Source organism: Bacillus sp. FJAT-26390 (assembly GCF_001682865.1).
In the GTDB taxonomy this organism is placed as follows: domain Bacteria; phylum Bacillota; class Bacilli; order Paenibacillales; family Paenibacillaceae; genus Pristimantibacillus.
Window position 1 is genome coordinate 56,605 of record NZ_MAQX01000001.1, and the last position, 115,343, is coordinate 171,947.

The window sequence follows — 115,343 nt, forward strand, 5'->3', positions numbered from 1 at the left end:
GGAGCGGTGGGTTCATCCTTGGGTACTTGATGAAGAGCGCAGCCGTCCAATTATAAAAAAAGCATTGGACCTTGGCATTAATTTTTTTGATACGGCGAATGTATATGCAGACGGAACAAGCGAAGAAATGGTTGGCCAAGCTTTAAAGGATTATGCCAAACGTGATGAAATCGTCCTCGCGACAAAGGTTCATTTCCGTATGCATCAAGGTCCCAATGGTGCTGGACTTTCCCGAAAGGCAATCATGAGCGAAATAGATAAGAGCCTTAAGAGACTGGGTACGGATTATGTTGACCTCTATCAAATCCATCGCTGGGATTACAATACTCCCATTGAAGAAACGATGGAAGCCTTGCATGATGTTGTGAAGGCTGGGAAGGCAAGATACATAGGCGCTTCTGCCATGCACGCATGGCAGTTCCTAAAGGCATTGCACGTTGCCGAGAAAAATGGGTGGACCCGATTTGTATCGATGCAGAATCATTTAAACCTCATATACCGTGAAGAAGAAAGAGAGATGCTTCCTCTCTGTAAGGAAGAGAAAATCGGCGTGATTCCTTACAGCCCTCTCGCTTCAGGAAGGTTGACGCGTGATTGGTCGGAAACAACACACCGTTTCGAAACCGACCAAGTTCAAAAATCTAAATACGATGCAACTGCAAATACTGACCGATTAATCGTAGAGCGGGTTGCAGCAATCGCAGAAAAACGTGGCGTTCCCCGCGCTCAAATTGCGCTTGCCTGGTTGTTGCAGAAAGAACCGGTAACAGCTCCGATTATCGGTGCTACGAAAATGTCCCATCTCGAGGATGCGGTAGCAGCTCTAGCTATTACATTAACGCAAGAGGAAATTGCGTCGCTGGAAGAGCCGTATGTTCCTCATCCGGTAGTTGGCCCTGTTATGCAATGACGGTTTGATATAGGGAACGGCAAGAACGCCTTGCTTTTGTAGAAACAAATCGGGCGAGGACATCGAAAGATTTTTTTTTATGCAAAATAAATAAAAGCCATGGGCGCAGACCATAGTTGATCGGCGCTCATGGCTTTCTTCATGTCCTGCAGCCTGTTAGGGGCTGATGATCCCTTTGGCTCGTGCGTCTTTTAGCCACTGCGGGTATTCGTCAAATAAGCGGTCGTACAGATCCTCGTCACTTACCTTGTCCAAATCATCGAGCGCAAAAAAATCGGCGTTATCGAGCACGCGCCCCCGCAAATCATCGAGCTTGCGCAGCACTCCGAAATCGGCATTACCGAGGCCGACAAATTGCCAAAATATATTTTGGCCGGAGCTGTCAATAAGCAGCTTGGAAATTTTTTGAGTCTCATAGATGCCGCCGTCGCTGAAGAAAACAACATAGGTTGGCATGCTTGAAGGCTCTTCTTTCGTATATTTCTTGATAATATCCGCCATGACGACAGGCTCATTGTTTCCTGCGCCAAGGCCTCCGAATAAGCGAGGGACGGGATATGTATTTTTGACGTAATTCTCATATTCATTTTCATTGACGCTTTTCATCCTTTGGCTCTTGGAGGCAAAGAACCAGACATCCATCATGCCATCGTCATCCATACTGGCGGCTACCGCGAGCACCCGCTCGAATGCGCGCTGCACAACGCCGCTCTCGTAGAGTCCATACATGGAGCCGGAGGCATCAAATATAACAGCTACGCGCGCTTTTTCCTGCTCGATATTTTTTTTGCGGAGCGAAATAGACACCTTTTGCTTCAGCAAATCGATTTTGTTTAAGTTGATTTTGGTTGGCGCGGCGCTTGCTGAGGCACTCGCTGCCTCGGAGCGGGAAGCTTCGATGACTGAGGAAGCATTTGCGCGCGCCTGTTCAGCTTGAACCGACGGAGCTGCTGGGGAGGGGCTGCTGCTGGTGTCCTCTTCATCGGCAACGTTTACGCCGTGAGCTTCCGCAAGCGGCTTCAATCCGCCATGGAATCCCCGTCCCACCGCGCGAAGCTTGAACCCGCTTGAATGACGGTACAACTCGGCCAGCACTAGCGAGGTTTCAGCATTTCCTTCCGTTATTTCATAGACAACCTCATTCACCGGGGTTGCGGCAGTGATCCGGCACCCGCTTACATCTGCGAACGTTCCCGGTCCATCAAGGGTAATTGCAAATACGCATTTTTGAATCGGAGACGATTGCAGGGCTGAAAGATTGATCATAAATTCACTGTTCAGTTTATCTTGTGGGTTGAATTGCACGATGCGGCCGGGATCGGACGGCTGGTTATAAAATACGAAATAATCATCCGAGGATACTTTGCCGTCAGAGCCTACCATAAAGCAGCTGACGTCGAGCTCAGCTGGTGATTGCTTGCAGGAAACGGTAATTTTCACCGTGGACGCCTCACCTAGCGGAGCATTTGCGCCCGTTATTAATTGAATTGTAGAAGAACTCATACATTCACTCTCCTTGTCTCATTTTGAGATTTGAAGGGATAACCTGTATATTATGGAAACCCTACACTGTAATGGTTGAATTATATCATAGGATCGAATAGAGGACTATTTTGCTAGGGGGTATGAATTTAAAGATTCATATAGGGGATAAAACGATCGGCATTGCAATAGGTTCTTGGAATAAGAGGCAGGCTTTCGGGAAACAGCGCATCTTAATAATCTAGAAGGCGTCCATTATCATGCCATTGACCGTACATTTTATTTTCTTTCGTGTTCGTTAAAAATTTGTCTAATCTACTCTTAAATAATTCCGGCTGATTTTTTATGCTTTGTATCGTATCGATCCGAACTCTTTGATAGAGAGCTGGAAATGCCACGAAATTCTCATATCGTTGCCTATCCTCTTTTAGCCCTTGCTCGATAACGCGATCTATTTTAAAAGAATCGTGACCCATGTCAGGAAGCGCCTTTCTTCCTTCGTCTCTCATTAACCCCAGCTTTTCGAGGCGGCGGACACGTTCTTTATTCAATTCTGTCCATGAACTTTTTTTGCTTCTAGGAGACAGCCTCTGCGCCAGCTCCGTCTCAGATATTTTCTTTTTGACCCCATCGATCCATCCAACGCACAAAGATTCTTCGACCGCGTCCAAATAAAGCAACGTATCGGGGTTTGGGGTCATGCTGACGACTACCCAACAAGCTTTTTCAGTCCTACTATTTTCCTGTAGCCAAATCCTCAAATCTTCTCTCGAGTTTACTGCAAGTAGATTTTCAATTTCCATCGATAAAATACATTCTCCTCTCTAGGTATGGCGAGTAATTATATTCATTTGTTTATAATAACAAAAGAAGTATGACAACAGTCTGTCATACATATCCGCCTTATTCAACTAGCCAAGCCGATTCCAAACCTCGCTCATCCTCTCAATCCCCATTGTCAAATCATCGTCCGTGAGGTGAGAGAAGCCGAGGCTTATGCCTATCCTATCGCGGATTGACCGATCTCGCGCCCACTCGACGCCTGCTTCCCGGCAAGCCTTTTCGTATGCTTCATACTGCTCATGAGTCGCTGTCCACCATCCGAATAGATGCAGGCCCGCATCGCCCTCAATCCAGCGGATCGGAACAGGCAGTCGTTTCAAGGCGTCGCGCAAAAGAGTGAATTTGTGGCTGTAGCTTCGCTTCATTCGTCGCAGATGCCTTTCGTAAAGGCCGCTGCTCATGAACGCGGCTAATGCGCGCTGCTCTAGAATCGCGCTTGGATGCGGCTCATATAGCGCTTTCGCTCTAGCAAAGGGCTGGGCTAAAACAGCCGGCAGCACAACAAAGCCAAGCCTTATATCCGTCATCATCGTTTTGGAAAAAGTGCCTGTGTATAGCACAAGCTCACCCGATTTGTCCAAGCTTTTGAACGTCTCGATCGGCTTGCCCCGATGACGGAATTCACTGTCGTATTCATCCTCGACGATAAATGCGTTTTGTTCGGCAGCCCATAAGAGCAGCTGCTGCCTTCGCTCCATGCTCAGCACCGCTCCCGTCGGGTATTGGCGATTGGGGGTGACGAACAGCAGCTTGGCATCCCAAGGTTGCGGAACCAGTCCTTGGTCATCAACCGCGCCTTCAATCAGCTTTGCACCTGCTGCAAGCACCGCTGCCTGAATCCCGCGATAACCGGGGCTTTCCGCTACGACTGCATCCCCGTGGCCAGTTAAAAGCTGCGTCAACAGGGCAATTGCTTGCATCGATCCGTTTACGATCGCGATTTGTTCCGCATCCGTTACAATCCCCCGGCTGCGCTGCAAATGTTTGGCGATGGCTTCGCGAAGCGCCTGCACGCCAAGCGGCTTATGGGCATCGACGCTTGTTTTTTCCGTCATCGTTCTTGCTTCTTCATACAGGCATCGATTCCAAGCTTCCTTCGAGAACGGGCTCATGCCAGTTATCCCGAGTTGAAAAGATACCGTCCCGGAAGAGTTGGACGCCCCCTGAATACGGCTTTGTGCTTCCTGCCCCCATATGGCCGGATTTGCAAGCCGATCTCCCCAGTTAGACAATCGCACTTCTCTTTTGGCAGAAGGCAGAACTGACGTATGTGCAGGCTGAAAACTGACGTAAGTGCCGCTGCCGACTACAGGAGCAACATACCCTTCCGCCGTGAGCGCCTCAAGCACATTCGAGACCGTACCGCGTGAAAATCCATGCATCCGCGCCAGTTCCCGACTGGAGGGCAGCCTATCCCCATGAGCCAGCTTTCCTTCCATCATCATATCCCGCAGCGCATGATACAAAATCTCATACTTGGTCGTGTAACGCTTTATATACGGCTCCAAGGCTATATAAATAGGCATGAAAGCTCACCTGCCTTTACTAAAGTGGTCTAATGAAATTGATCCGAAATGGATCTATTACCGATCCGATATCCGTCTTATAATGACAACAATCTCACATATCCGGTAAAGAAGCAATACGGAATCAATCCCATGCCGGATTTAGGCTGATGTCCTAAAATATACAATCGGAGGTCAAGGTAATGACAACAGATACAATCGAATTGCAAGGAACTCGGGCCAAGCTGACCTTGCTAATGGAGCAGCATGCCGAGATGCTGCTTGAAGCGGCGAAGGATACCCCGATATGGGGCGTGTCATTGAAGGGAATTGTTACGTTGGCTGACGCGAAGCAGTACATTGGCCAAGCCAAAATAGAAGAGGCTGCGGGAACCTGCATCCCTTTTGTTATCTGGGATACGGCTCAGCAAAAAATCGTAGGAAGCACCCGCTTTTTCGATATATCAGCAGAGCATCGAGGCTTGGAAATCGGCTATACGTGGATGAATAGGGGCGTATGGCGGACAAGGGTGAATACCGAGTGCAAGTATTTGCTGCTGCGCGAAGCATTCGAGCAACGCAGCATGATCAGAGTGCAGCTAAAGGCGGATCTTCGCAATACAAGATCTCAAGCAGCCATCGAGCGCATTGGCGGGGTAAAAGAAGGGGTGCTGCGCAATCATCGCGTACTGAATGACGGCTATATTCGGGATACGGTGATGTACAGCATTACGAATCAGGAATGGCCAGCGGTCAAAGCAAAACTGGAGTCTTTTCTCTCCCAGTAGCGATGCGGCAAGCGCCTTTCTTTTGCAGAGCAGCCTCGAATCCGTCTACGAAATAGGAAAACCCGACCTGCATAGGTCGGGTTTTTTGAATGTTTTCGCTAGCCTAAGGCCATTTCAGTTATTCAGCTTCGCCAACAAGCGTAAATCTTTGGTTAACATGCTGCGGCTTTTCAATTTCATCCAAGACAGCGATCGCATAGTCAGCATAACTAACATAACTTTGACCCTTGCTATTTAAAATCACATGATCTAGTCCAAGCTTATAAGCACCCGTTCTTTTTCCTTCGGGGTCAAAAAATCCAGCAGGGCTAATATAAGTCCATGTAATCGAATCCGTATCTTGCAATTCCTCAAGTTGTTTCCCCGCATTAGAGGCAGTCGGATATACAAAGTCAGGGAACTCAGGCGTGTCCATTAGTTTTGTCGTTTTTTGCTCGTCGACAAACAGGCTTCCGGCTCCTCCCACAACGATTAATTTCGTATCCGGCGCATCTTTCAGCGCTTGGACCAGCGCTCTTCCGGATTCGATATAAAGATGCTCTTCTCCGTCCGGCGCTTTAAATGTGTTTACTACAATATCGAATGCTTTAAGATCCGACGATGTAAGGTCAAAAATATCTTTCTCAAGAACGTTAACGTCTTTTTCTGTCATTTTTGCGGCATTTCTTACGATGGCAGTTACTTCATGTCCTCTATTTAGAGCTTCTTTCATGATCAGGCTTCCAACTTTGCCGTTTGCGCCGATGATTCCTATTTTCATTTTTATTTCCTCCAATGGTTATTTGTAATTTGTATAATGAACCATGATCTTATATTATAATAGTAGCTGTATTTTTGTAAGTAGTCATGTTTTTATAACATAGTCATAAAAACAGAACCATTGGGAAGTAGGAGGGATTTATCATGGCTCGAACTTCGTTTCAGGGTGAAATTCCCGTAGAGCAAATTGAGGTTTGCCCGGTTACGGAAACTCAAAATGTAATTGCAGGCAAATGGAAAATTATTATTCTTTGGCACTTGAGACAAACAAGGAGATTTGGTGAGCTGCAAAGATTGGTTCCTGGAATATCCAAAGGAATACTGACCAATCAATTGAGGGAATTAGAAAAAGATCAAATGATTGCAAGGAAAGTGTTCCATGAGGTACCACCAAAAGTAGAATATTCGCTAACAAATGCAGGAAAAAGTTTTATACCCATATTAGAGAGTATGGGTGAGTGGGGCAAGAAATATGCAACAAGCAAAAAGAGCAATCGATAAGAAATATTTTGCTATCCGGTATGTTAAAATGATCTGAAACGGAGCAAGGAACCAAACGAGAAGAGGTGTAATAATGGGTGCTTTGGGGTCTATGAATGTCGATGTTATTACGTTGTTCGTTGAGGATCTGCAGGAATCAAAATCATTCTATCAACAGGTGTTCGGCCTTTCAGTCGTGTTTGAAGACGACAACTCTGCAGTATTCAATTTCGGCAATATGAGCATTAATTTGCTTAAAGTGGCTGAGGCGTGGGGGCTAATCGATCCCGGGGCGGTCGCAAAACGTGAGGACGGGGCGCGTTTCCAGTTCACTATCCGTGTGGATGATGTGGATGCCGTCTGCACCGAACTGAATACACGGGGAGTCGCCATTCTAAACGGTCCGATGAACCGGCCTTGGGGAGTTCGAACGGTAAGCTTTGCTGATCCGAGCGGACATATTTGGGAGATCGCGCAGGAATTAAATAAGTAGAAAATAGTATTGTACCTCGGAAGTCTTTCTATCCAGCATCTTATAAACAAAACGGCTTCGCCCCTACGGCGAAGCCGTCTTGCTTTGCGCCAAAAGAAGCTTGCAGCCCAATATTTCGCGTGCTTTATTTCAATTTTCCCTTTTCTGTGAGATATAAAAACGAGAGATTGCGCTTCTTGACTTGCTTCTGATTCGGCTTGATAATAAGCGATATGTTTATACTACTTCCTTGAGGATGGGTTTCAATGGCGTTTCTTAGAAGATTATCCATTCGATCGCAGCTGCTGATTTTAGCCGTCTCGACCGTGCTTGTCATCCTTGTTATCGTGTACCATACGTATTCGACGATGTCAGCAATGGTTACCCGCAACCATGAGGAATACGTGCAGCAGACGGTGTCTGAGATCAAGAGGAACGTTACCTCGAACAAAGACGTGCTCTTTCGTCTAATGCAAACGATTTCTTACAATGCGGACGTACAAACCTACCTTATCGAGCAGAACCCGATTACCCGTTTCGAAATGTTCAGAAAGCTGAATGTGATGATTTCCAACCAACGGGAGCTGAAGGACGGCATTTTGGACATCGTGATATCCGGCGACAACGGATTTTCGGTCGATATTAACGGGGGCAGCCCTTATGCCGCCGATCTGAAAAGCATGCTTCCCGGAAAGGTAAACGCTTACTATGCAGGCATGCAGCAATTTGGAACGCTGTACGGTTCAGCGACGGGACTTGTTTTTGCGACGACCATTTCTTACGTGCAGCAAGGCGAATCCTTTAACAAAAAGCTGGGAACGCTGTTTTTCATCGTGGACCCGAAGGCGCTGGTCGGAGAGAAGGATTACAACTCGAAGCAGACGAACACACAGATTTATTTGTTGGACCGCTCCAATAAGATTATAACGAGCAATACGTCGTCCGAGACCGGCGTCCAGGGTCCGGAGCTTAAGACGGAAGAAGCCGCTGGCGGCAACCAAAATGTGATATGGCAAGGGAAAAAGTATGTCTCCCAAACGGTTCGCATTCCCGATATGGACGCCAGCATCGTCAGCGTCGCGCCAAAAGACGAGCTGTTAAGGGACTTGCTTGTGCTGCGGAGGCAGGAGCTGATCATTTTGGCTGTCGGCTTATTGATCTTGGCGATCCCATTTACGGTCATCATCAACAATATTTTGCGGCCGCTCAAAAAAATGATTTTCTTCATGACCTCAGTTAGCCGCGAAGACAATCTGAAATTCAGCAAGCGCATCTCGCTGAAAGGTTATATGGAAATTAGCATGATGGCGGATGAATTCAACAGCATGCTGGATGAGATCGAAAGATTGTCCCATAAGCTGCTGGAGACGAATACGCGGCTTTACGGCACCGAGCTGGAGCGGCAGAAGTCGGAGCTTGCCTTTTTGCGAAGCCAGATCAATCCGCATTTCCTTTACAACACGCTTGAGGTCATTACCGGCATCGCCGCGGTTGAAGGACAAGATAAAATAAAAAAAATGACCCGCTCGCTGTCCAGCATTTTCCGCTATAGCGTCAAAGGCGCGGAGGCTATTGAACTCGGACAGGAAATTCAAATGATCAAATCTTACGTTCAAATTCAACAAATCCGGTTCACCGACAGGTTCACCGTCCATTATAGCTTTACGGATGAAGCATTGCGGCATATCGTTCCGAAAATGATTTTGCAGCCGTTAGTGGAAAACGCGGTATATCACGGCATCGAAACGACGCTGAGGCCATGCCGGCTGGAAATTGAAGGTTTCATAGACGAGGGCGGGGCGCTAATCGTGGACGTTAGGGATGACGGAGTCGGCATCGAAGCCGAGCGGCTGGAAGAAATCCGTCTTATGCTTAGCGAGCCGCGCTCCGGCTTCGACGATCCAGAGGGCTGGCAGAGCATCGGCCTTGTTAATGTCAACAACCGCATCCGCTTGATGTTTGGCGAGGAATACGGGATGCGCATAGACAGCACTGACGGCCAAGGAACGCATATCCGGTTAAGGATCGGACAACGGAGGGATTACACAAATGTACAAAGTATTGATCGTGGATGATGAGAGCTGGGTTATAGAGAGCCTAAAGGACTTGGTCAGCTGGGGGCAATACGGCTTCGAAGTCGTGGGCCAAGCCGCGAGCGGCGGCGAAGCGCTGGAATCGATTCGAGAGCTGAATCCCGATGTTGTGTTCACCGACATTCGAATGCCGGAGATGAATGGACTTGAGCTGATCAGGCGGGGTAAAACGATGGGGGGCGCCATTCGATTCGTCGTCGTGAGCGGCTACGCGGAGTTTGCTTACGCTCAGAAAGCGTTATCCTACGGGGCTGCCGCTTATTGCTTGAAGCCTTTCGACGAAATCGAGATCGGAGGCGTGCTCTTAAAGCTAAAGGAAACGCTGGACAACACTCGACCGATTCGAGAGGACATGATGCAGCTGCTTTTGGACGATTCGGGAGGGCGCAATCAGGAGAAGCTGCTTGGCATGCTGGAGGAGCAAGGCATTCTGAATTGGATCAAGCAGGGAATCGTTCCGGTCGTAGCGATCGGCCTGTCCGAACTTCCAATGCCCGCCGGCCGCGTCATTAAGCTTATTACCGGCACAGCCAAAACAGCCTATCTCATGAGTGAAGGGCAAGCGAAGGGATTGCTCGGCAAAGGAGCCGAGAACTGGCCGGAGGATCTGCTTGGAATAGGAATCGGAAATCCGCTAACGGACTGGAAGGATATTAGAAGCGCGATTGAAGAAGCGGACATTGCTGCCTATCAGTGCTTCATAGCGGGCAAGCCGGGCGTGTACACGCTTCCGCTCACGAGAGATGCGGAGTTAAAAGCCTTGATGGCAGAAATCCATACGGCGATCGGGAACAAAGACAGCAAGACTGTCCAGCTCAATCTGGACCGGATTGACGTTTTGTTCAGAGAAGGCGCCTTGACGATCCGGCATGCGTTCGAGGTCTATAACCTGACGATCTCGTTTCTGTTTGATCTTGGAAGGAAAGAGACTATTCTCTACAGCTACGAACAGCTAGTGCGCATGTTTGCGAACGTAAGCAAGATGATTGCGGAGCTGAAAACGCTAGCTGACCAATATGTGCTGCAAATGTCGGCTCATGCGCCTGAATCTAAAAATCAGACCTTTAACCCCATTTTGCAGTACGTCACGGAAAACTACAGGCGCGATTTATCCTTGCAGGATCTAGCCAATCAGTTTTTTATGAATCCAAGCTATATTAGCCAGCTGTTCAAAAAAGAGGTTGGCGAGACGTTCACCGCCTACGTAGCAAGGCTGCGCGTCGCGCAAGCCTGCGAGCTGCTGGAGCGGGGCAACAGCACGGTACAGGACATTGCGGAGAAAATCGGGTACCGCGATTATTTCTATTTTACGCGCTTATTCAAGAAACTGACGGGTCAGACGCCGACGCAATACCGCGAATCGCATCACCGCGATTGATACCATGCATTTATTTTAGATGTTTATGGATTTATTTTAGAAAACCTCCGTTCGGAGGTTTTCTTTTTTTTGTTAGCGATTTCATTTTCAATAGATTTCAATAAATCCAGTGTATACCTGAGCAGGCGAAAGGAGCGGATAATAAAGGCTATCAAAAGAAGTTAACGCTTACAGGAGGGAAGTTATGAGAACTGCGCTAAGGAAGGAAATTTACAAAAGCAAATATTTATACATTCTACTCCTTCCAACGTTGCTCTATTTCGTCATTTTTCAGTATTTGCCGATGTACGGTGTTCTGCTTGCCTTTAAGGATTACCACATTCGCGACGGCATACTGAACAGTCCATGGAACGGCTTGCAAAACTTTCAAGAGGTTATTGGGCAGAGCGATTTTTGGAGGGCCTTCTGGAATACGATCATCATCAGCGTAGGCCGCATCGCGCTGGAGTTTCCGGCGGCGATCATTCTGGCGCTATTGATCAATGAGGTATCGAGACAGAAGCTTAAAAAACTGTATCAAACGGTCTATACGTTTCCCCATTTTATTTCATGGGTAATTGTAAGCGGCATCATGTTCAATTTTCTAAGCAACGACGGGGTGCTTAACCAGATTCTTGCCTCTTTCGGAATGGAGAAAATGTCATTTCTAACGAATCCCGATTTTTTTAGGCCGATTGTGTTCCTTTCGAACATATGGAAGGAGATCGGCTGGAGCGCCATTATCTATCTGGCGGCGATTGCCGGAATCAATCCGGAGCTTTACGAAGCGGCTCACGTTGATGGAGCCAACCGGTTCCAGCAGCTTCGGGCGATTACATGGCCTTCCATTCGTGGTACGGCGGGGATTCTGCTTATACTGGCGGTCGGAAGCACGATGAACGGCGGCTTTGAGCAAATTTTCAACCTGTACAATGCGGCCGTATACAGTACGGGCGATATTATCGACACGTATGTGTACCGATCAACCTTTGCGGAAGGAAGCAGCTTTGGCGTATCGACGGCAGTTGGCCTGTTTAAAGCGATTCTAAACTTTGCTTTGCTGTACTCCGCGAACTTCTTCGTCAAAAAATTAGGGGAGGATGGTCTGGTTTAATGGATACGATCAAACAAACTAAGATGGAACCGCTGACGCCCTCCGTCAAAAAAAAGAAAAAATTCAGCATCGCAGATTTGATCATTCATTTGATTCTTATTTTTCTGACCGTATGCACAATCTTTCCGTTCTACAACGTGCTGCTTATGTCATTCAGCAATTCGGTCGCTATTTCCAAGCAGGTCGTGTACTTGATTCCGACCACCTTCGATATATCGGCTTACAGCTATATTTTCAACGAACCGCGGTTTTTGAAGGCGTTTCTCGTGACGCTGTTTGTCACGGTCGTCGGAACAAGCGTCAATCTGATCGTGACGTTAACCGGCTCCTATGCGCTTTCCAGAGGCAGCTTTCCGGGCCGCAAAATCGTCATGTCGGGCATCATTTTCACCATGTTCTTCAACGGCGGGCTCATTCCGTTTTACCTGACGATGAAAAACCTGCATTTGATTAACAACCTGTTTGTCATGGTTCTTCCCGTTGCGGTCAACACGTTTTATTTGATCATCTGTATCTCGTTTTTCCGGGGGCTGCCGGCCGGGCTCGAGGAGTCAGCCAAAATCGACGGCGCCAACGACATTCAAATTTTGTACAAAATCGTCCTGCCGATTTCCATGCCGATGGTCGCGACCATTACGTTGTTTTATGCGGTGGACCGGTGGAATGAATGGTGGCACGGGGTGCTGTTCATGACCGATATCAACCTGCTTCCGCTCCAAGCGCTGCTGCGGGAATTGTTGACCAATTACCAGCAGGTATTATCCAGTATTTCGACGAACATCATCGTTCAAAATACGGGACTCCATCCTGAAATGCTCAAAATGGCCGTGCTGGTCGTGAGCGTACTGCCGATCGTGTGCTTGTACCCTTTCATACAAAAATATTTTGCGAAAGGCGTTATGATCGGCTCCATAAAAGGATAATAGAAGCAAAGCCGCTTTTATTATAGAATACCAACATAAGGGGACATGAGAAATGAAAAGAATGAAGCTTTTTGCATCAATCGGTTTATCGGCAGTTCTCATTGCAACGATGCTTTCCGGTTGCGGAAGCAACAAGCCGGACGTTAATTCGTCCATTGCTCCTGCTGTAGATGGGAACTCGGACAACCCGTATGCAGAGCATATGGATATCTCGCTTTCCTGGTGGGGCATTGGCGTCGGCTTCCAGCCTCATGACGAAGTGATGCAGAAGATCGAGAAAGATTTTAACGTCACACTGAAAGCGGTCGATATTGGCTGGGACAATTACAAAGAGAAATCCCAGGTATGGGCGGCTGCGGGACAATTGCCGGACATCATAACGCACAGCATTACAAGCGATACGCCAGCCGTATACAATGAGTGGGTGAGCCAAGAGCTGATCCATGCGTTGCCGGAGGATATGAGCAGCTACCCGAATTTGAAAAAAGTGTTTGAAATCGACGGGGTAGACGGCATCAAAAGGGACGGCAAGCTGTACGCCATTCCTCGCATGACGTTCCCAACCGATGATATGTGGGCGGTATGGGCCGTTGACGGTGCGGTATTCGTCCGCAAAGACTGGATGGAGAAGCTCGGCATCTCCGACCCGGAAAACTTCGATCAGTTCAACGAAATGCTGAAAGCGTTTGTTTCGCAGGATCCGGACGGCAACAACAAGAACGATACGACCGGTATCGTGATGAATACGTTTGGCTACTTCAAAAACGTATTTGCGGCAACCTTCCCTGAATTCGGCAACAAAGGCTGGTTGAAGGAAGACGGCAAGTGGATTCCGTTCTACGCTTCATCGAAAATGGACGAGGTGCTGCGCCAAGCTCGCACGCTTTACAAAGAAAAAGGTTTGGATCCAGACTTTGCCGTAGCCAAAGCCGGCGAAAGCAATCAAAAATTTTATCAGAACAAAGCAGGTGCGCTTGCCTTTACGACGAACAGTGTATACGGTGCATCCGGCGTGAAAGCAGAGTGGGAGAAAAACAATCCGGGCGAGAAATTTTTTGACCATGTTAAAATTATGCACCCTTGGGCAGACGCAAACGGCGTGAAATACCGCAATGTCAACAGCGCATGGTGGTCGGAGAGCATGATCAACGCCGACGTCGACGACAAGAAGCTCGACCGCATTTTGCGGATTTACGATTGGCTTCTGTCCCCTGCAGGCAAGGAACTGTTTGACTACGGCATCGAAGGCAAAGACTTCACAAAAGACAGCGCAGGCAAAGTGACGATTACCCGTCCAAAAGACGGCGACCAATTCATCGACTTGAAAAAGTATTATCCTTCAATGGATATCATTTCCCAGCTTGCTGCATGGCGTAACGCTGCCATTCTTGAAGACAATGACGCCAACAGAGCCGCATTCGGCGACGAGTCGGTCCAATTTGTTCAAGACGAGCTGAAATGGATGAAGGACAATACAGAGCCGATTCCGACCGCGTTCGAAATCGCAACGATGAGCACGCCAGCCAAAGACAAGCTGTCGGCAATCAAATTCGATGATGACTTCACGCGCGTCATTCTAAGCAATGACGATCCGGTTAAGATGTGGAAAGAGGTTTTGAAAGGCTATGACGGCAAAGGGCTTCAGCAAGCAATTGAAGAAGTTACGGCCGAAATGGCAAAATTCAATAAGTAAGAATGAGTCTAAAAACCGTATAACGGATGCTCCGCCAGCAATTGGGCGGAGCTTTCCGTGTATCGTGGGAGAGGGGAAGCTATAGCTTATGTCAGCAGTGAAGCAAAATGAGGTTAAAACATTGTTATTCAGTGCGTTTGGCGGGATTCCGGGTACGGGAGAGGACGCCACACCAGCGATGCAGCGGGCGATGGAAGCCGTCTCTGAAGCGGGAGGTCCCGCAAAGCTGGTCGTGACTCCGGGGCGCTATGATTTTTATGCGGCTTCCGCAACAAAGGCGGCTTATGCCATTACGAATACGGCAAGCGAGACGGAAAACCCGAATCCCGTAAAGACGATCGCGATTTATTTGAAGAACTTGGCTGATTTCACGCTTGAAGGGGGAGACGCGCTTTTTGTCTTTCATGATAAGATGACCTTGCTTGTGATCGAAGCCAGCGAGCGGATCGAGATCCGCAATTTGCGCATGGATTATGCTTGGCCGACCGTTGCAGAAATGTCGATTGAGAAAATAGGAAGCGCCTACATCGATATCGTTGTCCACTCCGACTCGCGTTATGAAATCCACGGGGAGAAGCTCTTTTGGATCGGCGAAGGCTGGCGCTTTCACGAAGGCCCGATGCAAGCGTGCGACACCGATCGCAACACGACTTGGCGCATCGACAACGTGATTGAGCAGGCTTTGCGCGCCGAAGAGCTGCAGCCCGGAAAGCTCAGGCTTCATTACGCGCAGGTTCCCGATTTGGCCGAAGGATGGGTTCTTCAAGCAAGGGACGGCATTCGCGATCAGGTAGGCGCGTTTATTCATCAAAGCAGGGATATTCGATTGGAGCGCGTAGCCATGCACTTTATGCATGGGCTCGGAATAGTGGGGCAATTCAGCGAAAATATAACGTTAAGGGAATTGAATCTTTCCCCGCGCAAGGAAACGGGACGGACGGTTGCCGCCTTCGCGGATTTTGTCCATTTGTCGGGCTGCAAAGGGAAAATTTCGGTAACGAAAAGCCATTTCGCCGGAGCGCATGACGATGCGATCAACGTTCACGGCACCTATTTGCAGCTCGTCGGCATACCTTCCGCCCATGAAGCCATTGTCCGGTTCATGCACCCGCAAACCTTTGGTTTCTCGGCGTTCCATGCCGGGGATGACATTCATTTTGTCCGGTCACATTCACTTACTTCCTATGGCGGCAACCGGGTCAAAGAAGCAAAGCTGGTCAATCCCCGCGAGATGCTGCTGACGCTCGAAAAACCGGTACCGGCAAGCGCCAAGCTGGGCGACGTTGTCGAGAACATCACCTGGACGCCGGAGGTTGAAATTACGGACAATTATTTTGCCCGAATTCCGACAAGAGGCGTTCTGGTCACCACGCCCCGGCATGCCGTCATTAAGCGGAACGTGTTCGAGAGGATGCGGATGAGCGCCGTCCTCGTATCAGGTGACGCCGTGTCCTGGTATGAATCCGGCGCGGTGAAGGATTTGACCGTAGAGGGCAATCGTTTCGTGGAATGCGGCAACGCGGAGCTGCCTGTCATTTCCATCTTGCCGGAAAACGAGGAGATCGATTTGGAAGCTCCCGTTCATTTTGGCATTCGAATTGTCGATAACAGCTTTGAGATGGGTGAAGCCCGGGTGATGGAGGCCAAGAGCACGCGTGGGCTGGTGTTCCAAAACAATACGATTCAGTCCGCCATAGGAACGCTCCGTGCAGAGGATGCCATACGCCTTACGGCATGCAGCGAAGCAGAAACCTCGGATAATCGGTTCGTAACCCGCGGTTGAGCCCGGATTGACGCCTGCTTTTACAAATATGATAAAACAGAGGTGCTAGGGATGAAAATTCAATTTAACAAGCCGGCCGCCGTGTGGACGGAAGCGCTTCCGCTAGGCAACGGCCGTATTGGCGCGATGCAATTCGGCGGTGTCGAACGAGACCGTTTTGGGCTAAACGAAGATACGTTATGGTCGGGAATGCCTAGAGACACGAACAAAGCGAGCGCATTGGAAGCGCTGCCGCGGGTAAGGAGCCTCGTAAGAGAAGGGCGCTATGCGGAGGCTGACGCAGCAAGCAAGGAAATGATGGGTTCGTTTACGCAATCCTATTTGCCGTTTGGCGAGCTTCTTCTGAATTTCGGGCATGGCGATTTGGCGAAGGATTATTCTCGCTCGCTGGATTTGGAAACCGCAGTGTCGAGCGTGCAATACCGGATTGGGGACGTAAATTACGTCAGGGAATCTTTCGTTTCGCATCCGGATCAGACGCTGATCATCCGCCTTGAAGCTAGCGTTCCGGGTATGCTTGAGGTTCACGCTCGCCTGGACAGCACGCTGCGCCACCGGGTGTCGGCGGAAGGGAACCGTTTTGTGCTGCGTGGCATGGCGCCGGAGCATGTATCGCCGAACTATTACGAGGTTAACAAGCCGATCGTGTACGGCGACGAAAATTCGTCGGAGGCGATGCGCTTCGCGGGTTATATCCATGCCGAGACGGAAGGCGGAAGCGTCCGTACGGATGCATCGGGCATTCATATTACCGAGGCTGACCGGGTAACGTTATATTTTAGCGCCGCAACAAGCTTTAACGGACAAGACAAGCTGCCTTTCAGCCAAGGCAAGGATGCAGCTGCAACAGCGCTATCCTATCTGGAAAGCGCGCTTGCCAAAAGCTACGATGCAGCGCGTGCTTCCCACATAATCGATTACAAAACGTTGTTTGACCGAGTTAAGCTGCAGCTCGGCGAATCGAAAGCTCCAGCGAATACGCCGATCGACGAGAGACTAACCGCATACGGGTCTGGTGATCCGTCGCTGATCGCGTTATTATTCCAGTATGGCCGTTATTTGCTGATCGCGAGCTCGCGCCCAGGAACGCTTCCGGCGAACCTGCAAGGCATTTGGAATGCCGCAACCCGGGCGCCATGGAGCAGCAATTGGACGCTCAACATTAATGCGCAAATGAATTATTGGCCAGCGGAAACAGCCAATCTCGCCGAATGCCATGAACCGCTGCTTGATTTCATCGGCCAGCTCGCGGTAACCGGCAAACGGACAGCGGAAACGCATTACGGCGCACGCGGTTGGGTCGCGCATCACAATACGGATATTTGGGGACACACCGCGCCGGCAGGCGGATGGGGCGAAGGCGATGCGGTTTGGGTATTGTGGCCAATGGGCGGTATTTGGCTCGCTCAGCATCTATGGGAACATTTTTCTTTTGGCAGGGATCTTGTTTATTTGCGGAAACAAGCTTATCCTACGATGAAGGAAGCTGCTTTGTTCTGCATCGATTTTCTTGAGGATGACGGCCAAGGCCGACTCGTGACCAATCCATCCACCTCGCCGGAGCATAAGCTTCGTTATGGCGAGAAGCTCGCCGGAATCAGCATGGCTTCAACGATGGATATGTCCCTGATTTGGGATTTGTTTACGAATTGTATCGAAGCCGCCGAATGGCTTGGCGAGGACGCAGCATTCGCGGCGGAGCTGCAGCAAATGAAAGACAAGCTGTACCCGCTGCAAATCGGAAGCCACGGCCAGCTTCAAGAATGGTTTGAGGACTTCGAGGATGAGGATACTCATCACCGCCATGCTTCCCACTTGTTTGGCTTGTATCCGGGCAGACAAATTACTGAAAACAGCATGCCTGAGCATTTTGAAGCGGCAAGACGTTCACTGGAGAGACGGGGAGACGAAGGCACAGGCTGGAGCTTGGGGTGGAAAATCGGCTTTTGGGCGCGTTTCCGAAATGGCAACCGTTCGCTGCAGCTGCTGTCCAACTTAATGCGGATCGTGCGTGAGGAATCGGAAAACTACGAAAAGGGCGGACTGTATCCGAACCTATTTGATGCGCATCCGCCGTTTCAGATCGATGGCAATTTCGCGGTAACGGCTGGCATATCCGAGATGCTGCTGCAATCGCATCAGCCATTCATGGAGCTGCTTCCGGCGCTTCCGGACTCATGGCAAGAAGGCAAGGTAGAGGGATTGCGTGCCCGTGGAGGCTTCGAGGTCCACATTCGCTGGCGGGACGGCAAGCTGGAAGAAGCTGAAATTATTTCGCTTCTCGGAGAGGAATGCGCACTGGCATCCGCAGCTTCACTATCCGTTACACAGGACGGCTCTGAGGTTAAGGGAGAGTTGTCAGTTGACGGCGTATTACGGTTCACAACGAAGGCAGGACAAACGTATAGGATTCGTGTTTCCCAGTAGCCTGACATCAGGCGCTGGTAACCTCGCGCTTTTATTAAACCGGTTTAATACGGTTAATGGCGTTGCGCTGGGCAAAGACATCAAGATTGTTGGAGGTAGACAAAGTCATGGCAAAGATCAAAAAAGTGCATGTCATTTTTAAAACGCATCTGGATATCGGTTTCACGCATTTGGCTGAGCATGTTATTAAGCAGTATATGGAAGAATATATTCCGAAAGCGATCGAGCTGTCGGAAAAGCTGGAGGCGGAAGGCGGAAGCGAACGCTTTCTGTGGACGACGGGTTCATGGCTGATCCACCATTATCTCGAAGAGGCTTCCCCCGAAGGGAAGAAGCGGATGGAGAACGCGATTGCCAACGGACATATCGCTTGGCACGGATTGCCTTTTACGACGCATACCGAGCTTATGGACCCCGAGCTTCTGCAATTTGGCATATCGTTAAGCCAAGAGCTGGACGAACGTTTCGGCAAGAAGACGATTGCCGCAAAAATGACCGACGTGCCGGGGCACACGCTTGGTCTAGTTCATTATATGCAGCAAGCGGGCTTACGCTATCTGCATCTAGGCGTCAATCCGGCTTCGAAGCGCCCAGACGTGCCTAGGCTGTTCCGCTGGCAGGCGGATGACGGCTCGGAAATCATCGTCAACTACGCGGGTACTTATGGGGAAGCATTGGAGCTGGATGAATTGGGCGACGTGCTTGTGTTTGCGCATACGGGAGACAACTGCGGTCCGCCGAGCACGGAAGAGATTCGGGAGCAGTTCGACCAGTTCCGTAAGGCTTATCCCGGAGCGGAAGTCATTGCTTCGACAATGGACGCGTTTGCCGAACGTTTGCTTGCGGTTAGCGGCAGCTTGCCGGTCGTCCGCGAAGAGCTGGGCGATACTTGGATTCATGGAGCCGGCACGGACCCGCTCAAGCTTGCGCGTTACCGGGAGCTGCTTCGCCTGAGGAAGGAATGGCTGGCGCAGGGCCGGATGAAGGAAACCGATCCTGAATATAAAGAGATGAGCAAGGCGCTGATGCTCGTTGCCGAGCATACATGGGGGCTTGACGTGAAAAAATGGCTGCCCGATTTCCGGAACTACTCAAAAACGGACTTTAACGAGGCACGGATCAAAGACATCGTGGACCTTGAGGACATGCCTGCGAAATTCGGATATATCGGCGCGTTTGCCATGGATGAATTCGACCGCCATTCGAGCGATCTGTTCGCCGCCGAGCAAAGCGTACGCTCTTATTCGATGATCGAAAGCTCGTGGAAGGAGCAGCGGCAGTATGTCGATCAGGCTATCTCTTTCCTTGCGAAGGACAAACAGGAGGAAGCGCTAAGCGCGCTTGCGCAGTTGACTCCAGCGAAAACGGATGTATCAGGCTCGGAGACGAGGAACATTCGCCAAACCTATCGCAGCGGCGGCTATGAGCTGGCGTTCGGCGAAAACGGGGCGTTAATCCGTCTAATAGACGGCAACGGCAAGGAGTGGGTCGACGAGAGTCATCCGTTTGGCGCTTACGCGTACGAAAACTTCGGTACGGATGATTACGGACGCTATTTCCGCACTTACATGCAAAATTTACCGGTTACTCATCCGTGGGCAGATGCGGATTTCAGCAAGCCAGGCTTTGAATTCGTAAGGCCGCTACCAAGCAACCAGTTGTTCCATCCGCAAGTAACCGATTTGCGGTGGATCGGCGGCGAATTTGTTGAACGTTATGTTCTGCGGCTTCAGATGCCTGAAGCGGCTCATGAACAATACGGCGCACCGAAGGAACTTGAGCTTGAATATCGATTCCATAGGACTGGAGAAATCGACGTTTGTTTGCAGTGGTTCGGCAAAGACGCCAACCGTTTGCCTGAGGCGAGCTGGTTCGGCTGCGCGCTGAAGCTGGATAACCCGAATTTGTGGACGATGGACAAGCTCGGACAAGCGATTTCACCTTCGCGGGTCGTTAAGGACGGCAACCGGAATCTGCATGCCTTGAACAGCGGCGTAGCCTATGAAGGCACGGACGGCTCGGCCGTGATATCGCCGCTTGATTCCGCGCTGGTTGCTCCGGGTCAAAAAAGACTGCTGCAATTCGACAATTCCTTTGTATCCATGGATACAGGATGGCATTTTAATCTGCATAACAATATTTGGGGAACGAACTTTCCGATGTGGTATGGGGATGACGCGAAATTCCGCTTCCAGCTCCGCTTGGCATCGAATCGCAAATAAGAACCGAACAGGCGGCAGTTTTAATAGGGGAGCACCTCGGACATGAAAAAGCTGCAGCAAGCTGGCACCGTTTAACGGCGCCAGCTTTTTTGGCGTTCCATGGGTGTTGGAGTTTTTAAGCCATGCTTTTTTAACCGCCATAAAAACACACCCCTAAGAATGCGTTTGGAGTAACCTGGCGGTTTTTCCAATGCTTATTCTTAGGGGTGCTGTTTAAAGGGCTTGCTTTATTAAAGCTCGGCGAGCAAAGCTTTCATCCGAATCGGAATTTCCTTTGTCAGTTCCGTCCACGGAACGAAGGCGTCCGAAGCCCATTTATGGGGAACGAAATCGAAGGTAGGCTGGAAGCTGAATTCACGCAAATGTTTCTCGGCGCGTTCATCGATGTCTTCTCCCGCTTTGAACTGGCCGCTGAACATGTCAGGCTCCAGCACGCCGTCAACGCCGGCTTCGGCTTGGCAGCAGCTTTCGACGTTCGGCAGCAAATGGAAAAAGTCCTGATTCGGAAGCATGGCATGTTTGCCTGGCTGAACGAACAGCTTTACGCGGTTGTCGGCCGACAAATTGCTGCGGTCCGGCAGCAAGCCGATGAAATACCGGCCATGGAAGCTGGCTTCGCAGGAAGCGATTTCGCCTTCATGGTCGATGTACACCCATACATGCTCCAAATCGTAAATATGCTGGATATCGTAATCCCAATAGATCGCATATTCAATGACTGTGCGGATGCGGGAGGTATCGAATTCGATGCTGCGATCGAAGGAGGGAGACGGAGCGGGGGATTCGAATACGGTAACCCCGACGCGTATCGGCTTGAACGGCTCAAGGCGGTCCATGTACAAAATCGGTGATACGCGAAGCACGGTTTCCCAGTGCGGCTGAAGATCGGAAATAACCATGTAAAATAATTCCTCCCTAAATTATGATTGATTTGCGCAGCGCTTAATTGTAATATATAGATTAAGCGCTTTACCTATTATTATAATCTACTATATAGTTATTTTGAAAGGGTTAATATAATAAGCGCTTAACTCAGTAGTCGAGGAGGATACTATGAGCACAATCCGGTTAACAATGGCACAGGCCTTATTGAAATTTCTCGATCAACAGTACATTTCCATTGACGGTGCAGAAACGAAGTTCGTAGCCGGGGTAATGGGCATTTTTGGCCACGGCAACGTAACGGGCATCGGCGAAGCGTTGGAACGGAGCCCGGGCAACCTGGTTTTCGTGCAAGGCAAGAACGAACAAGGAATGGCGCACGCGGCGACCGCATATGCCAAGCAATTGAACCGCACAAGCATCTACGCTTGCACGACTTCGATCGGTCCCGGCGCCTTGAATATGGTAACCGCAGCCGGCACGGCGACGGTTAACCGCATCCCGCTGCTGCTCCTTCCGGGAGACAACTTTGCATCCAGGCAGCCCGATCCGGTGCTGCAGCAATTGGAAGCCGGGCATGACTATACGATTTCGGCGACGGACTGCTTCAAGCCGGTGAGCAAATATTGGGATCGCATCGTGCGGCCAGAGCAGCTGATGAGCGCGGCGCTTCAAGCGATGCGGGTGTTGACGGACCCGGCGGATACCGGAACGGTTACGCTGGCGTTGCCACAGGATGTGCAGGCGGAAGCTTACGACTATCCGGCATCGTTCTTTGAGAAACGGATACATGTCGTAGATCGCCAGCTGCCATCGACAGACGCGGTGAAACGGGCGGTCGAGCTTGTTAGCTCGAAACGCAAACCGCTTATCGTAGCGGGTGGGGGCGTGCAATATTCCTTCGCGACGGAGGCGCTTGCCGCATTCGCCGAAAAATTCGGCATTCCCGTTGCCGAGACGCAAGCGGGCAAAGGCTCGCTGCCTTGGAATCATCCGCTTAACGTCGGGGGCATTGGCGTAACCGGCGGATTGGCTGCAAACAGGCTGGCTAAAGAAGCAGACCTAATCATCGGCGTCGGGACTCGTTACTCTGACTTTACGACCGCCTCCAAGTCGGCCTTCCCGCATCAGGACGTCCAATTTCTGAACATCAACATTAACCGGATGGATGCGGCAAAGCTGGAAGGCACGGCACTTTCAGGGGATGCCAAGGAAGCGATCCGCCTGTTGGCGGAAGGGCTTGCGGAAGCAGGATATGCATCCGGCTATAAAGACGGCGAGATTGCTGAAGTCAATGCGGAGTGGAATGCCGAAATTGACCGGCTGTATACGCTGGAGCGGGAAGATGGCTTCGCGCAGACGCAGGCGCTTGGCGTCATCAATGAAACGATTGATGAAGATGCCGTTATCGTCTGCGCAGCAGGAAGCTTGCCCGGCGATCTTCAACGCTTATGGCGGGTTGGCTCGCCGGGCGGCTACCATATGGAGTACGGTTTCTCCTGCATGGGGTACGAGGTAAGCGGCGCATTTGGCGCGGCGCTGGCGGAGCCAGACCGGGAAGTTTACGCCCTTGTGGGAGACGGAAGCTACTTGATGCTTCACTCCGAGCTGGTGACAAGCTTGCAGGAAGGAAGAAAGCTCACGGTGCTGCTGTTCGACAACCACGGCTACCAATGCATTCATAACCTGCAGCGCGGGCACGGCAGCGACGGCTTCGGCAATGAATTCCGGTACCGCGAGCCTGAGACGGGCCGTTATTCCGGCGCGCCATTGCCAATCGACTTTGCGGGTCATGCCCGCAGCTTGGGACTTGCTTCATACAAAGCGTCAAATAGCGAGGAGCTTCGCCAAGCGCTTAAGCAAGCGAAGGCGGAGACGCGCACGACGCTAATTGAAATTCCCGTTCTGGCCGGAACGAATACGGACGGCTACGAGTCATGGTGGAACGTTGGCGTTCCAGCTGTATCGGAGAGTGCAAAGGTTGTTGCGGCGCATAACGAAATGAACAAAAAGCTGGCACAGGCAAAAGCCTACTAGGAGGAATTATAGATGGCATTGTTTCCTTTTCAATTAGGCGTTCATCCGATCAATTGGGTCGGCGAAGACGTAAAGGAGCATGGCGAGCACACGACTTACGAACAAATTATGGACGACATTCAAGCGCTCGGCTTGCGAGGTACGGAGATGGGGAGAAAGTTTCCGACCGATATCGAGCTGCTTAAGCAGGAGCTTTCAAAGCGGAATATCCAGCTTGTCTCCCAATGGAAATCGGTGCTGTTCTCCGATCCCGCCTACCGGGAATCGGAGCTGGAAGCTTACCGCAAGCATGCTGAGTTTTTGCAGCAGATGGGAAGCAAGGTCATCAGCACCTGCGAGGTTGGCGGGTCGCTGCATTTTGACCCCCGCCGCACGCCGAACGAGACCGAAGTGATTCCTCTGGACGAAGCAGGCTGGGCGAGCCTGGCTGAAGGCTTGAATGCCGCCGGTCAAATCGCGCTGGAATATGGACTAAAGCTGACGTATCACCATCATGGCGGAACGGCGGTTGAAAGCCCGGAGGAAATCGACAAGCTGATGGCATTGACCGATCCTAAAGCGGTGTTCCTGCTGTTTGATTCAGGCCATGCGTTGTATGGCGGGGCGGATCCCGCGGCGCTGCTTCGCAAGCATTATGACCGGGTTGCTTATGTTCATCTGAAGGATGTGCGCGTGAACCGGCTTGAGGAAGCGAAAGCGTCTGGCGTCGATTTTGTCACATGCATCCGCAATGGCGTTTTCACCGTTCCGGGAGACGGGAATATTGATTTCCGTCCGATTTTAAGTGAGCTAATGGATCGGAAGTATGATGGCTGGGCACTTCTTGAGGGCGAGCAGGATCCGGGCGAGCATCCGGCACGCGAGTATGCGGCAAAAGCTATCGAGTATCTTGGCTCCTTAATAAGTGAGAAGGAGAGTGTATAAATTGTCTACCATTTCTTTTCCTTCCGATAGGAAGTTTGATTTTACGGCAATTGGCCGTCTTTGCATCGATCTCAATGCGAACGAGATCAACCGCCCAATGGAGCAGACGATGACGTTTACGAAATATGTAGGCGGATCACCGGCAAATATCGCGATCGGAATGAGCCGGCTCGGCAACAAAACGGCGTTCATCGGCAAAATCGCGGACGACCAGATGGGCAGATTTATTCGCAGCTACCTCGACAATGAGGGGATCGATACAAGCCATGTCGTGACAGACAAGACGGGAGCTGTTACGGGCCTTGCTTTTACCGAGATTAAAAGCCCTTCGGAATGCAGTATCCTCATGTACCGGGATAACGTTGCCGATTTGCTGCTTAATCCGCTGGAAGTGAGCGAGTCGCTCATTGCAGACAGCAAAGCGCTTCTCGTCTCTGGAACGGCGCTTGCGGCAAGTCCTTCACGCGAGGCCGTGCTTCTGGCATTGGATTATGCCCGCAAGCATGACACTACCGTCATTTTTGATATCGATTTCCGTCCTTATACATGGGTATCTCCCGAAGAAACAGCCGTATATTACAACCTAGCGGCAGAAAAAAGCGACATTATCATTGGCACGCGCGAAGAGTTCGACAGCATGGAGCGGTTCGAGCAAAACGTGGAGCACAGCGACCGGTTCACCGCTTCCAAGTGGTTCAACCATTTCGCGAAAATCGTCATCATCAAGCATGGCAAAGAAGGCTCGATTGCCTATACGACGGATGGTTTGGAGCATCGGGCGAAGTCGTACCCTGCCAAAGTCGTCAAAACGTTCGGGGCAGGCGATTCCTACGCGGCTGGTTTCATTTACGGCATCATGTCGGGATTGACGCTGGAGAAGAGCATGGAGTTCGGAAGCGCAGCAGCATGCATCGTCATCTCCAGCCATAGCTGCTCGGATGCGATGCCAACGGTTGAGCAGGTCAAGGATTACATCGAACGCTGCAATCGCGGGGAAATTACCGCAAGTTAGGTTTCCGGGTTTATCGCCTTGCAAGCTTACAACTTGAAGAAACGAGGGAATAACATGACAACTACGATTAAAAACTGGATTGGCGGACAATGGGTCGAGGCCTCTGCCGAAAAGTATGACAATGTATATAATCCTGCAACCGAGGAAATTTTGGCGCAAGTTCCGCTCTCTTCCGAAGCGGATGTAGACGCAGCCGTTCAAACGGCCAAAAAAGCATTCGAAACCTGGAGCAAGACGCCGGTTCCAAAACGCGCCCGCGTATTGTTTAAATACCAGCAGCTTCTCGTTGACCACTGGGAAGAGCTTGCGCGCCTCATTACGACGGAGAATGGCAAAAGCTATGCCGAAGCGTACGGTGAAGTGCTTCGCGGCATCGAATGCGTCGAATTCGCTTCTGGCGCTCCAACGCTCATGATGGGCAAGCAGCTGCCTGATATTGCGTCGAATTTGGAATCAGGCATGTATCGCTATCCGATCGGCGTCGTTGGAGGCATCTCGCCGTTCAACTTCCCGATGATGGTTCCTTGCTGGATGTTCCCGCTTGCGATTGCATGCGGCAACACCTTCGTCCTGAAGCCATCGGAGCGTACGCCGCTGCTGGCTAACCGGCTTGCCGAGCTATTCCACGAAGCGGGATTGCCTGCGGGCGTGCTCAACGTCGTTCACGGCGCGCATGATGTCGTTAACGGCATTTTGAAACATCCGAACGTGCAGGCTATTTCCTTCGTCGGGTCGCAGCCGGTAGCCGAATATGTATACAAAACGGGCACTTCTTACGGCAAACGGGTTCAAGCGCTTGCCGGCGCCAAAAACCATTCCATCGTTATGCCGGACGCGGATCTTAACCTCACGGTTAAAGAAATCGTCAGCGCGGCATTTGGCTCGGCGGGCGAGCGCTGCATGGCATGCGCCGTCGTTATTGCAGTCGGCGAAGTCGGCGACGAGCTGGTTCGCAGATTGTCCGATGCGGCGGATAACATTACAATCGGCAACGGGCTTGATGAAGGAACGTTCCTCGGTCCCGTTATTCGCAAGCCGCATAAAGAAAGAACGATCGGCTATATCGAATCCGGCGAGTCCGAAGGCGGCTTGCTCGTTCGTGACGGCCGCAAAGACGCAGCTGTTCAATCCGCGGGCTATTTCGTAGGCCCGACGATTTTTGACCAAGTGAGCAGCGAGATGAAAATTTGGAAAGATGAAATCTTCGCTCCTGTCCTGTCCGTTATGAGAGCGGAAACGCTGGATGAGGCGATTGCAATCGCTAACCGTTCGGATTTCGCTAACGGCGCTTGCCTATTCACAAGCAACGGCAGCAGCGTAAGGCAGTTCCGCGAGACGATTGATGCGGGCATGCTTGGCGTTAACCTGGGCGTACCGGCTCCAATGGCATTTTTCCCGTTCTCGGGCTGGAAAAAATCGTTCTACGGCGACCTTCATGCCAACGGCACGGATGGCGTAGAGTTCTACACTCGCAAAAAAATGGTGACTGCTCGCTGGTAATCGCGGCATAAGCTTGGAGGCTGATCCGAAATGACTTTAGTATCGATGACTGACATGCTTCGCACGGCGAATGCGGGCGGCTATGCCGTCGGGCAATTCAATTTGAACAACCTTGAATTCACGCAGGCGATTCTGACCGCTGCCGAGGAGGAGTCTTCTCCGGTTATCCTCGGCGTGAGCGAGGCTTACATTCCCTACATGGGAGGTCTGCCATATATCTATGGCATGGTGAACAATTTGATCGACCATTACGGAATTACGGTTCCGGTCGCATTGCACTTGGACCATGGTTCCTCATACGAGGTATGTATCCGGGCGCTTAAAGCGGGCTTTACGTCCGTCATGATTGACGCTTCGCATCATTCGTTGGAGACGAACATCGAGACGACGCAAAGGGTAACGGATGCCGCCCATGTGCTGGGCGCTTCTGTCGAAGCGGAGCTCGGGCGAATCGGCGGACGCGAAGACGATCTGGAAGTGCTGGAAGCCGAGGCTTCCTATGCAGAATCGGCGGATTGCGTGCGGATGGTGAAGGAGACGGGCATCGATTGCCTGGCTCCTGCGCTTGGTTCCGTTCACGGCCCTTACCGCGGCCAGCCTAAGCTTGGGCTTGCGCGGATGAAGGAAATTCATTCGCTTACGGGAGTGCCACTCGTCCTTCACGGAGGAAGCGGCATCCCCGAAGCGGAAATCCGGGAGGCTATCGCCTCGGGAACGGCAAAGATCAACGTCAATACCGATAACCAAACCGTCTTTACGCAGACGATCCGGGATTATTTGCAAAATCATCCGGAAACCTATGATCCAAGACATTATTTGAATCCGGCGCGCGAAGCGATCAAGGCTGCCGTCCGCGACAAAATGCGGCTATTCGGCAGCTCGGGACAAGAGAAAGGCGGACGAGTATGAAAAAAATCAAAATCGGCATCATCGGAGCAGGCAGAATTGGCAAAATCCATGCCGACAATTTAAGAAGACATCCGCAAGCGGAAATCGTTGCGATCAGCGATCTGTTTGCCGGTCCAGAACTGACAGAGTGGGCTTTAAATAGAGGCATTTCCATCGTGACGAAGGACAGCGACGAGCTGCTAACGAATCCGGACATAGATGCGGTATTCATCTGCTCTTCCACGGATACGCATGTTCCGCTCATTAAACGTGCGGCGCAGCAGGGCAAGCATATTTTTTGCGAGAAGCCGGTTAGCATGGACATTCGGCAGACGGAGGAAGCGATCGAGGAGGTTCGCAAGGCTGGCGTTCAGCTTCAAGTGGGCTTCAACCGCCGCTTCGATCATAATTTCAAGCGGATCCGCGAGCATGTGCTGGCTGGATCGATCGGCGAGACACATCTGATCAAGATTACGTCCCGCGATCCTGCGCCACCGCCGGAAGACTACATTAAAGTATCGGGCGGCATCTTCATGGATATGATGATCCATGATTTTGACATGGCCCGTTTCCTCTCGGGCAGCGAGGTAGAAGAAGTATACGCGCAAGGCAGCGTGCTTATTGATCCGGTATTCGGCAAACACGGCGACGTCGATACGGCGGTCGTAACGATGCGCTTTGCAAACGGCGCTCTTGGCGTAATTGACTGCAGCCGCAAAGCGGTATACGGCTATGACCAACGCGCCGAAGTATTCGGTTCGAAAGGCTCCGCGGCGGCAACGAACGATCATCCTAACACAGCGGTGCTCAGCACGGAAGAGGGCGTTATCAGCGAGAAGCCGCTTCATTTCTTCTTGGAGCGCTACAATACGGCTTATATCGAAGAGACGGAGCAGTTTATCAATGTATTGCTTCAAGGCGGCGACGTTTCGGTCAGCGGAGCGGATGCCTGCCAGGCTGAGCGGATCGCGTTGGCCGCGAAGCTGTCGCTGCGCGACAACCGCAGCGTCAAGCTCTCGGAGCTTAAGGAATTAATAGAGGAGGCGTGATCGAATGAGCAAACTGATTGTGAGCCCGGAGCGTCAAGCTTCGGGGCATACTCCCGTGCTGTCGATTACTCCGGAATCGGCGGGCTGGAGCTATGTCGGTTTCGAAGTTTATCAATTGAATCCGGGGGAAAAGTTAAGCCGCGAAACCGGGGACAACGAAGTATGCCTGGTGCTGCTCGGTGGACTTGCCAACGTAACGACAGCGAAGTCATCTTGGACGAATATCGGCCAAAGAATGAGCGTTTTCGAGCAGACGCCGCCTTTTTCCGTCTACGTTCCGAACGACGACCGTTATGAGCTTGAGGCGCTTACGAAAGTGGAGCTGGCCGTATGCGAAGCACCCGGCAAAGGCAACCATCCTGCGCGCCTCATCGCGCCGAGTGACGTTGGCGTCGAAGTTCGGGGAACGGGTACGACGCAGCGGTTCATTCATAATATTTTGCCCGAGCAGGAGGCTGCCGACAGCTTGCTTGTCGTGGAAGTATTTACGCCGGAAGGACATTGGTCCAGCTATCCTCCCCACAAGCATGACCGCGACATGCTTCCCGAGGAGTCGCTGCTGGAGGAAACCTACTATTACCATGTGAAGCCTGAGCAAGGCTTCGCCATTCAACGCGTCTATACGGATGACCGCTCGCTGGACGAGACTTTGGCGGTCAAAGACGGCGAAGCAGTACTTGTCCCGCAAGGGTATCATCCCGTTTCGGCGCCTCCGGGCTACCAGGTCTACTATCTCAACGTTATGGCGGGTCCGAACCGCATTTGGAAGTTCCATAACGATCCGGACCATGCATGGATCGCAACGAGGCAGCAGCCGTAATCTCCGTTATGATTGCAAATGTTTGCAAATCGAGCGGATAAATCGGATAATATCCGGGTAAGGAGGCTTATTGCCTGTCCTTAACATCCGACGATAATGAGGTTGGGCATGAAAGCGACCACGATATATGATGTTGCCAAGGAGGCGGGCGTCTCCATCGCGACCGTCTCCAATGCGATAAACGGCAAAGGAAAAGTAAGCAGCAAAAAGCGCGATGAAATTTTCAAGGTAATGGAGCGGCTCCAGTACCAGCCGAGCGTGATCGCATCGGCTTTGATGGGCAAAAAAACGTACACAATCGGATTGCTAATTCCCGATGTATCCAACCCCTTTTTCTCCGAGATTGCCCGTTCTGTGGAGGATTTGGCGCATTCCGAAGGGTATAGCGTCATCGTCTGCAGTACGGACAACAAGGATGACAGGGTAGAGAAATATATTCGGCTGCTGGAGCAAAAAAGCGTAGACGGCATTTTGATCGGGACCGGCGTGGAAAATGCTGATATTTTGAAGCAGCTGGCGGAAAAATCGCTGCCGATCGTCATGATTGCAAGGGAAGCCGTCGCAATGCCGGTTCACAGCGTGCTGACGGACGACTTTAAGGGCGGATCGATTGCCGCCGAGCATTTGCTTGGCTGCGGCCACCGCAGCATGGCGGTGTTGTCTGAAAACTTCAAAGTAACCAGCAGCTTCGAGCGGGTACGAGGCTTTAGATTTGCGTTGTTCGAGGCGGGAATTGCCTTAGACGATGCCAGCATTATTTCATGCAATTCCAGCATAAAGGATGGCAAACGGGCGGCAGCGGCACTAATCCGCGGGGAAAACCGTCCGTCGGCGATATTTTGCTGCAACGATTTGCTTGCGATCGGTGCATTGCAAGCCGCCAAGGAAGCAGGAGTTCGGGTACCGGAGCAGCTGTCGATTATCGGCTTTGACGATACGATTCTGTCTACCGTGACGAATCCGGCGCTTACGACGATCGCCCAGCCGATGGACCAGATGGTCAAGCTGGCATTCGACTTGCTGATCCGCAGCGTGGAGAACACGGATGAAATCAAGCAAAGGATCGTCATGCAGCCGGAGCTGATCGTCAGGGAATCAACAGGCTCTCCGGCAAATTAATATGGGGGAAGGTTGTTTGACTAATGGAGAAAAGATTAATCGTATTTTTGGACAGCGGCGACACGATCATCGATGAATCAACGGAAGTAAGGGACGATGAGGGAATCGTCGTGCACGCAGAGCTCATTCCGGGCGCAGATGTCATGGTCAAAACATTGTTCGACAAAGGCTATACGCTTGCGCTGGTCGCTGACGGCGACGCGCAATCGTTCAAAAACGTATTCAAGCAGCACGGGCTTTACGATTATTTTACGACCATGACCTACTCCGAAACCGTGAAAGCAAGCAAACCGAATCCCCGTATGTTCAAAGCGGCCGTAGGCGCTTTGGACCTGTCCGAGGCTGATTTCCCGCGCATCGTTATGATCGGCAACAATTTGAGCCGCGATATGAAGGGCGCCAACGCGCTCGGCATCACGAGCATTTTTCAAAGCTGGACGCCGCGCTACCCGCACACGCCTGCAGACGAGTCGGAGCGTCCGACCTATACGGTGGGCGAACCGCTTGAGCTTGTGGAATTGATCGATCGGCTGAACGCCGAGCTTTCCTAATACGCGCAATAAAACAATCGGACTTATCCTTATAAAATGAAGAAAACCCTTCAGGCTGCCTGAGGGGCTTTTCTTATACTTACTTCCATGGGAACTTCATCTGATATGAAGTTCCTTTTTTTGGATGGCAAGCAGAACGGATTTTGAAAAAAGCAGCCAGAAAAGTATTGCAGATAGCATGTCGCTTTATGTTGAAACATGGGAGGCGATGATCGAATGAGGCTGCAGGAGGAAGAAGCAGAGAAAAAGCCTTTGCTTTACAGGCAAATGGTCGATAAGGTGCTGGAGCTGATCCGATACCGAAAGCTGCGGCCGCATGATCCGGTGCCGTCGGAAGGGGAGCTAGCGAAGCTGTTCGCGGTGAGCCGGATGACGGCCAAGCTTGCTCTTGATATTTTGGTCCAGCAGGGCGTCGTTTACAGGCTGGCACGAAGGGGGACGTTCTTAGCGGCCGGTTATGCGCATGGAACCGATGAGGAGGAGCGGCCGCGTATGCCAGCGCATGCCGAGAAACCGGCAAAAAGAAAAATTGCGATGGTATTTCCGAATATGGATGATTATACGGCCCGGATTATCGCTTCGGCGGAGCAGGAAGCCCGCAAGTTGAATTGCCAGCTGCTCATTCGGATTTCACTCGACAAGGACGATGAGAGCGTATGCTTGCAGGAGCTGTACGAGGATCGGGTGGACGGCGTTATTTTGTATCCTCGGGGCCGCAGCACCTGCAGTGAGAAGGTGCTGGAGCTGAATCAGCTCCGTTATCCTTTGGTTATCATTGACCGCATCTTCCGCGAGGTTCAAATCGATTGCGTCTATCACGATCATTATCAGGGCGCATACAATCTAGCGCAATACTTAATAGGCAGGGGGCATAAGGAAATTGGGTATATTTCGATGCCGTTTGACGGCGTGACGAGCCGGGAAGACCGGTATGAAGGTTATTTACGGGCTATGTCGGATCACAAGCTTGCGGCAAACGAAGGCTATGCCTTTTTGCATAGCTCGGAGGATTATATGGGCCGGCTAAATGCGGTAAACCCGCAGCTGGAAGCTTTTATAGGCAATAACCCCTTACTTACGGCAGTCGTATGCGCGGACGATTATTTGGCCACCTCATGCCTGTACACGGCGCTGCATATGCGAATACCGGTCCCTGGGCAGCTGTCGATTATCGGCTTCTCCGATATTCAATTATCGGGTTTGCTCCCCATTCCGCTCACAACCGCTAGGCAGACGACCGAGCAGATCGGACAAGCCGCAGTCAATCTCCTGTACAAGCGGATGGACAAATCGAGAGAAGGGGCCGTCACGGTTAAAGTGAAGACGTTGATCATTGAACGAAGCTCCGTCAAAACAATTGGTTGAATATGTCAATGACATAACCTAAGATTTGTTTTGTGCAGCCGGCAGCATTTTTTGGGCGAAAGGAGTGATTATTTTGAAAACGCTAACATGACGCAGGGCCAACGTTTTGCACGGATGCTGTTAAAAAGTGAACGCAAAAAACGAAATGAGGAGCTCGATTATGAAAATATTCAAGTTGATTGCATTAGTTTCACTACTGGCCTTAACTGCACCTGCATTTACTTTCATGAAGACGGAGCCTGTGAACGCGGCGGGACAGGCGCCTGTAACGGCTTATCGAGACGGCAATTTTACGGGCGTGACCCAAGATTTCGAAGCCGGCCTCTTCAACGTGGCTCAGCTAAGCACCGTCGGCAATGACAAAATTTCCTCGATAAAAATCGCGCCGGGCTACCGGGTAACGCTGTATAAGGACTCCAATTTCTCAGGCTCCTATAAAGTGCTTTATGCGGACACCGCATGGGTGGATGATCTCAACGATGAAACATCAAGTATGAAGGTCGAATGGATCGGGGCGGTCCGCATGCCGGTAACGGCGTACTCGAATTCGCCTTACGGCGGTTTAGAGCAAGCCTTCGGAGTGGGCGATCATGATTGGGCGGAGCTTCAAGGCGGAGTAGGCAACGATTCGATCTCCTCCATTCGGATTGCTCCGGGCTACAAGGTTACGCTGTATCAGAATGCGAATTTCTCCGGCGGCACCAAAGTATTGACGGCGGATGCGATCTACGTCGGCGACTTTAACGATGATGTATCGAGCCTGAAAGTGGAAGCGATCTCACCGCTGGATGCAACAAGCGTTGCCGTCCCCAACAACGCCTATAGCGATGCTTCTAAGCGCCAATTGCTCGAAACGTTCGCTCCGAGAATTTGGATGGCGCAGGGCGAAGCCTATTTCCCGTCATCCGTTGAATTTACATTCCCGCATGTAGACCGCTACTTGAATTCCAGCTCCGGCAAATATGAGATCAAGACGAAGACGACGCTGGATCCGTACACGCTCAAGCTTCCTTATTTCTCGGGAGATTTGGCTAACGCGCCGATCTACGCTTTCTGGGTAGAGAAGGATTACAACAACGTGGACATGGTGTTCTTCCAGTTCAGTCCTTATGATCTCGGAAAAACGGTATTCGGCAACGAGGTAGGCGACCATGTCGGCGACTGGGAACGGATTACGGTTCGTTTCGCCAAATTTGTCGACAACAACACGAACTACCTGAAGCCGGTTCAAGTATTTTATGGGGCACATTCTTTCGGAACGGCTTACAGCTGGGATGAGGTGACGAAAGTGAATCAGACCCATCCGGTCGGCTATACGGCGTTTGGCTCGCACGGCATGTGGAAAGACCCGGGCACTCATGTGTATCAGGAGCTGGTCGTCACTCAGTTGACGGACGTTACGAACCAAGGAACGGCATGGGATACATGGAACAATGTTCAAGCATTCCAATATTACCCGCATTTGTCGACAGGCAATGGGCTTGGAAATCCTTGGCCGACATGGCTGGACAAAGATTATACGAATCCAAATAGCAATGCGGTATACCGCTTCGGAAACCCTGCACAAGGCTCATATTTCGGTCAGCCGCTGCTGGCAGGAGGACCTACGGGTCCCCAAGAGAAAGGCGCTTTAACGAATGATGTTGTTCTTGATTAGCGTTTAGCAAAGCTTGCCCTTCATCATGCATACGAAGCTGCTGGATCCTCTGCTGCCTCGGTAGGGCAGCAGACAGTCAGCTGCGGAGAGCCGGCGAAATAAAAAAATTTACAAAATCTTAACATTACCTCTTGCTTACATAAATTATCCAATGTATTATACAAATAAAGCGTTTTCATTAAGCGCTTACATTTTTACGGCTATATTAAACCGGTTTAACCAACACGAAACGAAAAACCTTACATAACAAGGATTCAGCGAATCCCCTTTTTAAACCGGTTTAACTCATGCACTAGAGACAGAGGCTTTGCAAGATTCAAAAATGACTAATCAATTTATGGAGGGGTTAATTTGAAGCGAAGCAAGATGATGTTGGTATTACTCGTTATGATCGCCATTATTGCCGCAGGATGCACAAACAACAATTCAGGTCCGAAAGCAACGAACGAAACGAAGGAAAAGCCGACGGAAACGGTAGTTCCGGTAGACAATGCGCAGGCAGGAGCTAAAGAAGCCCCAGCACTCGCCGCACTCGTGAAAGACGGCAAATTGCCGAAATTGGAAGAACGTATGCCGGTAGCCGCTGACATTAAGATCGAAGAGGTCGTGGATGAAATCGGCCAATACGGCGGCGAATGGAAAATGCCTTGGAACGGCCCCTCCGACAAATGGGGCATAGGTCAACCGACGGAGGAAGCACTCTTCCGTTTCAACAAAGAGGGCAATAAAGTGGAGCCAAACGTAGCCAAAGGTTATGAAGTGAACGCAGACTCGACCGTATTCACAATTCACCTAAGGGAAGGCATGAAATGGTCGGACGGCGTGCCATTCACAACGGAGGACGTTATCTTCTATTGGGAGCACATGCTGAAGAAAGAAACGTTCGGCAAAAAAGTTTATGACGCTTATTACTCGGTCGATCCGGTAACTGGCGACAGAGCATTGGCCGAAGTAAAAAAGGTTGATGACTACACCTTCACCGTTACGCACAAATATCCAAGCGTACAGTTCCTAGAGCGTGTGGCCATCGATAATAAATGGTTTTTCGCGCCTAAGCATTTCCACGAAACGATTCTTCCCGAGCTCGTAGGCGATGCAAAAACGCTGGAAATTACGAAAGCTTGGGGCTACGAGGATCCGAAAGTATTCCTGGTCGAAACAGGCTACTATGATTGGCTGCACAAGGAAATACCGACGCTCAGAGCATGGATGCCAACAACCGATCCGAACAGCGATCAGTTCGTCATGGAGCGCAACCCTTACTTCTGGAAGACGGATGCCGATGGCAAGCAGCTTCCTTACATCGACCGCATCGTAGCGACGAAAATTCAAGATCCAAGCCAAAAAGTGCTCGGCACGTTGGCAGGCGACTATAATCTGGTTGTCTTTGGCGCCAATGACTTCACTGTTTTGAAGGAAAACGAGAAAAAAGGCGACTACCGCATTATTCCTTGGACGCAGCCAGCTTGGAGCAGCGCAGGCATTCAATTGAACCAAACGACGCCGGATCCGAACCTGCGGAAGCTGTTCCAGGATATCCGCTTCAGAGAAGCGTTGTCCATTGGCGTTAACCGCGTTGAAATCTCCGAGATCGTAACCAATGGATTGGGCGAGCCTATTCAAGCGTCCGTACCGGAAGGCGTAATGGGCTATCAAGAAGGCTGGAAAGATCAATGGACCGAATTTAATCAGGAGCGTGCGAATCAAATTTTGGATGAGCTTGGCCTGACGAAACGCGACAAGGACAACTTCCGCATGAATGCGGATGGCTCTGAACTAACGTTGACGATCATTGAATCAAGCACAGATACCGCTGCATTTTTGGAGCTATTGAAAAAGTACTTTGAAGACATGGGCTTGAAAACGAATTTGAAGGTCGTAGACGGCGGTACGCATTTCGATATGAAATACGCGAACCAAATTCCGATAACGACAGAAAATATTTCGGTGGCGAACGTGGCATTCCGTCCGGATGCGCTTGTACCTCTTCGTGTCATTACACCATGGTTCGGCCATTACGGACTGTATACTCAATCGGGCGGCAAAGAAGGCGTGAAGCCGGAAGGCGACGTAGCCTTGATTCTTGAGTATTGGGATAAAATCAAAGCGAGCAAAACACAAGAGGAAATCGAGAAATACAGCAATGAAATCATCAAGCTGCACATGAAAAACCAATGGGTTATCGGCTATGCCGGCCCTACGCCAATGCTGATTACCGCATCAAACAACATCCACAACATTCCTAGCGACATGATTTGGGCAGATGAGTATCGTTCTTTGGGTCAAGGTCATCCATCGCAATTTTTCATTAAACAATAAGTTGCAGCCATGACGGCGGCAATGGCGGAGAAGCTGCTTCTCTGCCCTTGCCGCACTAAGATTCAGCTTGTAGCGGAGAGGAACGGATATGAGATGCTTCAATATATAATAAGGCGAATTCTGTTGGTCATACCCGTTGTTATGTTTATTTCCTTTGTCGTATTTTACATCATTCAGCTTCCGCCCGGCGATTATGTTTCCAGTTATTCCGCAAAAATGTCGGCTGCCGGCGACGTGATGACGCAGGCGGAAATGGATGAAATGAGATCGAATTTAGGTTTGGACCGTCCGGTGTACGAACAGTATTTTGTATGGGTGAAAAAAATCGTACTGCACGGAGACTTCGGCTTCTCGTTTAACTACAATAAGCCGGTGCTGGCAGTCGTGAAGCAATACATGGGTCTAACGTTAGTCGTTTCAATGGTAACGATGGTTTTTCATTACGTGGTCGCGATTCCAATCGGGATTTATACGGCGGTCAAGCAATATACGGCAGGGGATTATTTTTTCTCCGGCATCAGCTTTATCGGAATGGCAACGCCTAACTTCCTGTTAGCCATCATTTTAATGTTTTTATCCTACACCTGGTTTGGAGACCCGCTGCTTGGCCTATTCTCCAATGAGTACGTGAACGCGCCGTGGTCGATGGACAAGGCGATTGATTTGATGAAGCATTTGGTCATTCCTGTCATCGTAATCGGCCTTGCGAGCACTGCCGACCTGATCCGGGTCATGAGGGGCCAAATGCTGGATGAACTGAACAAGCCGAACGTGGTGACAGCCAGAGCGAAAGGGATGTCCGAAACCCGGATTTTGCTCAAGTACCCGACGCGCGCCGCATTGAACCCGATTGTCAGTACGTTCGGCTGGTCGTTGTCCTCGATCTTTACAGGCTCAACCATTACGGCAATCGTGCTGAACCTGCCGATTCAAGGACCGGTCATGTACAACGCTTTGCTCGGTCAGGATATGTATCTTGCAGGCTCTTGGCTGCTGTTCATGGCGCTGCTTACCGTACTCGGAACGTTAATCTCGGATATTTTACTCGCTTGGCTGGATCCAAAAATTCGTACAGAATTCAGGGGAAATTAATACGATGAGAACAATACCTGCATTCAGAAGACAAAAGTCGGAAACCATTCGTCCCGTTAAAACCAAAGATACGAATTACAGCTCGCAGTGGCTGCTCATGTATCTCAGATTCAAAAAGCATAAATTGGCGCGAATCAGCTTATTTATATTAGCCTTTCTTTATACGATAGCGCTGTTTGCGCAGTTCATCGCCCCTTACGGGCTGCAAAGCTACGACAGCAAATATGTGAACGTGCCTCCAATGGGCTTTAGATTCGTTGATGCGGACGGCAAGTTTCATATTAAGCCATTCGTCTATGAGTTGAAATCGACGCGCGACCCGGAAACGATGCGGAAAGTATTCGTACCGGATACGGAAAAGCGGCATTCGCTGCAGTTTTTCGTCAAGGGTGAGGAATATAAGTTTCTTGGCTTGATCAAGACATCAACCCATTTGCTTGGCGTGAAGGAGCCGGGGCGCGTATTCCTGCTAGGGACGGACGGCATGGGAAGGGATTTATTTTCCCGCATTATATTAGGCAGCCAAATCTCGCTTAGCATCCCGCTCGTCGGCGTAGGCATCAGCTTGGTAATCGGCTTGATCATCGGAGGCATTTCCGGCTATTTCGGCGGTTGGCTTGATTCGCTTATCCAGCGGATTATCGAAATTATCCGCTCCTTTCCGACGCTTCCGCTATGGATGGCTTTATCTGCCGCCATACCGCCGCGAATACCCGTCGTAACGATGTATTTGTATATCGTCATCATCTTCGCCTTTATCGGCTGGACCGATCTGGCAAGGGTAGTCAGGGGCAAATTCATCTCGCTTAAAAATGAAGACTATGTTGTCGCGGCAAAAATTGCAGGCGTCGGCAGTACAAAAATTATCATTAAGCATTTGCTGCCCGGCTTTATCAGCTATCTCGTAGTGGCGACGACGCTTGCCATTCCCGGCATGATCCTTGCCGAGACGGCAATGAGCTTCCTTGGACTCGGTATCCGCTCTCCGGCAACGAGCTGGGGCGTACTGCTGCAGGAAGCCCAGAAGATCGAAAATGTCGCATTGTACCCATGGAAGCTGTTCCCGCTGGGAATCGTCATTTTAACGGTACTAACCTACAATTTCCTTGGCGACGGATTGCGCGATGCCGCCGATCCCTACAAGAAATAATCGATTAAATAAATGGCAAGCGAGGGGATAGCATGACGGCTCAAGCTGCTCAGACCGAGCAACCTTTATTGTCCGTACAAAACCTTAATATTCAGATTAAGATGGACAATGGGATCATGAACGCGGTAGACGGGGTCGACTTCGAGATTCATAAAGGAAAAACGTTAGGCTTGGTAGGAGAATCGGGCTGCGGCAAAAGCCTTACGAGCCGGGCGATTATAAGCATCAATCCGAAAGAATGCGAAACGACCGGGAACATCGTATATCACTCCGAGTCGGAAGCTTCGCTCAATCGGTTGAATCTGCTGTCGCTTAATCCAAACGGCAAGCAAATCCGTTCGATTCGCGGACGGAAAATCGCAATGATCTTCCAAGAGCCGATGACCGCGTTCTCGCCGATGTACACAATCGGGAACCAACTGATGGAAGCGATCCGAATCCATCGCACGAAAAACAAAAAAGAAGCGAAAAAAATTGCACTGGAAATGCTCGCGAAAGTCGGCATTTCCGATCAGGAGAAGCGCTTCGATCAATATCCGCATGAGTTTTCCGGCGGGATGCGGCAGCGGGCGATGATCTCGATGGCCTTATCCTGCAATCCTGAAATTCTGATTGCCGACGAGCCGACGACTGCGCTTGACGTAACCATCCAGGCGCAAGTGCTGGAGCTGATGAAGAAGCTGCAGTCCGAGTTTGGCATGGCGATTCTGCTCGTCACGCATGATTTGGGCATCATCGCTCAAATGTGCGACGAGGTTGCCGTCATGTATTTGGGCAAAATCGTTGAGCAGGCGCCTGTAAAGGAGATTTTCGCGAATCCGAAGCATCCGTATACAAAGGGGCTGCTGAAATCGATGCCGCGACTCGGCGGCGACAAGACGAAGCGGCTGGATTCCATCGAGGGCTCGGTTCCGATTCCGATCAACATGCCGCCGATGTGCGGATTTTATGACCGCTGCAAGGATCGAATTGAAGGCGTTTGCAATATGAATGCTGTACCGAAGACACGGATTTCGGACCAGCATTCCGTCAGGTGCTTCCTGTACTCGGACCAGCGTGAAGGAGAATCGCAATGACCAAGCCTAAGCCTATTCTGGATATCGTCGATATGAACAAGGATTTCCAAGTGAAATCCAAAACAACGTTATTTCGAAAGCCTGCGCCTGTGCGGGTGCTTAATCATATCTCCTTTGAGCTCGTAGAGGGAGAGACGCTCAGCATCGTCGGCGAATCCGGCTGTGGAAAGACGACGCTCGGCCGCTGCATCGTGAGGGGGATGGAAGCCTCCTCCGGCCAAGTCATCTATCATACCGAAGACGGGCAGCAAATCGATTTTTTGAAGTTGAAGGGAAAAGGCTCCAAAACATACAGAAGAGAAATTCAAATGATTTTCCAAGATCCGTATTCCTCGCTAAGCCCGCGAATGAGCGTCTTTGACATCATTTCCGAGCCGCTTATCGCCAACTTTAAGCTAAGCAAAGCGGAGGTTGAAGAGAAGGTTACGCAAATTGCAGAGAAAACGGGCTTGAACGTGAGCTACTTAAGACGTTATCCGCATGCGTTCTCCGGCGGGCAAAGGCAGCGGATTGCTATCGCCAGGGCGCTTATAACCCAGCCGAGACTTATCGTATGCGATGAGGCGGTATCCGCTCTCGACGTATCGATTCAGGCGCAAATCATTAATCTGCTCAAGGATTTGCAGGAGCAATTCCGCATTACGTACATTTTTATTTCGCATGATCTATCCATCGTGCAGAACATATCGGACCGGGTAGCGGTTATGCATTTAGGCAGAATCGTGGAGCTGGCTACGAGCGAGTCGCTGTTCGGCCAGCCGAAGCATCCTTATACGGAAGCGCTGATGTCCGCCGTGCCCCAGCCCGATCCGGAGATGAAGAAGGACCGGATTATATTGGAGGGCGAGGTTCCGAATCCGGCTAATCCGCCTAGCGGCTGCCATTTTCATCCAAGATGCGCATATCGCACTGAAAAATGCGTGAAAGAAGTTCCCGAGCTGCGCGAAGTAGGCTATAATCATTTCACAGCCTGTCATTACGCGGAGGAATTAAAGCTGAAAGGCGTTCACAACGAGCTCGCAAACGAAGCTTGATGCTATCGGCCTAAGGGGACCAGGTTTAGCATGCTGTGAGAGGATGTTTATGCAAAGATGGCAAAAATCGATGATGTCGCTCGTCTTGCGGGCGTCTCAAAAGGTACGGTTTCCAATGTATTCAGCCAGAAAAGGCCCACCAGCAAAACCGTAACTGAAAAGGTGCTGCGGGTATCCCGGGAATTGAATTACGTTCCGAACCATATTGCACGCAGCTTGGTCACCAAAAAAACGATGGCGATCGGGCTTACGATACCGCATGGGAACTTCTTTTTCAGCGCATTTCATAATCAATTTATTAATGGCGTTGTGCTGGAGGCTTCCATCTACGGCTATCGCGTGCTGCTGGACACGATTCCCGTCGAAGAGGTCAAAACCCCGTCGCTGGCTAGCTATCCAATCGATGGCGCCATCGTCCTCGGCCCGACGGAGGAGGATAAGCGGATCAATCTGCTGCATCAAAATCAGGTTCCGTTCGTCACCGTTGGCAAAATTATGAATGAAGGCTTGTCTGACGCGACAACGGTAAATAACGATAACATCCAGATTATCCTGGATATTTGCAGCTACCTGATCGGGTTTGGGCATCGCAATATCATGTTCCTAAACGCCGGGAGGCATATGACGGTATCCATCGAAAGAACGAAAGCTTTCGTGCAAGCGCTTCAGGAGCATCAGATCGAGCTTCAGCCGCATATGGTACATTATAAACCGGGCATTCACTCCGAGAAGTATATGACGTATGGCTACGACGAGACCATTCGCATTTTGGGAGAGCGCAAAGAGACGGTAACCGCCATCATAGCTGACGATGACCGAACGGCTTTCAGCGCGATGAATGCCATTAATGAGCTAGGCCTCAGTGTGCCGGAAAATATTTCATTATTCGTGATTTGCGGCGATTTGTCGATGATGCATCAAGTAACGCCATCCCTCACGGGCATGGACCTGCAGCCTTCGGAGCTAGGGGCGCAAGCAGTCAAGCAGCTTATGCATAAGCTCGGCGTGCTTGAAGGCGATTACCCGGACAACTGTATTGTAAGCAGTAAAATTATTGAACGAAGCTCTTGTTCGCCGGTCATCGGTTGAAACGAGAGTGTACCTAAGTAAATGAGGCGGTAGGATGACACATTTTATTTCATTTATCGGAGATTTTTTCACCCAGTTTGAAATGTATTTTCGAATTTTTATTAGCGCGTTCCTAGGGCTGTTGATCGGATTCGATCGAACGCACAAGAACAAACCCGCGGGCGTGAAGACGTACACGTTCGTGACGGTCGCATCCGCGCTTATCACAATCGTGTCGATTGAAAGCGTGGCGAGATACGGCCATATGAATGAACGGACGATGATGGACCCTATGCGCTTGACCGCTCAAATTGTATCCGGTCTCGGTTTTCTCGGGGCGGGACTCATTATGAAAACCGGTTTCGAGGTGAAGGGGCTGACGTCTGCAGCGATGATTTTATTCGCCGGGGGAGTCGGGATTGGCATCGGGGCAGGCTTCTATGGCATCGTCATATTCACGATCGTTACCGCCTTTTTCTTTATCCGGGTTGGCGGCTGGATCGAGAAGAAGGAGCATGACAGGCTTCATGCCAAGGATGCCAAAGACGATATCGACTTGTCAGCATGAGGAGGATCTCTGCCTCGTTTGACATCTACGGATGAACCTATTATGATAAGTACCAACTTCATAAAGTATAACCTCAATAATATGGTTTGAGGGTCTCTACCAGGAATCCGTAAAATCCTGATTACTTAAAAAGTGCATGCCGCGCTTTTTTTGTAATCGGGATTTTTTTGCGTTGGCATGGATGTTAAATGTAAAAGGAGGAAGGGCGAAAATGGAAATGGGAAATGATAACAAGTCGCTAATAAGAAGGATCAAGGCAGCGGCAAAGCAAATGCCGGCAGACCTAGTCGTGAAAAATGCGAGAATCGTCAATGTGTTTACAGGTGAGATTATGGATGGTGATGTGGCGATTGCCGATGGGATCATTGTCGGGATCGGCTCTTATGAAGGGAAGGAAACGATCGATGCGGGAGGCCGATATATGGCGCCTGGCCTTATCGACGGACATGTGCATATCGAGAGCAGCATGCTGGTTCCCCGCGAGTTTGCAAAAGTGCTGCTTCAGCACGGAGTTACTGCCGTCGTGACCGATCCGCATGAAATTGCAAACGTGGCGGGCACGGAAGGACTGGATTATATGCTCAGAAGCGCCGAGGAGCTCCCGCTCGATATTTTCGTCAATCTTCCATCCTGCGTACCGGTGACGTCCTTCGAGAATAGCGGGGCAAGACTGGAAGCAGAGCATCTGCTTCCCTATTATTCGCATCCTAACGTGCTGGGGCTTGCGGAAGTGATGGATTATCCCTCCGTATTCCATGCGGAAGCGCCCATGGTGAATAAGCTGGCTGACGCTCAAAACTTCCATATAGACGGACATGCGGCGGGGGTCGAACGGGAGGGTCTGAACGTCTACATGGCCGCCGGCATTCGTACGGATCACGAATGCGTGAATGAGCAGGAAGCCAAAGACCGTCTGGATTTGGGTATGTATTTGATGATTCGGGAAGGGACGGTCGCCAAAAACCTGGATGCGCTGCTGCCTGTCGTTACGCCAAAAAACGCAAAAAGATGCCTATTTGTGACCGATGACAAATTGTTGGACGATTTGATCGAGGAAGGAAGCGTCGACCATATCGTAAGGCGAGCCGTGGAGAAAGGACTTGACCCAATCACCGCGATCCAGATGGCAACGATCAATACGGCGGAATGCTTTGGTCTTAAGAACCGAGGAGCACTAGCTCCGGGTTACGCAGCCGACTTTGTATTGCTGGACGACTTGGAAAGCTTCGCGATTCACGAGGTTTACAAAAAAGGCGTATGCATCGTAAAGCAGGGCGTGCTGCAGGAGCGTTATTTTTCAAACGAAGGCGAAGCAGCCGATGGTCTGCCGACTTCCTTGACGAAGATAAATGTGAAGGACGCGGCTTTGACGTCGTTTGCGCTTCCGTTAAGTAACGATCAATGCCGCATGATTGAAATTATTCCGAATCAGCTTGTTACAAACGGCATCATCGAAGAGGTTACGGTGAAGGAAGGTGAGTTTTGCCCCTCGACGGATAAGGATCAATTGAAGCTGGCGGTTGTCGAACGGCATCACGCGACTGGGAATGTAGGGTTAGGCATTGTGAAGGGCTTAAAGCTGAAGAAAGGGGCAATCGCCACCACCGTCTCCCATGATTCGCATAATATTGTGATCGCGGGCACGTCCGATGAGGATATGCGGATTGCGCTGCAGCATCTGGTTCAGCATCAAGGAGGCATGGTCGTCGTTTCGGAACAAAAGGTGCTGGCCGCCTTGCCGCTGCCGATCGCGGGTTTAATGTCGGATCGGAGCTACGGCGAGGTTTATGACAATCTCAAAAGCTTGGACGCGGCTTTAGCTCAAATCGGAGCGCCGGACCATTTTGATCCGTTTTTAACTTTATCGTTTTTGACGCTGCCGGTCATTCCCCATCTCAAACTCACGGACGCCGGTCTGTTCGCGTTTGATTCGTTCTCGCATATTTCGGTGCAAGCTTGATTGACAGAATCCGGTTCCAGTGATAATGTCCAATTAAGCGCTTTCGCAGATTTAAGCCTAACGATGATTCGGGAAAGTTTGATCTTTAACAGAGAAAGCTAGTGTAAAAGCTCTTCGCAAGAAGGGTTTTTTCCATTTCAATGAAAAGAATGTGATGGTATTGAGGCAGTCTCGAATACGAACAAAAACGCAGTTTTACCTGGACAAATATTTTTCCGGGGAATCAATGGACTACCGGCAAATACTTGCCCTGTTCTTCCCGATCCTGATCGACCAGGCTTTCATTGTCGGGCTTAATCTGGTCAATACGGCGATGATCAGCTCCTCGGGTGTGGGGGCGGTCAGTGCGGTAAACATGGTTGATTCCTTAAATATTTTTCTGATCAACGTGTTTGTCGCCGTTGCTACGGGGGGAACAGTAGTCGTTGCGCAATACAAAGGAAACGGGAACAACCAGATGGTGTCCCGCGCTACGGCCGGCAGCATTACTTCCGTGTCGATGATTGCCCTCGGCATCGGACTGCTGATTATAGCGTTCCACAATCCGTTGCTTCAGCTGTTGTTCGGCTCCGCCACGCCGGAGGTGATGGCTAGCGCCAGAACTTATTTGATCGGCAGCAGCATCTCTTTCCTCGGCATTGCGATCGTCCAAGCGGTTTGCGGTGCGCTGAGGGGTATCGGAAAGAGCAGAGCATCGCTGTTTCTATCGCTAATCATGAATGTTTTGTACGTACTTCTGAATATCTTGTTCATCAACTACCTGCACATGGGTGTGCTGGGAATGACGATTGCGATTAATATCGCCCGGTTTGCGGGAGCAGCCTGCGCGCTGTACTACCTGTTCAAAATGGATGCGACGCTGCATATCCGCATCCGTGATCTGTTCCATATTCCTATTTCCATGCTAAAGAAAATTTTGTTCATCGGGCTGCCATTTGCGGCGGAGCAGATGTTTTTCAACGGGGGCAAGCTGTTAACGCAAGTGTTTATCGTCAGCATGGGCACGTACGCGATCGCAACCAACGCGATCGCATCTTCGCTCGCCGGTGTGTTTCAAATTCCTGCAGCTGCCTTATCCATAATGGTGGTTACGGTAGTCGGCCAATGCATCGGACGTGGAAATGTCGCGGATGCGCGGAAGTTCATGAAATCATTTCTTTGGCTCGGCGCCTTGTTTTTGACTGCTATCGGTTTAATTCTGATGCCGTTTTTCAGCTTGCTGGTTGGTTTATTCTCCCCGCCGGCCGAAATTATCGACGATATATTTTGGGTGCTCTTAATGACCGTTATTGTACAGATTCCGCTCTGGTCGATCAGTTTTATTTTGCCTTCTGCGCTTAGGGCTGCGGGGGATGCCCGCTTTACGTCGATTTCCTCGATGCTCAGCATGTGGCTGTTCCGGGTCATCCTCGGTTATGTCCTTGGCGTTACGCTGGGCATGGGCATATTCGGCGTATGGCTAGCTATGAACTGTGAATGGGGCGTGCGCGGCGCAGTATTCCTGTGGCGCTTCAGAGGGGACAAATGGTATAAGCATAAGCTGATTTAAGCGCTGCTGCAATTATCTCTTGATTTACTTGTGAGCCTGTTTATCTGGCTTCGTTGGAGCTGCCTTTTTTGGGTGGCTCTTTTTTTGTTATACATAAGAAGGAGCAAGACGATATCATAATAAGGCGAAAATAGAGAGGTGTTTCTCTTTGACTCCAATAAACGTACATGAAGTGCCACATGAACTGATTGATTTTTTAGGTACGATTAAAGAAATCAAATTCCCAAGGCAGGGTCATACGTCAGATGTAGCCATAATAGATAGCACACGAGGCTGCTATGTTGTCAAAAGAACAAAAGGCGAGCAATATTGTTCCTGGTTATCCAAAGAGGTGTATGTTTTGAATCGTTTGCAGAACACCATGTTACCTATTCCTAAGGTTTATCAGTTAGTGGAGCAACAAAAGGAGAATCAGTCTTGGGCGTTGCTGTCTTTTTTTGAAGGGGAAACGTTAAGGCAAGCCTTATTGAATGAGAAAAATAGCGATAAGAAACATGAGATGATCCATCATTTTGGTGCCGCCTTATCACAAATTCACTCCACTCCATGTCCCCAAGAATTAATAGGAGAATCCATTTGGTTGGATGAAATGTTGCGACATGCGGAATTTAACCTTAAACATTACTCGGTCGATGGAACGGGGGAATTGCTAGAATCATTGATGAGCAACAAACCTCAAGAAATAAAAAATACGTTAATTCATGGTGATTTCACAATCGATAATGTGTTAGTTTGTGATGGGAAAATAACAAGTATCATTGATTGGAGTGGCGGTGCATTTGGCGATCCGAGATACGATGTTTCTTTAGCCATTCGCCCGAAGCCCAGCGCCTTTGAAATCGAAGCGGAGGTGGATGCTTTTTTTGAAGGATACGGAAATCGGATGATAACGGAGAATGAATTTACATACTTTGAAAATGGGCTTTACTCGTTTTTTTAAACGTAACTTCGCTCTAACGACATGACACAGGCGGGAGCTAAGCTCCCGCCTGTGTTTGGCCACTCATTCGTTTATCGATTTCGTCAGAGTCTGTTTACTTTGCTCCATTCGCATTCGCATTGTCCGTGGTCTTCTTCTTAGGGACGCCATATAAACCAATTTCTTGATCATAGGCGTCAAAAATCTTGCGAGCGATTGGTGAGGCGCCATAACTGCCGAAGCCGCCATCGGGAACAACGACCGCTACTGCAAGCTTAGGTTTATCCGCAGGGGCATAAGCGATAAACACCGCATTCTCTGCGGTACGCTTAGCTACATCTTGCTCTGATGTCCCTGTCTTCCGTCGATAGCTGTAATCAACGCCTTCAAAGCCTTGCGAGCTTACTTTGGACATGCCCGTTTCGATTTCCTTCCAATATTCGTCCTTGAATTTCACCTCATTCAAAACAACTGGCGTATAGGCTTGAACGACATTTCCGTCTGAGTCTTTGATTTGATTAACAAATTGCGGCTTCATCCGTTTGCCGTGATTGGCAAGCATTGCCGTGTACTGGGCTAGCTGCAGTGTCGTATAACGTCCTTGTTGTCCAAATGAGGCAAATATAAGCGCAGATTGCGAACTAAACCGTTTAGCGGAATCGAAGTAATCGATAACGCCTTTTAATTCATTTGGAAGGCCGCTTCCGGTTAGAACGCCTAGTCCGAACTGCTTCATGTAATCGTCCCAAATTTCAACGCTGCTCTTGCCTTTCACGCTTCCGCGAGAAACAAGCCTATTGCCCACCATAGCAGCCATAAATGGGTTTGAAGAATGTTCAATCGCTTGTGCGCCGTCTATGTTTCCATATATTTTATTTTGCGAGTTTTTAATTTTGCGTTCGTAGCCTGCTTTACCGAATGTGAACACCCCTGTATCCGGGTACACTTCTGTAGTGGTAAACAGCTTCTCATTCAGTCCGATGAGTACGGAGAGGGGCTTCATCGTAGAGCCGAGCGGCACAATTGAAGAAGGGTGCTCGCTTCGTTCCTTCTCCGAGTACTTTCCGTAAACCGTTCGGATCGTTCCGTTAGACAAAATGTTTGAAAAGTTCTCATAATCCTCTTGGCTTATGCTTCCGCCTGACCAAATATTAGGATCATAATCCGGCATGCTTGCCATCGCCACGACTTTGCCCGTATCGACTTCCATCGCAACCGCAAATCCTGTTTGCGCATAGACGGCACGTTCATATTTGTTCGTAGATTTCGTTATTTTTTTCAACTGATCCATAATGGCAGTTTCTGTGGATAATTGCACGTTTTTATTAATGGTGAGATAAATGTCAGATCCCTTCTCGGGAGTCGTAATTTGCATGGGACCAATAATGCGCTCTGCATTGTTGACCGGGTAAGTTTTTAAGCCGTTTTTGCCGCGCAAAATGTCCTGGTACATGAACTCAAGACCGTCCATGCCCACATCTTCTTCCGCTAAATATTGAAGGGTAGCATCTTCTTCCTTCGTTTTTTCCTTGTAAAAATCAACCGTTTCGCGAACGCCTTTATATTTTTTTAAATATCCGACGAGCTGTACGGCAATCGAATTTGTATCATAGTTACGAACGCTCTCCTCCATAATATCGATCCCTTTGAAGGACGACCGATTTTCCATGAAGTAGGCGATCTCATTATTGGTCAGTCCGGATTTAATCCGCCTTGGGGTTGATATAATATTCCGACTGAAATCAAGATCCATTTGACGAATAATATCATCCACAGTCATTTTCTTAGCAGGGTCTCCGAAATCATTAAACACCTCTAACAATTTTGCAGCCATTTTCCTCGCGTTTTCCTTGGCAACCGCCAGCTTAGGCTCAGGCTGGATACTGAAATACAAGGATTGGGTTGAAGTAGAATATGCGATTGGGTAATTCGTAGAATCGTAAATATTGCCTCGTATCGGCGGAAGCTTAACGCTGCGAGTGCCTTTGTCCTGACCTACCGCGCTAAGCGTTGGCCCCTCGACGAACTGAAGGATAGCAAGTCGCACGATCAAAACGCTAAACAATGCAAAGGTAATAAAGAAAAATAAATTCAACCGAAACGAAAAATGACGCCTATTAATAATCTCCCGCTTTTGCGGATCGTCATGCATGCTTAAACACCTCTTAACCATTTCATATAGAATGTCCGTACGTTAAATCTATCTCGAAATGGCAAGCACCAGCCATTGTTTTTATAGGCATATAAATTCAGAACTGTCGATCCATTCCATTATACCTTGAATAAAATCCCATTTCAAAAATAAAATTGGCTGGGGCTCTGCTGCGACATTAAAAGGCATACGTATGGCGGAGGCAGGGATGGTTATAAGGGGGATAACGTGGATAATGGAGATATATCGACTAACAGTGAATGGTCATGGTATGATTTGAGAATAATAGATTCATAAGGAGGTTTTGTTATGGGAACAGGTAATCCGGTAACGATTACAGTAGAAACGATCGTTCATTCTCCCGTCGAAAACGTGTGGAAATTTTGGAACGATCCGAAGCATATCACGCAATGGAGCAAGGCTTCCGATGACTGGCACACGCCGTTTGCCGAGAATGATTTGACGGTCGGCGGTAAATTCCTGTCGAGAATGGAAGCCAAAGACGGCAGCTTCGGATTTGATTTCGGAGGCGTATACGACGAGGTGAGCATTAATGAGAGCATCTCCTATACGATGGCTGACGGCAGAAAAGTGAAGATTGCTTTTATCCGCCAAGACAACGACACGCAAATCATCGAATCGTTCGACGCGGAGGAGACCAATGCCATCGAGATGCAGCAAGCCGGATGGCAGGCCATCTTAAATAATTTCAAAAAATATGCCGAAACAGCTAAAGTAGAATAAAAGAACCTCCGCAGCCTTTGAAGCGCATGCCAGCATTGGCATGCGCTTTGCTATTCTAATAAAAACAAACTGCCCGAGTGCAGATTCATGTCTATATGAGAGCGGCTGCTGCCAGGAATAGGTCGAGTTTAGCTTAAGCTAACGGAAGGCTTTCGGTTAACAAAGAGGAGCAGCTGCAATTGCAGCTGCTCCTCGTGTGATTATTCAGCGAAAGTTGGATTATCCGATGAGCGAAGCACGGGAAACGGCTTGCTGATTTTAAAACTGCATGACGACCATTTGATGGCATGACCATTTAGGGATCGTGTAGCGGACGACTCCGTTCTCCTGCGTGAAAGGAAGCGGGCTTTTTTGCGGCGCTAAATAGACTTCCCGGACCGGCTCGGATACGGCTACCGCAACTTCCGTGTCAAGAAGCGGGAGCAAATCCTCGATCACCTCAACGTTTTGTCCTCTGCGGACCGGAGAAGCGTACAATAAATGATGGATCCAGCGATTGGATGCTGTCTGGGCCTGCAGTGTTGTCACGCCTTGCGCCGGAAGGTTTGTGCGCAGGCGTTTGCTTGCCAGCAGTCGATCAAGCGCGTAAACGATGATTTCTTTGACAGGCAGGCTGCCTTTGACCGCGTAATCCTCGAACATATTCCACGCCACATAAATGCCGTCTGGCCCTTCCGCCATGCCGGGACCTGCGCCTTGCTGGTCAGACGGAGTATGCTGGTGGGAACAGAAGGTGAATATATCCCGATTGAAATAAGCATTTTCCCTGCTTCCAAGCGACTCGCCGTCCTGGGTCAGAGCAACCTCCTGACCTTCGGCATAAACAACGTACGAAGCGTTTTGGAGCGACGGCAGCTCGAAGGATGGCTTGAAATAGGAAGGCTTCGTGGCAGCAATTCCTAACCACTGCACCCCTAAGTTCAATTCGAATTTCGTCCCGTCGGGCGACAATCCCGAGCGTCCGGTTGCCAGCACTTTGCCGCCATCCGCAAGGAAGGCCGCCAGTTTGCTTTTGATTTGCTCGGTCATCAAGATGTCGTCAGGCAAAATGACTACCTTATAGCCCGATAAATCAGCTTGGGTATCAATGACGTCGAACAAATAATGCCCTTCCAGCAAAATTCTTACCGCGCCGGTATCGGCATGTTTGTTTTGGTCGTTGATGGGGCTTCCTCCGACTTCAGCGGACGCGGCTTCGACGGATAACAGCGCGATGTCGGCAACGGCTGTCGCTCCCTTGCACCACTCCTCCTTGGCTTCCACCTCCCGGTACGCTTCGCCGATTAGCGCGTAGGTTGCAGGGTCCATAAACCCGGATGGATGGAGCTGGTCGCCAATCGAGCAGCGAGCGCCGTTCGCTAGACTTAAAGCTGCTTCATACCTTAGGGCGTTAGGATGCTTATAGCCGCCGAACTCGCCCCATGAGGTGTGGAATTTTCCGGTCATGCCAAGGTAGTCCACGCCTAGTGTTTGCGCATAACGCGCCGAGAGCGGGAAATGGTCGTAGCCCCAGCCGCCCGTCGGAAGCGATTCAAGCTCCAAATGCGTGTTTAAATGCACGAGATCGCGGCGTCCCCGAGCGACATGGCTGCTGTTGTGAAATACCGGAAGACCGGGCTTAACGGCGTGAACGGCCTCGTTCATTTTTGTCGCATAGTTGAAGTACGTTTCCTCCCACATTTGCATCATGGCTTCCTGATTCCGCGGGTCGAAGCCGCGTTCGCGGATCGAAGCGATGCAATACTGGCAATAGCACTCGCGAACGCCAACGATATCGAGGAAGATGCCATCCGCGTCATAGCGTTCCACTACCTCACGAACTTGATCGGCGAGTACGTCAACGTAAGGCGTATTCATGCAAAATTGATGATAGCCGGGTGTCAGGAAATCATCTGTCCAATCGGTCGCTTCTTGCTTGGTGCGAATCAGCCAATTGGGGTGGCGGCGGGCAATCTTCTCATCCAGCCCAGCCGATAAATAAACGGGCGTTTTGACGCCTATTTCGTGAGCGGCTTCTATTTGCGCTCCCAGCAAATCGAAGGAGAGATGGGGATGCATTTCATTGACATCGCTAGGGTGATATGCCCAGCCATGATGGCATTTGGAGAAAACGGTGATGGAGTCTACATGTCCGGTTTTGAGCATGTCTTGGAATTGACGTTTGGAAAAAGCGTTGCCAATGCCATCGATCGCTTCGGAAGTATGGAAATCGAGATGAACCTGACGGAAATTCATAATGTTGTCCTCCTATTATTTAGCTAATGTGATAAGATTATATCTACCACTCTAATGGATATGATGTATGGATACAGCTAACAATTACGACTTTCTATAGTACGATTTCTACATTTTATAATCGGAGGTCTTGCAGATGCTTGTGCTTGAATTTCAGGTTCCCCCATTTCCTTTGCTAGCGGCGGTCGGTTATGCTTTTTGGCAGCCGGGAGTGGTACACGCGCAGCGTCAATTCAAAGTGTTTGATCTTGTCGTTTGCGCCAGGGGAGCGTTATATATGGAGGAGGATGGTATAAGCTACGAGGTTTCGCAAGGGATGATGCTAGTGCTTGAGCCCGGGAAAAACCATCGCGGATACCGGCCTACGGATACGGAGACAGAAGTGTATTGGATCCATTTTGATTTCCCGCTGCCATCGCAGCCTATTCTGGTTGAGAAAAACAGCTGGCAGCAGCCCCTGCTTCAGCGAACGGACCAAGATATCGTCCCAAATCCGGCAACGATACATATCCCGAAATTCGCTGCCGTAGATTTGCGCACGGTCGTGCCTTTGCTGAAGCGTATGATTGAGCTGCATAACATGCTTACGCGAAAGCGATCCTTTGAGCTGCATGTGCTGCTTGGGGAACTATTCGTGCATTTGCAAAACGGGATCATTTCGAACAGTCTGCAGGCCCGTTCCTATTTTCTCGGCGAGAAAGTCGCATCCTATTTGGAGGGGCGGTTGGAGGAACCGTTCGATTCCGGGATGATGGAGCAGGAGCTGCATTATCATTTCGACTATTTGGCGCGGTGCTTGAAGCAATTTACGGGGATGAGCCCCATGCAATACCGCCATCATTTGCAGGTCGAGAAGGCCAAACGGCTGTTGGTTCATTCAGATTTGCCGTTAAAGGAAATTGGAGCGATGTGCGGTCTCTCGGACAATAACTACTTCATCCGCTTGTTCAAGCGGCTAACGATGCTGACGCCCGGTGAATACCGCAAACTGTACCAAGTCTTTCATTTGGACTAAATAACAATGGTTTTCTTATTTTGGCTTCCCATTACGGCTTTTGAGTAACGGGTAAAACAGAGTCTTCGAGTGAGCGCTTTTGTATATTTCGGGGATAGTTGAATCACACAGGGATGAGCAGGCGCTTTGGCGACCTGCTTATTTTAATACACTAGAACTTTTTTGGGGGAGATTGCCTATAGTCGTTTTATAACATCCGCAAAAGACAATATTAAGGTAAAATATTACATGAACTGGAAATAAAACCCCTTGGCAGCTCTTCCCCAATGGTTATCGATACATGCTAGCAAATGAATCATAGCTCAACGAATGGGACACGAATGTTGAAAAGTTCTACACAAGAACTACGCTTAAAAATTTCAGGTTAATAGAAGAGGTGCTTGATGAATATATCCGCCGATCTGGTTGTGCGATTAATTAAAGAACAATTTCCACAATGGTCTGATTTGGAGATTAAACCTGTAAAAGCAAGCGGTCATGATAATCGCACCTTTCATCTAGGTGAACATATGAGTGTGAGACTGCCAAGTGCGGCACATTACGTCCCTCAAGTGGAAAAAGAACAACTGTGGCTGCCCATTTTATCAAAAAAACTTTCTATTCCGATTTCTACTCCTTTAGCAAAAGGAAAGCCAAATGAAGAATATCCGTATCCTTGGTCTATTAACAAGTGGTTGGAGGGCGAGACACTAACGAAAGGGAATATTGATGGTTTAGATCAATTTGCGAAAGAATTAGGGACATTTTTAATTGCATTGCAATCCATTGACGCGAGCGCAGGTCCTTTGGCTGGGAAGCATAATTTTTATAGAGGCGGAGCTATAGCTGTATATGACGAAGAGTCTAGAATTGCGATTGCGAATCATGCGGATACATTTAATGAACAGCTACTGAAAGAAATATGGGAGCTGGCATTAGATTCAAAATGGGCATTAGAGCCAGTCTGGGTACACGGCGATATAGCGCCAGGAAATATTCTAATTAATGAAGGGAAGCTTTGCGCCGTCATTGATTTCGGAATACTGGGCGTAGGTGACCCATCTTGCGATGCCGCAATGGCATGGACTTTTTTTGATGACAATAGCAGAAGGATATTTAAAGATGTATTAAATATGGATGAAGAAACTTGGAACAGAGCAAGGGGATGGGCGTTATGGAAGGCCTTAATTACCTACGATGCTCATAAACATACGAATCATGCGATAGCAGAAGAAGCTTATAAAACGATTAATATCATTTCAGGTGACTATAAAGCGGCTAAATAAGAACGGCAGAGATGCCGTTTTTTTGTTTAGATTTTGCTGAACGTTTGCTCCAAACCGCTGGACAATAAATCCAAACGCACGGCATACTATGCTTATTACGAGTACTGGCATTCATGCAAAGGAGAGTATAACCGACATGGTCAAAATACTAATCGTGGATGACGATTCACTCGTTCGCGAGCTAATAAGCATATATTTGCAAAGTGAAGGATTTGTTACGGTGGAAGCGGAGGACGGCAAAAAGGCGCTGGCAATCGTAGGGGAATCGGATATCGATCTCGTTATCCTCGATATTATGATGCCGCATTTGGATGGCTGGGATTTGTGCAGGGAAATCCGTAACAGAAGTTCGGATATCCCCCTGTTGATGGTCACGGCGAAGGGGGAGCCGAGCCAGAGGGTGAAGGGCTTTCTGCTCGGAACGGACGATTATTTGACGAAGCCGTTTGAACCGATGGAGCTTGTCATGAGAGTAAAAGCGCTTTTGAAGCGTTACCGGATAGCCGCTGCGCAGCTCATACAAATGGGCGATATTTTGCTAAACCAACGCAGCCTGAAGGTTTATCGAAGAGACGAGGTTCTTAATCTTCCACGCAAAGAGTTCGAGCTGCTATTTATGCTGGCAAGCCACCCAGGGCAAATTTTAACCCGCGAACAGCTTATTGTGCAGATATGGGGAAAAGATTACGAAGGGGATGACCGAACCGTCGACGTTCATGTTAAACGGATTCGGGAACGGTTTGCCAGCGATGCGGAGCATTTCCGTATCGAAACCGTCCGCAGCCTTGGTTATCGGCTAGAGGTAAACGAATGATTAAGAGCTTATATATTCGCATCGTGCTTGTATTTCTGACGATTATTATCGTTGGTCTAGTCTCGTCCCTTCTTATCGGGTTAGTTCTGTTCCAAAAGGATTTAAACCAAACAGGGCAAAATGACATGGTTGCCGCGGGTAAGGAAATCGCCCGCCTTATTGCAAGGGACAAGCCAGTTGACCGCAAACTATTTATGGAGAGCATGACTAGGCTTACTTCTTATCCTTTTCAATTGGTGGATGAAACCGGAGTAATGGAACTATATGGCTTCGACAACCGCGAGGCAGCTGTCACGATAAGGCCGGAATCGATACGGATGGTGCTCGAAGGCAAGCATTATCGATCGTCCAAAAATGAGGATGACACGTTCATTGGCGTTCCGCTTGATAGCGGAGGAAAACGATATGCGTTATTCGTGCAATCATCCTCTAAAAATGAATCAACCATTTTTCGCTTGTTATTTACTATTCTGCTATTGGTTCTTGTTTTGGGATGTCTGGGGATTCTTATTTCTGCCCGCTATATTGTCAAGCCTCTTAAAACGATGACAACAGCTACGAAGAGGTTAGCAAAGGGGAATTTTGACGTGGAGCTCACGTTGAAACGCAAGGATGAACTCGGAATATTAGCCCAAAGCATCAACGAAATGGCTATAGAGCTCAAGCAGCTGGAGCAGATGCGGCAGGACTTCGTATCCAATGTATCGCATGAAATTCAATCGCCGTTAACCGCAATATCCGGGTTCGCGAAGGTGTTGATGAACGATAAGCTCATCCTCGGTCATGATCGGGTCAAATATTTGGGTTATATCGTCTCTGAGAGCAAGAGATTGTCCAGGCTTAGCGATAATTTGCTTCAGCTGGCGTCCCTGGAATCGGAGCATCATCCTTTTAAAGCAGCGAGGTTCAACCTTGATGAACAGATCCGGCAAGTCGTCGTCGCATGCGAGCCTTTGTGGTCAAGCAAGCGCATAGACATGGACTTGGCGCTGTCTGCCGCACTGCCTATTTCGGCGGATTATGACCAACTTCACCAAGTATGGGTAAACCTAATCGGAAACAGCATTAAATTCACGCCAGAAGGCGGAAAAGTCCGAATTGAGATGGCTGGGAACAATCATCTCGTTACGGTAACCGTACACGATTCAGGATGCGGGATTTCAGAGGAGCAGCAAGCACGTATATTCGAAAGGTTTTACAAAGCTGACCGGTCTAGAAATCGCAGCAACGAGGGGAATGGACTTGGACTTGCTATCGTGAAAAAAATCGTAGATCTCCACGGGGGAACGATTGAGGTCAGTAGCATAATCGGACAAGGCACGGCCGTGACGATAAACCTTCCTGCGGAATAAACGAAAATAGGACGGGTTCGTGATTCTGGAGCCTGTTTTTTTGCGACCGTTCACGCTCCGTTCATATTTCTCCCATACGCTTTTCTATGAAGATATATGAAGCGCATTGGAGGAATAATGGTATGGGTATCTATGGTTTGTTGGATTCGGTAAAATGGTTAACGCCGTTTGAAATGTTATTGTGCGTGTTGAATTTGGTCTTGTTAGTCAGGCATGGGCTGCCGCAGGCGCATCGCTCTCCAAGATGGCTCGACTATTTGCCCTCACTCGGTATGGTTATCGTCATTGCAAGTTTATGGTATGGAGATAGGACGCTGCTTGCGATGTTGTTTTACTCGATTACGGTTATCGTATTCCTATGCACGGTAAAGAGAATATTAAGGTTCAACCCTCTACTTAAAGGCAAGGAGAATAAGCTTATTCGGATCGTCAGGCCTGCTATTTGTGTGATTGGAATCATTTCTATTGCAGTCGCTACCTTGAATGCCGGCGTTCTCCGTTATAACCCGGCTAGCGATTTAAGCGAAATGAGCTATGAGGGCGCTTTTGTGAAAATGAACGAAAGATTGTCGAGGGAGTATCCTTTCGGGAGCTGGAAGGGGTTGAAGTGGGATGAACTGCAAGTCCAATATAGTCCCCTATTCGAACATGCGGAGAAGAATAAAGATAAGGAATTATATTACAAATTGTTAAGAGATTATCTTAGCTCCATCGGTGATGGGCATATTAAGCTGATGAACCACAACATCTATGAAGACGATAACGTGTTCAAAGAAGAGGTTGGCGGCGGTTTTGGAATCAGCACCGTTCAATTGGACAATGGCAAGGTACGGGTTAGCTTGGTCTTAGAAGGGAGCCCAGCATATAAGAACGGTATAAGGCTAGGTGCCGAGATTGTAAGCTGGAACGGAAAATCGGGCAAAGAAGCGTTCGAAGCGACCAGCTGGAGTGAGAGTTTCTACGCTACGGACGAGGTAAAGGCTTATTTTCAAGGAAGATTGATGGCTAGAGCGCCAATCGGTCAAGAAGTTAAAGTGGCCTATCGGAATTTGGAAGAAAAGGCGATCAATGAGGCGACGCTTAAGGCCTATGACGATCAGTATGAGACGCTCAAGGAAACGAAGGTCCAAATAACGCAAAAAGATTTAGATGCTTCTCCTGTCGAAGGGAGCATAATCGGCGATGGGTACGGCTATGTGAAAATCAAACATTTTCTCGCGCAATCCACGTTCCCCGCTCCAGACCAATCATTGGCGCAGCAGTTGAAGCAGTTTCAAAAGGATAAGGTTAAAGGTTTGGTTATCGACCTGAGGGATAATCCGGGGGGCGAAGATTCGCTTGCGGCTGCAATGGCAGGCTTTTTTGTAAGTGAGAAGAAGCACTATGAATATGTCAGTTATTACAATAGAAACACGGGGAGATTTGAAATAAATCACAATGAAGTCTTAACCGTAAAGCCTCAAAAGGTTTACTATGACGGATCTATCGCAATCTTAATTAATAGCAGAACGGGAAGCTCCGGCGAAGGCATGCCGCTCGTTTTGAAGGGGCTGCCTAATGTGAAAATCATCGGATTTACGGCGACGGCGGGTTCGTTTGGAATAGTAAGCAGGCCGATAGAGATGAGGATGCCGGAAGGGTATGTGATTAGGTTCCCCGACGGCAGGTCGCTTAATGCAAATAAAAGGATTCAAGGGGATGGCGATGCTGCAAGGAAAGGCGGAGTGGCTCCGGATGTACGAATACCGCTTGATGAACAAACGTTTATTCAGAAGTATGTAGATGGGCAAGATATTGAATTGAATTACGCATTGAAAATATTGGGAAACTAAAATGCCAAAAAATAAATCTATGAATCATGAAACCAATGTTGTCCGCTTCCCGTATCACATTTTATTAGACGCTTTACGCAAGAACGTTTTACGGTAATTGAATAGTTTACCCAAACGCAAAAGGGGAGTAGCTGCTACAATAAAGTCGTCAGTACGAGAATGAAAGTTCTCCGGCTTTATTGGCATTGCCGATAGGCACTGTTAGCGAGACCTTTGCCTAACAAGGCAAAGGTCTTTTGTTTTGGGGGAACTAGATTGCAAGCCTATCATTCTAACTTGGGAGGATTTACAATGGATTTTGGATTGTTATTGGAGTATGGCTGGGTACTGCTTGTACTAATTGCGCTTGAGGGTCTGCTCGCAGCGGACAACGCGCTCGTACTGGCGATTATGGTCAAGCATTTGCCTGAAGCGGAACGTAAGAAGGCCTTGTTCTATGGTTTGGCGGGCGCGTTTGTTTTCCGCTTTGGTTCGTTGTTTGCGATATCGTTTTTGGTGGATGTCTGGCAGGTGCAAGCCATCGGCGCACTTTATCTCCTGTTCATTGCGCTCAACCACATATTGCGTAAGGTCATCGTAAAAAAAGGCGAGGATTCCGCAGCCAAGAGTGCAGGGAAGGAACCAAAGAAAAGCGGTTTCTGGATGACTGTCCTCAAGGTTGAAGTGGCGGATATCGCATTTGCGATCGATTCGATTCTGGCAGCGGTAGCGCTTGCCGTTGCATTGCCGGCAACGACCTTGCCGAAAATCGGAGGCATGGATGGCGGTCACTTTATCGTCATTTTCCTAGGTGGATTTATCGGTCTTATCATTATGCGTTTTGCAGCGAATATGTTCGTGAAGCTGCTCGAGAGCAGACCTGCTCTGGAAGTTGCCGCATTCTGCATCGTCGGCTGGGTTGGCGTTAAGCTAGCGGTCCATACGCTTGCACATCCATCATTGCACGTTATCCCGCATGATTTTGCGGAATCGGCAGGCTGGAAAGTAACATTTTACGTAGTGCTTCTGCTCATCGCGGTAACAGGTTGGTTCCTATCAGGCAGTAAAGAGAAGCAAAACCAAGCTTCGAAAGCGGCCTAAGCAAAATATAAAAATGATTGAAGGCTGCAGCCTGTTGAGATAGTTCAACAGGCTGCTTTTTTTATAGATATGCGGATAAAGGAGCTTTATGGATATGAAAATGAACAAACACAGCTCTGAACATTATATTTGGGGGAGATAGGGTCAAAAGGTTTTGCAACCGAAGCGGCTAAAAAGCCTTGCTTGAATTTGGTTTCCGCGAGCTCGGCCTCCATCGAATATTTGCGACTTGCCGCCCGGATAACTTAGGTTCCGCCAAAGTACTGCAAAAAATAGGCATGTCTTATGAAGGGCATATAAGGGAACATAAACGGCATAATGAGAAATGGCTAGACTCTCATCAATACTCGATTTTAGAAAGTGAATATAGTTGAATATCACGTGGATGAGCAGGCGCTAAGTACGCCTGTTTTATTTCATTATGCAGGCTGGAAGAGCTTGAAAAGCAATTCAGAAGGAAACGATTATTCTCCAACACGACAACACATACTAACAAAAAGGAGTGAGGTTATGGAAAATAATAAAGACAACACGAAGGCAGATGACAAGCCAACAATTATGAATTACGACTATGTTTGGGGCAGTGATCAGGACGAATATGTGAACGCTGATCTGCAAGCTGAGGAAGCGCCGGAGCAAGGCAATGATAATGCGCAAAAATAAATGAACGTGCAAGCAAGAAAAAGCAAACCTCTTTACAGTGAACGCATTTACTGTAAAGAGGTTTTTTGCGATGGGCGCTTACCTATCGAGGTTGACTTTCACCTTACGTCATCGTTTATCCTCCACATATCAAATGATATAGGAGTGATTTTTTATGAAAATTTTAATTAAAGACGTAGTGATCCTGTCCATGGCAGGAGATGATCAGCCGATAAAAGGAGACATCCTTATTGAAGGCGATAAAATCAAGCAATTGGGGAAGCAGCTTTTTGATGAGGCAGACGAGGTTATTCAAGGGCAAGGCATGGTTGCTATGCCTGGTCTTATCAATGCGCATCAACATACTCCTATGAGCTTGTTGAAAGGTTTTTCGGATGATTTGAAGTTAATGGATTGGCTCACTCAAAAAATGCTGCCTGCCGAAGCAAAAATGACACCAGAGGATATCTACTGGGGAGCTAAGCTTTCGATGGCCGAAATGATTAAATCTGGGACTACAGCTTTTGCCGATATGTATGTCCATATGAATGAAATTGCTGCAGCGGTGTCTGAAGTTGGCATGCGTGCTTCATTGACTAGAGGTCTCGTATTCCTTGAGGACGACGGAGGCAAGCGGATAGCGGAAGCGCTGGAGTTGATTGAACGATGGAATGGACGAGCAGATGGTAGGATCACAACTATGTTGGGACCGCATGCTCCGTACACATGTCCCCCTGAACCTTTAATAGATATTATAAAAATGGCGGAGCAGATGAGTATTCCCGTTCATATTCATTTGGCGGAAACGAAGGAGGAGGTCATAAAAATTCGAGAAAAATACAATCAGACCCCCACCGAATATTTGTACCATTTGGGTCTCTTTGAGAGAGCGCGTGTCCTGTTAGCGCATAGCGTACATCTAACTCGCCGGGATATTGGATTTTTAAGAGGGATTCGTGGCGGAGTATCTCATAACCCGGTAAGCAATTTGAAGTTAGGCTGCGGGATTGCGCCTGTAATTGAAATGATTAACCAGGGCATTGTCGTAGGGCTTGGCACGGACGGGGCGGGAAGTGCAGCAACGGTCGATATGTTCGAGGAGATCAAGGCAGCAACATGGCTCCAAAAGTTAGATTACGGCGATCCTACTGTGCTCTCCGCTCGCAGAACGCTGCAAATGGCGACGATCAATGGTGCGAAATTGTTAAATATCGAGGATCAAACAGGAACGCTCGAAATCGGAAAAAAAGCAGATATCATTCTTATTGACATGAAAAAACCACATTTACAGCCCGTCCATCATGTAGAATCACTGCTAGCATATAGTGTAAATGGAGCGGACGTTGATACAACGATTGTAAACGGCAAAGTGCTGATGAAAAATCGGAAGTTGCTAACGATCGACGAAGATGAATTGTTTGAACAAGTAGCTGCCCGTGCTTTAAAAATCGTAGAAGGAATTTAATCTCATTGATTTTTTAGTCGGTAAAAGCATGAACCATAGCCATGATGTTGTTTGAGCAATCGCAGGATTTTTTGAGGTTATGTGGAATTAATATTAAAATAGAACAAAATGAAGTTGGAGTTGGGGAAGGCTAATCGTAATTTCAATAACCGTTAGCCAATCACCTTATAAAAACATTGGAGTGAACAGGATGAATGTCATTTCGAGTAAAGCAGGAGCGATTTTTGTTCCGGTAAGCGACATTAGAGAAGCGCGGGAATGGTATTGCTCCATTCTTGAACTAGAGCCTGTTTTTGATATTATCTCAGACCATCTCTGCTGTATACCGCTGGACAATAACGGTTTGAATCTGGTTTTAGACAGCAAGATCTATAACGAGGATTCCCGCTTTAGAAATCCAACCTTCCATTTTAATGCGGACGACATACATGAGGCTTATCAATTCATGAAAGACCATGGCGTTGAGCTGGTTACCGAAATAGAGAATGGCCATTGGTTTAATTTTAAAGATCCAGACGGGAACTTATTGATGATTTGTAAATGCTGAGTAGATGACAAGGAAAGGCTGCCGATCAAAATCGGCAGCCTTTTCTCAACCTAACGGTAAGGATAAAGCAACCGTAATCGCTGAATTAATTGATTTAGCCTTGGAACAATTTGGGTAACGATTGCGTTTTAAAATAAGAGGAGGTGGGAGTAACATTTGAAACAAATATTGAATCTGAGCTTTCTTTGTTTAGCGTTGATTGTTTTGCTTAGTGCTTGTGGTCATGGAAATGGAGAATTATCTGGGCAGCAGCCTTCAACAATAGACCCAGAGATTACGAAGAAGATGAGTGAACCAAAGCTTGTCCAGAAGGACGATCTATTTGAAATGAAACTAAACATAACCAAGACAACATTTAAAGTCGGTGAACCAATCGTTTATTCAACTTCGCTCACCTATATTGGAGAGCAAAAGTCCTTCACAATTTGGGGACCGGAGACTTATATTGGCTTTTATCTGACTGATGGCAAGAAGTTACGGATGGACGGTGCGAGCACCATGGAGTTGATGTCGACTAAGTTAATTCGCGGGGAAACGCTTGAGTTCCCTTTCTCTAAGAGCGGGGGGTATGGCTCTAAGGACCCTGATGCCGATTTTTGGAAAAAGTTTTATTCAGAAAAAGACCTGCTGCTACCACCAGGGACGTATCTCATTGCTGCAAGCTGTAATTTTTCACTTACGCAGGAAGTGGTAGATAGCCATTATAAGGGGGAAGTTTATACAACTATTACGGTGGTGGAGTAACCCGGTTCGCATGCGGGCTGGGTTTTTCTATGTCCCGAAAACGATCATTCGAATGGTGCATAGCAATAAATTACTCTGTGCTCACAAATAAGTGTATACTGCCATTACGGAGCGAAACGCGATGTGCGAGCTGGTAGAAACGGACGAGAGTCTGCCATTCGATGTGTCCTTGCACTGCGTTAATTATCAAACGTTCCGAAGACCACAGCTATATTAAATCGGGCAAGATAAAAATATTGTATGGGGATAGCCTAAAATCTGGAGGCGTTAAACATGGTTCAATCAATCGTACATATCGCACTTGTTGTAAAAGATTATGATGAGGCAATAGACTTCTATACGACTAAGCTGAATTTCACTTTAGTTGAAGATATTTATCAGCCGGAGCAAGATAAACGGTGGGTAGTCGTTGCGCCGCCTGGCTCGGTCGGCACGACAATTTTGCTTGCGAGAGCATCTAAGCCGGAACAAGAGCCGTTTGTAGGCAACCAAACAGGCGGCAGAGTATTTCTATTTTTAAACACGGATGATTTTTGGAAAGATTATAATGAAATGGTCTCAAGGGGAGTAGAGTTTGTGAGGGAGCCAAAAGCTCAATCGTACGGGATGGTTGCCGTATTTAAGGATCTATACGGGAACCTATGGGATTTGCTGGAGATGAAAGCGGATCATCCTATTTCCAAACGAATCATTTGAATCAGGTTCAGGGCGGAAGCAGACAATGGTTCGTTTTTGCGAGTACAAATTGAAATTGTGTTTCGTAGGGAATTTTATGATCTGTTAGCAGAGGAACCTAATATTAAGGCAACTGCCCTTCAAACCGTTGGAGGTAAGGGGTATGATGGGTTCGTAAAAGGAATGGTTAAATAATTTATCATTTATTAAAATACGGTGTGGAGCGAGGAATCATATTGAATCACATGTATAACGAATTTCTAATTAGCGATGATAAGTCACTGATTGATGTAGACATCGTTTGTAAATTTTTATCTAGAAGTCACTGGGCAAATAAAAGATCAGCGGAAACCATTATTAAATCAATCCATCATTCAATTTGTTTTGGCATCTATGAAAGTAGAAGACAGGTTGGATTCGCGCGAATCGTAACGGACGGGGCAACGATTTATTATTTGTGTGATGTTTTTATCGATGAAGAATTTAGAGGTAAAGGGTTAGGGAAGAAGCTAGTGGAATTAATTACGAAAGAATACGAAGGAATAAGCGGCATACTGCGCACTCTCGATGCCCACAGCTTGTACGAACAGTATGGTTTTAAAAAAGATGCGGAACGGTTTATGAACAGCGTCCCGAAATAAATTTATATGAGCAAGCTCGCTTCAAGTAGTGCACGTAAGGAGGAACAAGCAATGGAGATAAGAAAATTCATAGCGATCGATATTAATCAGATTGTCTCCTTGTTCTATGAAACCGTACATTCTGTAAACAAACGGGATTATTCCGAAGAGCAGCTTGCGGCATGGGCTCCCAAAGATAAAGAAATGCTCACGCTGAAAGCTTGGGAAGTATCGATGAGCCAGAACATCACCTATGTTGCTGAAATCAGCCGTAAAATAGTCGGTTTTGCTGACATGACTAAGCAGGGTCATTTAGACAGGCTTTACGTTCATAAGGATTTTCAAGGGCAAGGAATCGCTTCGGCAGTGGTGGGCACGCTTGAATTTGAGGCGAGTAAGCTAGGTCTTGTTGAAGTTGATACAGAAGCAAGCATTACGGCGAAACCTTTTTTTGAACGTCAAGGTTACGAAGTCATTCAGAGGCAGGCTGTGGAACGCAGTGGCGTGGAATTAGTGAATTTCAAGATGGTTAAAAAGTTGCTGCTTTAAAGGAGTACAAGATCCGCTGAAATGTGACTTACATCTTCTAATGAAATTCCTTTTGCAGGATTACTTTTTCTAAGCGGAATTAATTTCATTCCTCTCCAATAATCTCGATAGTTGGTCCGCCATATACGCTGGGGGATGAGGCATTTTATGCTGAATCCACCATTCCAAGATGCCGATGAAAGCCGATGCCATAAATTGGGCGTTCAGTTCATTGTCTATGGAAGGCTTGCTCTCCTGCCTATCGAGCTTCTCTTTCACGTTAGCAGACACGAATGTCAACAGGCGCTCCCGGAATACGGATGTCCTTTTATTGGAGAGCATAGCAGAGAAGAACAAAATATTTTCCTCGAAATAATTAAATACCGGCTTCAGATCGTTGATCAGCGTTGCTTCTCCCTGATTTATTTCATTTGCACTGCAAAACGTGATCAACCATTCCCCATCATTCGTTGGTCTCCTGAGCGCTGTTTCGACTGCTGGATCCCACCGCCCCAGTTCATGCTCGAATGCCGCCACAAGAGCTTCATAACTAAGACCCGAAGGGATATCTTCGCGAATAATCGATGAACGAGTAACCATTTTGTATGGACGGTATGGCAAAAGTGACATCAGATTCCTCCCTTGATGAAGCTGTTTTCACCCTATTCTATTCTCTGTTTTAACCGCAAGAACGAGATGGAGAAGGGAAATTTTGTTGCAATGTTTATGCTTATACAACAGAACTAATGTATAATAAAATAATTCTCTTGAGAGTGAGCTGAAAGCCGATGATGTATTCACCGCTATTTGAAAATGATGTACCTGTAATTATTCTCCCTTAACGGTGGAATAACTACAACTCCGTTAAGGACAGGAATTGTCTAAAAAAACGGAGGGTACAAAATGAAAAACACTTTATTAGGTTCTTTATATTTATCAATCGCTGCCAGTATTTGGGGCGGGATGTATGTTGTCGTAAAAGTGGTGGTCGATGTTGTGCCGCCGCTTGAATTGGTATGGTTTCGCTATGTCATTGCTCTTGTTGCATTGCTCATTATTGGCGTTGCCACAAAACAATCTTGGCGCGTTGCAAAACGTGACTGGCTACTCATATCGTTGATTGGCCTTATTGGAAATACGATTTCCATTGTGTCCCAAGAAGTGGGGACGATGCTTTCCAGTGCGCAGATGGGTGCCATTATCACTTCAACGACGCCTGCATTCATGGTCGTGTTTGCCCGTATCCTCTTAAAAGAAAAATTGACGTTAAAGAAAGCCATTTCTATTCTTTTGGCAACTGCGGGTGTCTGCATAATTGTTGGAAATGCCCATATTGATTCAACGAATCAGCTTGGCGGCGCATCGCTCCTTCTTGCAGCGCTGACATGGTCGCTCATGTCTGTTCTAGTTAAGCGTGTACCGGGGCAATATTCACAGATAGTCGTAACTAGCTATGCTATTCTAGTGGCGATCGTGTTGCTGACACCTTTTACAGTTGGCCGATTAGCTGAGCTCGATTTTCAAGCGATGCTGCAGCCATCTGTGTGGAGCGGTCTTTTATACTTGGGCGTCGTATCGACAGCATGTGCTTTCTTGTTATGGAACCGCGGACTTCATATGCTCAATGCGTCAAGCGGAGGGTTGTTTTTCTTCTTTCAGCCTATAGTTGGTACTTTTTTAGGCTGGTTATTGCTAGGTGAACAAATTGGTCTTTCTTTTTGGTTAGGAACGCTATTCATCTTTATCGGCGTGTTATTAGTCATTCGGGAAAAATAAGCATCAGGAAAAAAGCTGGTTGGTGATCGTTTGCCGATCAGCTTTTTTTTGTAAGACAAACAAGGACGGGCTGCGCTCTTTGCGATAAAAAAAAGACATACAGGAAGCTTGGATGAAAAAAAGGTACATCTTGTTATTGCTTTTGCTAATCAGCCTTTTGTTGTTAATCGGCTATAATAGGTACTTTTATCAATTCAAAGATCCTAATCATGCAACCATATTTGTGAATCCGATCAAATCGCCTGACGGTCAATATCAAGCAAGCGCTTATTATTTGCCCTATGGCGGTGCAGCAGGCGGGATTAAACAAGCTGATCCGCATTAGGCCAAATGAAAGATCGCCCGGCTATTCCAGCCGCGGCGTTTTTTTTGTTGCTGGGTAATCTTTCATTATAAGTAAATATTACCTCGAATATCGCGGGGTAAGCGAATAAACTAATTGTTAGAAGCGGAATGTTACGCCGTGAGGGCGCAAAAGGAGGAAGCTGGATGATAGAACCTAAACAAAGCTATACGATTTGGTTTTCACAGCGTACGGGAAGCACTCTCTTAAACGATGCGCTTTCTTCGACGGGAGTAGCCGGGAATCCTTGTGAATGGATGCACGCTAGAGACCCGCATACCATTAGCAAAGAGGAAGTTGAAGCCATGTGGAAGGGTGGCACCACTTCAAACGGGGTGTTTGGGGTGAAAACCTCGCTCAATCGGGAGTGGATTAACGGATTTAGAAAGCTTTTTGAATTGCCTGTAACCGCGACTCAGGCGGAGGTATGGCGCGCCGCTTTTCCCAATTGCAACAAGCATATTTGGATGACGCGCAGAAACAAAGTGCGGCTGGCTGTTTCATGGTGGCGCGCAATCGTATCTGGAGAGTGGCATAGAAAGCATGGCGAAAAGCCGCAGGAGCATGATATAGAAGATAAATATAATTTCGATGCGATTAATCATTTGTATATAGAATGCTCGATGCGTGAAGCGGCCATGGAGCAATTTTTCTCAGAGGAGAAGATCGTGCCGCTGACGATCGTCTATGAGGATTTTATTCTGGACTACGAGGGAACCGTCCTGAACGTGCTGGCGTACTTAAATATTTCTTCGGAAAATGTGATCATTGCCCCGCCGTCTCTGGATCGGCTAGCGGATGCTGCTGCGGAGCAGTGGGTGCAAAGATTTCGGGAGGAACGGCAGCAGGACTGGGTGAATAAAGGCTGGTAATGCTACTCTTCTTTCCATTATTTATTCGCATATGATAGCGCTAACAAAAACGCTTGCCAGCCCTCTGCGGTTGCAGTAAGTTAGTAGTATAAAGGAGGAATGAAATGATGGAACAGACTAATCTGCATTTGTCCAGAAGTCAGCCGGAATTACAAGGTATTCCCTCTTCAGCTGTAAATGCTTTTTTAAATGCTGTACAAGAACGTCAATTGGAGCTGCATAGCCTTATGCTGCTCAGGCATGGCCATGTAGTAGCGGAGGGCTGGTGGGCTCCTTATGCTTCCGACATCACTCATATGCTGTTCTCGCTTAGCAAAAGCTTTACCTCAACCGCAATCGGTCTAGCCGCTTCGGAAGGGAAGCTGTCGTTGGACGATACGGTCGTATCGTTTTTCCCGGAGGATGCCCCGGAGGAAATAGAACCCCATTTATCGGCTATGCGCATTCGTCATTTGCTGATGATGGGAACGGGCCATGACGAAGATACAACGAATAGGATGACCCAAAGCGAAGATGGAAATTGGGCAAAAGCATTTCTCCATCTATCTGTCTTGCACGAACCTGGTACTCATTTTGTCTACAACAGCGGTGCTACATATATGCTGTCAGCCATTCTTCAGAAAGTAACCGGCCAAACGCTGCTTGACTATTTGCAGCCTCGTTTGTTTGAGCCGCTTGGCATAGAAGGAGCGATTTGGGAGAGCTGTCCCAAGGGGATAAACGTCGGCGGCTGGGGTTTGAACGTCACGACGGAGGATATCGCTAAGTTCGGGCAGCTTTATTTGCAGAAAGGCGTGTGGCATGATCGGCGTCTCTTGCCGGAGGGGTGGGTAGAGGAAGCTACGTCCAAACAAATCTCCAATGGAGACGGCGGAGAAAACGATTGGGCTCAAGGATATGGCTACCAGTTCTGGCGTTGCAGGCACGGCTTGTACCGGGGAGACGGCGCGTTCGGTCAATTTTGTATCGTGATGCCGGAGCAGGATGCGGTGCTGGCTATAACAAGCGGCTCGAACGATATGCAGGGGATCATGAATGCCGTATGGGATCACTTGCTCCCGGCAATGGAATCGTCACCGCTTGCCGCGGATCTGGATGCGGAAGCGCAGCTTGCGGATCGGCTGAAGGGTCTGGCGCTTCAAATACCGCGCCTGCAGCCGGACTCACCCTTGGAAGCAGGGATCTCCGGCAACAAATATATGCTTGAGGACAATGAGCAGCAATGGCAAAGCATTTCCCTGACCTTTGAGGACAATCAAGCAATAGCCGTCCTGAGCAAGTTGGATCAAGAAAATCGGATTATCTTTGGCCGGGGAGATTGGGAGGAAGCTACCACACGTCTGCTTCAGGATGAGGATAAACGTGTTGCTTCCAGCTTTACGTGGGAGAAGGATACGCTCCAACTGACGATGAGGTATATCGAAACGCCGTTTGCGTTTACAATGCTGCTTCAATTTGAAGGGGATAAAATAAGTTTAAACCTTAAAGGCAACGTATTCCCTGATATGCCTGGGATGCAAGGGCGGATAGCGGAATTAGCAAAGGAATAAGAAATAGAATAAGAATCGTAAGTTAAAAAAAAGCAGCGGCCGTTTGGGACTTTATTTTTACCGTCCAAGCGGCCGCTGCCTTTTTTGTGCGTTGAACATCGCAATCCTAACAAACGCTTGCTGCCTATGGATAATTATGGTGTAATACAAGCAGGAACAAATGTTCTGTTATTTATAGGGAGGCTGTATATGGAAATAGATAATTGTCACTTAAAAGAGAAGCTGCAAGAGCGTATGAGCCTATTTGGCGTTCCAGGAGCGGGCATAACGATCTTCCAGGAGAACCAGCTCGCAAGCACGATTAGCCTTGGGGTTGAAGAGGCGGGCAAACCTAGGAAAGTAACTTCAGAAAGTCTCTTTCACGCGTGCTCCATGAGTAAAATGGTCACTGCTATCGGCATACTTAAGCTAGTTCAAGAAGGCAAGATAGATTTGCAAGAAGAGGCGAACGCTTATTTGAAAAGTTGGCGTGTTCCAGAAAACCAATACACGAATGCAAACAAAGTAACGATTAGCAGCTTGTTAGCCCATCAGTCAGGGTTCATAGACGTAGAGGGCAGCTATGACATATGCGGGCAGCATTCTCCGTTTCCCACGCCTAAGGAACTGCTATTGGGGACAACAAAATACAATTCAGAGGCTGCGGAGGTCAAATATGAACCTGGCAGTGAGTTTCACTACTCGGATACGGGCTACACGGTTTTGGAGCTTATTATCGAGGAGGTGAGGGGAGAGTCTTTCAGCTCGGCCATGGACAATCTTGTATTTGCGCCATTGGGTTTAAAGTCGACATTTTTTTGGAATGGCCTCACGAAACCGGACGGTTCTGAGGAAGCCAGCCTAACGGCAGGGCATGATAAGCACGGGAATGTGGTGATCGGAACGAGAGCACATTACCCGAATTTGTCTGGCGCAGGCTTGTGGACAACATCATCCGAGATGGCTTTAATCGCGATCGAAGTCTTTAAAGCTTGGAGTGGCGGCGTTACATCGTTCCTAACACAGCATTCGGCTCAGAAGATGCTCACGGGATACGGGTGTGCGCCCTTTGCCGGATTAGGGGTCTTTTTATCTGAAGCGAGCGGAGAATCATGCATGCTCTCCAAAGGTTGGGGGATAGGCTATCAGTGCATGCTTGCCGCCTACCCGCGTCTTAAATCCGGAATAGTCGTCATGACCAATGCTGAACCGGGTAAGCCGCAAGAGGAAGCCTTAATCGGAGAAATTATACGAACGGTCTCTCAAACCTATCAATGGCCGATTCTATAAATTGAACAATCAGGAAGCAAACAGGAAGGCCGCATAAGAAAGCGACCCTATATGCAAACCTCTTTACTATAAATCCTCATACTCCCATACTTGCAGCGCAGCACCGATCATGCCGCTCCAATTGCCGCGGTATGCCGCTTCTATCCGGACGCCAGCCGCGAGCGACGGCATGGAACGGAGCCGTACCTCTGCGCGAAGCCGCTCCAGCAGCGGCTTGCCGGTTTCCGCTACGCCGCCTCCAACGATGATCAGCTCTGGGTTAAACGTATGGATCAGCGATGCAATAGCCGTGCCAAGCGCAGCGATCGTTTCGTCCATCACGTCCACTGCTATCGGATCTCCGGCCTGCCAGCGGTATATCACCTCGCGCGTGTCCAACTGCTCATCCAGCATGCTGCTCGCTGCCAGCTTCTCACGCATTCGCCGCGCAATGCTCGTTCCAGACGCATACTGCTCCAAGCATCCCCGTGCACCGCAAACGCAGGGTATGCCTTTGAAGTCAACGGACAGGTGACCGAGCTCTCCAGCCCCGCCCCAATTGCCGTGCATCAGACGGCCGTCGACGACAATGGCTCCGCCAACTCCGGTTCCGAGCGCGAGGCAGATCAGATTGCTCACGCCTTGACCGGCTCCGAGCCGCATTTCCGTCAGCGCAAGCACGTTGACGTCATTGTCCACCCAGACCGGGAGCAGGAAACGATTTTGCAATATACGCTTTAGCTTCGTTCCGGTGTATCCGGCAATGAGCTCCGAGGCATGCCGAATGCTGCCTTCTTTCCAATCCACCTGACCTGCGCTCCCGACACCGATCCCTTTAAATCGGATGCCCGGCTGCTGTAGCCGTGCTTTAGCTAGAAGCCCTTCGACCGCTTCCTGCACGCGATCGACCGTGTTCGCTTGCCCAGCCAATGTGCTGAGGCTAAAGGACAGCAGCACTTCCCCTTCCTTTGTGACGATGCCCGAATTGATTTTTGTTCCTCCGATATCCACGCCAATCGCAAATGATGACGAAGGATCAAATCGCTCTTTTGTCATGGTTGGCACTCCGTTCTTTATTCGTTCATCTTGCTCAGAGCTTGAATATAACGGGCGGTTATAAGCTGCGGTCGCGTAATGGCGCTGCCTACGACGACGTGGGCAGCGCCCGCGTTCATCGCCCTTACAGCTTCCTCAGGTGTCCAGATACGGCCCTCCGCAATAACGGGTACCTGCACCGCTTCCGATAGACGTTCGATCAATTCAAAATCAGGCTTCTCCTGCTGCGGGCTGTATGGCGTGTAGCCGGAGAGGGTCGTTCCGATGAAATCTACGCCAAGCCGAGCCGCCGCAAGCCCTTCCTCGAATGTAGAAATATCTGCCATGACGGCAGCGCCATTCTGATGCGCATAGTCGATGAGCGGCTTGACCGCTTCCAGCCGCCCCTCGCGATCCGTCACATCAAGCGCGACGATGTCTGCCCCTGCGGAGATGATCGCCTTCACCTCTTCCAGCGTCGGTGTAATAAAAATGTCCGAGCCTGGAATATCCCGTTTGATCAACCCAATAACCGGTACATGAACAGCTAGTTTAATAGCAGCAATATCGAACGCGCCGTTCGTACGGATGCCGATTGCACCGGTCATAACGGCTGCTTTTGCCATCTTGGCCATCGTGTCGCCTCCGTGAAGAGGCTCATGCTCAAGCGCCTGGCACGACACGATTAAGCCTCTTTTGGGGAAAATGTCATTTTGCCTAGCCATACTCATCCTCCTTGCTATAATTGGAAAATAAAATCAACCCATTGCAAAAAGGACATCCTGCCATTTTAATAGAAATGGTTGCTCCTATCGCTACAAATTTTCCATATAAGCCTCTGTCCAATGCCCATGGTAACCATTCGGTTTGTTATCGTCAAGCTCATTTTCACCCGATAAATAGGGCTAAGCTCCTTTAGTCAAGAGGTGTATACGAAAGTAAATACAAGTATATAGATCCAGATCATTCTCCTTTCTATACTAGAGCTATGAAGGGAAGCTGCACCAATGGGGCAGCACATTAAAGAACATATGGAGGGGTAGCATGAAGAAGAAAAGGAAGGCACTCTGGATTGTCGCATTGATTGTGTGCTTGGCTATTACCGCATGCAGCAACAGCAAAAACGAAGCGCCTGAAAAACAGACGAACACGCCAAAAGAACAAACGAACGAGCAACCAAGCGAAAAAGCAAACGAAGTGATCGAGGTATCGACGGTTTCCCCAAGCGACCAGTACCTGAAGTTCGATGAAGGCGAAAGCTTCGAGAAAAACGCAGTTTATGATGCCTACGAGAAAGATATCGGCGTTAAGATTACGAACAAATGGGTAGCCGATACGAGCCAATTCAAGGAAAAGGTAAAAATCACGATCGCATCGGATGATCTTCCGGACTTCCTCTTGGTTAACGCGACGCAATTGAAAGAGCTGACCGAAGCGGATATGATCATGGATCTGACGGATGTGTATGAACAGAATGCCACAGAGGAAACGAAAAAGTTTTTGACGATGGATGGCGGCATGCAAATGAAAACAGCGATGTTCGGCAATAAGCTGATGGGCATTCCCAGCTCATACAATCCGTACAGCTATCAATTTTTATATGTGCGCACGGACTGGCTGAAGGAGCTGAATTTACCGGAACCGAAAACGATGGCAGATTTCATGGCGATTGCCGAGGCTTTTAAAACGAAAAGCCCTGGCGGCACAGGCACATCGTATGGTCTTGCCGTAAGCAAAAATCCATTCAGCTTGGAGACGGGAGTAACGGGACTGCGCCCATTCCTCAATGGCTATCATGCGTATGAAAATATTTGGATCGATGACGGCAAGGGCGGCTTGGTGAATAGCGATATACAGCCGCAAGTTAAGGATGCGCTTGCGTCCTTGCAGGAGATGTTCAAAAAAGGGCTGCTTGATCCTGAATTCGCGGTAAAAGACGTAGAGAAAGCTGCTGAGCTTATCTATGACAATAGCATTGGCATGGTCTATGGAGCATCCTGGACACCTGCTCAGCTCGTGAAAGGCGCTGTGAAGGACGGGAAAGTGGTACAGGAGTGGGGAGCATTTCCGATTCCGACAGTGGATAGCAAGCCGGCTTTGTCACAGATCGGACTCGGCGTTGACGAGTATTATGTCATCTCCAAGAAAGCGAAGCATCCAGAAGGGGTCATTAAATTGCTGAACCAATGGATAGCTGTCGACAATCACCCGACAGATGAGCAAAAGGTATATGAATTCGGTAAAGACCGCGTAGAGAAAGGCAACAATTACTGGCTGCTTAGCCCGCTTCGCGTAGGCAAGCAATTGGATAACAACGGCGAAGTGCTGCCAAAAGCGATTGAAAATAAGGACACCAGCATTTTGCAGACAAAGGACCATCGGACGCGCTATGAGCGTGCCATGAAATACGTAGACGGCGATACGAGCATGTGGTGGGAATATCTGATTTCAGGTCCGAAGGGCGTGTATTCCCTAGTTCCAGACATCCAGAAGAACGAACAGTACTTGCAAAATAAATTTTACGGCGCACCTACGCCAACGATGGTGAAAGACAGGAAATTTTGCTCAAGAAGCGGGATGAAGTCTATTTCAAAATCATTATGAATCAGGTATCCGTTGATGAATTCGATAAATTCGTAGAAGAATGGAAAAAGCTCGGCGGCGATGAAATTACAAAAGAAGTGAACGAGTGGTACGCAACGCACAAATAATTGCGGCGCGGATAAGAAGAGGGATTGGATGAAACAATCCCTCTTTTTTATTAACCATTTTGGTGCAGCTCTTTAGTTAAACAGCGAGGTGAATGGTATGAATGTGCTAACAAGGATGTGGAAAAGAGAATGGCCGCTTCATCTGATGCTGCTTCCGGGAATACTGCTGGTATTGATTTTCAGCTACGTCCCGATGGCCGGCATCATCATGGCTTTCCAGAAATATATACCGAACAAAGGGCTGTTCGGCTCACCCTTTATCGGGCTGAAAAACTTTCAATTATTAATGGATTATCCCGATATCGGACGCATTTTCTTCAATACGGTTTATATAGCCGTGATGAAAATCGCAGCGGGGTTGCTGATACCGATCACGATTGCGATACTGCTGAATGAGCTGCGGAGGGAATGGATCAAGCGAATGTTCCAGACGCTCGTTTACTTGCCGCACTTTATGTCTTGGGTGCTGCTGAGCGGGATATTAGTTGATGTATTGTCACCGTCCTCCGGCGTCGTCAATCAACTGCTAGGTTTATTCGGAATTAAACCTGTTTTTTTCTTGGGAAGCAATGAATGGTTTCCTTATGTGATGGTCGCTTCGGACGTATGGAAGGAGTTTGGATTTGGGACGATTGTTTATTTGGCTGCGTTAACCGGTATCAATCCGTCGCTTTATGAAGCAGCGGAAATAGATGGCGCAGGGCGGCTCAAACAAACCTTTCACGTAACGCTGCCCGGCATGATGCCGATCATCGTGCTAATGCTTACGCTGAACATCGGGAATGTGCTCAACGCAGGATTTGACCAAATCTTTAACCTGTACAGCCCTCCGGTCTATGAAAGCGCGGATATTATCGACACCTTTGTTTATCGAATGGGTGTGCAGCAGGCGCAGTTCGGCTTCGCCACGGCAGTTGGCCTACTAAAATCGATCGTATCGTTCATATTCATTTCTCTTTCTTATGTCTTGGCTTACCGTCTTGCTAATTACCGCATTTTCTAAAGATCCAATTCGTCATTCAGAAGGGAGACATACCGTGATTACAACCAGATCACTTGGCAGAAACATATTTATAGGCGGCAATTATATTTTCCTGCTGCTTATATCCTTCTTATGCCTAATGCCTATTATTCATATTTTGGCGATCTCATTCAGCTCCGGCGCAGCGGCGGCAGCAGGCAAGGTAGGGCTGTGGCCGATTGATTTCACAACGGCTGCTTATGATAATGTGTTCGGAAAACAAGAATATTTACGTGCGTTCTGGGTATCGATACAGCGTGTTGTGCTCGGAACAACGCTTAGTATGGCGCTGATGATCATAACGGCATTTCCGTTATCCAAAGATTCTCGTCAATTTCGGTTGAGAACGTTTTATGCGTGGTTATTCGTATTTACGATTTTATTCAGCGGCGGCCTGATTCCGAATTATCTGACCGTCAAATCGCTTGGCTTAATAGACACGCTATGGGCCTTGGTATTGCCAACCGCCATTCCGGTATTCAATGTCATCCTATTGCTTAATTTCTACCGGAATTTGCCTAAAGAGCTTGAGGAATCCTCCCGTATGGACGGGGCAGGCTACTTCACTACATTATGGAAAATATATGTGCCGCTATCGCTGCCGGCTTTGGCAACGACGGGACTTTTTACGATAGTGGGGCATTGGAATAGTTGGTTTGACGGTATGCTGTATATGAATCATACTGAGAATTATCCGCTGCAAACGTTTTTACAGACGGTCATTATTAAGATGGATTTCCGCTTTATTAAAGCGGAGAATGCCGAATTGATACTGAAACTTTCCGATCGAACTAGCAGAGCGGCACAAATTTTCGTAGCAGCATTTCCGATTCTTATTGTTTATCCTTTCTTGCAGAGATTTTTCATAAAAGGAATAGTAGTGGGAAGCGTAAAAGAATAGGTTCGGTGTGCTGGATATAGGAGAATAGACGATGAAAAGCTTATTCTATTTGCATGATTCCTCCATATTCAAAAAAATGATGGGAGCTTTTCTGGCTGCCTTGCTGCCGCTGATGGCGATTACCTGGATGATCATTGAGCAAGGCTCGGACCACATTCGCAGCGAAATCTCGGAGTCTGTCCTCAATACGACGAAGTATTATATGGATTCGCTGGACAAGGAAGCGGACCGGATCAGCCGTTATTTGCCCAACTATGTGATGGACAAAGATTTGATGGAAATTGCAACAACAGGCCAGGATATAAGTTCGTATGAGCGGTCGCGCAAAATTTTGGATATTCAGAGGCGGCTGGAGCTTATGAAAAATTCAAGCCCGTTTATAAAGGAAGCAAAAGCCTATATCCCGCTAATCGAACGTACTATTTTGAGCAATAATTATGAAACCTACTTGGATGAGCCTGAATTTATTGCGATGCAGCATAATGCGAAGTTGTATGAAGAGCCATTCCTGTACTGGCAGGACCGGCTATTTATTACGATGCAATATCCGCTAACGACCGTTAAAAAGCCGTTGTATATTGTAGGCGTGGAGTTGTCTACCTCTAAGATTAAAGAAACGCTGTCTCAAATTGGCGGTGCGCGGGGCGGACAGAGCGTGCTGCTTAATTTGGAACGCGGCTGGGTCATTGAAAGCGGCACGGACCCAGCATTGCTGGATCAAATGAAAGCTTTCGCGTTAGAGAAGCGGGAAGCAAAATCAGATGAAGGCTACGAAACGATTATTTATAATGGTAAGCGTTTACTTACCGTCTACAAATATTCTAGTCTATGGAACTCCCATTCCATTACCTGCATACCCGAAGAGAAGGTGCTTGGTTCCTTGCAGATGTACCAGTCCTTATTCTGGTGGGCTTGCGGACTCTCGGTATGCATCGTGCTGTTCTTTACTTATTTTTTATTGCGTTTTATTTATAGGCCGCTTATGAAGCTGGTCCATTCATTCCGCCGGGTACAGCAGAACAGGCTGGAGCCGATCGTCATCGACCGAGGGGCCGATGAGTTCGGTTATTTGTATCAAGCCTTTAATGAAACGGTGCGATCTCTGAAAAAATTAATTGAGGAAAATTACGAGCAGCAAATTCGGAATCAGCGATCGGAGCTTAAACGGCTGCAATCGCAGATTAATCCTCATTTTTTATATAATTGTTTTTTTGTGCTGTGCCGATTAATTAAATCAGAGAGCCAGAAGGAAAAGGCTTATCAATTTTGTTTGTATATTGGACAATACTTTCAATTCATAACCCGCAACGATGAGGATGACATTCCGCTAGAGCTTGAAGCAGAGCATTCCCGCACTTATGTAGAAATGCAATCGATCTGTTACGGGGAACGCATACAAGCATTGTTCGAAGGTGACTTTCCTGCCATTCGTGTGCCGAGGTTGATTCTGCAGCCCATTATAGAAAATGCTTATAAGCATGCTTTAGGAAATATGCTTCAGCCTGGCGAGCTATGGGTTCATACGGAGCAAAAGGGTGATGTATTTTCCATTATCGTTGAGGATAACGGCCAAAGCGTGACGGATGAACAAATCGAGCTTCTTCGAAAGAAGCTGCGCCATTCTGCGAACTGGCTCGAGGCAACGACGGGAATGATGAATGTGCATCGCAGAATTCAGCTGCGTTACGGAGAGGAATATGGCATTGTGCTGTCACGGTCCGAATTAGGCGGGTTGCAGGTCAGAATGAATTTGAACGCTAGCTAGAGGGGGAAACAGCATGTACAGACTGCTTGTCGTGGATGATTTGCCCATTATCGTCGATGGTCTCCTTGAGTTATTCGAGCAGACGGAGCATTTGCAGCTCGAGGTGATGAAAGCTTATTCTGGCGAACAAGCTTTGGAGGTTATGTATCATCATCGTATCGATATTGTGCTTTCCGACATTAAGATGCCTGGCATTGAAGGAATCGAGCTGCTGCAGGAAATCAAATCTCAGTGGCCAGCCTGCAAAGTTATTTTTCTAACCGGCTATAATGATTTCCAATATGCTAGAAACGCGATTACTTACGGCGGTTTCGATTATATTTTGAAGGTGGAAAGCGACGAGAAAATCGTTCAGTCGGTGGAACGAGCCATCGAGAAAATAGAAGAAGAGCAGGATCAGGCGCAGATGATTGCAAGAACGCAGTCCAAAATGAGATTGGCATTGCCCTCGCTGCAAAAAGAGTATATGTGGGGTCTTATTCAAGGGAAACAAGCGACGGAGGAGCAGCTTGGTCAAATTTTCAGCGAAATTGATATTCCGCTCGATGCTTCCATGCCCGTTTACTTGCTCATTGGCAGGATAGACGCGTGGAGAGAGACCTTTACGGCGCCGGACAAAGCACTGCTTGCCTACGCGCTGCAAAACATTTGCGAAGAGTTTTTGTCGGCGCATGTAAGAAGCTATTCGGTCGTTTTCGAGCTGTCCAAAATCGTTTGGATGATCCAGCCTAAAGCGTCGGATGAGCTTACCGCCGACTCCAGCGGCGTGGAGTGGGTCAGAGCCCATCGTTATGCTAGCGGCATTTTGGAAAACGTTCAAGGGACATGCAAAAAGCTGCTTGGATTGTCGGTGTCGTTTCTTCTGGGCAGCGAGACGACCGGCTGGAACCATTTATCGGACCGTTTTCATACCATCAAATATGGCTTGGTGCAAGGCAACGGTTTATTCAATGAGGTCATTATGACCGATAAAGACATTCAGAAGGATGAGGCTCACGATAAATCTGGAAGCTGTCACGACGGCTTTTATCATGCCCGGGTTCAATTGCTCATGAGCTGCCTTGAGAATAATCATCGGGAGCAATTCAACAAGCTGTATGGAGAGCTTACGGCAGCATGGAATGATCCCTATACCCCTCATGTACGGAAGATCGAATTGTACCACTCGTTATCGGCGGTTTTTCTATTCTACATTCATAAAAACCGGGAGGTTTGCGATTACGTAAACACCCAATTAGACCTCGACCGCCTATTTCGTCACGGCGATTCGACGCCTTGGCCGGAGCTGATTCCCTATTACAGGCATTTGGCGGACTGTTTTTTTGAATGGAAAACATTGCAGGGCACCCAATTGCCGACGGAAGTAGTTAACAAAGTGCATCGCTATATCGAGGAGCATGTCGCAACCGATATTTCTTTGACGGCACTAGCGGATTACGTGAGCCTCAATCCATCATATTTATCCAGACTCTATAAGCAAATTACAGGTATCGGATTATCGAAATATATGAATGATTACAGAAATGTGATGGCCAAAGACATGCTTCTGAAAACTTCAATGAAAGTAAATGAGATCGCGGCTGCGCTGGGGTATAATTCGGCGCTCGCCTTTATTCGCTTTTTTAAGAAGCAGAACGATACGACGCCGCAGGATTTCCGGATGGCGCGCTACCAGAGACAAAACGAAGGTCAATAAATGTATATGAAAGGTAAGAAACGATCTCTTTTGCCTCTCGTAAGGTCCCTATACAATTGAAGTATAGAAGGCGTACTAGAGGAGGGAAAGGGTTGAAAACATTAACAGCTGTGCTATTAGGCGCTGGCAGCAGAGGGCGATACATTTATGGACCCTATGCAGAAAAATTTCCGAATGAGCTTAAAATCATTGCAGTAGCCGAGCCAGACGATGAGCGCAGAAACCGGTTCGCAGAAATTCATCAAATTAAGCCGAAGTTTGTATACGATACTTGGGAAAAAGCATTTGAGCAAGGCCGAATGGCAGATGTCATGATCATTTGCACGCTCGATCGGATGCATTATATGCCTGCGATGAAAGCGATGGAGCTGGGTTATCACGTCATGCTTGAAAAGCCGATGTCCCCTTCAATGGAGGAATGCATCCAGCTGGAGCAGGCGTCACTTCGCTATAAGCGGCTGCTTGCCGTTACGCATGTTCTTCGATATTCTCCTTTCTGGTCGGGAATCAAAAAATGTATGGAGGATGGAGAGCTAGGCACGGTGGGGACGATTCAATTAACCGAGAACGTAGGTTATCGCCATATGACGCATAGCTACGTACGCGGCAATTGGCGCAATGCGGAGGAGACGAGCCCGATGATTTTGGCAAAATCCTGCCATGATCTCGACATCATCTCCTGGCTGATGAATCAGCCTTGTACGAGCGTAAGCTCTTACGGCTCCTTGCTTCATTTCAAAGCGGAGCATGCGCCCGAAGGGTCGGCGGATCGCTGCATCGACGGCTGCGCGGTCGAGAAGAATTGTGCATTCTCGGCACTGAAAATGTACATGCAGCCGCCGCATCACCCTTGGGCACGTTACATGACAAATGATTTATCGCAAGAGGGAATTTTAAAGGCGCTTAAGGAAGGGCCGTTTGGGCGCTGCGTGTACCGCTGCAATAACAATGTCGTTGACCACCAGGTAGTGAATATGTTGTTTGCAAATGGAGCGAACGCATCATTTATCATGTCGGGACTGACGCAAAGCGGTGCTCGCCGGGTTCAAATTATGGGTACGCATGGCGAAATTATCGGAGATATGGATAAAGGAGCTTTTACGTTATATCGCTATGCTTCAGGAGAACAGCTGGAGATTCGCTGCAATGTCGAAGGAGACGGCCACGGCGGCGGCGATGAGCGTATGGTGAGCGCGTTTCTGCGCGATGTTTGCCAATTTGACCGCAACCCCTCGCACGGACTAACGTCGGCAACGGCATCTCTTCAAAGCCATCTGATGGCATTTGCAGCCGAGCATTCGAGATTGCATGAGGGGCTAGCTGTCAACCTTTCGGATATGCAAGAGAATGAAGCAATGCCAGTATAGAGCCGGGCTGTACGCAAAAAATAGACCGCTGCCGTTAGGTTTTTCCTAGGGCAGCGGCTTTTTTATGCGGAAATCTATCATTCCCGGGAGCAGGTAAATAAATGTATACGAAAGTAATAACTTATCTCTTTGAAACAACGGCTATTTTTCATATGGTAACAGTACAGACATTGTTATTCGCTTTTAAATCGATCTGTGTACAATCCTGGGAAGGAGGAATGAGCGGAGAATTGTGTTTGAAACGAAAACTTGTTATCAAGAGGCTTACAATTATTTTTACTCAGAAATAGAAAGGGAGCTGTCATTTATGACTTCGAATAAAAGATGGGTAGCAATCGCCTTGATTACGGCCATGATGTTCGCACTGGTTCCGTTAGCGCAAGCGGAAGAGGGACAGGGACAGTCAGCGCTGCGCAATCTTGCCGCTGGACTGAGCTATGAATGGTCGGAAGAGCCGGATGCAAAGTACCCAGATGATAACCATAAGCTAACGGACGGACAATATGGCCAATTGGATATGTCGGATCCAGCGTGGGTAGGGCATGTGAATAAGAAGACACGCGAGATCGTGTTTGATCTAGGCGAAAAAAAGTCAATCTCGAGCATTAAAGCACGCTTTCTGCAGGACTGGCCTACGGGCTCCTCGCTTGTGCCTTTAACGGTCTCGATGTATGCCTCTGATGACAAGGTAAATTGGGGAACGTTATCCCATCAATCTACGAAGCTTCTTTGGGGAGATGGACCGCCAAGGGAAGAGGTCTTCGACTGGGTTGGGAGCAGAGACGGAATCAAAAGCGGCAATTCCGGCGCAGAGATGGCGTATGCCCGTTATGTGAAAGTAACCTTTTCGATGCATACGAGAGCTTGGTCGCTTATTGATGAAGTTGAAATCTGGGGCGCAGATGGAAAGGTTGAGGGAGCGGAGCAAGTTGCCGCTGAACAGCCTGCGTTACTTGAGCCGGGAGAAGCGACAGCCGGCATTCGCAACCTAGGGCTGCTCTATAACGGGCAATACGCGAATGGCAAGGGGGATTGGTCGAAGGAAAGGATTATTCCTAATATTAGCTACGTAGATCGGACAGGTGAACCAGTAGACTGGCTGTTTGACGGGGTTCTATACTTGGGGCTAACCTCACCGGCGGGAAATGGGTATAACGGAGGCGCCAACCTGGAGGATTGGAAATGGTATTTGGATAAAACCTTTGCGGAAACGGGCGATATGCAGCAGCTAAACGAAGCGGCCATGGAAGTGGGCGCCAAGCTGAACCAGCCGGACCATAAGGTAAAGGTTGTTTTGATGATTCCAGACCCGGGGGAATATTTGAATGATTTTGGAGATGTAGACGGTGACGGCATATCGGAAAGCTTCAATGCTTCCCAAATCGGCGAAGAGGCAGCGTTTGCCAATCGAGAAAAAGCGGTTCAATGGTGGTTGAATGAAACGAAACAAAGATGGGCAGCGGAAAGCTACACTAATCTTGAGCTTGCTGGCATGTACTGGCTCGAGGAGCAAATCAGTACGAGCGCGACTGGTCCGGATTTGCTTCGTTCGGCTAGCAAGAAAGTGCATGACAGCAGCTTGAGGTTGTTCTGGATCCCGCATTTTCTGGCTTACAAGAGCCATATGTGGAAGGAAGTCGGGATAGATGCCGTAGCCTTCCAACCAAACTATTTCTTCGAGGAATTGGGCATGGAGCGTCTTGAAGACGCTTCCAATATAGCCAAGCGGTATGGCATGGGCCTTGAGCTTGAATTTGACGACAGGATGGTGAACGATGCCGTGTTCCGCGAGCGGTTTGTGGATTATTTGAACAGCGGCGTTGAAACCGGCCTTATGAAATCAGGCTTTAAAGCCTACTATCAAGGCAATAATGCGGTGACAGACACTGCGGTGAGCACGGATCCTGCAACGCGCATCTTGTACGATTGGCTGTACCAGTTTGTGAATGGCACCTATCAAGTGAACAACGCTGCCCCGCCAGAGGCAGTTGTGCAAATGAACGGACAATTGCTTCAAAGCGGAGCAGTCGTTCCGTTTACGGAATCCGTTCAGTTTGGATGGGAGGTCAAAAATGATGATGGGAGCGGATTGACGAAAGTATCCGCTGCCTTCGACGGCAAGCCTTATACGCAAGGGACCGTTATTGATCTGGCAGGAAAGCCGGGAAAACATGAGCTGACTGTTACGGTAGCAGCGGGCAAGTCTCAGAAAACTAGCTATGTGATTGAGGCAGCTACCAGCATTTCCGATATGAAAGTGTTAGTAAAACGTTTTGACGAAGATAAGCAATTCAAGAATGAGGATGCGGCTCGTTCGTTGAACAATTATTTGGAAATGGCGGCTCGCTTCAAAGGATCGGATGAGGCAAAGGCTGCCAGTTATTTGAAAGGTTTTAACGCCAAGCTGGAGCTTTTCAAAAAAGATCAACTGATCGCAGATGGGGCGTATAACACGTTAAAAGAAGGCATCTATTCCTTAATCGGGAATTTGGCGCTGAATAAAGCCGTGTCAGCATCCTCGGTGGAATCTGCCAATCTGAATTATGCAGCCGAAAAAGCGGTAGACGGATTCCCGGCTACAAGATGGTCAAGCGAAACGATTAACGATGTATCGTTCCAGATCGATCTTGGCGAAGTGAGGGAGCTAGATACGGTCAGATTCGACTGGGAATATGCCCGGGCAAAGACTTACCGATTAACCGTTTCGGACGATAAGCAAAATTGGACAAATGTGAGCAAGGAAAACGACGGAATCATTACGGCGAAGGAAGGAAGAGAAACGGTACATTTTGATCCGATCAAAGCTAGATATATTAAGTTTCAAGGAATTGAGAGAGCTACCTTTTACGGCTATTCCCTCTATGCCTTTGAGGTGTACAGCATTACGGGAGCCGAGAGTGGACCTGCGCTTGACGGAATGAAAGCTGTCGTAGACGCCGCAACAAAAAAAGTAACGATCGATGGGCTTGCCATGAACGGTGACCTTGCAAAGGTGAGCTTGAGAGTGGTTGATCCGCAGGGCAAGGATCATTATGAAGCACGGACGACTAGCACAAAGGATGGCAGCTTTCAATTCGCCTTTACGCTTACGGGCGAGAAAGAGGGCGTCTATGAGGCATATGTAACGACAGACGGTATGGGCAAGCCTGAAAAAATGACTTTTGAGTATAAGAGAGCGTCAACCGGAGTTGGAGGCGGCAACTCCGTTGTCACCGTGCCTGACTTATTCCAGCCGCAATCGGACGGCTCAGTTAAAGCAGAAATCAGCTCAAAGCTCGATTCGAGCGGAACGACGGCGATTAGTGCCGTTAGTGAGCAAGACTTGCTGAAAGCAATTGCGAAAGCGAAGGCAGATCAAAACGGCATGCAGAAGGTAAGCATGAGCGTTAAGAAAAACGGCGAGGCCGTGAAATATGCTTTGGATCTTCCCACAGCTTTGTTGTCCGAGTATCCTAAGCTTCTTCTTGAAGTGAGCTTGCCAAAAGCAACGATCTTGTTATCTGGGCAGATGCTGCCTAAATCAGCAGATCTAGGCAAAATGCTGCGCTTAATCATAGGCGAGCGGGACGGGAAATTATTGAAGCAGGACGGACGGACACTATTGGGACCGGCCATTGACCTGTCTGCGGAAATGGATGGCAAGGCTTATAGCTGGATGAATGAAAAGGCGCCGATTACCGTAACTGTTCCGTATTTGCGTTCGGACAATGAGACCGCGACAAAAATCGGTATGCTGTCCATTAACGACCAAGGGGCAGCATCAGCGATTGCGAACGCGGAATATTCCCATTCCGCGCAGCAAATCAAGTTCCAAACGGACCGAACAGGAACCTATGCGGCATATGCGGAGCTGCCTTCATCACCATTTGCAGATCTCGTCAAGTATGGATGGGCAAGAGAAGCGGTCGAACAGCTGGCTGCTTTAGGGATCGTGAAAGGCACATCGGCCACAACCTTTAGTCCAGCCGCGCAAGTAAGCAGAGCTGACTTTGTGTTAATGCTTGTCAGAGCGCTTGATCTGAAAGGAGAGGCTGCTGAGGCATGGGCAGATGTAAAGCCGCAAGATTATTATTACGAGGCTGCAGCGACAGCTAAACAATTCGGCATCGTTACCGGCACCGATGGAGAGCGATTTGCACCAAAAGCAAAGATTACTCGCCAGGATATGATTGTAATGGCTGCGCGGGCGCTGAAGGCCGCGCAAGGGAAAGAGATTAAGGGGGATTTGGCGACGCTTGACCGCTTCAAGGATGCAGACAAGGTGTCCGGTTATGCGGCACACAGCATGGCAGGCTTAATCGAACAGGGATTGATTCAAGGCGACGGAGGAATGATCAAACCGCTTAATCCTTCCACGCGTGCCGAGACAGCCGTGTTCCTGCACCGACTGATGCGGCTTTGGCAGAGTAACGAAGCGTAATCGATTTATTAGCAAGCCGATCGAATGTAAGACCGTTGGTCTTCTATTCGATCGGCTTTTTTGTTTTGAAAGGCTCTCGTAATCATTGAAATCGCGCATCGCAAAAATCGACATTGTCGAATAATGTTATGACAAAAGCCCCGATTTCCGCAAAGAAATCTGCTGCTGCAAAATGCTGGGTGAGTAGCGTATACTAATGATAATTCATGATGTAAATTGAACTGACCAAGAGGAGTGCATAGCTGTATGTTGGAGTTGTCGATCGATGAGCCGGAGCGGTTAAGAAAAGTTGCACATGCACTCGCATCGGATGTCCGCATAAACATTTTAAAGCTGCTGAATTACAAGCAGGAAAATATTATCGATCTTGCTGATAAACTGGACCTGCCCGTATCCACGGTCGCTTCGAATATCCGCGTGCTTGAGAACGCGGGCATTATTGCAACGGAGGTGCTGCCTGCTTCCCGCGGCACGATGAAGGTTTGCACACGGACGTTTGACGACATTCATATGCAATTGAATGTAAACGATGAATACAGTCCCAAATCGAGCGTCTACCAAATTGAGATGCCGGTTGGCTGTTACACGGACTGTGAAATCTACTCGACCTGCGGCTTGATCACAGAAACGGGAATCATCCAGCCCGTGGACGAGCCTTCACATTTCTATCATCCGAGCAGAATCTCGGCGCAATTGCTCTGGTTTAGCAGGGGAAACGTGGATTATAAATTCCCGCCGCTGCCCGAGACGGACGCAGACATTAAATCCATTCAATTTTCGATGGAGATATGCTCCGAAGCGCCTGATTACGATCACAATTGGCCATCGGATATTACGCTATGGATCAATAATATCGAAATCGGAACATGGACTTGTCCCGGTGATTTTGGCGATAGAAGAGGCAAGCTGAACCCGCACTGGATACCCGATAACCATACGCAATACGGGCTGCTAAAAACGTGGAAGGTTGATAATGGCGGAAGCTTCCTCGACGACGTGGAAATTTCCAAAGTGAAGCTGGACGAGCTCCAGTTGAGCCAAAATAGGTTCATCAGCTTACGGATCGGAATCAAGCAGGATGCGAAGCATATCGGCGGAATCAATTTATTCGGCAAGCAGTTCGGCGATTATAACCAAGATCTGATTATGCGGATCATCTACTGAGCGAATCTATGATTAGATCGACATAAAGAACATTGCAAAACATGTAGAATAATCGAATATTTTGTCTGCAAATTAATGGGCTGTCCTGGATAGGATGGCCTATTTTTTTGCATTCTTTTTTAAGCGCAATGGACTGGTTTTGTCATTCATTACAACAAATCGGTAATAATCAAAAAAACGAGAAAAAACTGTTGACGAATCAATTTTTCTCTTATAGAGTGTAAATCAACGTTAGGGTTAACGTTAACTTAACCGTTCGTTTCCAATTATTTTTCGAGGGGGATTTCTATGAAACGTACTAAACTGTATACAGTTGTACTGGGAATGCTGCTTGTTTTGTCATTGATGCTAAGCGCTTGTTCGTCAGGTAATGGCGGCAACGGAGGCAATGGAGGAACTACGGAGGCAACAAATGAAAGCGCTTCAAATGCACCGGAAACCGCTCCTGCTGAGAAAGTAACCATCACCTATTGGAACATGTTCGGCGGCGGAGACGGCGTGATCATGAACAGCCTCGTGAAAAAGTTCAACGATGAACATAAGGACAAGATCGAGGTGAAGGCATTAACACAGGATTGGGGCCAATTTTATACGAAGCTGCAAACGGCAGTTGCCGGCGGAAATGCGCCTGATCTTGCGATATCCCACACGTCCAAATTAAGCGAGCTAGTGGATCTGAAAATTATTGAGCCTATGAATCCTTATATCGAATCGATGGGGATTGATATAAGCGGATTCAATGAGAACATTCTGAATGCGACGGTGTTCGACGGACAGCAGTATGCATTGCCGCTTGATGCACATCCGCTCATCCTGTATTACAACAAAAAAATTCTGCGCGAGCTGAATTTGCTCGACGAGAATGAGAAACCAATGATTGAGCCTGGTCCCGAAGGATTTAAAAACTTCCTGCAAAAAATTAAAGACGGCGCTCCAAAAGGCATCGTGAATATGCTTCTCGGTTCCGCGGGTGAAGATCCATACCGGATATGGTGGGCGCTTTATAACCAGCTTGGCGGCGAAGGCATGTTCGATGAAGCCGGACAAAAGGTGACGTTTAACAACGCGCAGGGCAAGCAGGCTGCAGAATATATCAGCAGCATGTTCGAGAGCGGCTTGATCCAGCGCAACCTTCCAAAAATCGGCGAGACGTTCCAAGCTGGCAAAGGTGCCATTTTGCCGACTGGCGTATGGTTTACCAGCACGCTGGAGGCGACAGAGGGGCTTGAGTTCGGAGCCGTTCCATTCCCGCAAATCTACGACAAGCCTGCAACATGGATCGATTCCCATAACTTTATTCTGCCGATTCAGAAGAAAGGGCAAGACGAGAACAAGGTGCGAGCATCCATGACGTTTGCCAAATGGGTGACGGACAATGCGGCCGAGTGGTCCAAGGCTGGACATATTCCGCCTTCGACGACGGCTATAGAGTCGGAAGCGTTCAAAAGCTTGCCGTATCGCCAAGATTATTTGCAAGCAGCCAACGATGGCGTGTACTTGCCGAGATCTCCGAAGATGTGGCCGGCGAAAGACCAGCTCGTCCAAGCGCTCGATACGATTTGGTCCGGCAAAGCACCGGTCGATAAAGGTTTGGATTCAGCCGTACAAAGCATGGAAAAGCTTCTGAATCGATAAAAAATGCACGTGCATCGGCATTGCGGTGACGTAATGCCGATGCACGATTGGAGGTGAATCATGAATCCGGCAACGATAACGGAACCGAGTGTGGCGGATATGGCGATCGGCAAGCGAAAAAGAAAGCTGCACAACGAATTGCTGGCAACCGGTTTCCTTGCTCCCTATTTCTTTTTCTTTATTCTCTTCTCCATCGTTCCGATTTTTTACGGATTGTTCGTCAGCTTTCACGACTGGACATTGATAGGCAAGGAAGGATTTGTTGGTCTCCAAAATTACATTTACGCGCTAAAGGATTCGGATTTTTGGGCTTCCTTGTGGCATACGACCTATTTTGCCCTAATCTCCACACCGTTTTTGATCATAACGCCTTTCCTGCTTGCATTAATTCTCGATTCCAAAGTGAAAGGCAGAACCTTTCTGCGTACCGTGTTTTTTATGCCCAATGTGCTATCGGTAGCGGTAGTCAGCTTTATATGGATATTCGTCCTTGCGCCTTACTCCGGCTTGGTTAATACGGTGCTGCATAATCTCGGCATTCTCAGCCCGGAAGCGGAAATTTTCTGGTTGAACGAGCCGCATTTTGCCTGGATTTCCATCGTCATGATCACGCTATGGTGGACGCAGGGCTTTAATATGATCGTGCTGCTCGCGGGGCTGCAGGATATTCCCGTTGATCATTACGAGGCGGCTACGCTGGATGGGGCCAATGCGTGGCAAAGGCTTAAGTTTATCACTTTGCCTGCGATGCGCGGGTTAATCGTTTTAATTACGGTGCTGCAGGTTATCGCCTCCTTTAAAGTTTTCGGTCAGGTTTGGCTCGTCACGCGAGGCGGACCCGGCAATGAAACACGAACGATGATTCAGTACATTTATGAAACGGGCTTTACCGCCAACGATCTTGGATTATCGACCGCAATGTCCTTTATTTTCTTTGTTTTTCTAATTGTGCTCTCATTCGTCCAGTTTAAAGTTTTCGGCAAAAAAACGGATTAAGGGGAAGAAGAGATGAACGAATTCGCTGGCTCCAAAAAGTGGACTTTTCCGAAAATCATGTTATACGTTGCGGCTTACGGATTGGCAATCATCTTTATTGTTCCGATTATCTATATGATATTCACTTCGCTGAAGCCGCCAGGCTCCGCTATGGGGGATATGATCGACCGTTTTCTGCCCCCGTTTTCGTTTGAAAACTACGCTTATATTCTCGAGAATGCGCCGGTGATCAAGTGGACGGTCAACAGCTTGACCATCGCGGTCATCGTGCCCATTCTCAGTTTGACTATGGCGTCCTTGGCGGCGTTTGCGCTTTCCAGAATCGACTTCAGCTATAAGAAGCTGGCGTTCTGGCTCATTCTAAGCGGGATGATGATACCGGGGGAAGCGACTATCGTTTCCTTATATATGGTAGCGAACAGCTTGAACATTCTCGACTCGTATGCGGCGCTTATTCTCCCCGGCCTTGCAGGACCGCTTGGCGTCTTGATCATGAAGCAATTTTTCGATGGGATGCCGAACGAGCTGGTAGAAGCCGCCAAAATGGACGGCTGCAGCCTGTTTCGGGTTTGGTGGAATATCTTTATTCCATTATCCAAGCCGGTGTTGTCTACGCTCATGATCTTTTCATTTCTGGGCACATGGAACGATTTCCTATGGCCGTTTCTGGCTATTCAATCGGAAGACCTGTTCACGCTGCCGATCGGCATTCCGTTTTTCATGAGCTCCTATAACCAAGACGAAACATTGCCGATGACGGTTAATGCTTACGCTTCCGTTCCGATCATCATTATTTTTATCATTTTCCAAAAGTACATTGTTAAAGGCGTTACTTTGTCGGGAATTAAAGGCTAAGCGCAAAATGAAAATACGTTTGAAGGATATCGCTGCCAAAACCGGATACAGCATCAACACAGTCTCTCGGGCTTTGAAGGGAAGAGGCGATCTGACGGAAGCTACGAGACAATCCATTCTGCGCACGGCAAAGGAAATGGGGTATATCCCAAACGGCATTGCCAGTGCGCTGCGGTCTGGTTCAATGAAAACGATTGCGGTTATCATCAGCGATCTATCCAATCCTTTTTTCTCGATCATGGCGAACTTTATTGAAGAGGCGGCAAGGAAAGACGACTATGCCATATTTGTGCTGAACAGCGGCGAGAAGCAGGAGATGGAAGAGCAGGCCATCTATCTAGCGATCAACAAAGGGGTCGACGGCATCATTTTGTTCCCGGTGCAAGGCAGCTCCGGGAGCGTCACTATTTTGAAGAACGCCAACATCCCGTTTATTTTGGTGGGCAGGCACTTTGAGGACGAGCAGACCGACTACCTGATAACGGATGATGTCCGGGGAGGATACTTGGCAACCGAATACTTATTAAGCAAAGGGGCAAAGCGGATTTTGTTCTTATGCGGCCCCAGCGCCCTTTCTTGTTCGCGGGAAAGAGAGGAAGGCTATAAACAAGCGATCGCCGCTGCCGGCCTAACATTTGATTCTTCCTTAGTCGTTTATCATGAAATCACGATGGGCAATACGTATGCGTTTATGAAGGATCTCGTGCAAAGCAGGGATGATTACACAGGTATTTTCGCCTTCAGCGATCTGGTTGCATTGGAGGCCATTTATGCCATACAGGAAGCGGGAATCCGCATACCGGAGGACATTAAGGTCGTAGGCTACGATAATATCCAGTCCCAGCTGTTTTATCCCTTCCCGCTTACAACGATCAATATTGCCAAGGAAAAAATGGCGGAGCGCGCAGTCGAGATCATCCTGAGCAAGATTAAGGGAGAAGCGGAAAATGTTTTTTTTCAAGAAGTGTTTGAGACGGTATTAATTGAAAGAAAAAGCTGCTGAGCAGCTGCGGTAACACACATCATCTTTATTTAAAGGAGAACAAAAACGATGACACAACAATTTAGACCCCCAGCAGTACCTCTGGTAACAGTAGATCCTTATTTCAGCGTATGGTCTGCTGCCGATTGCCTGACCGATAAGCATACGACACATTGGACCAATAAACGCAATAGCATGTCCGGCATGGTTAGAATTGACGGCTTAACGCGGCGGTTTATGGGCATTACGGATCTTGATGAAGAAAGTGATATCCCGGAGCCGGATGCGATGAAGCAAACGAGTCTGGAAGTGACCGCGACGTCCAGCAAATACAAGTTTGTTGGAGACGGCATATTGCTTGAAGTTGATTTTACGACGCCGCTGCTGCTGGACGATCTGGATCTATTATCGCGGCCGGCTTCATACGTTACGTTCCGAGTTCAATCGATTGATGGCAAACCGCATGATGTGCAAGTGTATGCGGACATTACCGGAGAATGGTGCGTGAATACGCCGGATCAGAAAATTGTCTGGTCCCGCAATGAGATCGGCAGCGGGATCGAGGCGCTGCGCATGGGAAGCGAGCAGCAGCCGGTGCTGCAGCAGGTCGGCGATGACTTGCGCATCGATTGGGGATATGTGTACCTGGCTGCTTCCAAGTCCGAAACGACCCAAACGGCGATTCAGTCTTATAAGCTGCGCGGCCATTTTATCGAATCGGGAGCTTTAAGCTTGCAAGATGACAAACGCGAGCCGCGGGCCGTGGCAGATGATACGCCGGTTATGGCGGTGCTGTTCGATTTTGGCGCTGTAAATGAGACGGTGAAATCAGAGTACGCGGTGCTGGCTTACGACGACATTCATTCCATCGAATATTTTAACCGGCCTTTGGATGCGTACTGGCGCAGGAGCGGCATGTCATTCGAGGATATGCTTGCCGCAGCTTTCTCGCAATACGATGATATCATCGGAAAATGCGAAACGTTTGACAAGGCATTGCGGCAGGAAAGCATGGAAGCGGGCGGGTCGCAATATGCGGATATTTTGTCGCTTGCATACAGGCAGGCGATCGCGGCGCATAAGCTTGTGCTGGATGAGAACAACGAGGTACTCTTTTTGTCCAAGGAATGTTTCAGCAACGGTTGTATCGGGACGGTAGACGTCAGTTACCCGTCTATTCCATTGTTTTTGAAATTCAATCCCGAGCTCGTCAAAGGCATGATGCGGCCGATCTTCCGGTATGCGGGCAGTGAGCAATGGCATTTTGAATTTGCTCCGCACGATGTAGGCTGTTACCCGCTAGCTAACGGGCAGGTATACGGCGAGAATAAGCTCGAATATCAAATGCCGATTGAGGAATGCGGCAATATGCTTATTATGGCGGCAGCGGTTTGTTTGTCTGAACAGAACGCGGATTTTGCGGAGAACCATTGGGAGCTGTTGACGAAATGGGCGAATTATTTGATAGAAAACGGTCTCGATCCGAACAACCAGCTGTGCACGGACGATTTTGCCGGACATCTTGCCCATAATGCCAACCTGTCGGTTAAAGCGATCATCGGTATTGGAGCGTATGCCACCCTGTGCAGAATGCTCGGAAAAACAGAGGACATGTCCCGGTATTCCGTTACAGCCAAAGAAATGGCGGGGCAGTGGACTGCGATGGCGGATGCCGGCGACCATTACAAATTGACGTTCGACAGCGCGGACGATACATGGAGCTTGAAATATAATCTCGTGTGGGACCGTCTATTTGGACTTCATTTGTTTCCAAGCGACATACTGGAGAAAGAAATTCCTTATTATGCAGCCAAGCAAAATCGGTACGGCACGCCGCTCGACAGCCGAAACAGCTATACGAAGTCGGATTGGCTGGTGTGGTGCGCTTCTATGGCGGCATCCAAGGATGATTTTGCGAAAATGATCGCGCCGCTCTGGGATTCCTTGCATGAATCGCCTAGCCGAGTTCCACTCACCGATTGGTATGATACCGTCACGGGCGAGCAAGTGGGCTTTCAGAACCGGACGGTTGTCGGCGGATTTTATATCAAGCTGCTGCATCCGTTAAATGTGTAAAGTTTTCTAAATTTCAAAAAACATGTTTACCTGACGTTCGTTATTTGATAATATAATTCCAACATTCAAATGCGACGAAGAGAAAAGTAAATAAATGAATTCTTTCACAGAGAGCTCCGTTTGCTGAAAAGGAGTAAGGGTTCCTTATTGAAGAAAGTCTCAGAGCAGCACATCGGAGCCCATGATCGTTGGGGGGTGGTGTGCCAGGAGCTCCTGTTACAGAGCTAGAGTATAAGCATTGCATCGTAATGCCGTACTTGAAGAGGCTAATATGGCGACATATTGGCGAATTTGGGGTGGTACCACGAGTATACAAATCTCGTCCCTAAGACTGATTATAGTCTTGGGGGTGGGATTTTTTTTTATTGGGCCAAAGGAATTACAGCTTATATTTAACATATTGCACACCAAATCAGACCGTTTGAATAATTATTTAGGGAAGATCATCCGACGTTGAAAGGAATGGAATATCTAATGACAGCAAAATTAAAAGCAGGTATTGTAGGCGGAACGGGAATGGTGGGCCAGCGGTTTGTTCAGCTGCTCGAACAGCATCCTTGGTTTGAAGTAACGGCTATTGCAGCAAGCGCTAATTCGGCAGGTAAAACGTATGAAGAATCGGTGCAGGGCAGATGGAAATTAACTAGCCCGGTTCCTGAAAATGTGAAAAAAATCGTCGTTCAGGATGCTTCGAAAGTAGAGGCGTTTGCTTCACAAGTCGATTTTATTTTTTGCGCGGTGGATATGAAAAAAGCTGAAATTCAAGCATTGGAAGAGGCTTACGCCAAGACAGGCACGCCTGTTGTTTCCAATAATTCGGCTCACCGCTGGACGCCCGATATCCCTATGGTCATTCCGGAAATCAACCCAGGGCATATTGATGTCATTGCTGCACAGAGAAAACGGCTTGGTACTTCAACCGGCTTCATTGCGGTTAAGCCCAACTGTTCGATCCAGAGCTATGTGCCGGCGCTTCATGCATTGCTGGATTACAAGCCAACAACAGTGGTAGCATCGACCTATCAAGCGATATCGGGAGCAGGCAAAAACTTTACCGATTGGCCTGAAATGCTGGATAATGTTATCCCGTATATTGGCGGCGAGGAAGAAAAAAGCGAGCAGGAGCCGCTTCGCATTTGGGGCAGCATCGTAAATAATGAAATTGTTAAAGCAAGCGCGCCATTGATTACAACGCAATGTATTCGCGTTCCTGTATTGGATGGACATTTGGCTACCGTTTTCGTATCGTTCGAGAAAAAACCATCGAAAGAAGAAATTCTCGCTCGCTGGCTGCAATTCAAAGGACGGCCGCAGGAGCTTGGCCTGCCAAGCGCTCCAAAACAGTTTATCACTTATTTTGAAGAAGAAAACAGACCGCAAACGAGGCTTGATCGTGACATTGAGAACGGCATGGGCGTTTCGGCGGGTAGATTGCGCGAGGATTCCGTTTACGATTTCAAATTTGTGGGACTATCGCATAATACGTTGCGCGGAGCAGCGGGCGGCGCCGTTCTAATCGCGGAATTGCTTAAAGCTGAAGGATATATCCAAGCAAAATAGAGGATCGGTATTCAATTGAATAACAAAAGCAGGTGCTGCTAGCGCCTGCTTTTTGTTTTGGGCGGCTTGATTTGTGAAACGTGGTCTTACGGGTTGTATATTGATGTTTTTTGGATCGCTGATGAATATAGGCACAAAGGGCATGGTAAAATCATGCGTTAGAGATCGGCCTTTTCCATCTAGAATAAAGGTTTAACTATTTCTTTAATGTTTTTCGTTATTTTTTGCATCGTATTCAGTTCTGATAAAGTAATGTCCCACATGATGACATTGGTATCCGGATTAGGATCATCATTCGTGATCGTTACGGTAAGCTCATCTGCACCGATTAAGGGTACTTCAAAAGACCAGAGTTGATTCTCGCTGCTATTGGCCGAAAAGCCCACGGAATAAACTTCTTTTCCGTTTATGCTAAACGCAATGATGCTTTCCCCTTGGCTTCCTTTGTTGAACAAATCGTCTGGAATGGCAGCATAGGCAGTAATTTTTGCATATTTCTTATTTAAAGGATACGTGAATTCGTTCGTCCTTGCATTCGTACTGCTGTACAGATTAACTTGAGGCGCGAACTGGTTATGGTTGATCGTAAAACCGGAGAGGCTTTTATCCCAAAGGACAGCTCCTTCTTTTTGCGTTAGTTCATTTAAGGCAATGACGTTATCGGTTTCTTCGTCTATATATTTATTGATCCCGCCAAAAAGAGCAATCGTTCCAACGGAAAGGATCATCGCTGTCAAAATTATTTTACGGATGCCTTTTAATTTTTCCCGGTCGCGGGAGATAAATCGTTGAGCGCAAAAGCCAACTGAAGCACCTATTGAATTAATGATAATATCGTCAATATCAAACGATCCTAAACGGGTAACCATTTGGAGCACTTCAAGAATCGTAATAGACAGTACAAATAAAGCTATGAATTGGATGAACCGAAGGCGATATAGAAGTGGGATGATGATCCCAAAAGGTATAAAGGCTGCAAAGTTGCCAAACTCAAATAACCATTGGTTAAAGTACCTTCCCGTCGGAAAATGTAAAGGGATGCCTTCAGGAGTCAGACTGTACCGCAACCCGGAATCTACAACGGAAGCCGTCCTGTTGAATCCAATAAACATGAAGTAAAGGGTTAGAGCGGTATATAATGCTAATAGGATGAGGGTCATTTTTCGTAGATTGCCTTGATACATAATCATGTCCTTTCTAATCTAAGGATGCGGCCTTGCGAATGATTATTGGAGTGTCAACTGACGTAATAATTGCTAATAAGACTATTTTAGTAAATAAATCTAAAGCTTGTTATAAGCAGATCTTAAAATTACCTAAAGATTGAGTATAATGATTTGTTACCATACGTATAAACGTGCAAAGTGGTAAAATAATGATAAAATGCAATTGTTAAAATGGAGGCAGCATACGTGGTTACAATTGAGGATTTCATGAAATTAGATATACGAGTCGGTACAGTAATGAAAGCAGAGCCGTTTCCGGAGGCTCGAAAACCTGCAATAAAATTAGAAATCGATTTTGGAGAGTTTGGGATGAAAAGCTCTTCGGCTCAAATTACACTCAGATACGAACCGGAACAGCTAATTGGTCGGCAAGTAATCGCTGTAATGAATTTTCCGGTTAGACGCATCGCAGGTTTTAAGTCTGAGGTTCTGGTAATCGGAGGCATCCCGGAAGAAGGCGATGTCGTTCTATTAAAACCAGATGTTCCCGTGAAGAATGGTACGGCCATTGCTTAAGACACCACACTACCACACTCATGGATCGGTTTATTTTATAAAAACAATAGAATTATGATAAGATCAAATAAAGATGGTCGAGTACAACAATGGAGGCAATTTAATGAGTCAACGATATCGAATTACCAGAGCGATGCAGGAAACGGGACATGCGGAGAAAACTATATCTTTGGAAGAGTGCAAGCAGTATTTTGCGTCCAAGCCAGAGTTTGCGTACACATCGGTGTTTACCGTGACAGGTGCTACAACGATGTCCATTGAGGGAGATTTTTTCATGTGGAGCTATGGCGAAACCAAGATCCCATTCAGGCATTACGAGGGAGACATTTACGTTTCCGGTACTAATGAAGCCGTTATTCCCAAAATGATTGAGGTTGCGAGCGAATTAGTAGCAGATGTGGTGGAAGGCTGATTTTTAAAGCATATGGAATGAAACGAACTTAATCCTTACAGATAAAAACCTCTCATTAGTAGCAAGCCTAGAGGGACTGACCCCATAACGTGAGACAAATCAAAACACCTTCAAGAAAATGCAACCATGTCGTAAGATATGGAGACAACCTTGGAGGTGTTTTTACGTTGGCAACAAGAGTAAGTTACCCAGTGGATATAAAGACAAAAGCAATTGAAATGAGAATAGCAGGCATTCCGGTCAAGGAGGTAATGGAGCAACTCAACATACGAAATAAAACGCAAGTGAAAACTTGGATGCGATGGTATCGTAGGGGTGAGTTAAACCGTTTAGAGCAGCCTGTTGGCAAACAATACAGCTACGGTAAAGGACCTGAGTTTACCTCGGAACTGGAGCAAATAAAGGCGGAGAATCGGTTCTTAAAGCAACAAATAGATGTACTAAAAAAGTACAAGGAGATGGAAAGGAGTTGTCACCAAAAATCATAGTTGAACTGGTTGAGTTGATTCACGGGGAAGTTACGATCACCAAAGCTTGTTCATGGCTGGGTGTGCCACGTGCTACCTATTACCGATGGAGAGCAAAAAACGAAACTTGGCCATTGGACAGCATGGTTGAAGAGATTCGAGAACTCTGCACTGAGAATAAATTCCGTTACGGATACCGAAAGATTACTGCACTGCTTCGAAAAAAGTACAAGATTAATCACAAGCGTGTACAACGAATCATGCAAGGTGAGCAGCTTCAATGTCGAGTCAGAGTAAAGAAACGAAAGCATACAGGGCAGCCTGCTTATGTAGCTGAGTACCTGTTAAAGCGGCAATTTCAAGCTGAAGCACCGATGCATAAACTCGTCACGGATATTACGTATTTACCATTCGGCGGAAAAATGATGTACCTATCGAGCATCCTCGATTTATATAACGGAGAGATCGTAGCTAGCCGTCTATCTGATACGCAAGATACGGACTTTGTTCTGGATACACTTAATCAATTGCCAGCTGTGCCTGGTGCGATTCTCCATAGCGATCAGGGCAGCGTCTACACGTCCCATGGGTATCAGGAAGCTGTAAAAGGAAAAGGCATTACCATGAGCATGTCCCGCAAGGGAACGCCCGCTGATAATGCCCCCATTGAATCGTTTCATTCCACACTAAAGTCTGAAACGTTCTACCTCGAAGGGTTGACCCATACAACGACTGCAATCGTTGAACAGACCGTTCGAGACTACATCACTTACTATAACGCAATTCGTATTCAAACGAAACTAAAGAACCAGTCGCCGATTGATTACAGGCGACTGGCCGTTTAAACTTGTAAGGTGTTTTGATCCCTGTCTCATAAATGGGGGTCAGTCCCAGATTATTAAGGGCTAATGGGAGGTTTTTTTATGAATGCAAGCGAATGGTAGAGAAGGACAATTAATAGGAGGGCGTTCATGAGAATGAGCCAACATATTTTGGAAGCGGTTGCAGATCGGATGATTCCGGAAGATGCATGGCCATCGGCAACCGATGGGGGAGTGCTGGCATACCTGAAACGCATTGCCGCCGAGGATGTCGCTACTTGGACGGATGTGATAGAACCTGGACTTCGCGCATTGGATGCGGAAGCAATAGCTCTCCATGAGCGACCATTTTCGGAGCTGCCGGATCATGAGAAGGATCGTCTGCTGCACGATGCCGAGCTTGATTCCTTTCGGGACTGGCCGGTATCGTCTAAACGGTTCTTTGACGCTTTATTGTGCCTCGTCATCGAAGGCTATTATGGAAGTCCTGAGGGGGGCGGGAATCGCGAAGGCAGGTCTTGGGACATGATCGGCTTTCGCCCGGGTCCCGTATCCGAAAGCGATGCGCCGGCTTCGGAAACCGATTTGCCGCAATCAACCTTCGATCAACTTCGTGACCATTATGATGTGATCATCGTAGGAGCTGGGGCTGGCGGCTCGGTAGCGGCTGCTGTATTAGCTGAATCTGGACTACACGTTCTCGTCGTTGAGCGCGGAAGCTGGCTTCGCTACAATCAGATAGGCAGCGATCATTTGCGTAATCATCGGTTTAGCAAGTATGGCCACAACACAGGACCAGCAATGGATGGTAACCCACGTACGATACTATTGGCGGGCGGAGACGAACGGATCACCGCGCCGTTTGAAGGCGACTACCATAATAATGCCATGACAGTCGGCGGAGGAACACGGATCTACGGGGCGCAGGCATGGCGCTTTCATCCGGATGACTTCCGCATGGCGAGTCGCTATGGGATACCAGACGGCAGTTCGCTAAGCGATTGGCCGATTCGTTATGAGGATCTTGAGCCTTATTACATGAGGGCAGAGTGGGAAGTCGGCGTATCCGGCGATGGGAATGCCCACTCTGGACGCGGAAGGCGACAACGCGCTTATCCCATGCCAGCGCTGCCGCGTACGCTGGAAGCAGAACGGCTGGCCCTTGCGGCAGAGAAGTTGGGATGGGAAGCGGGGCCGGTGCCTCTGCTGATCAACTCCATTGATCGGGACGGCCGACAGGCTTGCGGGCGTTGCGGCCAATGTGTCGGATTCGCCTGCCCGACCAACAGCAAGAATGGCGGTCACAATACGATGTTAGTAAGGGCTATCGCTACCGGTAATTGCGATCTGATCTGCGATACCACGGTGGAGCGCATCGATACCGAGGGGGGAAGGCATGCCACCGGCGTTCGTCTTGTGCAGCAATTGGCGGGCTCCATACAGCGGCGGCAAGTGCGGGCTGGGCATGTCGTAGTTGCCGCAGGAGCGATCGAAAGCGCACGACTCCTTCTTAACTCGGCCAGTGATTCGGAACCGGATGGAATCGGCAATCGGAATGGACAAGTAGGAAGAAATCTTCAAGGGCATGTCTATTCTGGTGCATACGGCCTCTTTGATGAACCGGTTCAAGACGGTTTGGGTCCGGGAGTGAGCATTGCTACCTTCCGCTTTGACCATAGCAACGAAGGCGGAATTATCGGGGGTGGGCTGCTTGCAAACGAGTTCACCCGGTTGCCGCTCATTCATTGGTATCGAGCGCTTGCGCCGGATGCGGCGCGATGGGGGAGCGCAGGCAAGGAAACGATGCGGGAGAGTTATTTGCGCACCAGCCAGATTATGGGGCCGATCCAAGAGATTCCGAGCGCCGAGTCCAGAGTGCAGCTATCGAGGGCTGTCAAGGATCGCTTTGGCATGCCCGCGGCTCAACTCTCCGGCAGTGTCCATCCAGAGTCGCTTCGGGCTTCAGCCATGCTGGCAGAGCAAGCGGAGAAGTGGCTTTGGGCAGCTGGAGCACGTGAGGTATGGCGGACCCGGCCAAGCGGCGGACTAAGTGCCGGGCAGCATCAAGCGGGTACACTGCGGATGGGAAGTGACCCTGTGACATCCGTCACTGACCCCTTAGGCCGCATCCATGGTTATGACAATCTGTGGGTGAGCGACGGCTCAGTGCACGTGACTAACGGCGGCGTTAACCCGGTGTTGACGATTCTTGCTTTGGCTTTCCGCACGGCAGAGAACCTAGTGAAACAAGGGTAGCGAAAGGATGGGAAAGGCTGCCGCAGGGCAGCCTTTTCTAAGCTTAAGGCAGGATGGTCACATGAGGTATGGTGCATCAAGGAGACTGCCGCTCTTTTTTGTAGGAGGAACATTTGAAATACATACGACTTGGGAAGAAAATCATCAATATGATGAGTCAATTTGAAGGACATGATTTTCCTATGGGGCATTAGAGCGATTCTAGAGATAGTGGAAAATAAATTTAATGTTGGGTAAAATAATACAAGAGAGAGGATATAATAAACGGGCTAAAGGATACGCAAAAAGCTAGCTCTTTTGTTGATAATGAAATAAGATCATTGAAATAGGATTATGCTAAGATTTTAATATAACAGGAAAAAAAGGAGACGCAATGACTGAGAATAAAGCGACAGCAGAAGCAGGATGGAACTTCGACAACAGTTATGCCCGTCTGCCTGATTCACTTTTTACAAGGATGAGCCTAAACCCTGTAGATTCACCGGAATTGATCATTCTTAATAAACCTTTGGCAGCATCGCTTGGGCTAGATGTCCAAGCACTGCAAAGTCAAGCTGGCATAGAAGTGCTTGCTGGCAATCAGGTTCCAGAAGGAGCGCTGCCGCTTGCGCAAGCCTATGCGGGACATCAATTCGGACATTTTAACAGGTTAGGTGACGGTCGTGCTCTGCTGCTTAGTGAACAAATTACTCCTTCAGGCGAGCGAGTGGATATTCAGCTTAAAGGATCAGGCAGAACACCTTACTCCCGCGGTGGCGATGGCCGGGCCGCTCTTGGTCCAATGCTGCGCGAATACATCATCAGCGAAGCTATGCATGCGCTTGGAATTGCTACCACCCGCAGCTTAGCGGTAGTGACAACCGGTGAGACCATCTTCCGCGAAACCGTGCTGCCCGGTGCCATACTGACTCGTGTTGCTGCAAGCCATTTGCGCGTTGGAACGTTTCAATTCGCATCCAGATGGGGCACTCCCGAGGAGTTTCGGGAGCTTGCTGATTACACCTTGCAAAGGCATTATCCAGATGCTATCGCTGAAGAAAACCGTTATCTAGCGCTGCTTCAGGAAGTGGTCAAGCGTCAGGCTGAGCTGATAGCCAAATGGCAGCTTGTTGGCTTTATTCATGGGGTGATGAATACCGATAACATGGCACTAAGCGGAGAAACCATTGATTATGGTCCTTGTGCCTTCTTGGACGGTTTTGACCCTGCAACGGTGTTCAGTTCCATAGACACTCATGGACGTTATGCATATGGCAATCAGCCGCATATCGCGGCTTGGAATCTCGCAAGGTTTGCTGAAACGCTGCTGCCGCTGCTGCATGAGGATGAGGATCAAGCCGTCAAACTGGCGGAGGACGCGATTAAAGGTTTTATCGACTTCTATCATCGGAATTGGCTTGCGGGCATGAGAGCAAAGCTCGGTATCTTCAATGAAGAGGAGCAGGATGAAGCGCTTATTGAAAGCCTCCTCCGTATGATGCAAGAGAAGAGTGCAGACTTTACGAACACGTTCGTTGCTTTAACTTTTGACAAGCCAGAGGAAACGGAACTGTTCGGAACTGCTGAATTTACCCAGTGGCATGAGCTGTGGCAGGAAAGACTAAGCAGGCAGAAGGAAACAAAAGACTCGTCGCATCAGTTGATGCGCAGCAGCAATCCTGCGGTAATCCCTCGCAACCACCGGGTAGAAGCCGCACTAGAGGCAGCGGTTAAACAAGGAGATTATAGTGTGCTGGAGCGACTTCTTGAGGTTCTTTCGAATCCTTACGCGCACTCCCCTGAACAGGCCGAATATTCTACGCTGCCTGAGCAATCCAAATATCCTTACCAGACTTTTTGCGGTACCTGATGCAGAAGTGATTGGCTAACTAAATAATTCTAGGGAGCAGTTTTTAAATTTTTACGGAAAAGGGCCGATGTATCGGCTCTTTTTTTTGTAGCTTAATTTATAAAGGAATAAAGATTGTATTCAATTTACTTAAAAAACCATTCTCAAAAATTATTTAGTAAAAAAGATGATATCCCGGAGTCATTTGACTAACCGGAATGTCGTCTTTTTTTAAGCCACAAGTTTTAAGAAGAAGATTTGCTTCGTGTCGTGGAGCTAAGATGAAGGATCTGCTCCTCCAATACATCGCTGGCTTTTTCTAAAAACTGTGTAATGAGCGCTAGCTCTTCATCCGAATAAGAGGCAGCGAGATTAACCATCGCGGCGTGGAGCGGGTGGTAGGTTTGGCTGACCTCTTCTTTATTTTCATACAAAGGGACAATAATGACTTTGCGCCGGTCCCTGGGATCATGTTCTCTTCGAACAAAACCGTTTTTTTCGAGACGGTCAATTAATGCGGTAACGCTGCCTGTAGTGAGACCCGTTAGTTTGGAGAGCTCACCGGCGGTGATAGGGCCTTTTTCATGCAAAATATCTACAGATATAAAATCATTATTGTATAACCCTAAAGAGGCAGCTACATTTTGCTGGTATAGTACGGTACGGGTTCCTAGTCCCCGCATGCGCAAGGTAAAGTTCTCCTGCTCCTGTGTAGGTTGGTCTTGTTGTTCGCTTGACAAAACATAACCCTCCTTTTAAGATGTAATTATCTTGATGATCAAGATATTAGACAAACGAGATACTTGATGAAATGACTTATTGAGTTTATTTTAGCGAAATTATCACTAATTTGCAAAGGGGTGCAAAAGTCATCACGCAGCTCTTAGTACGATCCCTTTGGCGATAGCATTAAATTGTAATTTGAGGAGTGTTTCTTGTGAAAGAAAACATTGTGATTAAGGGTGCGCGCGAAAATAATTTGAAAAATGTCTCGCTTTCGATTCCCAAATACAAATTGGTCGTTTTGACGGGGCCGTCGGGTTCTGGAAAATCGACTGTAGCGATGGATACGCTGCAGCGCGAATGCCAGAGGCAGTATATGGAATCAATGGGCATGACGGCAGATGCGATCAGCAAGCCAAAGGTCGAGTCCATTGAAGGCTTATCCCCGTCGATTAGCGTCGGACAGCATGTGACGAACCGCAATCCGCGCTCAACAGTCGGGACAGTGACAGACATCTATGCGTATGTTCGATTTATTTTTTCCAGATTGGGCGAGCGGATATGTCCATCCTGCAGCGGAAGCATTGCGCCTACATTTGAACCGGCTGGGCTGCTTGTAGATGAAGACGAGGATATAGATCGTGAGACGATGAGCTGTCCGCATTGTAAAGCAGAGCTTGAGAAGCTGGGAATGCCACACTTTTCCTTTAATAAACCAGAAGGAGCATGCGAAGCATGCAGCGGGCTTGGTCATGTGGCGAGCATCAATGAAGCGGCCGTATTCAATCCGGAGCTTAGCTTGCGTGATGGAGGCGTTGCTTCTCTGAACGGCGTTCATCGCGATATTCAGATTCGTATTTTGGTTGCGGCCGGAAAGCATTTCGGATTTGAGCTTGACCCTGATCTGCCTCTGAAAGGTTACGGAGACGTTCAGCGTGATTTGCTTTACTACGGAGTCGAAAGCGAAGCATTCAAGCGCCATTATCCGAATGTGAAGCCGGTGCAAGGCACGAAGTTCGAAGGGGTCATTCCCGGTTTGTGGCGGCGATACAAAGAGAAGGAAGGAGAGTCAGGCGGCTCGTCAGAGAAAGACGTTGGCTTTTTTCATGAGCAGCTTTGCCCTGAATGTTCGGGAGCCCGCCTCAAGAAAGAAATCCGTCTCGTTCGAGTAGCTGGCGCAACGATCTCCGATGTTTCGGATCGGTCGCTTGGCGAAGTATATGAGTGGACGAGGGGGCTTGAGGAAGCACTTCCTCCAGAAGGCCTTCATTTGCTTGAGCCTATCCTTCATGACATGCCTGCGCGTTTGAAACGGATTATGGATGTTGGGCTTGGCTATCTGTCCATGAACAGGCAAACCGTAACTTTATCAGGCGGCGAAGCACAAAGGCTGCGTCTCGCTTCGCTGCTTGGCTCTGGGCTGACAGGCGTGCTGTATATTCTGGATGAACCAACGACGGGACTGCATCCCCGGGATACGGTTGGTCTAATCCGGGTGCTTCAAGAGCTGCGCGATCTTGGCAATACCGTGCTCGTAATCGAGCATGATATCGAGATGATGCGTGCTGCCGATCATATTATCGATATTGGCCCCGGTGCAGGGTTATACGGTGGTACTGTTGTTGGCGAAGGCAGCTTGGAGGATCTAATGGCAAGCGAGCTTTCGGTTACGGGCGCTTATTTGAGAGAAGAGGCACTTCCTAGTCCTAACCGCGTCCGTAGGAAAGGAAATGGACAGCATATCACGATCAAGGAAGCACAAGTTCGAAATATCGAAATACCAGTTGTTTCCTTCCCGCTTGGCACACTAATCGCAGTAACGGGGGTTTCGGGTTCGGGCAAATCGACGCTTGTGTTCGACATCCTTGCAGAAGGAAATGCGGAGAGAAAAGAGCAGACGGGATGCAAGGAAATGACGGGCCTAGAGCATATCGGCAATGTGGTCATCTTTGACCAAACGCCTATGGGGAGAATGCAGCGCTCGAATGTTGCGACCTATACCGATGTGTTTACGCACCTGCGCCAGCTGTTTGCTGGATTGCCAGAGGCGAAGAAAAGAAAGCTGACCACGAAACATTTTTCATTTAATACGCCGGGAGGCCGCTGCGAGACTTGCCAAGGCTTAGGCGTGCTGTCCATTGATATGAATTTCTTGCCCGATCTTGAAGTGAAATGCCATGACTGCAAGGGGAGAAGGTTTACTGACGAGGTTCTTCAGGTTCAATATGAAGGGTACTCTATATCGGATCTGCTGAATATTTCGGTGCAGGAGAGTTTGCCGATTCTACGGTCAGAGAAGAAGATGGCAGGCATTATCGCTATGCTGTGTGAGGTAGGGCTTGGTTATCTGAAATGGGGTCAATCGGTTAAAACGTTATCCGGCGGCGAAGGACAGCGAATTAGATTGGCTAAAGAGCTGAGCAAGCCATCCAAAAACCATACGCTCTATCTGCTCGATGAACCGACGACCGGCCTTCATCCATCAGACATTAAACAGCTTCAAGTACTGCTTAATAAGCTGGTCGATACGGGCAATACCGTCATAGTTGTCGAGCACAGCTTGGAGCTGATCCGGGAATCTGACTGGGTGATCGATATTGGCCCAGAAGGCGGCGCGGCAGGCGGAAAGCTAGTAGCAGAAGGAACACCGGAACAGGTAGCTGATGTGCCGGTTTCATCTACGGGAATGTTTCTGAAAAGGATTTTAGCAGAAGGACTTTAAATAGATGAAATAGTCATGTGGAGGGAGCAACAGATGTTGGCTAAAAAAAATAATGTGGCTGTTATCATAGTGGCGTTGCTGCTGGCGACGCTTATGGCATCGATGGATAACACCATAACAGCAACCGCGATCGGAACCATTGTTGGCGACCTTGGCGGGTTTGACAAATTAATGTGGGTCACCTCAGCATATATGGTTGCCGAGATGGCGGGTATGCCGATCTTTGGTAAATTATCGGATATGTATGGCCGCAAACGCTTCTTTATTTTCGGCATTATCGTGTTTATGATTGGTTCAGCGTTGTGCGGTACAGCAGATTCTATCATTCAGCTTAGCATTTATCGTGCGATACAGGGTATTGGCGGCGGTGCTCTAGTACCTATCGCATTCACGATCATGTTCGACGTCGTTGCTCCGGAAAAACGGGGGAAGATAGGCGGGCTATTCGGCGCCGCTTATGGGATTTCCAGTATTTTCGGCCCGCTCATTGGCGGCTATATTACGGATTATATCCACTGGTCTTGGATTTTCTACATCAACCTTCCGATCGGCCTTATTGCATTTGTTATGATTGCTTTTTTCTACAAAGAATCTGTCGAGCATTCGAAGCAAAAAATCGACTACCTTGGCGCGTTTACGCTGGTAGCCTCAATTCTTTGTCTGATGTTCGCAATTGAGCTTGGCGGCAAGGAATATGCTTGGGATTCCAGCATGATTATCGGTTTGTTTTTTTCATTTGCGGTATTTCTTGTTGCCTTTATATTTATCGAGCGCCGTGCCGAGGAACCGATCATCACCTTCGGCATGTTCAAAAACCGTCTCTATTCCACAAGCAATATCATGGCTTTGTTTAGCGGCGCGGCGTTTATTACGGCTTCCGTCTACATTCCTATCTTTATACAAGGCGTATTTGGCGGCTCGGCAACAAATTCGGCGCTTGTTCTGCTTCCCATGATGCTCGGTTCCGTAGCGACTGCCGCGGGCGGCGGAATTCTGCTTTCTAGGTTTAATTACCGCACGATCATGATAGCGACTTTGGCTCTGCTTGTTGCCGGTATTGCGCTGCTCACCACGTTAACGATTGATTCGTCACGCTTCATGGTCACGATCTTGATGATTCTAGTCGGTCTTGGAATTGGCTCATCGTTCTCCGTACTAAGCAATGCTGCGATCCATGGCTTTACGGCAAGGCAGCGCGGCTCTGCAAGCTCTACGCTCAGCTTCACGCGCGAGCTTGGCATGACGCTCGGAATTACCGTATTCGGCATTATTCAAAGTCATATTTTTACGAATAAATTAACGGCTGTATTTGGCGGCGGAGGCCAATTGTCCGAGAGCATCGATCTAAGCGATCCAAGTAAAATTTTGACGCCGGGCACGCGGGAGAAAATACCTGTTGATATTCTGGATAAGATTACAGAGGCGTTGTCCTCCTCTCTCGTTCAAACTTTTGCATGGGCGATTATTCCGTCTGTGATCGCTCTTCTTGCAGCAGTTGCAATGAGCAAAGAGAAATTTGATCCGGCTTCCGAATTGGAACAATATACGGCCGCACATTAATGAATTGTTATAGTCAAATTATGATGAAAATTTAGATATGAACCTCTCTACAGCGAAGTTGTTTTTACTGTGGGGAGGTTTTTTGTTATTTATTAAAGGGATGCGGGTGCTCTTTTCCTCCGAAGTATAGTAATATGATCTGATAATGATAAATCCAATTTAGTTAGTATCTGGGATAGGAGGTTATTATTGATGAAAAAAGCGCTTATCATTATGAGCTCTACCTTTTTATTGTCGGGGACGCTGCTTTTTGGAATGGTCTATTTGGCAATCGCCAATTATGCCCCGCAAATGAATGGATGGAGTGATCCGCCAGGCAAATTCTCAATGGCTATGGATGCAACAATGGTAAGGGTTCCTTTTACACTCAGCATTATATTTATGATTATTGGCTCATTATTGTTTGCTACTGTCATGATTGATGCGATATCCGCAGAAAAAATCAAAATGAATCCAGAAAGCAAAAACATTGAAGTGAGTGAAATCGTTAAGGAGGATTAACAATGGAACGAGAAAAAGAAATACAAGAGCTTAAAAATCGATTAGAGAGTGTCGAAAGCAAGCTTCAACATAGGTCAAATTCTTATAAAACCATTAAATTTATAATAGGCTTTATCATTACGATTGTGGTGTTGTTAATCTTGATTGGTGTATTTCAGTTTGTTAGTTCTTCTTAAAATGGATGTGCTGAGGTGATGATCCGTGAGTTACAGCAATAAAGTGAAAGCTAATTTTACGGTTATTTTAGGAATATTATTAGTGATTTCAATGGGGTATAACCTGTTTATGCACCAAAAATATAAAAATGTTATCTTTCAAGATCAGGAAAACAGCGAAGCAAGATTAGGTCTTATTTCTGATTACGGAATAAATTTAGCCGACAACTTAGAACAGTTTATTAAACATGCTAGCGGATCAGAAGATAATGAAACCAAAAGCAAGCTGGATTCCTTTTGGCGAATCGTGCTTGGCGATAATAAAAGCATTATTTTATCCATAGGCCCTACGTCTCCTCTGTTTTTGGAAGATAGGGCGCCGAAGTGGGGGTTGTTGTCATATAGCTTTTTTCGCATTGATGGCGTAATAACGAATTTGAATTTGCTCTTTCTTGAAAAAGGCTCGTACGCCTTAACGGACGTGGATAAGGAAAAGCTTGAGGCCGTTATATCCGTATTTCGAAAAATTCATAATGAAATGGACAAAGCTAAATATCCTGAACTTATTATTGATTCATTGACCGAAGAGATGATGATTATCGATCCGCTGTACGGAAAGACGTTAGAACGTATAAATAGTCATTAAAGTGGTGGGAATGGCTTTATTAGGAGGCGAAATAATGGAATTTTTCATTATCACTTTAGTGTTAGGATTCATTTGCATCATTGCTTACCTTCGTGCTATACACATCTCTCTTCAAAAAATGATAAAAATGATGTCTACAGATAGAAACAATTAGAATTAGAAATAAATACATGGCTTTGGCAAATAGTAAACAGATTAAGCGATATGATTTATAATGAAGGCTAATGCTACTGAGTTGGAGGGTTAGCTTTGACGTTGCGCGTTGGAGAAATTAATGAAATTAACCGTTTTCCGGTAAAATCGTTTGCGGGAGAACGTTTAGGAACCTGCACGGTCGAGTCGTATGGGTTATACGGCGATCGTTTTTGTGCTTTTTATGATGAAACCAAGGCAGGGTGGGAAAGTTTTTTCACGGCTCGAAAAATTCCTAATATGCTTGCTTATCGGGCAATGCTATTAGATGACAAAATAAGCGTACAGTCACCTGATGGGCGAACCTTTGGCTGGAATGACGATCTATTAGCGGAGATTCAAAAATACGCCAAAACAAAAGTTTCAATGACGAGTTACATGGCGCCAAACCCCGAGGATGCTGATCTTATGAGTGTTGATGCTGCTAGTGTCCTAATAATAACAGACAAAAGCCTGAAGAAGCTTGAAGCCATTTGGGGAAAAAAGTTAGATGCGCGACGTTTTAGAGCAAACCTAGTTGTGGCTTTAGAAGAAGATGAGTTCAACGAAGTTGACTGGATAGGAAAGCGGTTATTGATCGGAAGCTCCGAGTTTCAAGTCGACACTTCATGTGAGCGTTGTTCATTAATTACCATCGACCCAGACTCGCTGGAACGTGATGCTTCGCTATTGAAAAAAGTGAATGAAGAGCTGGGTTTGATGTTCGGTGTATATGCTTCCGTCAAAAAAACAGGGCAGATTCATATTGGTGACAACGTATATTTAGTCTAATAAATAACAATCGATAGGAAATGCAGAAAAAGGACCCCCACGGGTCCTTTTTTTACTGGTTTTCTAATCCAGAACCTGAAGCCTAAGGGATCACTTTCCCGTAAGGCTGCAGGTGTTTTTGTTATGGACAAGTTTTGTAACAAAGACACAGTCAAGCAGCGCGAAGCTTTCATAGATTAATAGGAACTTGAGATGGAGGAGTGAAGTGAAATGAATGAAATGTATCATTTTTGCAGGAAAAATATGAATTGCAGAGTTCGCGTCCAAACGCGCAATGGGGAATGCTTTGAGGGCGTTATCGTTGACGTGGACAGCAACAATGTGTATTTCCGCAGACCGGATGGTGTCCGTATCTCTGGATGGTTTGGGTTCGGCGGCGGTATTTTTGCTTTATCGTTGTTTGCTCTGCTTGCCATTGCGTTGATCTAGTTAGCGTTTAACGCGCTGGACTAGCCGTTTTTTTGCTCTGTCAAAAACTCTCTGCAGGGAACATGCTGTAGAGAGTTTTTTACCATGTTTACTAAAGTTGTTACGGTATAGAATACTTATAGATAAACAAGACCTTGTTCAGATCGAAACCGGTCTATAAGATAAAGTTAGCGGGTGGATATGATTGGAATGAAAGGCTTGAGCAAAAAGGGGAGAGATAAGGGTGTCTATGAGCGTGCTTCCATACGATTTGGAGCATGAGAATAGCGTGATGAAGTTAAGCCATAAGGCATGGCTGCTTTTTAAATACAATAAAGATTATGGGCATCAGAAGATGAGCTGCGTATTGGACGAGGACGGGGGCTTAATTGCGTTAGCTTATAGCTGCATACCATTTCGGCTTATGAAGGCGATGAGCTGGTAGGAAGCGTTATGTGTTGGCAAACAGGCGCGGTCGAAAGAATATTCGTCGTTCCCGATTGGCGGGATAAGGGATTAGCTGAGTATCTCATTGCGAAAGCTTTTGAATATCATTATGGAAATGGACGAACGAGCGTCGAGACATTAGTCAATGAAACGGATGACGAAAGCAAAAGACTCCTTACGTCGATGGGCTATAGCTTTTCTGTGAAGCTGGAGCTTTTGGGTTTGGATCTGGAATCATGATCTTTTCTTGCAGACGCAGTCTAGGACGCTTAATAAGTCCATGGCTGCTGTTTTTCATTTCAACAGGCCTAGGTACTATAACAGATAGTACTTCAACTTTTTGAAGGAGCCGCTGTAAAATACGACTAACGGATCATAAAGTCATTTTAAGCGGGGGCATGTTAGGTTGAACAAAATGAAAAGCTTTTGGAAATCTCATTTTTGGAGAACACAAGGCATTGCTGCTCCATATTTAATCTTTATATTTCTGTTCTTCTTAGCTGGAATCAACCTGCAAGCGGATTCCGAGTTAGGCATAATAGGCCTGTTGCTGTTTATCGCGGTAGCGACTGCATTAACGGCTAGTTTTTCCAATAAAAGATGGGATACGATTTTATTTGCGATCTTTAACTATGTTGTGGACAGTATTATTTTTTATTATATCGTTTTGAATGATAACTATTTTATTGATAGTGGACTAACGTTGATTTTTTTTCTTTTATTCCCTATAACCTGTCTCATCCTGCTGGTTGGATCGGCAATCGGATTATTAATTGGGGATTTAAATGAAGAAACAGAAGGGCAATAAGAAAGAAAGTATTATCCCACAGGCTGCAAGTACGATAGGCAGCCTGTGGAGCTCAGTCGTTAAAGTATTCAACGCCATGTTCAAACCAAAATACTAACTCTCAATACTTACTCGTTTACAACGATCATAGCAATTAAAATTGTAAGGTTCGAGGCTGGAGTCGAGTGTTTTTGTTACAAATCCTTCTTTTTGTAAATAAGTTAGCAAATTGATTAAATGAGCCGCCGTTTCCGATACATCATGCATGAGCACAATAGGAGTTACATCTCCTTTTTCTAACCGATTAATTTGACTGATCGTAGATTCGATGAACTCTGCATTAGATGAGGACCAGTCGCTGCTGTCAACGTTCCAATCCCACAACTTGTATCCATTGTCATCCAATACTTTCCGGTAGGAATCAGTCAAATAAGGGATGCTTCCATACGGCGTACGAATAAGATCGGAACTAATGCCGGTAATCTCCTTGAGCGTATGTTGAGCTTGGTCCATTTCATCGAGTGCGGTTTGTTCAGAAAGGTAAAAACGATGTTTATTATGGGTTACACCGTGCAGGGCAACAGCGTGTCCCTCATCTACAATCCGTTTGACGAGATCCGGCGACTCCTTCATTTTAGGCTCCAGCATAAAAAAGGTCGCTTTCGCATCAAATAACTTCAAAGCATCAAGGATATCTGGAGTAGCCGAAGAAGGGCCGTCATCAAAGGTTAAATAAATGGTTTTACCGCTGCCGTTATTTTTAGCCGATGATTGCTTTACGATAGATAATGGATTTTCAGGTCTTGCATCCACTTCTTCATCAGGGGGTTGCACATTATTAGAAATGCTGCTGCTGTTGCTGCCGCAAGCCGATAAAAGAACAAGAAAAATCAAAATAATGGTGATGGGTAATTTCTTCTTATGATTCGTCCTCATTTTCATTACATATTCCGGATAAAGTTGTTTTTTCAAAATACTCATTCTCCTTTTCCTTTTTGTTCAAGAGCTGCTGTCTCTGTACTAACCACAGGGCTATTGTAGAAAAAAGATACCTCCGGAATATGACCAACTTGTATCCATCTTGTAAAATCTCGCAAAAACCGACATGACAGAAGGCTTGTCCCCGTTTTCACGGCGAAAAATAGCGAAATAACCAAATCGACATAGGCTTGGCGGAATTGGCGTCACCAATCAACACAATGGTAAGAACCCCACTAAAGGAGATTAAAGATGACAGGTGTTCGTGCAGTTATTATAGACCCCTTTTTCGAGCAGCCAAATTGGTTGTCAAAAGTAGAGTATAGAGAAACGGTCTATCTATCAAAAAATTCAACCGAAGAGGACGCTGTCCTTTTTCTCACACTGCTATGCGGTTTTAACAACATTTCCATTGATAAAGAGCCAAATGAATTTGTACAAGAGCTCATTCGTACAGATGAAGTTGCACTTAGCGGCGGAATTGCTTTTGAAGGTCAAGGTAAGTTGATTTTACCTAGTTGTTGTTGTGGATTGGAGCAATGGAGAGAGGTAAAGGAAGCAGTTAAGTCAAAGAAAGATATATGGCTTGGACATGATCCTTTTCCAACTATCGAATACATCGATGAATCAGTGAGGATTTGGTCGGATGATTACATTGGAAATAGGAAGAAAGAACCGATTACAGAGCAAGAAAGACAAAAGATGTTTTTCATTACATATAGCCATCATGATTTGATAGAACAAATGAATGTCATTGAAATGGATTTGTTGGACTTTTTCAAATACCCATTGGTTAATGCTTTATCGATGGTGGATACTGGCTTGTTGGATGAGCTTTTTGCGATTTATCGTGGATGGTTTAGGTTGGCAAAGAAATAAAACATGCTCTAACTGAGAAAGTCAGCAGCAGTTAGATTGGCAAGATGAACAGGAGTGAAAAGGATGGAGCTTCGCATTTCCAGCGAATCCAATCGTACGGATAAAGCTTATGTGAGAGATCAAATGTATGCGTACAATATGAAGCATTTTCCCGACAACCTAAAAGGCAGGTACCAAGAGGTAAATCTGTTTTTAAAAAATGCGGATGGTCAAATGTACGGCGGGTTGCTAGGAGAAATATGCTGGAACTGGCTGGAGATACACTATTTGTTTGTTGATGAAGGACTTCGGAAATTAGGCTATGGAAAAAAACTTTTGATTGAAGCCGAGAAAATAGCGTTTGAGAAAAACTGCAATTTCATAAAACTGGACACGTTAAGCTTTCAGGCGCTGGATTTTTATCAAAAACAAGGGTATGAGGTGTTTGGTGCGATTGAAAATGCGGGCAGCTATACGCACTATTATTTAAAAAAGAATCTCTAACAAGCAAGGAGCAGTCCCATTTCGGGAGCTGCTCCTTGCTTGTTTCCTTTCTAATCCTGCTGGCTTCGCAGGTAAGCCGCATATTCTTCCGTAAATTCGAGCGCTTGCTCGAAATCGGACGATAGGAGCGAAAGCGCCGCGACAACAGCGTCCTTTCCCGTTTCGGTTAGAGCGATGATGCGAGGCTGCCGGGGGATACGCAGCTGAGTATGATCGTGATACACGACGGTGACGATGGTGCCAAGCCGTTCATTGCTCTGAGAATAGACGGTGCTCCACATCCAGCGCTGCTGGTCGTTCTCCTCCTCGTTTCCCCATTCCCTAGAAATATCAAACTCGCCTGGAAAATGCGGCTCAGGACGGAATCCGTTCTCCTTTAGCTGTCTATGGATTGGTAAAAATAAAAGGTTCAAATAGGTGCCATATGCCATATCGCCTGCCTCATGATATGCCCTCAGCAATTTATCTTGATTGCGGGAAAATACAGTTTGCCAGTTCTCCGTCACATGCTCTTCAACGTAACTGGCGATCGCGTCAATTGAGCCCTCGTGACTTGCCTCCAAGTAGGCTTTTAATGGCTTTGCTTGATTCATCGTTTTATCCCCTTCCATTGTATTCAAACGATCTTTCACTTTCCTTTTAAGCTTACAACATTCATGCAAATGATAAGGTTCATCCGATTTCATTCCAGTAAACAGCCTTGTTTTGAAAAAAACATTAACAGATAAGTTTAACCTTTACCGTTAAAATTGAAAAAGCAGACCACCGATGATCGGCAGCCTGCTCTACTCTGTTCATGCATTAGGATTTTAAATCACCGCTGTCGATAATAACGACGTCGATCGTAAATTCCTGTTTAAGCTTTGGAAAATAAGTCTCTTTCCATTTCTTCCTTTGTTCTTCAGACATTTGGTTTCGGAAGTATTGGCCGATTCCCAAAATATCGGATTTATTGGCCTGCAACCTGGTAAGGAGGCTTAAATATCTTTTTCTCATTAGCGCTTCAAGATCTTTTTTAATCTGGTCATTAGTAGGGTTACCTTGCTTCTCTTCAATCACGCCCATTAGTTTCATATGGCTTGTAAGCTTTGGCGTTGAACCGGACCAATCTGCATGGTTGGAAACATGAGCATTGTCAAGCGATACGGTAGAACTATTCATAACCTCAACCGTCCCGCCAGAGTATTGTCCTTGGTAAAGATTGTAGATAAGCGTCTCTTCAATCGATATTTTGCCGACCATTCGCGCTTTGTTCATAATAGCGGAGCCTTTGGATAAGAATGGCGTTGCCGTTCCTTTGGCGATTATAGGGATGGCGGTATCCTCCGTATCAGTATAGATTCCGCGGTAGGCTTCCCATAAATGAATAATGGAAATGTTAGGCGTCCAGCCGGAATCCTTGCCGAAAAAATCATAGGCAGATAAGCCGACATTTATTTTCTTTTGATCATGCATGACTTCTTCAAAATCTCCCGAAACGATAGCGATTAAA

General features: G+C 47.9%; 98 protein-coding genes, 2 pseudogenes, 1 riboswitch and 1 other annotated feature (2 of these 102 only partly in view). Of the genes and pseudogenes, 85 read left to right on the forward strand and 15 right to left on the reverse strand.

Annotated features, from left to right (window positions below; translation table 11 throughout):
* Positions 1-910 carry the 3' portion of an aldo/keto reductase gene (locus A7975_RS00320; protein ID WP_053375228.1) on the forward strand. Its footprint begins 77 nt before the window's first position, so only the last 910 of its 987 coding nucleotides appear in the window; the start codon falls outside the window, past its left edge; the stop codon is at positions 908-910.
* 156 nt (positions 911-1,066) lie between these two features.
* Here A7975_RS00320 and A7975_RS00325 read toward each other — a convergent pair whose 3' ends face one another.
* The 3 genes from A7975_RS00325 to pdxR form a co-directional block, all read right to left on the reverse strand.
* Entirely contained in the window at positions 1,067-2,413 is a 1,347-nt protein-coding gene (locus A7975_RS00325) for a vWA domain-containing protein (RefSeq protein ID WP_065383798.1), read from the reverse strand.
* 212 nt (positions 2,414-2,625) lie between these two features.
* Positions 2,626-3,195, reverse strand: coding sequence for a YdeI/OmpD-associated family protein (locus A7975_RS00330; protein WP_053375230.1), 570 nt, complete (start codon positions 3,193-3,195; stop codon positions 2,626-2,628).
* Between the two features lie 108 nt (positions 3,196-3,303).
* On the reverse strand, positions 3,304-4,761 hold the full coding sequence (pdxR, locus tag A7975_RS00335) for a MocR-like pyridoxine biosynthesis transcription factor PdxR (protein ID WP_065383799.1): 1,458 nt from the start codon (positions 4,759-4,761) through the stop codon (positions 3,304-3,306).
* 182 nt (positions 4,762-4,943) lie between these two features.
* Here pdxR and A7975_RS00340 point away from each other — a divergent pair, with 182 nt between their 5' ends.
* Complete coding sequence (locus A7975_RS00340; protein WP_053375232.1) at positions 4,944-5,528, forward strand: GNAT family N-acetyltransferase; 585 nt, start codon at positions 4,944-4,946, stop codon at positions 5,526-5,528.
* Between the two features lie 118 nt (positions 5,529-5,646).
* Here the strand turns inward: A7975_RS00340 and A7975_RS00345 are convergent, their stop codons facing one another.
* Entirely contained in the window at positions 5,647-6,288 is a 642-nt protein-coding gene (locus tag A7975_RS00345) for an NAD(P)-dependent oxidoreductase (RefSeq protein WP_065383800.1), read from the reverse strand.
* Between the two features lie 143 nt (positions 6,289-6,431).
* Here A7975_RS00345 and A7975_RS00350 point away from each other — a divergent pair, with 143 nt between their 5' ends.
* The 10 genes from A7975_RS00350 (at position 6,432) to A7975_RS00395 (ending at position 20,851) form a co-directional block, all read left to right on the forward strand.
* Complete coding sequence (locus tag A7975_RS00350) at positions 6,432-6,788, forward strand: winged helix-turn-helix transcriptional regulator (RefSeq protein ID WP_053375234.1); 357 nt, start codon at positions 6,432-6,434, stop codon at positions 6,786-6,788.
* Between the two features lie 73 nt (positions 6,789-6,861).
* Positions 6,862-7,260 carry a VOC family protein gene (locus tag A7975_RS00355; RefSeq protein ID WP_053375235.1) on the forward strand — a complete coding sequence of 133 codons (399 nt, stop codon included), beginning with the start codon at positions 6,862-6,864 and terminating at the stop codon, positions 7,258-7,260.
* Between the two features lie 245 nt (positions 7,261-7,505).
* Positions 7,506-9,314 (forward strand): sensor histidine kinase, encoded by a 1,809-nt coding sequence (locus tag A7975_RS00360; RefSeq protein ID WP_065383801.1) that lies wholly within the window; start codon positions 7,506-7,508, stop codon positions 9,312-9,314.
* Positions 9,289-10,710 (forward strand): response regulator transcription factor, encoded by a 1,422-nt coding sequence (locus A7975_RS00365; protein WP_065383802.1) that lies wholly within the window; start codon positions 9,289-9,291, stop codon positions 10,708-10,710. Before A7975_RS00360 ends, A7975_RS00365 begins: the two co-directional genes overlap by 26 nt.
* 184 nt (positions 10,711-10,894) lie before the next feature.
* On the forward strand, positions 10,895-11,803 hold the full coding sequence (locus tag A7975_RS00370; protein ID WP_065383803.1) for an ABC transporter permease: 909 nt from the start codon (positions 10,895-10,897) through the stop codon (positions 11,801-11,803).
* Positions 11,803-12,726, forward strand: a complete 924-nt coding sequence (locus A7975_RS00375) for a carbohydrate ABC transporter permease (RefSeq protein ID WP_053375239.1) — start codon at positions 11,803-11,805, stop codon at positions 12,724-12,726. Before A7975_RS00370 ends, A7975_RS00375 begins: the two co-directional genes overlap by 1 nt.
* A 52-nt stretch (positions 12,727-12,778) precedes the next feature.
* Positions 12,779-14,419: a type 2 periplasmic-binding domain-containing protein gene (locus A7975_RS00380; RefSeq protein ID WP_065383804.1), complete on the forward strand. Its 1,641-nt coding sequence runs from the start codon at positions 12,779-12,781 to the stop codon at positions 14,417-14,419.
* An 88-nt stretch (positions 14,420-14,507) separates the two neighbouring features.
* Positions 14,508-16,202 carry an alpha-1,3-galactosidase-related protein gene (locus A7975_RS00385; RefSeq protein WP_065383805.1) on the forward strand — a complete coding sequence of 565 codons (1,695 nt, stop codon included), beginning with the start codon at positions 14,508-14,510 and terminating at the stop codon, positions 16,200-16,202.
* 51 nt (positions 16,203-16,253) lie between these two features.
* Positions 16,254-18,629, forward strand: coding sequence for a glycoside hydrolase family 95 protein (locus A7975_RS00390; RefSeq protein ID WP_065383806.1), 2,376 nt, complete (start codon positions 16,254-16,256; stop codon positions 18,627-18,629).
* 107 nt (positions 18,630-18,736) lie between these two features.
* Positions 18,737-20,851 (forward strand): DUF5054 domain-containing protein, encoded by a 2,115-nt coding sequence (locus A7975_RS00395; RefSeq protein ID WP_065383807.1) that lies wholly within the window; start codon positions 18,737-18,739, stop codon positions 20,849-20,851.
* Between the two features lie 230 nt (positions 20,852-21,081).
* On the opposite strand, the gene A7975_RS00400 is transcribed toward A7975_RS00395, so the two are convergent.
* Positions 21,082-21,750 (reverse strand): hypothetical protein, encoded by a 669-nt coding sequence (locus A7975_RS00400; protein WP_053375244.1) that lies wholly within the window; start codon positions 21,748-21,750, stop codon positions 21,082-21,084.
* A gap of 154 nt (positions 21,751-21,904) precedes the next feature.
* Here A7975_RS00400 and iolD point away from each other — a divergent pair, with 154 nt between their 5' ends.
* The 21 genes from iolD to A7975_RS00505 all read left to right on the forward strand — a co-directional run bounded on the left by iolD (position 21,905) and on the right by A7975_RS00505 (position 47,411).
* Positions 21,905-23,770, forward strand: a complete 1,866-nt coding sequence (iolD, locus tag A7975_RS00405) for a 3D-(3,5/4)-trihydroxycyclohexane-1,2-dione acylhydrolase (decyclizing) (RefSeq protein WP_065383808.1) — start codon at positions 21,905-21,907, stop codon at positions 23,768-23,770.
* 12 nt (positions 23,771-23,782) lie between these two features.
* Complete coding sequence (gene iolE / locus A7975_RS00410) at positions 23,783-24,694, forward strand: myo-inosose-2 dehydratase (RefSeq protein WP_065383809.1); 912 nt, start codon at positions 23,783-23,785, stop codon at positions 24,692-24,694.
* Position 24,695: 1 nt separating this feature from the next.
* The gene (gene iolC / locus A7975_RS00415; RefSeq protein WP_065383810.1) at positions 24,696-25,706 is read left to right on the forward strand and encodes a 5-dehydro-2-deoxygluconokinase; all 1,011 of its coding nucleotides are present in this window, start codon (positions 24,696-24,698) and stop codon (positions 25,704-25,706) included.
* A gap of 54 nt (positions 25,707-25,760) precedes the next feature.
* A complete protein-coding gene (locus tag A7975_RS00420) occupies positions 25,761-27,206 on the forward strand; it encodes a CoA-acylating methylmalonate-semialdehyde dehydrogenase (protein WP_065383811.1) in 1,446 nt (481 codons plus the stop codon).
* Positions 27,207-27,236: 30 nt separating this feature from the next.
* On the forward strand, positions 27,237-28,115 hold the full coding sequence (gene fba, locus A7975_RS00425; RefSeq protein ID WP_065383812.1) for a class II fructose-1,6-bisphosphate aldolase: 879 nt from the start codon (positions 27,237-27,239) through the stop codon (positions 28,113-28,115).
* Positions 28,112-29,143: an inositol 2-dehydrogenase gene (iolG, locus tag A7975_RS00430; RefSeq protein ID WP_065383813.1), complete on the forward strand. Its 1,032-nt coding sequence runs from the start codon at positions 28,112-28,114 to the stop codon at positions 29,141-29,143. The genes fba and iolG overlap by 4 nt, the downstream gene beginning before the upstream one ends.
* A 4-nt stretch (positions 29,144-29,147) precedes the next feature.
* The gene (gene iolB / locus A7975_RS00435; RefSeq protein ID WP_053375251.1) at positions 29,148-29,963 is read left to right on the forward strand and encodes a 5-deoxy-glucuronate isomerase; all 816 of its coding nucleotides are present in this window, start codon (positions 29,148-29,150) and stop codon (positions 29,961-29,963) included.
* A 108-nt stretch (positions 29,964-30,071) separates the two neighbouring features.
* Positions 30,072-31,082, forward strand: coding sequence for a LacI family DNA-binding transcriptional regulator (locus A7975_RS00440; protein WP_065384763.1), 1,011 nt, complete (start codon positions 30,072-30,074; stop codon positions 31,080-31,082).
* A gap of 23 nt (positions 31,083-31,105) precedes the next feature.
* Positions 31,106-31,633, forward strand: a complete 528-nt coding sequence (locus A7975_RS00445) for an HAD family hydrolase (RefSeq protein WP_065383814.1) — start codon at positions 31,106-31,108, stop codon at positions 31,631-31,633.
* Positions 31,634-31,849: 216 nt separating this feature from the next.
* A complete protein-coding gene (locus A7975_RS00450; protein WP_369688896.1) occupies positions 31,850-32,998 on the forward strand; it encodes a GntR family transcriptional regulator in 1,149 nt (382 codons plus the stop codon).
* A 160-nt stretch (positions 32,999-33,158) separates the two neighbouring features.
* Complete coding sequence (locus A7975_RS00455) at positions 33,159-34,655, forward strand: Vps62-related protein (RefSeq protein WP_065383815.1); 1,497 nt, start codon at positions 33,159-33,161, stop codon at positions 34,653-34,655.
* Between the two features lie 351 nt (positions 34,656-35,006).
* Positions 35,007-36,974, forward strand: a complete 1,968-nt coding sequence (locus A7975_RS00460; protein ID WP_255314129.1) for an ABC transporter substrate-binding protein — start codon at positions 35,007-35,009, stop codon at positions 36,972-36,974.
* A 9-nt stretch (positions 36,975-36,983) separates the two neighbouring features.
* A complete protein-coding gene (locus tag A7975_RS00465) occupies positions 36,984-38,066 on the forward strand; it encodes an ABC transporter permease (RefSeq protein WP_231637494.1) in 1,083 nt (360 codons plus the stop codon).
* Positions 38,067-38,070: 4 nt separating this feature from the next.
* On the forward strand, positions 38,071-39,216 hold the full coding sequence (locus A7975_RS00470; protein ID WP_053375254.1) for an ABC transporter permease: 1,146 nt from the start codon (positions 38,071-38,073) through the stop codon (positions 39,214-39,216).
* A 32-nt stretch (positions 39,217-39,248) separates the two neighbouring features.
* The gene (locus A7975_RS00475; protein ID WP_053375255.1) at positions 39,249-40,292 is read left to right on the forward strand and encodes an ABC transporter ATP-binding protein; all 1,044 of its coding nucleotides are present in this window, start codon (positions 39,249-39,251) and stop codon (positions 40,290-40,292) included.
* Positions 40,289-41,326, forward strand: a complete 1,038-nt coding sequence (locus A7975_RS00480; RefSeq protein WP_065383816.1) for an ABC transporter ATP-binding protein — start codon at positions 40,289-40,291, stop codon at positions 41,324-41,326. Before A7975_RS00475 ends, A7975_RS00480 begins: the two co-directional genes overlap by 4 nt.
* 57 nt (positions 41,327-41,383) lie before the next feature.
* Entirely contained in the window at positions 41,384-42,415 is a 1,032-nt protein-coding gene (locus tag A7975_RS00485; RefSeq protein ID WP_053375257.1) for a LacI family DNA-binding transcriptional regulator, read from the forward strand.
* Between the two features lie 34 nt (positions 42,416-42,449).
* Positions 42,450-42,962 (forward strand): MgtC/SapB family protein, encoded by a 513-nt coding sequence (locus A7975_RS00490; RefSeq protein ID WP_053375258.1) that lies wholly within the window; start codon positions 42,450-42,452, stop codon positions 42,960-42,962.
* Positions 42,963-43,005: 43 nt separating this feature from the next.
* Positions 43,006-43,106: riboswitch (purine riboswitch) on the forward strand.
* 73 nt (positions 43,107-43,179) lie between these two features.
* Positions 43,180-44,922, forward strand: coding sequence for an adenine deaminase (ade, locus tag A7975_RS00495; protein ID WP_065384766.1), 1,743 nt, complete (start codon positions 43,180-43,182; stop codon positions 44,920-44,922).
* A gap of 160 nt (positions 44,923-45,082) precedes the next feature.
* The gene (locus A7975_RS00500; protein WP_483295884.1) at positions 45,083-46,471 is read left to right on the forward strand and encodes an MATE family efflux transporter; all 1,389 of its coding nucleotides are present in this window, start codon (positions 45,083-45,085) and stop codon (positions 46,469-46,471) included.
* A 148-nt stretch (positions 46,472-46,619) separates the two neighbouring features.
* Entirely contained in the window at positions 46,620-47,411 is a 792-nt protein-coding gene (locus A7975_RS00505; RefSeq protein ID WP_065383818.1) for a phosphotransferase family protein, read from the forward strand.
* A gap of 94 nt (positions 47,412-47,505) precedes the next feature.
* On the opposite strand, the gene A7975_RS00510 is transcribed toward A7975_RS00505, so the two are convergent.
* Entirely contained in the window at positions 47,506-49,542 is a 2,037-nt protein-coding gene (locus A7975_RS00510; RefSeq protein WP_065383819.1) for a peptidoglycan D,D-transpeptidase FtsI family protein, read from the reverse strand.
* A 309-nt stretch (positions 49,543-49,851) separates the two neighbouring features.
* On the opposite strand from A7975_RS00510, the gene A7975_RS00515 reads away from it, so the two are divergent.
* The gene (locus tag A7975_RS00515; protein ID WP_053375262.1) at positions 49,852-50,286 is read left to right on the forward strand and encodes an SRPBCC family protein; all 435 of its coding nucleotides are present in this window, start codon (positions 49,852-49,854) and stop codon (positions 50,284-50,286) included.
* Positions 50,287-50,544: 258 nt separating this feature from the next.
* Here the strand turns inward: A7975_RS00515 and A7975_RS00520 are convergent, their stop codons facing one another.
* On the reverse strand, positions 50,545-52,521 hold the full coding sequence (locus A7975_RS00520) for a beta-galactosidase trimerization domain-containing protein (RefSeq protein ID WP_065383820.1): 1,977 nt from the start codon (positions 52,519-52,521) through the stop codon (positions 50,545-50,547).
* A 136-nt stretch (positions 52,522-52,657) separates the two neighbouring features.
* Here A7975_RS00520 and A7975_RS00525 point away from each other — a divergent pair, with 136 nt between their 5' ends.
* From A7975_RS00525 to A7975_RS00580, 15 genes and pseudogenes are all read left to right on the forward strand, one after another.
* Positions 52,658-53,536, forward strand: a complete 879-nt coding sequence (locus A7975_RS00525) for a helix-turn-helix transcriptional regulator (RefSeq protein WP_065383821.1) — start codon at positions 52,658-52,660, stop codon at positions 53,534-53,536.
* Between the two features lie 383 nt (positions 53,537-53,919).
* On the forward strand, positions 53,920-54,801 hold the full coding sequence (locus tag A7975_RS00530) for an aminoglycoside phosphotransferase family protein (protein WP_065383822.1): 882 nt from the start codon (positions 53,920-53,922) through the stop codon (positions 54,799-54,801).
* 136 nt (positions 54,802-54,937) lie between these two features.
* On the forward strand, positions 54,938-55,615 hold the full coding sequence (locus A7975_RS00535; RefSeq protein WP_065383823.1) for a response regulator transcription factor: 678 nt from the start codon (positions 54,938-54,940) through the stop codon (positions 55,613-55,615).
* A complete protein-coding gene (locus A7975_RS00540; RefSeq protein ID WP_065383824.1) occupies positions 55,612-56,967 on the forward strand; it encodes a sensor histidine kinase in 1,356 nt (451 codons plus the stop codon). The genes A7975_RS00535 and A7975_RS00540 overlap by 4 nt, the downstream gene beginning before the upstream one ends.
* A 122-nt stretch (positions 56,968-57,089) precedes the next feature.
* Complete coding sequence (locus A7975_RS00545) at positions 57,090-58,799, forward strand: S41 family peptidase (protein WP_065383825.1); 1,710 nt, start codon at positions 57,090-57,092, stop codon at positions 58,797-58,799.
* A gap of 291 nt (positions 58,800-59,090) precedes the next feature.
* The gene (locus tag A7975_RS00550; RefSeq protein WP_053375269.1) at positions 59,091-59,879 is read left to right on the forward strand and encodes a TerC family protein; all 789 of its coding nucleotides are present in this window, start codon (positions 59,091-59,093) and stop codon (positions 59,877-59,879) included.
* 179 nt (positions 59,880-60,058) lie between these two features.
* The gene (locus A7975_RS32730) at positions 60,059-60,253 is read left to right on the forward strand and encodes a GNAT family N-acetyltransferase (RefSeq protein WP_231637495.1); all 195 of its coding nucleotides are present in this window, start codon (positions 60,059-60,061) and stop codon (positions 60,251-60,253) included.
* Between the two features lie 136 nt (positions 60,254-60,389).
* The gene (locus A7975_RS33920) at positions 60,390-60,542 is read left to right on the forward strand and encodes a hypothetical protein (RefSeq protein ID WP_157265872.1); all 153 of its coding nucleotides are present in this window, start codon (positions 60,390-60,392) and stop codon (positions 60,540-60,542) included.
* A gap of 154 nt (positions 60,543-60,696) precedes the next feature.
* Positions 60,697-61,986: an amidohydrolase gene (locus tag A7975_RS00555; RefSeq protein ID WP_065383826.1), complete on the forward strand. Its 1,290-nt coding sequence runs from the start codon at positions 60,697-60,699 to the stop codon at positions 61,984-61,986.
* A 190-nt stretch (positions 61,987-62,176) separates the two neighbouring features.
* Complete coding sequence (locus A7975_RS00560) at positions 62,177-62,533, forward strand: VOC family protein (protein WP_065383827.1); 357 nt, start codon at positions 62,177-62,179, stop codon at positions 62,531-62,533.
* Positions 62,534-62,689: 156 nt separating this feature from the next.
* Positions 62,690-63,277, forward strand: a complete 588-nt coding sequence (locus A7975_RS00565; RefSeq protein ID WP_065383828.1) for a hypothetical protein — start codon at positions 62,690-62,692, stop codon at positions 63,275-63,277.
* A 273-nt stretch (positions 63,278-63,550) separates the two neighbouring features.
* Positions 63,551-63,973 carry a VOC family protein gene (locus tag A7975_RS00570; RefSeq protein WP_065383829.1) on the forward strand — a complete coding sequence of 141 codons (423 nt, stop codon included), beginning with the start codon at positions 63,551-63,553 and terminating at the stop codon, positions 63,971-63,973.
* 66 nt (positions 63,974-64,039) lie between these two features.
* Positions 64,040-64,147, forward strand: a pseudogene (locus tag A7975_RS34630) (methyltransferase); the annotation flags it as partial.
* Between the two features lie 50 nt (positions 64,148-64,197).
* A complete protein-coding gene (locus A7975_RS00575; RefSeq protein WP_053377728.1) occupies positions 64,198-64,593 on the forward strand; it encodes a GNAT family N-acetyltransferase in 396 nt (131 codons plus the stop codon).
* A 51-nt stretch (positions 64,594-64,644) separates the two neighbouring features.
* Positions 64,645-65,121 (forward strand): GNAT family N-acetyltransferase, encoded by a 477-nt coding sequence (locus A7975_RS00580; protein ID WP_065383830.1) that lies wholly within the window; start codon positions 64,645-64,647, stop codon positions 65,119-65,121.
* Positions 65,122-65,190: 69 nt separating this feature from the next.
* On the opposite strand, the gene A7975_RS00585 is transcribed toward A7975_RS00580, so the two are convergent.
* Positions 65,191-65,730 (reverse strand): TetR-like C-terminal domain-containing protein, encoded by a 540-nt coding sequence (locus A7975_RS00585; RefSeq protein ID WP_065383831.1) that lies wholly within the window; start codon positions 65,728-65,730, stop codon positions 65,191-65,193.
* Between the two features lie 273 nt (positions 65,731-66,003).
* Here A7975_RS00585 and A7975_RS00590 point away from each other — a divergent pair, with 273 nt between their 5' ends.
* The 5 genes from A7975_RS00590 to A7975_RS00610 all read left to right on the forward strand — a co-directional run bounded on the left by A7975_RS00590 (position 66,004) and on the right by A7975_RS00610 (position 70,910).
* Positions 66,004-66,876, forward strand: coding sequence for a DMT family transporter (locus A7975_RS00590; protein ID WP_065383832.1), 873 nt, complete (start codon positions 66,004-66,006; stop codon positions 66,874-66,876).
* A 112-nt stretch (positions 66,877-66,988) separates the two neighbouring features.
* Positions 66,989-67,201: a hypothetical protein gene (locus A7975_RS00595; RefSeq protein ID WP_065383833.1), complete on the forward strand. Its 213-nt coding sequence runs from the start codon at positions 66,989-66,991 to the stop codon at positions 67,199-67,201.
* 164 nt (positions 67,202-67,365) lie between these two features.
* Positions 67,366-68,091, forward strand: a complete 726-nt coding sequence (locus A7975_RS00600; RefSeq protein WP_065383834.1) for a Stf0 family sulfotransferase — start codon at positions 67,366-67,368, stop codon at positions 68,089-68,091.
* A 104-nt stretch (positions 68,092-68,195) separates the two neighbouring features.
* A complete protein-coding gene (locus A7975_RS00605) occupies positions 68,196-69,641 on the forward strand; it encodes a serine hydrolase domain-containing protein (protein WP_082197908.1) in 1,446 nt (481 codons plus the stop codon).
* 189 nt (positions 69,642-69,830) lie between these two features.
* Positions 69,831-70,910 (forward strand): serine hydrolase domain-containing protein, encoded by a 1,080-nt coding sequence (locus A7975_RS00610; RefSeq protein WP_065383836.1) that lies wholly within the window; start codon positions 69,831-69,833, stop codon positions 70,908-70,910.
* A 66-nt stretch (positions 70,911-70,976) separates the two neighbouring features.
* Here the strand turns inward: A7975_RS00610 and A7975_RS00615 are convergent, their stop codons facing one another.
* On the reverse strand, positions 70,977-71,945 hold the full coding sequence (locus A7975_RS00615) for an ROK family protein (RefSeq protein ID WP_053375282.1): 969 nt from the start codon (positions 71,943-71,945) through the stop codon (positions 70,977-70,979).
* A 17-nt stretch (positions 71,946-71,962) separates the two neighbouring features.
* Positions 71,963-72,649, reverse strand: coding sequence for an N-acetylmannosamine-6-phosphate 2-epimerase (locus tag A7975_RS00620; protein ID WP_053375283.1), 687 nt, complete (start codon positions 72,647-72,649; stop codon positions 71,963-71,965).
* A gap of 319 nt (positions 72,650-72,968) precedes the next feature.
* Here A7975_RS00620 and A7975_RS00625 point away from each other — a divergent pair.
* The 14 genes and pseudogenes from A7975_RS00625 (at position 72,969) to asd (ending at position 95,073) form a co-directional block, all read left to right on the forward strand.
* Positions 72,969-74,635: pseudogene (locus A7975_RS00625) on the forward strand (extracellular solute-binding protein).
* A 97-nt stretch (positions 74,636-74,732) separates the two neighbouring features.
* A complete protein-coding gene (locus A7975_RS00630; RefSeq protein WP_176707646.1) occupies positions 74,733-75,638 on the forward strand; it encodes an ABC transporter permease in 906 nt (301 codons plus the stop codon).
* Between the two features lie 34 nt (positions 75,639-75,672).
* Positions 75,673-76,557 (forward strand): carbohydrate ABC transporter permease, encoded by an 885-nt coding sequence (locus A7975_RS00635; protein ID WP_053375285.1) that lies wholly within the window; start codon positions 75,673-75,675, stop codon positions 76,555-76,557.
* Positions 76,558-76,588: 31 nt separating this feature from the next.
* Positions 76,589-78,322, forward strand: coding sequence for a sensor histidine kinase (locus tag A7975_RS00640; protein WP_065383837.1), 1,734 nt, complete (start codon positions 76,589-76,591; stop codon positions 78,320-78,322).
* A 13-nt stretch (positions 78,323-78,335) separates the two neighbouring features.
* Positions 78,336-80,018 (forward strand): response regulator, encoded by a 1,683-nt coding sequence (locus A7975_RS00645; protein WP_065383838.1) that lies wholly within the window; start codon positions 78,336-78,338, stop codon positions 80,016-80,018.
* Between the two features lie 92 nt (positions 80,019-80,110).
* A complete protein-coding gene (locus tag A7975_RS00650; protein ID WP_065383839.1) occupies positions 80,111-81,385 on the forward strand; it encodes a Gfo/Idh/MocA family protein in 1,275 nt (424 codons plus the stop codon).
* Between the two features lie 307 nt (positions 81,386-81,692).
* The gene (locus A7975_RS00655; RefSeq protein WP_065384768.1) at positions 81,693-85,805 is read left to right on the forward strand and encodes a DUF4855 domain-containing protein; all 4,113 of its coding nucleotides are present in this window, start codon (positions 81,693-81,695) and stop codon (positions 85,803-85,805) included.
* A 246-nt stretch (positions 85,806-86,051) separates the two neighbouring features.
* Complete coding sequence (locus tag A7975_RS00660; RefSeq protein ID WP_065383840.1) at positions 86,052-86,969, forward strand: ArsR/SmtB family transcription factor; 918 nt, start codon at positions 86,052-86,054, stop codon at positions 86,967-86,969.
* A 288-nt stretch (positions 86,970-87,257) separates the two neighbouring features.
* The gene (locus A7975_RS00665) at positions 87,258-88,604 is read left to right on the forward strand and encodes an ABC transporter substrate-binding protein (protein ID WP_082197911.1); all 1,347 of its coding nucleotides are present in this window, start codon (positions 87,258-87,260) and stop codon (positions 88,602-88,604) included.
* Between the two features lie 60 nt (positions 88,605-88,664).
* On the forward strand, positions 88,665-89,600 hold the full coding sequence (locus A7975_RS00670; RefSeq protein WP_255314130.1) for a carbohydrate ABC transporter permease: 936 nt from the start codon (positions 88,665-88,667) through the stop codon (positions 89,598-89,600).
* Between the two features lie 12 nt (positions 89,601-89,612).
* Complete coding sequence (locus A7975_RS00675) at positions 89,613-90,455, forward strand: carbohydrate ABC transporter permease (protein WP_065383841.1); 843 nt, start codon at positions 89,613-89,615, stop codon at positions 90,453-90,455.
* 7 nt (positions 90,456-90,462) lie between these two features.
* Complete coding sequence (locus tag A7975_RS00680) at positions 90,463-91,458, forward strand: LacI family DNA-binding transcriptional regulator (RefSeq protein WP_065383842.1); 996 nt, start codon at positions 90,463-90,465, stop codon at positions 91,456-91,458.
* Between the two features lie 48 nt (positions 91,459-91,506).
* Positions 91,507-93,513, forward strand: coding sequence for a glutaminase family protein (locus tag A7975_RS00685; protein ID WP_065383843.1), 2,007 nt, complete (start codon positions 91,507-91,509; stop codon positions 93,511-93,513).
* Positions 93,514-93,578: 65 nt separating this feature from the next.
* Positions 93,579-93,843: a binding site (T-box leader), on the forward strand.
* A 144-nt stretch (positions 93,844-93,987) separates the two neighbouring features.
* Positions 93,988-95,073, forward strand: coding sequence for an aspartate-semialdehyde dehydrogenase (asd, locus tag A7975_RS00695; protein WP_082198048.1), 1,086 nt, complete (start codon positions 93,988-93,990; stop codon positions 95,071-95,073).
* Between the two features lie 179 nt (positions 95,074-95,252).
* On the opposite strand, the gene A7975_RS00700 is transcribed toward asd, so the two are convergent.
* Positions 95,253-96,257 (reverse strand): VanZ family protein, encoded by a 1,005-nt coding sequence (locus tag A7975_RS00700; protein WP_082197912.1) that lies wholly within the window; start codon positions 96,255-96,257, stop codon positions 95,253-95,255.
* A gap of 228 nt (positions 96,258-96,485) precedes the next feature.
* Here A7975_RS00700 and csaA point away from each other — a divergent pair, with 228 nt between their 5' ends.
* From csaA to A7975_RS00730, 5 genes are all read left to right on the forward strand, one after another.
* Complete coding sequence (gene csaA, locus A7975_RS00705) at positions 96,486-96,815, forward strand: chaperone CsaA (RefSeq protein ID WP_053375295.1); 330 nt, start codon at positions 96,486-96,488, stop codon at positions 96,813-96,815.
* Positions 96,816-96,918: 103 nt separating this feature from the next.
* Entirely contained in the window at positions 96,919-97,227 is a 309-nt protein-coding gene (locus A7975_RS00710) for a hypothetical protein (protein ID WP_053375296.1), read from the forward strand.
* A 167-nt stretch (positions 97,228-97,394) separates the two neighbouring features.
* Positions 97,395-98,539 (forward strand): IS3 family transposase gene (locus A7975_RS00720; RefSeq protein ID WP_141680172.1). Its coding sequence is split into 2 segments (ribosomal slippage): positions 97,395-97,668 and positions 97,668-98,539, totalling 1,146 coding nucleotides; the frame shifts between segments, so codons are not numbered across the junction.
* A gap of 126 nt (positions 98,540-98,665) precedes the next feature.
* A complete protein-coding gene (locus tag A7975_RS00725) occupies positions 98,666-100,771 on the forward strand; it encodes a GMC family oxidoreductase (protein WP_141680173.1) in 2,106 nt (701 codons plus the stop codon).
* A 373-nt stretch (positions 100,772-101,144) separates the two neighbouring features.
* The gene (locus tag A7975_RS00730) at positions 101,145-102,620 is read left to right on the forward strand and encodes a protein adenylyltransferase SelO (protein ID WP_065383847.1); all 1,476 of its coding nucleotides are present in this window, start codon (positions 101,145-101,147) and stop codon (positions 102,618-102,620) included.
* Between the two features lie 224 nt (positions 102,621-102,844).
* Here A7975_RS00730 and A7975_RS00735 read toward each other — a convergent pair whose 3' ends face one another.
* Positions 102,845-103,282: a MarR family winged helix-turn-helix transcriptional regulator gene (locus A7975_RS00735; protein WP_231637622.1), complete on the reverse strand. Its 438-nt coding sequence runs from the start codon at positions 103,280-103,282 to the stop codon at positions 102,845-102,847.
* Positions 103,283-103,536: 254 nt separating this feature from the next.
* Between A7975_RS00735 and uvrA the strand changes: the two genes are divergently transcribed.
* The 10 genes from uvrA (at position 103,537) to A7975_RS00780 (ending at position 111,532) form a co-directional block, all read left to right on the forward strand.
* The gene (uvrA, locus tag A7975_RS00740; protein WP_065383848.1) at positions 103,537-106,044 is read left to right on the forward strand and encodes an excinuclease ABC subunit UvrA; all 2,508 of its coding nucleotides are present in this window, start codon (positions 103,537-103,539) and stop codon (positions 106,042-106,044) included.
* A gap of 33 nt (positions 106,045-106,077) precedes the next feature.
* Positions 106,078-107,604: an MDR family MFS transporter gene (locus A7975_RS00745; RefSeq protein ID WP_053375300.1), complete on the forward strand. Its 1,527-nt coding sequence runs from the start codon at positions 106,078-106,080 to the stop codon at positions 107,602-107,604.
* 192 nt (positions 107,605-107,796) lie between these two features.
* Positions 107,797-108,105: a hypothetical protein gene (locus A7975_RS33925; protein ID WP_065383849.1), complete on the forward strand. Its 309-nt coding sequence runs from the start codon at positions 107,797-107,799 to the stop codon at positions 108,103-108,105.
* A 2-nt stretch (positions 108,106-108,107) separates the two neighbouring features.
* Positions 108,108-108,281, forward strand: coding sequence for a hypothetical protein (locus tag A7975_RS33930; protein WP_176707647.1), 174 nt, complete (start codon positions 108,108-108,110; stop codon positions 108,279-108,281).
* Between the two features lie 25 nt (positions 108,282-108,306).
* Positions 108,307-108,906 carry a hypothetical protein gene (locus A7975_RS00755; RefSeq protein ID WP_065383850.1) on the forward strand — a complete coding sequence of 200 codons (600 nt, stop codon included), beginning with the start codon at positions 108,307-108,309 and terminating at the stop codon, positions 108,904-108,906.
* 249 nt (positions 108,907-109,155) lie between these two features.
* Positions 109,156-109,869: an MOSC domain-containing protein gene (locus tag A7975_RS00760; protein WP_255314131.1), complete on the forward strand. Its 714-nt coding sequence runs from the start codon at positions 109,156-109,158 to the stop codon at positions 109,867-109,869.
* Between the two features lie 210 nt (positions 109,870-110,079).
* On the forward strand, positions 110,080-110,298 hold the full coding sequence (locus A7975_RS00765; RefSeq protein ID WP_053375303.1) for a hypothetical protein: 219 nt from the start codon (positions 110,080-110,082) through the stop codon (positions 110,296-110,298).
* A 223-nt stretch (positions 110,299-110,521) separates the two neighbouring features.
* A complete protein-coding gene (locus tag A7975_RS00770) occupies positions 110,522-110,722 on the forward strand; it encodes a hypothetical protein (protein WP_141680174.1) in 201 nt (66 codons plus the stop codon).
* A gap of 8 nt (positions 110,723-110,730) precedes the next feature.
* A complete protein-coding gene (locus tag A7975_RS00775; RefSeq protein WP_065383851.1) occupies positions 110,731-110,964 on the forward strand; it encodes a GNAT family N-acetyltransferase in 234 nt (77 codons plus the stop codon).
* 166 nt (positions 110,965-111,130) lie between these two features.
* Complete coding sequence (locus tag A7975_RS00780; protein WP_053375306.1) at positions 111,131-111,532, forward strand: hypothetical protein; 402 nt, start codon at positions 111,131-111,133, stop codon at positions 111,530-111,532.
* Positions 111,533-111,625: 93 nt separating this feature from the next.
* Here A7975_RS00780 and A7975_RS00785 read toward each other — a convergent pair whose 3' ends face one another.
* Positions 111,626-112,483: a polysaccharide deacetylase family protein gene (locus A7975_RS00785; protein WP_255314132.1), complete on the reverse strand. Its 858-nt coding sequence runs from the start codon at positions 112,481-112,483 to the stop codon at positions 111,626-111,628.
* A 258-nt stretch (positions 112,484-112,741) separates the two neighbouring features.
* Between A7975_RS00785 and A7975_RS00790 the strand changes: the two genes are divergently transcribed.
* Together A7975_RS00790 and A7975_RS00795 are read left to right on the forward strand one after the other, a co-directional pair.
* Positions 112,742-113,368 carry a hypothetical protein gene (locus A7975_RS00790; protein WP_065383852.1) on the forward strand — a complete coding sequence of 209 codons (627 nt, stop codon included), beginning with the start codon at positions 112,742-112,744 and terminating at the stop codon, positions 113,366-113,368.
* Between the two features lie 63 nt (positions 113,369-113,431).
* On the forward strand, positions 113,432-113,851 hold the full coding sequence (locus tag A7975_RS00795; protein ID WP_065383853.1) for a GNAT family N-acetyltransferase: 420 nt from the start codon (positions 113,432-113,434) through the stop codon (positions 113,849-113,851).
* Positions 113,852-113,901: 50 nt separating this feature from the next.
* On the opposite strand, the gene A7975_RS00800 is transcribed toward A7975_RS00795, so the two are convergent.
* Both A7975_RS00800 and A7975_RS00805 read right to left on the reverse strand, forming a co-directional pair.
* A complete protein-coding gene (locus tag A7975_RS00800) occupies positions 113,902-114,444 on the reverse strand; it encodes a DUF6022 family protein (RefSeq protein ID WP_053377735.1) in 543 nt (180 codons plus the stop codon).
* A gap of 208 nt (positions 114,445-114,652) precedes the next feature.
* Positions 114,653-115,343 carry the 3' portion of a Ger(x)C family spore germination protein gene (locus A7975_RS00805; protein ID WP_065383854.1) on the reverse strand. Its footprint extends 365 nt past the window's final position, so only the last 691 of its 1,056 coding nucleotides appear in the window; its start codon lies beyond the right edge, outside the window — the gene reads right to left on this strand; it ends in the stop codon at positions 114,653-114,655.

What these genes read in the sequence shown, in the direction of transcription:
- pdxR (WP_065383799.1), bottom strand. Translation starts at nt 4,761, where the DNA reads ATGCCTATTTATATAGCCTTGGAGCCGTATATAAAGCGTTACACGACC.
- A7975_RS00725 (WP_141680173.1), top strand. Translation starts at nt 98,666, where the DNA reads ATGAGAATGAGCCAACATATTTTGGAAGCGGTTGCAGATCGGATGATT.
- A7975_RS00485 (WP_053375257.1), top strand. Translation starts at nt 41,384, where the DNA reads ATGGCAAAAATCGATGATGTCGCTCGTCTTGCGGGCGTCTCAAAAGGT.
- A7975_RS00615 (WP_053375282.1), bottom strand. Translation starts at nt 71,945, where the DNA reads ATGACAAAAGAGCGATTTGATCCTTCGTCATCATTTGCGATTGGCGTG.
- A7975_RS00440 (WP_065384763.1), top strand. Translation starts at nt 30,072, where the DNA reads ATGAAAGCGACCACGATATATGATGTTGCCAAGGAGGCGGGCGTCTCC.
- A7975_RS00380 (WP_065383804.1), top strand. Translation starts at nt 12,779, where the DNA reads ATGAAAAGAATGAAGCTTTTTGCATCAATCGGTTTATCGGCAGTTCTC.
- A7975_RS00590 (WP_065383832.1), top strand. Translation starts at nt 66,004, where the DNA reads ATGAAAAACACTTTATTAGGTTCTTTATATTTATCAATCGCTGCCAGT.
- A7975_RS00445 (WP_065383814.1), top strand. Translation starts at nt 31,106, where the DNA reads ATGGAGAAAAGATTAATCGTATTTTTGGACAGCGGCGACACGATCATC.
- A7975_RS00580 (WP_065383830.1), top strand. Translation starts at nt 64,645, where the DNA reads ATGGAGATAAGAAAATTCATAGCGATCGATATTAATCAGATTGTCTCC.
- A7975_RS33920 (WP_157265872.1), top strand. Translation starts at nt 60,390, where the DNA reads ATGGAAAATAATAAAGACAACACGAAGGCAGATGACAAGCCAACAATT.
- A7975_RS00795 (WP_065383853.1), top strand. Translation starts at nt 113,432, where the DNA reads ATGGAGCTTCGCATTTCCAGCGAATCCAATCGTACGGATAAAGCTTAT.
- A7975_RS00735 (WP_231637622.1), bottom strand. Translation starts at nt 103,282, where the DNA reads ATGCGGGGACTAGGAACCCGTACCGTACTATACCAGCAAAATGTAGCT.
- A7975_RS00510 (WP_065383819.1), bottom strand. Translation starts at nt 49,542, where the DNA reads ATGCATGACGATCCGCAAAAGCGGGAGATTATTAATAGGCGTCATTTT.
- A7975_RS00660 (WP_065383840.1), top strand. Translation starts at nt 86,052, where the DNA reads ATGTTGGAGTTGTCGATCGATGAGCCGGAGCGGTTAAGAAAAGTTGCA.
- A7975_RS00600 (WP_065383834.1), top strand. Translation starts at nt 67,366, where the DNA reads ATGATAGAACCTAAACAAAGCTATACGATTTGGTTTTCACAGCGTACG.
- A7975_RS00730 (WP_065383847.1), top strand. Translation starts at nt 101,145, where the DNA reads ATGACTGAGAATAAAGCGACAGCAGAAGCAGGATGGAACTTCGACAAC.
- A7975_RS00465 (WP_231637494.1), top strand. Translation starts at nt 36,984, where the DNA reads ATGACGGCGGCAATGGCGGAGAAGCTGCTTCTCTGCCCTTGCCGCACT.
- A7975_RS00525 (WP_065383821.1), top strand. Translation starts at nt 52,658, where the DNA reads ATGCTTGTGCTTGAATTTCAGGTTCCCCCATTTCCTTTGCTAGCGGCG.
- A7975_RS00765 (WP_053375303.1), top strand. Translation starts at nt 110,080, where the DNA reads ATGAATGAAATGTATCATTTTTGCAGGAAAAATATGAATTGCAGAGTT.
- A7975_RS00605 (WP_082197908.1), top strand. Translation starts at nt 68,196, where the DNA reads ATGATGGAACAGACTAATCTGCATTTGTCCAGAAGTCAGCCGGAATTA.
- A7975_RS00350 (WP_053375234.1), top strand. Translation starts at nt 6,432, where the DNA reads ATGGCTCGAACTTCGTTTCAGGGTGAAATTCCCGTAGAGCAAATTGAG.
- iolD (WP_065383808.1), top strand. Translation starts at nt 21,905, where the DNA reads ATGAGCACAATCCGGTTAACAATGGCACAGGCCTTATTGAAATTTCTC.
- A7975_RS00530 (WP_065383822.1), top strand. Translation starts at nt 53,920, where the DNA reads ATGAATATATCCGCCGATCTGGTTGTGCGATTAATTAAAGAACAATTT.
- A7975_RS00455 (WP_065383815.1), top strand. Translation starts at nt 33,159, where the DNA reads ATGAAAATATTCAAGTTGATTGCATTAGTTTCACTACTGGCCTTAACT.
- A7975_RS00545 (WP_065383825.1), top strand. Translation starts at nt 57,090, where the DNA reads ATGGGTATCTATGGTTTGTTGGATTCGGTAAAATGGTTAACGCCGTTT.
- A7975_RS00745 (WP_053375300.1), top strand. Translation starts at nt 106,078, where the DNA reads ATGTTGGCTAAAAAAAATAATGTGGCTGTTATCATAGTGGCGTTGCTG.
- iolB (WP_053375251.1), top strand. Translation starts at nt 29,148, where the DNA reads ATGAGCAAACTGATTGTGAGCCCGGAGCGTCAAGCTTCGGGGCATACT.
- A7975_RS00610 (WP_065383836.1), top strand. Translation starts at nt 69,831, where the DNA reads ATGGAAATAGATAATTGTCACTTAAAAGAGAAGCTGCAAGAGCGTATG.
- A7975_RS00375 (WP_053375239.1), top strand. Translation starts at nt 11,803, where the DNA reads ATGGATACGATCAAACAAACTAAGATGGAACCGCTGACGCCCTCCGTC.
- A7975_RS00665 (WP_082197911.1), top strand. Translation starts at nt 87,258, where the DNA reads ATGAAACGTACTAAACTGTATACAGTTGTACTGGGAATGCTGCTTGTT.
- iolG (WP_065383813.1), top strand. Translation starts at nt 28,112, where the DNA reads ATGAAAAAAATCAAAATCGGCATCATCGGAGCAGGCAGAATTGGCAAA.
- A7975_RS33925 (WP_065383849.1), top strand. Translation starts at nt 107,797, where the DNA reads ATGAAAAAAGCGCTTATCATTATGAGCTCTACCTTTTTATTGTCGGGG.
- A7975_RS00560 (WP_065383827.1), top strand. Translation starts at nt 62,177, where the DNA reads ATGAATGTCATTTCGAGTAAAGCAGGAGCGATTTTTGTTCCGGTAAGC.
- A7975_RS00800 (WP_053377735.1), bottom strand. Translation starts at nt 114,444, where the DNA reads ATGAATCAAGCAAAGCCATTAAAAGCCTACTTGGAGGCAAGTCACGAG.
- A7975_RS00680 (WP_065383842.1), top strand. Translation starts at nt 90,463, where the DNA reads ATGAAAATACGTTTGAAGGATATCGCTGCCAAAACCGGATACAGCATC.
- A7975_RS00675 (WP_065383841.1), top strand. Translation starts at nt 89,613, where the DNA reads ATGAACGAATTCGCTGGCTCCAAAAAGTGGACTTTTCCGAAAATCATG.
- A7975_RS00775 (WP_065383851.1), top strand. Translation starts at nt 110,731, where the DNA reads ATGTGTTGGCAAACAGGCGCGGTCGAAAGAATATTCGTCGTTCCCGAT.
- A7975_RS00385 (WP_065383805.1), top strand. Translation starts at nt 14,508, where the DNA reads ATGTCAGCAGTGAAGCAAAATGAGGTTAAAACATTGTTATTCAGTGCG.
- A7975_RS00450 (WP_369688896.1), top strand. Translation starts at nt 31,850, where the DNA reads ATGAGGCTGCAGGAGGAAGAAGCAGAGAAAAAGCCTTTGCTTTACAGG.
- A7975_RS00365 (WP_065383802.1), top strand. Translation starts at nt 9,289, where the DNA reads ATGTACAAAGTATTGATCGTGGATGATGAGAGCTGGGTTATAGAGAGC.
- A7975_RS00475 (WP_053375255.1), top strand. Translation starts at nt 39,249, where the DNA reads ATGACGGCTCAAGCTGCTCAGACCGAGCAACCTTTATTGTCCGTACAA.
- A7975_RS00535 (WP_065383823.1), top strand. Translation starts at nt 54,938, where the DNA reads ATGGTCAAAATACTAATCGTGGATGACGATTCACTCGTTCGCGAGCTA.
- A7975_RS00470 (WP_053375254.1), top strand. Translation starts at nt 38,071, where the DNA reads ATGAGAACAATACCTGCATTCAGAAGACAAAAGTCGGAAACCATTCGT.
- A7975_RS00330 (WP_053375230.1), bottom strand. Translation starts at nt 3,195, where the DNA reads ATGGAAATTGAAAATCTACTTGCAGTAAACTCGAGAGAAGATTTGAGG.
- A7975_RS00570 (WP_065383829.1), top strand. Translation starts at nt 63,551, where the DNA reads ATGGTTCAATCAATCGTACATATCGCACTTGTTGTAAAAGATTATGAT.
- A7975_RS00550 (WP_053375269.1), top strand. Translation starts at nt 59,091, where the DNA reads ATGGATTTTGGATTGTTATTGGAGTATGGCTGGGTACTGCTTGTACTA.
- A7975_RS00640 (WP_065383837.1), top strand. Translation starts at nt 76,589, where the DNA reads ATGAAAAGCTTATTCTATTTGCATGATTCCTCCATATTCAAAAAAATG.
- A7975_RS00340 (WP_053375232.1), top strand. Translation starts at nt 4,944, where the DNA reads ATGACAACAGATACAATCGAATTGCAAGGAACTCGGGCCAAGCTGACC.
- A7975_RS00595 (WP_065383833.1), top strand. Translation starts at nt 66,989, where the DNA reads ATGAAAAAAAGGTACATCTTGTTATTGCTTTTGCTAATCAGCCTTTTG.
- A7975_RS00355 (WP_053375235.1), top strand. Translation starts at nt 6,862, where the DNA reads ATGGGTGCTTTGGGGTCTATGAATGTCGATGTTATTACGTTGTTCGTT.
- A7975_RS00490 (WP_053375258.1), top strand. Translation starts at nt 42,450, where the DNA reads ATGACACATTTTATTTCATTTATCGGAGATTTTTTCACCCAGTTTGAA.
- iolE (WP_065383809.1), top strand. Translation starts at nt 23,783, where the DNA reads ATGGCATTGTTTCCTTTTCAATTAGGCGTTCATCCGATCAATTGGGTC.
- A7975_RS00790 (WP_065383852.1), top strand. Translation starts at nt 112,742, where the DNA reads ATGACAGGTGTTCGTGCAGTTATTATAGACCCCTTTTTCGAGCAGCCA.
- A7975_RS00515 (WP_053375262.1), top strand. Translation starts at nt 49,852, where the DNA reads ATGGGAACAGGTAATCCGGTAACGATTACAGTAGAAACGATCGTTCAT.
- ade (WP_065384766.1), top strand. Translation starts at nt 43,180, where the DNA reads ATGGGAAATGATAACAAGTCGCTAATAAGAAGGATCAAGGCAGCGGCA.
- A7975_RS00370 (WP_065383803.1), top strand. Translation starts at nt 10,895, where the DNA reads ATGAGAACTGCGCTAAGGAAGGAAATTTACAAAAGCAAATATTTATAC.
- A7975_RS00710 (WP_053375296.1), top strand. Translation starts at nt 96,919, where the DNA reads ATGAGTCAACGATATCGAATTACCAGAGCGATGCAGGAAACGGGACAT.
- A7975_RS00630 (WP_176707646.1), top strand. Translation starts at nt 74,733, where the DNA reads ATGAATGTGCTAACAAGGATGTGGAAAAGAGAATGGCCGCTTCATCTG.
- A7975_RS00540 (WP_065383824.1), top strand. Translation starts at nt 55,612, where the DNA reads ATGATTAAGAGCTTATATATTCGCATCGTGCTTGTATTTCTGACGATT.
- A7975_RS00670 (WP_255314130.1), top strand. Translation starts at nt 88,665, where the DNA reads ATGAATCCGGCAACGATAACGGAACCGAGTGTGGCGGATATGGCGATC.
- A7975_RS00420 (WP_065383811.1), top strand. Translation starts at nt 25,761, where the DNA reads ATGACAACTACGATTAAAAACTGGATTGGCGGACAATGGGTCGAGGCC.
- A7975_RS00685 (WP_065383843.1), top strand. Translation starts at nt 91,507, where the DNA reads ATGACACAACAATTTAGACCCCCAGCAGTACCTCTGGTAACAGTAGAT.
- A7975_RS00575 (WP_053377728.1), top strand. Translation starts at nt 64,198, where the DNA reads ATGTATAACGAATTTCTAATTAGCGATGATAAGTCACTGATTGATGTA.
- A7975_RS00360 (WP_065383801.1), top strand. Translation starts at nt 7,506, where the DNA reads ATGGCGTTTCTTAGAAGATTATCCATTCGATCGCAGCTGCTGATTTTA.
- A7975_RS00390 (WP_065383806.1), top strand. Translation starts at nt 16,254, where the DNA reads ATGAAAATTCAATTTAACAAGCCGGCCGCCGTGTGGACGGAAGCGCTT.
- A7975_RS00700 (WP_082197912.1), bottom strand. Translation starts at nt 96,257, where the DNA reads ATGTATCAAGGCAATCTACGAAAAATGACCCTCATCCTATTAGCATTA.
- A7975_RS00400 (WP_053375244.1), bottom strand. Translation starts at nt 21,750, where the DNA reads ATGGTTATTTCCGATCTTCAGCCGCACTGGGAAACCGTGCTTCGCGTA.
- asd (WP_082198048.1), top strand. Translation starts at nt 93,988, where the DNA reads ATGACAGCAAAATTAAAAGCAGGTATTGTAGGCGGAACGGGAATGGTG.
- A7975_RS00395 (WP_065383807.1), top strand. Translation starts at nt 18,737, where the DNA reads ATGGCAAAGATCAAAAAAGTGCATGTCATTTTTAAAACGCATCTGGAT.
- A7975_RS33930 (WP_176707647.1), top strand. Translation starts at nt 108,108, where the DNA reads ATGGAACGAGAAAAAGAAATACAAGAGCTTAAAAATCGATTAGAGAGT.
- A7975_RS00325 (WP_065383798.1), bottom strand. Translation starts at nt 2,413, where the DNA reads ATGAGTTCTTCTACAATTCAATTAATAACGGGCGCAAATGCTCCGCTA.
- A7975_RS00585 (WP_065383831.1), bottom strand. Translation starts at nt 65,730, where the DNA reads ATGTCACTTTTGCCATACCGTCCATACAAAATGGTTACTCGTTCATCG.
- A7975_RS00480 (WP_065383816.1), top strand. Translation starts at nt 40,289, where the DNA reads ATGACCAAGCCTAAGCCTATTCTGGATATCGTCGATATGAACAAGGAT.
- A7975_RS00645 (WP_065383838.1), top strand. Translation starts at nt 78,336, where the DNA reads ATGTACAGACTGCTTGTCGTGGATGATTTGCCCATTATCGTCGATGGT.
- A7975_RS00345 (WP_065383800.1), bottom strand. Translation starts at nt 6,288, where the DNA reads ATGAAAATAGGAATCATCGGCGCAAACGGCAAAGTTGGAAGCCTGATC.
- fba (WP_065383812.1), top strand. Translation starts at nt 27,237, where the DNA reads ATGACTTTAGTATCGATGACTGACATGCTTCGCACGGCGAATGCGGGC.
- A7975_RS00620 (WP_053375283.1), bottom strand. Translation starts at nt 72,649, where the DNA reads ATGGCTAGGCAAAATGACATTTTCCCCAAAAGAGGCTTAATCGTGTCG.
- A7975_RS00655 (WP_065384768.1), top strand. Translation starts at nt 81,693, where the DNA reads ATGACTTCGAATAAAAGATGGGTAGCAATCGCCTTGATTACGGCCATG.
- A7975_RS00555 (WP_065383826.1), top strand. Translation starts at nt 60,697, where the DNA reads ATGAAAATTTTAATTAAAGACGTAGTGATCCTGTCCATGGCAGGAGAT.
- A7975_RS00520 (WP_065383820.1), bottom strand. Translation starts at nt 52,521, where the DNA reads ATGAATTTCCGTCAGGTTCATCTCGATTTCCATACTTCCGAAGCGATC.